98 protein-coding genes and 1 pseudogene (1 of these 99 running past the window's edge) are annotated in these 115,343 nt (G+C 65.2%); 47 read left to right on the plus strand and 52 right to left on the minus strand.

The genetic code is table 11. The annotated features are described in order from the left end of the window. From AC1RUR_RS12460 to AC1RUR_RS12470, 3 genes and pseudogenes are all read left to right on the plus strand, one after another. A pseudogene (locus AC1RUR_RS12460) lies at window positions 1-788 on the plus strand (M10 family metallopeptidase C-terminal domain-containing protein); the annotation flags it as partial. Between the two features lie 585 nt (window positions 789-1,373). Continuing rightward, window positions 1,374-2,120 (plus strand): right-handed parallel beta-helix repeat-containing protein, encoded by a 747-nt coding sequence (locus tag AC1RUR_RS12465; RefSeq protein ID WP_492844269.1) that lies wholly within the window; start codon window positions 1,374-1,376, stop codon window positions 2,118-2,120. Between the two features lie 343 nt (window positions 2,121-2,463). Continuing rightward, window positions 2,464-2,985 carry a tetratricopeptide repeat protein gene (locus tag AC1RUR_RS12470; RefSeq protein WP_492844271.1) on the plus strand — a complete coding sequence of 174 codons (522 nt, stop codon included), beginning with the start codon at window positions 2,464-2,466 and terminating at the stop codon, window positions 2,983-2,985. Window positions 2,986-3,129: 144 nt separating this feature from the next. Here AC1RUR_RS12470 and AC1RUR_RS12475 read toward each other — a convergent pair whose 3' ends face one another. Together AC1RUR_RS12475 and gspD are read right to left on the minus strand one after the other, a co-directional pair. Next, a complete protein-coding gene (locus AC1RUR_RS12475) occupies window positions 3,130-3,726 on the minus strand; it encodes a prepilin peptidase (RefSeq protein WP_492844273.1) in 597 nt (198 codons plus the stop codon). A 4-nt stretch (window positions 3,727-3,730) separates the two neighbouring features. Beyond that, the gene (gene gspD / locus AC1RUR_RS12480; protein ID WP_492844275.1) at window positions 3,731-6,112 is read right to left on the minus strand and encodes a type II secretion system secretin GspD; all 2,382 of its coding nucleotides are present in this window, start codon (window positions 6,110-6,112) and stop codon (window positions 3,731-3,733) included. Between the two features lie 137 nt (window positions 6,113-6,249). On the opposite strand from gspD, the gene AC1RUR_RS12485 reads away from it, so the two are divergent. From AC1RUR_RS12485 to gspM, 9 genes are read left to right on the plus strand one after another with little or no spacing between them, the layout of a single operon-like run. After that, on the plus strand, window positions 6,250-7,953 hold the full coding sequence (locus AC1RUR_RS12485; RefSeq protein ID WP_492844277.1) for a GspE/PulE family protein: 1,704 nt from the start codon (window positions 6,250-6,252) through the stop codon (window positions 7,951-7,953). Between the two features lie 5 nt (window positions 7,954-7,958). Further along, window positions 7,959-9,170: a type II secretion system F family protein gene (locus AC1RUR_RS12490; RefSeq protein ID WP_492844279.1), complete on the plus strand. Its 1,212-nt coding sequence runs from the start codon at window positions 7,959-7,961 to the stop codon at window positions 9,168-9,170. A 31-nt stretch (window positions 9,171-9,201) separates the two neighbouring features. After that, on the plus strand, window positions 9,202-9,654 hold the full coding sequence (gene gspG / locus AC1RUR_RS12495; RefSeq protein WP_492844281.1) for a type II secretion system major pseudopilin GspG: 453 nt from the start codon (window positions 9,202-9,204) through the stop codon (window positions 9,652-9,654). After that, on the plus strand, window positions 9,617-10,111 hold the full coding sequence (locus tag AC1RUR_RS12500; RefSeq protein WP_492844283.1) for a prepilin-type N-terminal cleavage/methylation domain-containing protein: 495 nt from the start codon (window positions 9,617-9,619) through the stop codon (window positions 10,109-10,111). Before gspG ends, AC1RUR_RS12500 begins: the two co-directional genes overlap by 38 nt. Beyond that, complete coding sequence (locus tag AC1RUR_RS12505; protein ID WP_492844285.1) at window positions 10,089-10,484, plus strand: PulJ/GspJ family protein; 396 nt, start codon at window positions 10,089-10,091, stop codon at window positions 10,482-10,484. The genes AC1RUR_RS12500 and AC1RUR_RS12505 overlap by 23 nt, the downstream gene beginning before the upstream one ends. 26 nt (window positions 10,485-10,510) lie before the next feature. Further along, window positions 10,511-11,215, plus strand: coding sequence for a hypothetical protein (locus tag AC1RUR_RS12510; protein ID WP_492844287.1), 705 nt, complete (start codon window positions 10,511-10,513; stop codon window positions 11,213-11,215). Continuing rightward, window positions 11,212-12,126 carry a type II secretion system minor pseudopilin gene (locus AC1RUR_RS12515; protein WP_492844288.1) on the plus strand — a complete coding sequence of 305 codons (915 nt, stop codon included), beginning with the start codon at window positions 11,212-11,214 and terminating at the stop codon, window positions 12,124-12,126. Before AC1RUR_RS12510 ends, AC1RUR_RS12515 begins: the two co-directional genes overlap by 4 nt. 1 nt (window position 12,127) lies before the next feature. Further along, entirely contained in the window at window positions 12,128-13,165 is a 1,038-nt protein-coding gene (locus AC1RUR_RS12520; protein ID WP_492844290.1) for a PilN domain-containing protein, read from the plus strand. Next, window positions 13,162-13,755: a type II secretion system protein GspM gene (gene gspM / locus AC1RUR_RS12525; protein ID WP_492844292.1), complete on the plus strand. Its 594-nt coding sequence runs from the start codon at window positions 13,162-13,164 to the stop codon at window positions 13,753-13,755. The genes AC1RUR_RS12520 and gspM overlap by 4 nt, the downstream gene beginning before the upstream one ends. A 12-nt stretch (window positions 13,756-13,767) precedes the next feature. Here gspM and AC1RUR_RS12530 read toward each other — a convergent pair whose 3' ends face one another. After that, entirely contained in the window at window positions 13,768-17,379 is a 3,612-nt protein-coding gene (locus tag AC1RUR_RS12530) for an autotransporter outer membrane beta-barrel domain-containing protein (protein WP_492844294.1), read from the minus strand. A 345-nt stretch (window positions 17,380-17,724) separates the two neighbouring features. Between AC1RUR_RS12530 and AC1RUR_RS12535 the strand changes: the two genes are divergently transcribed. Both AC1RUR_RS12535 and AC1RUR_RS12540 read left to right on the plus strand, forming a co-directional pair. Further along, entirely contained in the window at window positions 17,725-18,390 is a 666-nt protein-coding gene (locus AC1RUR_RS12535; protein ID WP_492844296.1) for a hypothetical protein, read from the plus strand. A gap of 45 nt (window positions 18,391-18,435) precedes the next feature. Continuing rightward, window positions 18,436-20,010 (plus strand): MATE family efflux transporter, encoded by a 1,575-nt coding sequence (locus AC1RUR_RS12540; protein ID WP_492844298.1) that lies wholly within the window; start codon window positions 18,436-18,438, stop codon window positions 20,008-20,010. 879 nt (window positions 20,011-20,889) lie between these two features. On the opposite strand, the gene AC1RUR_RS12545 is transcribed toward AC1RUR_RS12540, so the two are convergent. The 17 genes from AC1RUR_RS12545 to AC1RUR_RS12625 all read right to left on the minus strand — a co-directional run bounded on the left by AC1RUR_RS12545 (window position 20,890) and on the right by AC1RUR_RS12625 (window position 38,638). Further along, entirely contained in the window at window positions 20,890-22,098 is a 1,209-nt protein-coding gene (locus AC1RUR_RS12545) for a glycosyltransferase family 4 protein (RefSeq protein ID WP_492844300.1), read from the minus strand. Continuing rightward, window positions 22,095-22,862, minus strand: coding sequence for a class I SAM-dependent DNA methyltransferase (locus AC1RUR_RS12550; protein ID WP_492844302.1), 768 nt, complete (start codon window positions 22,860-22,862; stop codon window positions 22,095-22,097). Before AC1RUR_RS12550 ends, AC1RUR_RS12545 begins: the two co-directional genes overlap by 4 nt. Further along, complete coding sequence (locus tag AC1RUR_RS12555) at window positions 22,859-23,980, minus strand: DegT/DnrJ/EryC1/StrS family aminotransferase (protein ID WP_492844304.1); 1,122 nt, start codon at window positions 23,978-23,980, stop codon at window positions 22,859-22,861. The genes AC1RUR_RS12550 and AC1RUR_RS12555 overlap by 4 nt, the downstream gene beginning before the upstream one ends. Window positions 23,981-23,988: 8 nt before the next feature. Further along, window positions 23,989-24,435 carry a cupin domain-containing protein gene (locus tag AC1RUR_RS12560; RefSeq protein ID WP_492844306.1) on the minus strand — a complete coding sequence of 149 codons (447 nt, stop codon included), beginning with the start codon at window positions 24,433-24,435 and terminating at the stop codon, window positions 23,989-23,991. A 127-nt stretch (window positions 24,436-24,562) separates the two neighbouring features. Continuing rightward, on the minus strand, window positions 24,563-25,741 hold the full coding sequence (locus tag AC1RUR_RS12565) for a CgeB family protein (RefSeq protein WP_492844308.1): 1,179 nt from the start codon (window positions 25,739-25,741) through the stop codon (window positions 24,563-24,565). 4 nt (window positions 25,742-25,745) lie between these two features. Then, window positions 25,746-27,050, minus strand: a complete 1,305-nt coding sequence (locus AC1RUR_RS12570; protein ID WP_492844310.1) for a hypothetical protein — start codon at window positions 27,048-27,050, stop codon at window positions 25,746-25,748. Between the two features lie 41 nt (window positions 27,051-27,091). Beyond that, on the minus strand, window positions 27,092-28,054 hold the full coding sequence (locus AC1RUR_RS12575; RefSeq protein WP_492844312.1) for a UDP-glucuronic acid decarboxylase family protein: 963 nt from the start codon (window positions 28,052-28,054) through the stop codon (window positions 27,092-27,094). Between the two features lie 159 nt (window positions 28,055-28,213). Further along, window positions 28,214-28,963: a glycosyltransferase family 2 protein gene (locus AC1RUR_RS12580; protein WP_492844314.1), complete on the minus strand. Its 750-nt coding sequence runs from the start codon at window positions 28,961-28,963 to the stop codon at window positions 28,214-28,216. A gap of 11 nt (window positions 28,964-28,974) precedes the next feature. Beyond that, window positions 28,975-30,378, minus strand: coding sequence for a capsular polysaccharide export protein, LipB/KpsS family (locus tag AC1RUR_RS12585; protein ID WP_492844316.1), 1,404 nt, complete (start codon window positions 30,376-30,378; stop codon window positions 28,975-28,977). Window positions 30,379-30,382: 4 nt separating this feature from the next. Further along, window positions 30,383-31,771: a surface carbohydrate biosynthesis protein gene (locus tag AC1RUR_RS12590; RefSeq protein WP_492844318.1), complete on the minus strand. Its 1,389-nt coding sequence runs from the start codon at window positions 31,769-31,771 to the stop codon at window positions 30,383-30,385. Between the two features lie 25 nt (window positions 31,772-31,796). Next, window positions 31,797-32,729: a hypothetical protein gene (locus AC1RUR_RS12595; protein WP_492844320.1), complete on the minus strand. Its 933-nt coding sequence runs from the start codon at window positions 32,727-32,729 to the stop codon at window positions 31,797-31,799. Beyond that, entirely contained in the window at window positions 32,726-33,616 is an 891-nt protein-coding gene (locus AC1RUR_RS12600) for a class I SAM-dependent methyltransferase (RefSeq protein ID WP_492844322.1), read from the minus strand. The genes AC1RUR_RS12595 and AC1RUR_RS12600 overlap by 4 nt, the downstream gene beginning before the upstream one ends. Next, window positions 33,617-35,140: an oligosaccharide flippase family protein gene (locus tag AC1RUR_RS12605; protein WP_492844324.1), complete on the minus strand. Its 1,524-nt coding sequence runs from the start codon at window positions 35,138-35,140 to the stop codon at window positions 33,617-33,619. A 10-nt stretch (window positions 35,141-35,150) separates the two neighbouring features. Continuing rightward, window positions 35,151-35,972 (minus strand): SDR family oxidoreductase, encoded by an 822-nt coding sequence (locus AC1RUR_RS12610; protein ID WP_492844326.1) that lies wholly within the window; start codon window positions 35,970-35,972, stop codon window positions 35,151-35,153. Window positions 35,973-35,985: 13 nt separating this feature from the next. After that, a complete protein-coding gene (locus AC1RUR_RS12615) occupies window positions 35,986-36,687 on the minus strand; it encodes an acylneuraminate cytidylyltransferase family protein (RefSeq protein ID WP_492844328.1) in 702 nt (233 codons plus the stop codon). Continuing rightward, window positions 36,684-37,592, minus strand: coding sequence for a Gfo/Idh/MocA family protein (locus AC1RUR_RS12620; protein WP_492844330.1), 909 nt, complete (start codon window positions 37,590-37,592; stop codon window positions 36,684-36,686). Before AC1RUR_RS12620 ends, AC1RUR_RS12615 begins: the two co-directional genes overlap by 4 nt. Beyond that, the gene (locus AC1RUR_RS12625; RefSeq protein ID WP_492844332.1) at window positions 37,589-38,638 is read right to left on the minus strand and encodes a nucleotidyltransferase family protein; all 1,050 of its coding nucleotides are present in this window, start codon (window positions 38,636-38,638) and stop codon (window positions 37,589-37,591) included. The genes AC1RUR_RS12620 and AC1RUR_RS12625 overlap by 4 nt, the downstream gene beginning before the upstream one ends. Window positions 38,639-38,801: 163 nt before the next feature. On the opposite strand from AC1RUR_RS12625, the gene AC1RUR_RS12630 reads away from it, so the two are divergent. After that, window positions 38,802-39,413, plus strand: a complete 612-nt coding sequence (locus AC1RUR_RS12630; protein ID WP_492844334.1) for an acetyltransferase — start codon at window positions 38,802-38,804, stop codon at window positions 39,411-39,413. On the opposite strand, the gene neuB is transcribed toward AC1RUR_RS12630, so the two are convergent. From neuB to AC1RUR_RS12660, 6 genes are all read right to left on the minus strand, one after another. Further along, on the minus strand, window positions 39,410-40,480 hold the full coding sequence (gene neuB / locus AC1RUR_RS12635; RefSeq protein WP_492844336.1) for an N-acetylneuraminate synthase: 1,071 nt from the start codon (window positions 40,478-40,480) through the stop codon (window positions 39,410-39,412). The two genes, AC1RUR_RS12630 and neuB, sit on opposite strands and share 4 nt — an antisense overlap. After that, window positions 40,477-41,655, minus strand: coding sequence for a UDP-N-acetylglucosamine 2-epimerase (neuC, locus tag AC1RUR_RS12640; protein WP_492844338.1), 1,179 nt, complete (start codon window positions 41,653-41,655; stop codon window positions 40,477-40,479). Before neuC ends, neuB begins: the two co-directional genes overlap by 4 nt. Then, entirely contained in the window at window positions 41,648-42,862 is a 1,215-nt protein-coding gene (locus tag AC1RUR_RS12645) for a LegC family aminotransferase (RefSeq protein WP_492844340.1), read from the minus strand. The genes neuC and AC1RUR_RS12645 overlap by 8 nt, the downstream gene beginning before the upstream one ends. After that, on the minus strand, window positions 42,855-43,874 hold the full coding sequence (locus tag AC1RUR_RS12650) for an NAD-dependent 4,6-dehydratase LegB (RefSeq protein ID WP_492844342.1): 1,020 nt from the start codon (window positions 43,872-43,874) through the stop codon (window positions 42,855-42,857). The genes AC1RUR_RS12645 and AC1RUR_RS12650 overlap by 8 nt, the downstream gene beginning before the upstream one ends. Before the next feature lie 134 nt (window positions 43,875-44,008). Beyond that, window positions 44,009-45,211 carry an HAD-IIIA family hydrolase gene (locus AC1RUR_RS12655; protein ID WP_492844344.1) on the minus strand — a complete coding sequence of 401 codons (1,203 nt, stop codon included), beginning with the start codon at window positions 45,209-45,211 and terminating at the stop codon, window positions 44,009-44,011. A 121-nt stretch (window positions 45,212-45,332) separates the two neighbouring features. Beyond that, complete coding sequence (locus AC1RUR_RS12660) at window positions 45,333-47,819, minus strand: hypothetical protein (protein ID WP_492844346.1); 2,487 nt, start codon at window positions 47,817-47,819, stop codon at window positions 45,333-45,335. Window positions 47,820-48,118: 299 nt separating this feature from the next. Between AC1RUR_RS12660 and AC1RUR_RS12665 the strand changes: the two genes are divergently transcribed. Both AC1RUR_RS12665 and AC1RUR_RS12670 read left to right on the plus strand, forming a co-directional pair. Beyond that, window positions 48,119-48,859 carry a hypothetical protein gene (locus tag AC1RUR_RS12665; RefSeq protein WP_492844348.1) on the plus strand — a complete coding sequence of 247 codons (741 nt, stop codon included), beginning with the start codon at window positions 48,119-48,121 and terminating at the stop codon, window positions 48,857-48,859. A gap of 59 nt (window positions 48,860-48,918) precedes the next feature. Next, a complete protein-coding gene (locus AC1RUR_RS12670) occupies window positions 48,919-49,794 on the plus strand; it encodes a hypothetical protein (RefSeq protein ID WP_492844350.1) in 876 nt (291 codons plus the stop codon). A gap of 221 nt (window positions 49,795-50,015) precedes the next feature. Here the strand turns inward: AC1RUR_RS12670 and AC1RUR_RS12675 are convergent, their stop codons facing one another. Genes AC1RUR_RS12675 through AC1RUR_RS12705 form a run of 7 tightly spaced genes read right to left on the minus strand, consistent with a single transcriptional unit; the run spans window position 50,016 to window position 57,237 of the window. After that, entirely contained in the window at window positions 50,016-50,855 is an 840-nt protein-coding gene (locus tag AC1RUR_RS12675; protein WP_492844352.1) for an SDR family oxidoreductase, read from the minus strand. Between the two features lie 14 nt (window positions 50,856-50,869). Then, window positions 50,870-51,631, minus strand: coding sequence for an SDR family NAD(P)-dependent oxidoreductase (locus AC1RUR_RS12680; RefSeq protein WP_492844354.1), 762 nt, complete (start codon window positions 51,629-51,631; stop codon window positions 50,870-50,872). Next, window positions 51,628-52,476: a sugar phosphate isomerase/epimerase family protein gene (locus tag AC1RUR_RS12685; RefSeq protein WP_492844356.1), complete on the minus strand. Its 849-nt coding sequence runs from the start codon at window positions 52,474-52,476 to the stop codon at window positions 51,628-51,630. The genes AC1RUR_RS12680 and AC1RUR_RS12685 overlap by 4 nt, the downstream gene beginning before the upstream one ends. Further along, window positions 52,473-53,237, minus strand: a complete 765-nt coding sequence (locus tag AC1RUR_RS12690) for an SDR family oxidoreductase (protein ID WP_492844358.1) — start codon at window positions 53,235-53,237, stop codon at window positions 52,473-52,475. Before AC1RUR_RS12690 ends, AC1RUR_RS12685 begins: the two co-directional genes overlap by 4 nt. Then, window positions 53,230-53,919, minus strand: coding sequence for an acylneuraminate cytidylyltransferase family protein (locus tag AC1RUR_RS12695; protein WP_492844360.1), 690 nt, complete (start codon window positions 53,917-53,919; stop codon window positions 53,230-53,232). The genes AC1RUR_RS12690 and AC1RUR_RS12695 overlap by 8 nt, the downstream gene beginning before the upstream one ends. Beyond that, window positions 53,919-55,838, minus strand: coding sequence for an N-acetylneuraminate synthase family protein (locus AC1RUR_RS12700; RefSeq protein WP_492844362.1), 1,920 nt, complete (start codon window positions 55,836-55,838; stop codon window positions 53,919-53,921). Before AC1RUR_RS12700 ends, AC1RUR_RS12695 begins: the two co-directional genes overlap by 1 nt. Before the next feature lie 22 nt (window positions 55,839-55,860). Beyond that, entirely contained in the window at window positions 55,861-57,237 is a 1,377-nt protein-coding gene (locus AC1RUR_RS12705) for a GHMP family kinase ATP-binding protein (protein ID WP_492844364.1), read from the minus strand. Between the two features lie 229 nt (window positions 57,238-57,466). Between AC1RUR_RS12705 and AC1RUR_RS12710 the strand changes: the two genes are divergently transcribed. Beyond that, the gene (locus AC1RUR_RS12710; RefSeq protein WP_492844367.1) at window positions 57,467-59,104 is read left to right on the plus strand and encodes a carbamoyltransferase family protein; all 1,638 of its coding nucleotides are present in this window, start codon (window positions 57,467-57,469) and stop codon (window positions 59,102-59,104) included. 2 nt (window positions 59,105-59,106) lie between these two features. Here the strand turns inward: AC1RUR_RS12710 and AC1RUR_RS12715 are convergent, their stop codons facing one another. Continuing rightward, window positions 59,107-60,330, minus strand: a complete 1,224-nt coding sequence (locus AC1RUR_RS12715) for a phenylacetate--CoA ligase family protein (RefSeq protein ID WP_492844369.1) — start codon at window positions 60,328-60,330, stop codon at window positions 59,107-59,109. A gap of 86 nt (window positions 60,331-60,416) precedes the next feature. Between AC1RUR_RS12715 and AC1RUR_RS12720 the strand changes: the two genes are divergently transcribed. Next, window positions 60,417-61,568, plus strand: a complete 1,152-nt coding sequence (locus tag AC1RUR_RS12720) for an AGE family epimerase/isomerase (protein ID WP_492844371.1) — start codon at window positions 60,417-60,419, stop codon at window positions 61,566-61,568. A gap of 3 nt (window positions 61,569-61,571) precedes the next feature. Here the strand turns inward: AC1RUR_RS12720 and AC1RUR_RS12725 are convergent, their stop codons facing one another. The 6 genes from AC1RUR_RS12725 to AC1RUR_RS12750 form a co-directional block, all read right to left on the minus strand. Further along, the gene (locus AC1RUR_RS12725; protein ID WP_492844373.1) at window positions 61,572-62,411 is read right to left on the minus strand and encodes an ABC transporter ATP-binding protein; all 840 of its coding nucleotides are present in this window, start codon (window positions 62,409-62,411) and stop codon (window positions 61,572-61,574) included. Between the two features lie 151 nt (window positions 62,412-62,562). Continuing rightward, window positions 62,563-63,846: an ABC transporter substrate-binding protein gene (locus AC1RUR_RS12730; protein ID WP_492844376.1), complete on the minus strand. Its 1,284-nt coding sequence runs from the start codon at window positions 63,844-63,846 to the stop codon at window positions 62,563-62,565. Window positions 63,847-63,892: 46 nt separating this feature from the next. Beyond that, entirely contained in the window at window positions 63,893-64,966 is a 1,074-nt protein-coding gene (locus AC1RUR_RS12735; RefSeq protein WP_492844378.1) for a branched-chain amino acid ABC transporter permease, read from the minus strand. A 3-nt stretch (window positions 64,967-64,969) separates the two neighbouring features. Further along, complete coding sequence (locus AC1RUR_RS12740) at window positions 64,970-65,863, minus strand: branched-chain amino acid ABC transporter permease (protein ID WP_027545085.1); 894 nt, start codon at window positions 65,861-65,863, stop codon at window positions 64,970-64,972. A gap of 328 nt (window positions 65,864-66,191) precedes the next feature. Continuing rightward, window positions 66,192-68,123 carry a long-chain fatty acid--CoA ligase gene (locus tag AC1RUR_RS12745; RefSeq protein ID WP_492844381.1) on the minus strand — a complete coding sequence of 644 codons (1,932 nt, stop codon included), beginning with the start codon at window positions 68,121-68,123 and terminating at the stop codon, window positions 66,192-66,194. Further along, window positions 68,120-68,941 (minus strand): ABC transporter ATP-binding protein, encoded by an 822-nt coding sequence (locus tag AC1RUR_RS12750; RefSeq protein ID WP_492844383.1) that lies wholly within the window; start codon window positions 68,939-68,941, stop codon window positions 68,120-68,122. The genes AC1RUR_RS12745 and AC1RUR_RS12750 overlap by 4 nt, the downstream gene beginning before the upstream one ends. A 337-nt stretch (window positions 68,942-69,278) precedes the next feature. On the opposite strand from AC1RUR_RS12750, the gene AC1RUR_RS12755 reads away from it, so the two are divergent. Beyond that, window positions 69,279-69,953, plus strand: a complete 675-nt coding sequence (locus AC1RUR_RS12755) for a Crp/Fnr family transcriptional regulator (RefSeq protein WP_492844385.1) — start codon at window positions 69,279-69,281, stop codon at window positions 69,951-69,953. On the opposite strand, the gene AC1RUR_RS12760 is transcribed toward AC1RUR_RS12755, so the two are convergent. Continuing rightward, complete coding sequence (locus tag AC1RUR_RS12760; RefSeq protein WP_492844387.1) at window positions 69,950-71,212, minus strand: MFS transporter; 1,263 nt, start codon at window positions 71,210-71,212, stop codon at window positions 69,950-69,952. The two genes, AC1RUR_RS12755 and AC1RUR_RS12760, sit on opposite strands and share 4 nt — an antisense overlap. A 347-nt stretch (window positions 71,213-71,559) precedes the next feature. Between AC1RUR_RS12760 and AC1RUR_RS12765 the strand changes: the two genes are divergently transcribed. Next, entirely contained in the window at window positions 71,560-74,739 is a 3,180-nt protein-coding gene (locus AC1RUR_RS12765) for a CHAT domain-containing tetratricopeptide repeat protein (RefSeq protein WP_492844389.1), read from the plus strand. 11 nt (window positions 74,740-74,750) lie between these two features. On the opposite strand, the gene AC1RUR_RS12770 is transcribed toward AC1RUR_RS12765, so the two are convergent. Beyond that, on the minus strand, window positions 74,751-75,590 hold the full coding sequence (locus tag AC1RUR_RS12770) for a uroporphyrinogen-III synthase (protein WP_492844391.1): 840 nt from the start codon (window positions 75,588-75,590) through the stop codon (window positions 74,751-74,753). A 157-nt stretch (window positions 75,591-75,747) separates the two neighbouring features. On the opposite strand from AC1RUR_RS12770, the gene purU reads away from it, so the two are divergent. Both purU and AC1RUR_RS12780 read left to right on the plus strand, forming a co-directional pair. Then, entirely contained in the window at window positions 75,748-76,611 is an 864-nt protein-coding gene (gene purU / locus AC1RUR_RS12775) for a formyltetrahydrofolate deformylase (protein ID WP_492844393.1), read from the plus strand. 44 nt (window positions 76,612-76,655) lie between these two features. Continuing rightward, on the plus strand, window positions 76,656-79,085 hold the full coding sequence (locus AC1RUR_RS12780) for a phytanoyl-CoA dioxygenase family protein (RefSeq protein WP_492844395.1): 2,430 nt from the start codon (window positions 76,656-76,658) through the stop codon (window positions 79,083-79,085). Here the strand turns inward: AC1RUR_RS12780 and AC1RUR_RS12785 are convergent. Continuing rightward, window positions 79,082-79,366 (minus strand): hypothetical protein, encoded by a 285-nt coding sequence (locus AC1RUR_RS12785; RefSeq protein ID WP_492844397.1) that lies wholly within the window; start codon window positions 79,364-79,366, stop codon window positions 79,082-79,084. The genes AC1RUR_RS12780 and AC1RUR_RS12785 overlap by 4 nt on opposite strands. A gap of 523 nt (window positions 79,367-79,889) precedes the next feature. On the opposite strand from AC1RUR_RS12785, the gene AC1RUR_RS12790 reads away from it, so the two are divergent. The 6 genes from AC1RUR_RS12790 to AC1RUR_RS12815 all read left to right on the plus strand — a co-directional run bounded on the left by AC1RUR_RS12790 (window position 79,890) and on the right by AC1RUR_RS12815 (window position 85,761). Continuing rightward, entirely contained in the window at window positions 79,890-81,068 is a 1,179-nt protein-coding gene (locus AC1RUR_RS12790) for an ABC transporter substrate-binding protein (protein ID WP_492844399.1), read from the plus strand. A 185-nt stretch (window positions 81,069-81,253) separates the two neighbouring features. Beyond that, window positions 81,254-82,123 carry a branched-chain amino acid ABC transporter permease gene (locus AC1RUR_RS12795; protein ID WP_492844401.1) on the plus strand — a complete coding sequence of 290 codons (870 nt, stop codon included), beginning with the start codon at window positions 81,254-81,256 and terminating at the stop codon, window positions 82,121-82,123. A gap of 8 nt (window positions 82,124-82,131) precedes the next feature. Then, on the plus strand, window positions 82,132-83,160 hold the full coding sequence (locus AC1RUR_RS12800; protein WP_492844403.1) for a branched-chain amino acid ABC transporter permease: 1,029 nt from the start codon (window positions 82,132-82,134) through the stop codon (window positions 83,158-83,160). Next, window positions 83,157-83,912, plus strand: coding sequence for an ABC transporter ATP-binding protein (locus AC1RUR_RS12805; protein WP_271565389.1), 756 nt, complete (start codon window positions 83,157-83,159; stop codon window positions 83,910-83,912). Before AC1RUR_RS12800 ends, AC1RUR_RS12805 begins: the two co-directional genes overlap by 4 nt. After that, window positions 83,905-84,621 (plus strand): ABC transporter ATP-binding protein, encoded by a 717-nt coding sequence (locus AC1RUR_RS12810; RefSeq protein ID WP_492844405.1) that lies wholly within the window; start codon window positions 83,905-83,907, stop codon window positions 84,619-84,621. Before AC1RUR_RS12805 ends, AC1RUR_RS12810 begins: the two co-directional genes overlap by 8 nt. A gap of 21 nt (window positions 84,622-84,642) precedes the next feature. Then, the gene (locus AC1RUR_RS12815) at window positions 84,643-85,761 is read left to right on the plus strand and encodes a cobalamin-independent methionine synthase II family protein (protein WP_492844407.1); all 1,119 of its coding nucleotides are present in this window, start codon (window positions 84,643-84,645) and stop codon (window positions 85,759-85,761) included. Window positions 85,762-85,925: 164 nt separating this feature from the next. Here AC1RUR_RS12815 and AC1RUR_RS12820 read toward each other — a convergent pair whose 3' ends face one another. Continuing rightward, the gene (locus AC1RUR_RS12820; protein ID WP_492844409.1) at window positions 85,926-87,644 is read right to left on the minus strand and encodes a caspase family protein; all 1,719 of its coding nucleotides are present in this window, start codon (window positions 87,642-87,644) and stop codon (window positions 85,926-85,928) included. A gap of 167 nt (window positions 87,645-87,811) precedes the next feature. On the opposite strand from AC1RUR_RS12820, the gene AC1RUR_RS12825 reads away from it, so the two are divergent. The 4 genes from AC1RUR_RS12825 (at window position 87,812) to AC1RUR_RS12840 (ending at window position 93,582) form a co-directional block, all read left to right on the plus strand. Beyond that, the gene (locus AC1RUR_RS12825; protein ID WP_492844411.1) at window positions 87,812-89,167 is read left to right on the plus strand and encodes a hypothetical protein; all 1,356 of its coding nucleotides are present in this window, start codon (window positions 87,812-87,814) and stop codon (window positions 89,165-89,167) included. 63 nt (window positions 89,168-89,230) lie between these two features. Next, on the plus strand, window positions 89,231-90,427 hold the full coding sequence (gene metK / locus AC1RUR_RS12830) for a methionine adenosyltransferase (protein ID WP_492844413.1): 1,197 nt from the start codon (window positions 89,231-89,233) through the stop codon (window positions 90,425-90,427). 117 nt (window positions 90,428-90,544) lie between these two features. Further along, a complete protein-coding gene (ahcY, locus tag AC1RUR_RS12835; protein WP_492844415.1) occupies window positions 90,545-91,966 on the plus strand; it encodes an adenosylhomocysteinase in 1,422 nt (473 codons plus the stop codon). 155 nt (window positions 91,967-92,121) lie between these two features. Further along, window positions 92,122-93,582 (plus strand): flavin-containing monooxygenase, encoded by a 1,461-nt coding sequence (locus AC1RUR_RS12840; protein WP_492844417.1) that lies wholly within the window; start codon window positions 92,122-92,124, stop codon window positions 93,580-93,582. 81 nt (window positions 93,583-93,663) lie between these two features. Here AC1RUR_RS12840 and AC1RUR_RS12845 read toward each other — a convergent pair whose 3' ends face one another. Together AC1RUR_RS12845 and AC1RUR_RS12850 are read right to left on the minus strand one after the other, a co-directional pair. Next, window positions 93,664-93,900, minus strand: a complete 237-nt coding sequence (locus tag AC1RUR_RS12845; RefSeq protein ID WP_492844419.1) for a tautomerase family protein — start codon at window positions 93,898-93,900, stop codon at window positions 93,664-93,666. 16 nt (window positions 93,901-93,916) lie between these two features. Next, complete coding sequence (locus AC1RUR_RS12850; protein WP_492844421.1) at window positions 93,917-94,627, minus strand: SDR family NAD(P)-dependent oxidoreductase; 711 nt, start codon at window positions 94,625-94,627, stop codon at window positions 93,917-93,919. A gap of 214 nt (window positions 94,628-94,841) precedes the next feature. Here AC1RUR_RS12850 and AC1RUR_RS12855 point away from each other — a divergent pair, with 214 nt between their 5' ends. The 4 genes from AC1RUR_RS12855 (at window position 94,842) to AC1RUR_RS12870 (ending at window position 97,609) form a co-directional block, all read left to right on the plus strand. Then, window positions 94,842-95,765, plus strand: coding sequence for a LysR family transcriptional regulator (locus AC1RUR_RS12855; protein ID WP_492844423.1), 924 nt, complete (start codon window positions 94,842-94,844; stop codon window positions 95,763-95,765). Window positions 95,766-95,908: 143 nt separating this feature from the next. Continuing rightward, window positions 95,909-96,064 carry a hypothetical protein gene (locus tag AC1RUR_RS12860; protein WP_167768006.1) on the plus strand — a complete coding sequence of 52 codons (156 nt, stop codon included), beginning with the start codon at window positions 95,909-95,911 and terminating at the stop codon, window positions 96,062-96,064. A gap of 145 nt (window positions 96,065-96,209) precedes the next feature. Further along, on the plus strand, window positions 96,210-97,139 hold the full coding sequence (locus AC1RUR_RS12865) for an aspartyl/asparaginyl beta-hydroxylase domain-containing protein (protein WP_492844425.1): 930 nt from the start codon (window positions 96,210-96,212) through the stop codon (window positions 97,137-97,139). 11 nt (window positions 97,140-97,150) lie between these two features. Then, on the plus strand, window positions 97,151-97,609 hold the full coding sequence (locus AC1RUR_RS12870) for a YybH family protein (RefSeq protein WP_492844427.1): 459 nt from the start codon (window positions 97,151-97,153) through the stop codon (window positions 97,607-97,609). A gap of 66 nt (window positions 97,610-97,675) precedes the next feature. Here the strand turns inward: AC1RUR_RS12870 and AC1RUR_RS12875 are convergent, their stop codons facing one another. The 3 genes from AC1RUR_RS12875 to galE all read right to left on the minus strand — a co-directional run bounded on the left by AC1RUR_RS12875 (window position 97,676) and on the right by galE (window position 101,350). Further along, the gene (locus AC1RUR_RS12875) at window positions 97,676-98,377 is read right to left on the minus strand and encodes a fumarylacetoacetate hydrolase family protein (RefSeq protein WP_492844429.1); all 702 of its coding nucleotides are present in this window, start codon (window positions 98,375-98,377) and stop codon (window positions 97,676-97,678) included. A 37-nt stretch (window positions 98,378-98,414) separates the two neighbouring features. Continuing rightward, on the minus strand, window positions 98,415-100,217 hold the full coding sequence (locus AC1RUR_RS12880; RefSeq protein ID WP_492844431.1) for an ABC transporter ATP-binding protein: 1,803 nt from the start codon (window positions 100,215-100,217) through the stop codon (window positions 98,415-98,417). 119 nt (window positions 100,218-100,336) lie between these two features. Next, on the minus strand, window positions 100,337-101,350 hold the full coding sequence (gene galE / locus AC1RUR_RS12885; RefSeq protein ID WP_492844433.1) for a UDP-glucose 4-epimerase GalE: 1,014 nt from the start codon (window positions 101,348-101,350) through the stop codon (window positions 100,337-100,339). Window positions 101,351-101,476: 126 nt separating this feature from the next. Between galE and AC1RUR_RS12890 the strand changes: the two genes are divergently transcribed. The 3 genes from AC1RUR_RS12890 to AC1RUR_RS12900 all read left to right on the plus strand — a co-directional run bounded on the left by AC1RUR_RS12890 (window position 101,477) and on the right by AC1RUR_RS12900 (window position 103,198). Then, entirely contained in the window at window positions 101,477-102,514 is a 1,038-nt protein-coding gene (locus AC1RUR_RS12890) for a glycosyltransferase family 4 protein (RefSeq protein ID WP_492844435.1), read from the plus strand. A gap of 211 nt (window positions 102,515-102,725) precedes the next feature. Beyond that, window positions 102,726-103,007, plus strand: coding sequence for a DUF1902 domain-containing protein (locus AC1RUR_RS12895; RefSeq protein WP_492844437.1), 282 nt, complete (start codon window positions 102,726-102,728; stop codon window positions 103,005-103,007). Beyond that, window positions 103,004-103,198, plus strand: coding sequence for a type II toxin-antitoxin system HicA family toxin (locus AC1RUR_RS12900; RefSeq protein ID WP_492844439.1), 195 nt, complete (start codon window positions 103,004-103,006; stop codon window positions 103,196-103,198). The genes AC1RUR_RS12895 and AC1RUR_RS12900 overlap by 4 nt, the downstream gene beginning before the upstream one ends. A gap of 10 nt (window positions 103,199-103,208) precedes the next feature. On the opposite strand, the gene waaF is transcribed toward AC1RUR_RS12900, so the two are convergent. Beyond that, window positions 103,209-104,297, minus strand: a complete 1,089-nt coding sequence (waaF, locus tag AC1RUR_RS12905) for a lipopolysaccharide heptosyltransferase II (protein WP_492844441.1) — start codon at window positions 104,295-104,297, stop codon at window positions 103,209-103,211. 159 nt (window positions 104,298-104,456) lie between these two features. On the opposite strand from waaF, the gene rfaD reads away from it, so the two are divergent. The 6 genes from rfaD (at window position 104,457) to AC1RUR_RS12935 (ending at window position 112,394) form a co-directional block, all read left to right on the plus strand. Continuing rightward, on the plus strand, window positions 104,457-105,437 hold the full coding sequence (rfaD, locus tag AC1RUR_RS12910; RefSeq protein WP_492844443.1) for an ADP-glyceromanno-heptose 6-epimerase: 981 nt from the start codon (window positions 104,457-104,459) through the stop codon (window positions 105,435-105,437). Between the two features lie 12 nt (window positions 105,438-105,449). Next, window positions 105,450-106,934: a D-glycero-beta-D-manno-heptose-7-phosphate kinase gene (gene rfaE1 / locus AC1RUR_RS12915; RefSeq protein WP_492844444.1), complete on the plus strand. Its 1,485-nt coding sequence runs from the start codon at window positions 105,450-105,452 to the stop codon at window positions 106,932-106,934. A 41-nt stretch (window positions 106,935-106,975) separates the two neighbouring features. Beyond that, the gene (locus AC1RUR_RS12920; protein ID WP_492844637.1) at window positions 106,976-108,229 is read left to right on the plus strand and encodes an O-antigen ligase family protein; all 1,254 of its coding nucleotides are present in this window, start codon (window positions 106,976-106,978) and stop codon (window positions 108,227-108,229) included. An 84-nt stretch (window positions 108,230-108,313) separates the two neighbouring features. Further along, window positions 108,314-110,227: an SDR family NAD(P)-dependent oxidoreductase gene (locus AC1RUR_RS12925; protein ID WP_492844446.1), complete on the plus strand. Its 1,914-nt coding sequence runs from the start codon at window positions 108,314-108,316 to the stop codon at window positions 110,225-110,227. A 2-nt stretch (window positions 110,228-110,229) separates the two neighbouring features. Beyond that, on the plus strand, window positions 110,230-111,450 hold the full coding sequence (locus AC1RUR_RS12930) for a glycosyltransferase family 4 protein (RefSeq protein ID WP_492844448.1): 1,221 nt from the start codon (window positions 110,230-110,232) through the stop codon (window positions 111,448-111,450). Then, window positions 111,447-112,394, plus strand: a complete 948-nt coding sequence (locus AC1RUR_RS12935) for an NAD-dependent epimerase/dehydratase family protein (RefSeq protein WP_492844450.1) — start codon at window positions 111,447-111,449, stop codon at window positions 112,392-112,394. The genes AC1RUR_RS12930 and AC1RUR_RS12935 overlap by 4 nt, the downstream gene beginning before the upstream one ends. Here the strand turns inward: AC1RUR_RS12935 and AC1RUR_RS12940 are convergent. Continuing rightward, on the minus strand, window positions 112,382-113,389 hold the full coding sequence (locus tag AC1RUR_RS12940; protein WP_492844639.1) for an MraY family glycosyltransferase: 1,008 nt from the start codon (window positions 113,387-113,389) through the stop codon (window positions 112,382-112,384). The two genes, AC1RUR_RS12935 and AC1RUR_RS12940, sit on opposite strands and share 13 nt — an antisense overlap. Before the next feature lie 23 nt (window positions 113,390-113,412). After that, window positions 113,413-114,372, minus strand: a complete 960-nt coding sequence (locus AC1RUR_RS12945) for a lysylphosphatidylglycerol synthase transmembrane domain-containing protein (RefSeq protein ID WP_492844452.1) — start codon at window positions 114,370-114,372, stop codon at window positions 113,413-113,415. Window positions 114,373-114,583: 211 nt separating this feature from the next. Between AC1RUR_RS12945 and AC1RUR_RS12950 the strand changes: the two genes are divergently transcribed. Beyond that, window positions 114,584-115,343, plus strand: partial view of an SDR family NAD(P)-dependent oxidoreductase gene (locus AC1RUR_RS12950; protein ID WP_492844454.1) — the 5' portion only. The gene runs 230 nt beyond the window's last position; only the first 760 of its 990 coding nucleotides appear in the window; its start codon is at window positions 114,584-114,586; the stop codon falls past the right edge of the window.

The following is a 115,343-nucleotide window of genomic DNA, read 5'->3' on the forward strand; positions in this document are numbered from 1 at the left end:
GCTACGACGTGGTCTGGAAGAATTCGGCGAACGGCCATTATTCCGTCTGGAGCACGGACAGCACCGGAAACTTTGTGACGACGCTTGCCGCTGCCGGTGAAGTCGTGGGGACCGATCCGTCTCTGGAGGCACTGGAGCCGACACTTCATCAGGATCTCAATGGCGACGGCACAATCGGTGTCCCCGCCGTTACGATCGAGGCGCTCGGCTCGACCAGCCTGGTCGTATCAGGTGGCAGTTATTACCTGACCAATATCTCGACCGGCGCCGGGCCCACCCTGAAATATGCGGGCTCCGCGGTGAACACGGCTAATTACACCACATGGTCGGTGATTGCCGCCGAGCAGGTGTCCGGCGGCGGCTACGACGTGGTCTGGAAGAATTCGGCGAACGGCCATTATTCCGTCTGGAGCACGGACAGCACCGGAAACTTTGTGACCACTCTCGCCGCTGCCCCGGAAGTGTTGGGGAGCGATCCGAGCCTGAAGGCGCTGGAGCCGACCCTGCACCAGGATCTCAATGGCGACGGCACCGTGGGTGCAGCGCCGCTCGCAACTGCAGGGCTCGGGACCGCTGGCGATAACTTCGTTTTTAGTTCCGGCCAGGTCGGCACCACGCTGTCAAACCCGACTGAGCTGCCGGACGCTATGCCGGCACCAGCCGATGCGCAGACCGCGACAGGGCACGGGACGCTCGCCGAACTTGCGGGGAGTCCCGACACGGCGGTGATCGACAGTGTGATTGCCGTTCTTCACGATCTGCACGGCACCGGTTTCATGCTCGGGTGAAGGCGCCGGCCTCGTCGCGTCGAATCGACGCAGGAGACGCGGTCATTCTGCCACGACTTGCTTGTCGCGCCGCGATCGTGGGACGTGCACGACGCATGAGTGGTCCGCAGGCTCAAACTATCACCGACGTCGTCCGCGGACCATGGTCGAGCCGGCGCGCGCAAGTTTCAAAATTAAAAAAGAACGCGTTAAATTGAACCTTGCCTGATCCGGCGCGACCACTAGAAAGCCAACGGTCCGTCGCGCAGCGGTTGTGCGAGACAATAATGCCAAGAAGCCTGTTTCCGTTTTTCCAAGTGGCGTTTGCGTACCTAATCATTTGAACACGAAGGTTCTATTTGCGAGCGCCGAAGGCGGCGGGGGAAGTTTCAGCGAAATTTGGAAGGTGATGCCGTAGGGCCGCACGACACGCAGCCTGCGGCGGCGAAGATTTGTGCATGGCAACAAGCTGGGATCTCAGCTTAATCTCGGGAGGAAGAAAAAATGCGTCGAATTGCACTCTTGGCCTTGGTTGCAGGATTGCTCGGGCCAGTGATCGCATCGCAACCGGCTCACGCTCAAGCCACCAGAACCTGGGTGTCCGGCGTGGGCGACGACGTCAATCCGTGCAGTCGCACCGCTCCGTGCAAGACCTTCCCCGGCGCGATCTCGAAGACGGCGGCAGGCGGTGAGATCAACTGTCTCGATTCGGCCGGCTTCGGCACAGTGACCATCACCAAGGCGATCTCGATCTATTGCGAAGGTGTCGTGGGCGGTATCCTGGCGTCCGGTACCAACGGTGTCATCGTCAATGCGGCGGCGACGGATCACATCGTGCTGCGCGGCCTCGACATTGACGGTGCGGGGACCGGCCTCAAGGGCGTCACCGTCCTCCAGGCGGCCTCGGTGGTTATCGAGCATTGCTTCATCAGGAATTTCAACGCCGCCGGTTCATCCGGCGTCTCGTTCACTCCCTCGAATGCCGGCGCGTTGTTGATGATCCGCGACAGCGTCATCACGCATAACGGTTCGGGTGCCGATGGGAACGGCGTTTTCATCAATCCCAACGGTGGAACGGCCAGGAGCCTCATCAACAACGTTTCCATCAATAAAAATTTCGTTGGTCTGAATGTCGCGGGCTCGTCCAGCGTTCAGGTCAACAACAGCAACATCTCCGACAGCCTGAGCACCGGTATCGCTCAGGGTGGTGCCGCGAACATCCGCATCGGCAGGTCCATGATCGTCAACAATTCTGGAATCGCCACGCTCGGTACGGTGCTGTCCTATGGCGACAATCAGATCAACGGCAATGGTCCGGACACCACGCCTGGTTCGGCGGGCGGCTACAAATAGTCTTTCCTGATCATCGACGAATGCGAGAGGCTCTGGGCGATGTCCGCCCGGAGCCTTTTCTTTGAGCAGGTCGCGATAGAACGCGCATTGCGGGTTCTGCCTCGGCGGCACCATAGACTGGCGTATGCAGCGCGTGAAAATGGGAGCCCTTAATAAGGGCGAGCCAGAACTTCTCTGTGCAGAGTTCGATTATGCCGGTTTCCCGATTGTGCGGCCTTCCAAGTCGCGGTCGCCCGTGCAATGGAGGCCAGCAACCCTGATATGGATTCCGTCATGCGACCGGAATAATCTGTCGCGGGTGCTGTCGATGGGACACCGGATGATGAGTGAGAGACGTCCCCGTATGGATTATCGTCGTTGGGTCCGGTCGCTGCGGCTTGCGGCTCTGGCCTTCGCGATCGCGGCACCGCTGCTCGCGGCGCCTGCCGGAGCAGCCGCCCCATCCCTCCGCCAGGGCGTCGCCGCGTTCCAGCGCCAGGACTATGTGGCGGCGTCCCGCATCTTCATTCCGCTCGCCGAGCGCGGCAACGCGGCGGCGCAGACCTATCTCGGCCTCCTGTTCGAGACCGGCCGCGGCGTGCCGCAGAACTATACGGAAGCTGCGATGTGGTACCGGCGCGCGGCGGAGCAGGGCGACAGCCGCGCCCAATATTCACTGGGCCTGCTCTACGACCGCGGCCAGGGCGTTCCGCAGGACATCGTCGAGGCCTCCAAATGGCTCAATCTGTCGACGGCCGCGGCGCCGCCGCGGGCGCGCGAGGCGCGGGTCCGGATCCGCGATGCCGTCACCACCAAGATGACGCGCGGACAGATTGCCCAGGCCCGCCTGCGGGCGCTGGAATGGGCGCCGAGCCGCGAGCACTGACGGCCTTGCGGCGCCCGCTGTCTCCGGCCGCTCGGGCTCCCAAACAAAAATGCAAAAACAACCCCATGCACAGTAGAGAGCGAACTCCCGCGCGGCGTCCCGCACCTGCGCCGCAATGACGATTCAGGCCGGTATCATCGCGCCTTAGCCCGGCCAGCCGCCGAGCCAGTTCACATACCAGGTCTCGCCGAGCCAACCGATCCAGATCGCCGGCGCCAGGAACAGCCCGAACGGCAGGAAAGCGGTGGCGCGCAGCGGTCTTCTTTGCAGCGCGGCACTTGCGGCATAGGCGCCGATCGCGGACAGCGCCGCAAGCTCGATCACCGCGGCCACGGTCGCAAGATCGAGCCAGGCGCCGCAGACCGCGGCAAGCTTGACGTCGCCGAGCCCCAGCCCATCGCGGCCGCGCCAGCGCCGGTAGAGCGCCATCAGCAGCAGCAGCGGAAGCGCCACGGCCGCCGCGCGGGCCAGCGGCCAGAGCAGCGCCTCGATGCCGACATCAGGCACGAAGGCGGCGGCGCGGAGCAGGGCGAGCGCGAAAGCGGCTCCCGTCAGCTCGTTCGGAATGAGGTAGTGGCGCGCATCGTTCGCCGCGATGGCGAGCATCAGGGTGGCCAGGAATGCACCGTACAGGCCCTCGGCGCCCGGCGCGGTGACGAGGCTCGCGAACACGCCCAGCAGCAGGGCGATGCCGAGCGCGAGCGCGGGGCCCGTCCCGTCGTTCGCCTCCTGATCGGTCACGCCGCTAGCGCGCCGCCTTGGGCGGGCTGACGGTGACCACGGGATTGCTGGTGCCGACCAGGCGGCCGTTCATCTTAGTGCGCATCTCCTCGGCGATGACATGCGCATCGACGCCGTCCTTGATCACGGTCGGCCGGATGAACAGGATCAGTTCGGTGCGGCTGCGCGTGTTGGTCTGGTGCGAGAAGGCGTCGCCTACGCCGGGAATGGAATCCAGGATCGGCAGGCCCTGGCGTTGCCTGTTCTCGGTCTCGCTGATCAGTCCGGCGAGCAGCACAGTCTGTCCGCTGGTCACCGCGATCGAGCTCTTGACCCGGCGCTGCGAGATCGTCGGCGTCAGCGAGTTGGCGCTGCCGGCGGCCACGCTCGAGATCTCCTGCTCGATGTCGAGCACGACGTTGCCGTTGGCGTTGGCGCGCGGCAGCACGCGCAGGATGATGCCGGTGTTCTTGTAGTCGATGGTGCTGACCACGGTGTTGTTGGCGGTCAGCACGGTCGCAGTGCCCGTCGAGAACGGCACCTGGTCGCCGACCTGCAAGGTCGCCGTCTGGTTGTCGAGCACCACCAGCGACGGGTTCGACAGCACCTTGACGTTGGTGACGCCGTGCAGCGCGTCGAGCACGACGCGCGGCGAGTTCTCGGCGCCGATCAGGAAGTTGAAGCCCGGCAGTGCGCGGCCGAGCAAGGCGCCGGCCGCAGCATTGACGGCATTACTCGCCGGTTCAATATTGCTGCCGACCGCGCTCGAATTGCTCACGCCCGCGACGGTATTGGAGATCGAGCCCTGCTTGCTGGCCAGGAAGAACTGCACGCCATAGTTCAACTGGTCGTTCAGCGTGACCTCGGCGATGGTCGCCTCGATCGCGATCTGGCGCTGTGGCCGGTCGATCTGCCGGATGGTCTGCTCGACGATGCGCTGCGCCTCCTGGTTGGCGTAGACGAGCACGGCGTTGTTGGTGACATCGGCGGTGATCCTCACGTTCTGGAGGATGCCGTTGACGCCGGGCTTGGCTCCGCCGCCCGAGATTCCGCCGGCGGTGCTGTCCTGCCCCGGCGTTGCGGACATCGACGGCGCGGGACGGGCGCTGAGCGATGATCCCGCAGGCGCGGTGACCGGCGTTGCGGCGCCCGCGCCGGCGGTCGGCAGCGCGCTGAGCGAGGCCACTGGATTGCCCGATGACGAGGCCGAGATCCCCGCGCCGGGCGAGATCTGGCTCGAGGCGTTGTCGAGCGTCGAGCTGCTCGTCGCGCTCTGGCTTAGCAGCATGTCGTTCAGCAGCGCCACGATCAGCTTGGAATTGCCATAGCGCAGCGGATAGGATTTCAGGTTCACCCCTTCGGTGTCGGAGCGATCGAGCCGCGCGATCCAGGTCTGCGCACGCTTGAGGTATTCCGGCTTCTGGCTCACCACGAGGATCGAGTTGAGCCGTGCGATCGGCTGAAGCTTGATCACATTCTGGCTCATGCCGCCTTCGCCGGAATCCATGATCTTCTCGATCTCGGTGATGACGGGCTCCGGCGAGGAATTGCGCACCGGAAAGATGCCGACGGACTGTCCACGCATCCAGTCGGCGTCGAAGGACAGAATGGTGTCGACCGCAGTCGCGCGGTCGGTGCCGCTTCCGCTGACGATCAGCGTGTTGCGGGCGCTGTCGGGACGCATGGTCGAGGCCTTCACGCCGAAGGCGTCGAGCAGCTTGAAGATGTTCTGCGCCGAGACGTAGCGCAGCGGTACCACGGTGATGCCCTGGCCGGCCGCCGCGTTCATCGATCGGTCGATCCCGCCGGGACCGGCTTCCGGCGCCGGCAGCAGGCGGTAGCCGGTGCGGTCACGGACCAGCGCAACACCGGACATGCGCAGCGCGTTCTCCAGCACATAGAGCGCGTCCGCCTTGGGCACGGGCCGCACCGAGGCCAGCGTCACCGTTCCCTGCACGCGCGGGTCGATCGTGTAACCGACGTTAAGTACGTCACCAAGGATGACCTTTGCGACGCTCGCGACCGGCGCGTTCTCGAAATTCAGGTCATAACCGCTGCCGCCACCATCGTCGCGCTCGGCGAGCGCGCCGCCTTGCGGCGTTGCACCATCGCTGAGATAGATCGCGGGCTTGGAAGATTTCGCCTGGGCAATGCCGCCTGCGCCCGCATCCGCAGGTTGCCGCGGCTGCAGGTCGAGGGAGCGGATCCTGTCAGCGATGTCCTGCGCGCGCGGATCCTTTGGATCGGCTTCGATCGACTGGTCGGCCGTGACGATGCAGGCGCCGAGCAGGAACGCGGCCGACAACAGGATGAGCGTTCCAGGCAACGCTGAGCGGAGGCGCAAGAGCGGCTGGACCACCTCGAACAAAATACGCCTGCCAACGCTGGAAGTGATTGAAAAATGCATCCGATCCCCCTCGGTTCGGACGCGCAATAGTTTGCGCCACGATTATGTTTTTGCTAAGAAATAAGTCAAGGGTAAAGGGCCTTCCTTAACCGCCGAAGTTGTTGCATTCAGGTAACAAGGTCAACGCTGTGAATGCGATGCGCGACCGCTCCGCAGATAGCTTCCGGCAGCACCTCCTTGAAAAATACTCATTGCCGCCGCGGGCGCATGCCCAAATGGACAAGTCATCCAATCCCACGCTGACGCGCCCCTTGCGCGAATTGTGGGAGGCCACCGATCTTTCCGCGGCCGAATTTGCCGATGAAGTCTCCGACTATTTTGCTCTGCCGCGGCTGAGCCTTCCGCAACTGCTCGCGGCCACGCCGCGTCTCGACGGTTTTTCGCGCCGTTTCCTGCGTGAATCCACCATCTTTCCCTTCAGTGCGACCAATGCCGGTGCGGTGAATGACGTTTTTCGCCTGGCGGTCGCCGATCCCTCCGACACTGCGGCCATTCGCGCCGCCGAAATTGTGTTCGGAGCGCCGGTCGATGTCGTCGTGGCGTCATATGAGGACATTACGACGGTCCTCGATCAGCGGGCTGACGCCGATGACGCGAGTGCCGATCGCACCGGCAGGAGCGTCGCGCAGCAGTCCGACGACGACATCGAGAGCCTGCGCGATCTCGCCAGCGGTGCGCCGGTGGTGCGCGCGCTCAATGATCTCCTGGAGCGCGCGGTGGACTTGCGCGCAAGCGATATCCACGTCGAACCGTTCCGCGCCGGGCTCGTGGTGCGCATGCGCGTCGACGGCCTGTTGCGCGCGCTGCCATCGCCGCACGGCATCCCGCCGCAGGCGCTGATCTCGCGCATCAAGATTCTCGCCAGCCTCAACATCGCGGAACGTCGCCTGCCGCAGGACGGCGCGGCACGCGTCCGCGTCGGGCGTAGCGAACTCGACGTCCGCGTCGCGACCATGCCGACGCAGCATGGCGAGAGCGCCGTGATCCGCCTGTTGCCGCGCGACCGCGGCCTGCTGGAGATGAGCAAGCTCGGGCTCGGCGCGCGCGACGAGAGCGCGATGACACGCCTGCTCGCGATGCCGCACGGCATGATCGTCGTCACCGGACCGACCGGCAGCGGCAAGACCACGACGCTTGCGACCATGCTGTCGATTCTGAACGAGCCGACGCGCAAGATCCTCACCATCGAGGATCCCGTCGAATACGAGATCCCCGGCATCAACCAGTCCCAGGTCAAGCCGTCGATCGGGCTGACCTTCGCCTCGGCCATGCGCTCTTTCGTGCGCCAGGACCCCGACGTGATCATGGTCGGCGAGGTCCGCGACGCCGAGACCGCGCATATCGCGATTCATGCCGCGCTCACCGGCCATCTCGTGCTGACGACGCTGCACACCGAGACGGCGGCGGCCGCCGTGCCGCGCCTGATCGATCTCGGCATCGAGGGCTTCCTGCTCAAGTCCACGCTGCGCGCGGTGGTGGCGCAGCGTCTGGTGCGCATGCTCTGCGATCGCTGCAAGGTGCCGCACCGCTTGAGCGAGGCCGATCTCGCCAAGGACCCGCGCTTTGCGGTGATTGGATTCAAGGCCGGTGAGGTCGTGCACGAGGCCGGCGGTTGCGAGCGGTGCGGCGGCACCGGTTTTCGCGGCCGCAACGGCGTGTTCGAGATCCTCGAAATGTCCGACGAGGTGCGTGCGCTGGTCGGACCGCAGACCGACTCCCACTCCATCGACGCCGCGGCGATGCGCGGCGGAATGACGACGATGCTGGAGGATGCGGTCGCCAAATGCCGGGCCGGGCTCACCACCGTGCCCGAGGTCTTCCGCGTCACGACGGTGCGCTGACGCCCATGCCGAACTATCGCTACCGCGCGCTCAACGCCAACGGCGAACTGGTCTCCGGCGCCATCGCCGCGCCCGCGCCGGGCGACGTCGCGCAGCGGATCGAGCGGCTCGGCCTCGTCCTGGTCGACAACGTCACGCCGGAGGAGGGCGGCGCGACCGGCAGCGTGGTCAGCCTCTTCAACAGGCCCAAGCCGGAAGACGTCACCATCTTCACCCGCGACCTCGCACTGCTCTTGCGGGCCGGCGCCCGCATCAATGACGGGTTGGAGCTGTTGGCGGCCGATCCCGATTTCGGCCGGCTGCGGCCGGTCGTGGCCGACATCCGTTCGCGCGTCGTCTCGGGCGAGAGCTTTGCCGAAGCGCTGGCGCGGCACGAGGGGCTGTTTCCGGCGATGTACATTGCGCTGGTGCGGGTCGGCGAGGCCTCGGGATCGCTGGATCAGGTGCTGGAGGTGCTGGCCGGTGAACGCACGCGCAGCGAAGCCCTGAGGCGCCGGCTGTCGGATGCGATCCGCTATCCCGTGTTCGTGCTTGGCGCGGCGGGCTGCGTGCTCCTGTTCTTCCTCACTTTCGTGCTGCCGCAGTTTGCCAGCGTGTTGCAGGATTTCGGCGCCAAGGTCGATCCGATCGTCGGCGTCTTCCTCAACATCTCGACTTTCCTGCGCGGCAATTCCGACGCGGTGCTGGCTGGCCTTGCGGCCGCCATCGCCGCGACATGGCTGCTGCTGCGGCAGCAGCGTATCCGCCGCGGCATCGCCAATGCGATCACTCGCCTGCCGGCAATCCGCAACATCATGAGCGCGTATCGCACCGCGCTGTTCTGCCGTAATCTCGGCCTGCTGCTCGGCAGCGGCGTCAATCTCACCACCACGCTGCGCATCCTGATCGACATGATGGCGACGACCGGACCGTCCGCGGTCTGGAGCGAGGCGGCCGACCGTGTCCGCCATGGCTCGAAGCTCTCCGACGCGCTGGCTGAGACGGAAGCGCTGCCGGCGATGGCGGTGCGCATGCTCCGGCTCGGCGACGAGACCGGGCAATTGCCGATGCTGTCGGGACGCGTCGCCGAATTCTACGAGGCCAAATTGCAACGCACGCTGGATCGCGCCGTCGGCATCGCGGGGCCGGCGGCGATCATCGCGATCTCGCTGGTCGTCGGTGGCCTGATCACCTCGGTGATGACGGCGCTGATGTCGGTGAGCCAGATCGTCGGTTAGCCAGAACGGGCAAGGAACGGAGAGACTTGAAGTGACCAAACATCCATCCGCTAGACGCGGCCGGCGCACAGGCCGAGGGGAGGCGGGCTTCACCCTCGTCGAGATGCTGGTCGTCATCACCATCATCGGGATGATCATGGCGCTGGTCGGTCCGCGGGTGCTGAACTATCTCAGCGAGTCCAAGGCGAAGGCGGCGAAGATCCAGATCGAGAGCTTTTCCAGCGCGCTCGATCTCTATTATCTCGATCTCGGGCGCTATCCGACTTCGAACGAAGGCCTTACCGCGCTGACCCGCAGCAGCAATCAGGCGGGCTGGAACGGGCCTTATTTGCGCGGCGGCGTGGTGCCCAACGATCCCTGGGGCCACGTCTATGTCTATCGCTCCCCGGGCGCGAGCGCGCCCTATGACATCATCTCGCTCGGATCGGACGGTCAGGAAGGCGGCAGTGGAACGGCAGCCGACATTGTCAGCGGCGGGCGCTGAGGGCACAGGCGATGCGCGCGGCTTCGCGCTGATCGAGATCCTGTGCGTGCTCGCGATCATCGGCCTGCTCGCGTCGATCATCCTGCCGGCCGTTCCGCGCACGACGACGCGCGCCAGGCTGGAAAGCTATGCGGTCGAGACCGCGGCGCTGCTGAAGGCCGACCGCAACGCGGCGCTGCGCCGGCAGGTGAGGGTGGCGACACAGGTGGACGCGGAGGCGCGCGCGATCCGCTCCGGCGTCACCGGGCGAACCATCCGACTGCCGGGCGACGTGGTCGTGCAGGCGACGCTGGCCGCGCGCTGCGCCGATCGCGCGGCGGGGCGGTCGATCGACTTCTTTCCGTCGGGCATGTCATGCGGGGGGACGATCGCGCTGGCGCGGCCCGGCATGGGCTATGAGGTGCGCGTCAACTGGCTGACCGGAGGCGTCGAGATTGTCCCGCAGAAGCTGCTCTGACGACGCCGGCTTCACCCTGATCGAAGCGCTGGTCGCGCTCGCGATCATCGCGGTCGTGCTCGGGACGATCGGCTCGGTCATCGGCACGACGGCGAAGGGCACGCGCGCGATCGACCAGCATCTGGCCCTCGCCGGCACCGCCGAGACCCTGCTTGCGGATCTGCCGGCGCGGTCGTTGCTGAAACCCGGCCGGCAGAGCGGCGAGCTTGCCGGCAGCCGCTGGCGCGTCGACGTCGCGCCGATGAATGTGCCCGGCGGTAATCCGGCCACCGATCGTTTCGTGCCGATGGCCGTCAATGTGCGTCTCCAGCGCGCTGACGGCAGCGCGATCCAGGTCACGACCGTGAAGCTGGTGCCGAGGGCTTTGCAGTGAAGGGCTTTTCGATGAGAGGCCTGGCCATGAAACGGCTGCGCCGCGCGCTGGCCAATGAGGCAGGCTTCACTCTGCTCGAAGTGTTGCTCGCGACGCTGCTGATGACCGTCATCCTGGCGGCGCTGGCGACGGTGACGGCGCAATGGCTGCCGAACTGGAATCGCGGCATCGCCCGCGTGCAGCGGGCCGAGCGTCTGGCGACCGGGCTCGACCGTATCGTCGCCGATCTGTCGGTCGCCGAGCAGATCGCCGTCAACGGTGATGCCAGGGTGCCGCTGTTCGACGGCGCCGAATTATCGGTGACCTTCCTGCGCACGGCACTCGGTCCGAGCGCGCGTCCGGGCCTCGAGTTCATCCGCCTGATCGAAAAGGCCGACGCGCAGGGGCTCGCGCTGGTACGCGAGCGCGCGCCGTTCCAGCCGATGCCGACGGATGGACAGATCCGCTTCGTCGACCAGGTCGTGCTGATCCGTGCGCCGCTCCGCGTCAGCTTCGCCTATGCCGGGCCGGACGGCCAGTGGCAGCCGACCTGGCGCGGCCAGCCGCAACTGCCGGATCGCATCCGCATCACCGTGCGCGACGGCGCCAGCGGGCAGGTGCTGGCGGTCTCGGGCGCGGTGATTCCGCACATCACGGCACCGGCCGAGTGCGCGCGGGCCAAGAATCCGGCGACCTGCGTGACCGCGCGCACCCGGCCGCGACAGGCGGAGAAGGAGGGACAGCAGCTGTGAGCGGCGCCGGGCACGATCATGCGAGGCTTCGCGATGGCCGCGGCTTCATCGTCGTCGTGGTGCTCTGGATGCTGGCGGCACTGGCCGCTCTCGCGCTGATCTACCTGTCCTATGTCACCAACACTGCGATCACGGTCGCCGTCAACGCCGACCGGTTGCAGGCGGACGCGCTGGTCAACGCCGGGCTTGAACTGGCGGCCTACCGGCTGACGGGACAGGACGAAGCCACGCGTCCGACCAGCGGCACCTTCAATGCGCGCGTCGGGGCCGGCCGGGTGAGCGTGACGTTCCGCTCGGAGGCGGCGCGCATCGATCTCAACATGGCGCCCAAGCCGATCCTCGCGGGCCTGATGACGACGCTCGGCGTCTCCGCGATCGATGCGCCCGTCTATGCCGACCGGATTCTCGCCTGGCGCTCGTCGACCGAGCCCGGACAGGACAATCCGGAGGATGCCTATTATCGCACGCTCGGCGCGTCCTATCTGCCCCGCCACGCGCCGTTTCCGCATAGCGACGAGCTCTGGCTCGTACGCGGCATTCCGTCCGCCGTCGTCGAGCGCGTGATACCCTTCGTCACCGTCTTCAGCAACATGAAGACCGTGAACGTGCTGGATGCCGCGCCGCAGGTGGTGGCGGCGCTGCCCGGCATGACGCCGGAAACGCTGCAACAGGTCCTGCGCGACCGCACGGACCCCAATATCGACCCGCGATCCCTGATCGGGCTCGCCGGCAGCACCAATGCGACGATTGAGGGCTCGAAGGCGTACCGGCTGACCGTCGCCGTCGAGGCGCCGTCACATCGTCGGAGTTCGGCCGAGATCGTCATCCTGCTTCTCGAAAGCGGCGATGAGCCCTATCGTGTATTGTCATGGCACAACGCCTTCGACGGCTCGGCCGGAAAGCCTCTGTGAGATGAGCTCGCTTCATTCCCTTCGCGGCATTCTCGACGCCTGGACCGGCACCGTGGCCGGCACAATCGTCGCCGGGCTGGAGCGCGTGGTGGCGCCGCGCGTGGTGCGGCTGGTCGAGACCGAGACCGGCGCATTCGCGCTCGAGGTGACGAAGTCGGAGGACGTGCCGAAGGAGATCGCGTTCGAGGACGGCAAGTTCGTGGGCGCCAATCTCGCGCAGATCGTCCGCGGCAGCCGCGTCGAGATCGTGTTGCGGCCGGTGCGCTTCCTGTTCCGTACCCTGGAGCTGCCGGCCCGCGCAGCCGATTTCCTCGACGGCATCGTGCGAGCGCAGATCGACCGGCTGACGCCGTGGAACGCCGCTGAGGCCGTGTTCGGGTGCAGCCCGCCGGTGGCGCATGGCAGCGAGAGCATCAGCACGGAGATTGCCGCGGCGCCGCGCCGGCTGGCGATGGGCTATGTCGAAGCGGTGTCGGGCTTCCATCCGTCGGCGATCGCGATCGTGACGGAGGCGAGCGGGGGCGGGCGCATCAAGGTGTTCGAGCAGAAGTCGCGCGGCGCGATCGACCCGGTGCGGCTCGGCCGGACGCTGCAAGCGGTGCTGGCCCTCGCCGCGGTCGCGGCAGTCGTCGGATCGGTCGCAGCAGGCTATCTGGCCGACAGCCTCAGCGCGCAGGAGAGCGAGCTCGAACGACAGATCACCCAGCGCCGCGCGGCGCTCCGCGGTAGCGACGGCGGTGAGCGCTCGCCACTCGCGCTGCTCGAGCGGCGCAAATACGAGACGCCGGCGAGCGTGATCGTGCTGGAGTCGCTGAGCCGGCTGCTGCCGGACCACACCTACGTCACCGAGCTGCATCTTTCCGCCAACAAGCTCCAGATCGGCGGCTTCACCCGCGACGCGCCCTCGCTGATCCCGCTGATCGAGCAGTCCCAGCATTTCACCCGTGCGACCTTTTACGCCCCGACGACGCGGAGTCCCTCCGATCCCGGCGAGCGCTTCCACATCGAGGCGCAGATCGAACCGAGGAACGCGCCATGAGCAGCGCCATGAGCGGCGTCAAGGTCGCAAACGGAAACGCCGTGACGCGGGCGCTGACCGGCTCGCCGCTGATCGCGGTCACGCTCTATCTCGCGATCGCGGGCGGGCTGTTGCTGATGGCGGGCCTGTCGATTGCCGAAATCATCGCCCACCGCCAGGCGCTGGCGCAGACCTCCGACCTGCTCGACCAGTTGCGTGGTCGCAAGGGCGGCGCCGGCAATGCTGCGACATCGCCGGCCGAGCACCCCGGAACGCCGTTCCTGGAAGGGCCGACCGTGACGGTCGCGGGCGCCAATCTGCTGCAGCGGGTTGCCGCGGCCGTCGGCAATGTCGGCGGCTCGGTGCAGTCTTCGCAGGTCGACGTATCAGGTGCGCAAACCAAGGACGGCTTCGTCGGTCTGGTCGTGAGCTGCGAGCTGGAGCAGCCCGCGCTCCAGAAGCTGCTCTACGATCTCGAGGCGGGCATGCCCTTCCTGTTCGTCGACCAGCTCGACGTCCAGGTGCCGCAGACCACGGCGCTGAACGATGCCCCTACCGGCCGCGTCAGGGTGATCCTGGGCGTCTCCGGCCAGTGGCAGGCGGGGAAATAAGGCTTCGTCGCCTCACCAGCTGTACTTGAACACGCCCTTGCCGGAATAGCTCGTGACGTTGCCGGAGAACTCGCCGTCGAAGGTGCCGGCGATCGAGAAGCCGCTCAGCCACTTTATTTCGGCGCTGGCGCTGACGAGTGCCGAGTCGGCGTCGACCCTGGCGCCGTTCACGACGAAGCTGGTGCCGGGCAGGGTCTGGAACAGCGCGGTGACGGCGCGGCTCGGATTGTAGTCATGCGCCCAGGCGGCGCGGCCGCGCAAGGTCAGCACGCCGTTCTGCATCGCATAGGATTTGTCGGTGCGCAGGCCGAGCTCGGAGCGGGTGTCGGTCAGCGACTGCGCGGCGTAGTTCAGCGCGAACAGGCCGCCGCCATTGAGGCTGACTTCGGAATAGTTGGGCAGGTTGAAGTTCGTCACCTGCGCCGCAGCATAGGGCGTGATGCCGATCATCGGCGTCGTGAAGCGATAGCCGCCCTCGAAGCGGGCCGAGAAGGTGTCGGCCTTGTAGCGGCCCTGGAGCTGGTCGGCGCCGGCAAGCGCCACGGTGCGGTTGGTGGTGACGTCGTGCCAGCCATAGGCGAGCGCGGCCGAGATGTAGGCCGGTCCAAAATTGTGCCGGCCATAGACGCCGGCCTGGAACAGGTCGGCGGAGCCCGAGCCCATCGCATTGGCGAGCGAGTAGTTCAGCCCGCCGCCGCCGAGCGCGAAGCCGACCAGGGTGTCCAGCGAAATCCTGTAATCGGCGCCGGCCGCGCCGCCCCAGACCCGTGCGGACAGGTCCTGCGAGCCGACTGCCGTATTGCCGCCGACATCGGCGGAGCCGCCATAACCGGCCGCCCAGACGCTCCAGCGGCTGCTCGGCTGTGATGACAGTAGCGGCGCCTTGGTCGCCATCGCATAGGCCTCGCGCTCGCGCGCGTTGGCCAGACGCATGGTCGCGTAGGCAGCCGCGTCATCGCTCTCGGCGAATTGCGCGACGCTGCCCGCCTTGGCGAAGCCGCCGCTGCGGCCGACGACGGTCGGATCGAGCATCAGGTTCAGGAACTGGCCGTCGGCGTTGATCGCGGACTGGATGATGCCGGTGCCGAGTTCGCCCGAAGCGGTGGTCAGTCCCGCCGGCGTCAGCGCGGCGAAGGCCGCGGGGATTCCGCCGGTCGCGTTGAAGAAGTTGGTCAGCGTGCTCGCGACATTCTGCTGGTTGACGTTGAGGCCGCCGGCTGGCGTGAAATCGAGGCCGACATTGAGGAACACGTTGTTGGTGTCGTAGCTCAGCGTCGCGTTGAGCGTCGGCATGTTGGAGACGACGGTCGGATTGAAGGTGGTGCCGACGAGGCTGCCGGCCGCGGTCAGGATCGTGTACTGCTTCTTGATCGTCCCCGAGATGAAGTTGGCGCGCACCGTCGCGCCGCCGAGGTCGGTCGCGCCAGTTACCTGGGTGAGACTGGCGTTGGTCGAGGAGACCTGCACCAGATAGGTCGAGGCCGCCGTGAAGGTCAGCGATCCGTTGATCGTCAGCGGGCCGAACGGGGTCGCCGCGCTGCCCGGAGCGAGCGTGCCGCCGCTGACCTGGACACCGGCCACCGTGCCGCTGCCGGCCAGCGTGCCGCCGGTATTGACGGTGGTTGCGCTGTTCAGGATCGAGCCGTCCACCACCAGCGTGCCGCCGTTCACGGCGGTGGCGCCGGTATAGGTGTTGATGCCGGTCAACGTCTGCGTGCCGCCGGTCAGCGTGAGGCCGCCGCCGGCGCCGGCATCGTCAATGACGCCCGAGAACGTGCCGTTGGCGTTGGTGATTGTCAGCGTATTGGCGCCGAGATTGACATTGCCTGCGCCCGACAACGAACTGATCGAGGTGCCGCCGTTGGTCAGGTTCGAGATGTCGAAGATACCATCGGCGATGATGTTCCGCGATGAAGCGATGCTGCCATTCAGGCCGCCGAAGAAGACAAGGTCCAACTCGCCGCCCGCGGCAATCGTGGTCGTGCCGGTATACAGGTTGTTGCCTGAGAGCTGCTGCGTGGCGGCGTTGGCAATCACCAGATTACCCCCAGTGCCGCCGCCGATACCGCCGTCCAGGATGACGCCCGAGAACACGCTTCCGTTCGTGATCGTGAGTGTCTTCGAGCCGAGCGCGATGAAACCGGCGCCGGCCGCCGAGAAAAGCGACTGTATCGAGGCGCCGGAGGTGGTCTGCGAAATATCCAATGTCCCGGTCGCAGCCGGCGAGAAGGTCACAAGGACGGAACTCGCGATCGAGCCGCTGCCCTTCAGCGCCAGCGTCGCACCGACGTCGATCTGGGTTGCGTTGGTATAGGTGTTGACGCCGGAGAGCGTTTGGGTGCCGTTGAAAATCTCGACCCCGCCCGTTCCATTGATCACGCCAGAGAACTCGGTCGAACCGTTGGTGATGAACACTCCCTTGGTGCCCATCTGGACCGCCCCGGTTCCGGCCAGCGTGGTGAGGGCCGCTGCCGACGGCGTGATCGCGGAAATGTCGAGCGTGCCGTTGACGGTGACGACGCTGGAATTCGCGATGCTGCCGAAGCCGGACAGCGCCAGTGTTCCGGCCGAGATCGTCGTCGCGCCGGTGTAGGTGTTGGTGCCGGCCAGCGTCAGCGTGCCGGTGCCGACCTTGGTCAATCCGCCGCCGGTGCTGGAGATCACGCCGTCGACCTGGGTCGGGGTGTTGAGGCTGCCGGTGGTGAGCGTGTTGGCGCCGAGCACGTAGTCGCCGGCGCCCTCGATCGAGCCGGCGGTCATGCCGCCGCTGGTCAGGCCGGAAATATCGACGGCGCCGCCGGCATTGGTGATGAAACGCGCGCTGCCGCCGGTCGCCGTGCCGGAGAAGTTCGTCGTTGCGCCGTTGTTGGTGGTGATCGTGGCGCTGCCGGCGGTGGCGGAGCCGTCGAAATTCACCGTTCCGTCGTTGATGATGGTCGAGGTCGCGGCGGTGGTGCTGTTGTGGAAGCTCAGCGTGGCTCCCGCCGTGTTGTTGATCGTGGCGTTGCCGGCCGAGGCGCTGGTGAAGAAATCGATCTGGCCGTTGACGTTGTTGGTGATCTGGGCGCTGGCGGCGGTGCTGGAATCCTCGAACGTGACGAAGCTGCTGTTGATGATGCTTGCCGTTCCCGCCGTGCTGTTCTGGATGAAGTTGACGGTGCCGCCGGCATTGTTCGTGATGGTGACGGCTCCGGTGCCGCCGCTCGCGGTGCTGCTGTTCTGAAACACCAGATTGTTGCCGGAGGTGACCACGAAATTCTGCGTATTGCCCGAATTGTTGCTGATACCCGTTCCATTGACGATGAACGGGTTGCCGATCGTGACCGTGTAGGCCTGCGCGGTGTTCGTGAACTGGACCGATCCGATGACGACGACGCCGTTGTTGTTGTCGACGCTCGCGCTTCCGGTGTTGGTGAACGTCGCGGTTCCGTCCGGCACGCTCGGGTTGGATGACCAGTTGGTCGGATCCGTCCAGTCGGTGGTGGCGCCGGTCCAGGTGCCGTCGACGGCATGCGCGGCGACGACGCCGAGCGCGGTGGTTGCGAGCAGGGTCGCCAGCGAGTGGCGCGTGACGGACCGCAGCCTGTCTCCGATCCTCTCTCGCGCCATTTTCGGTCCGGCCATCGTTGCTCTCAAATCAGAAAAAAATCATCGCAAACATGCAACCCGGGCGTGCGGCGAAGCACCTGCACCATGCAATAATCTCATGGCGTTACGGCGCCTCGCAATGAACGGAGGTTTGATTGCGCGGGGTTCCAGCCTGTTTCGGGTGCAATTTCGACGATCGTGGCCGTTGGGCAACATTTTCATGCATCGCAACATATGCAGGATAAAAAGGGGGCCGCTCCGCCGGAATTGGGCAGATGTGATGCGGGTTGATGGAGGGGTGCATCGGGCCTAGTTTGCTGCGGAAGGCTTGCGGCGTGCTGGCGCAGCCTTCGGTCGCACGGGAGCTTGCAAGGGAATCGGATGTCCGGGTGGCTGAGAGCGATGGGATTGGCTGCGCTGTGCGCGGTGCTGGGCAGTGCCGCGAGTTCGGCCGCCACCTCCTCGCGCATCGATATCCTGCCTGACGAAGCCGCGGGCAGCCCCGCCGAAAGCGTCGATGTCGGTGCGGTGAGGCCGATTGCGCGGCCGGCGCAGGCTGCGCGCAAACCGGTCCCCCGCGGCAATCCGCTGTGGTCGGTGCCGCTCTCGGCGCTGACGGCAACCCAGGAGCGCCCGATCTTCTCGGCCTCGCGCCGGCCGCCGCCGCGCGCGGTCGCTGCGTCTCCGGTCGAAGAGGTGCAAGCACCGCCGCCGCCCAAGCTGGTCGAGGCACCGCCGCCGCTGTTGCTGGTGGGGGCCGTGGTGGGCGAGGGCGACGCCATCGCGATTCTCGTCAACCGCATCGACCAGAAGGTCGTGCGCCTGCGGCAGGGCGAATCGCTTGGCGGCTGGTCGCTGACGGAGGTTCAGCCGCGCGAGGTGACACTCAAGCAGGGCAATCGCAGCGAGGTCCTGGTGCTCCAGCGGCCGTCGGATCCGGCCCCGGCGGGGCCCCCGGCAGATGCCGGCGGCAGGCTGATGATGCCGGGCACGACCGATTTCCAGCCGCGTTCGACGCCGAAGAACGGCGAGTCGGATGGACTCTGAGCGCTTGCGCGCGCCGGGCCGATCGCTTGCCGGGAAGGATGCGGCTTGACCGACCCGCAAATTGACGCGCCCGGCAAGGCCGACATTTCCAGCGGCCCCGTCGGCCGTGCCCGCCGGCTCCTGCAGGGCTGGTCGGCGAACCTGGTCCAGATGGTGCTGGGGCTGACCCAGCAGCTGCTGCTGATCCCGGCCTTCCTCCATGTTTGGAGCGGCGACATGCTCGCGGCGTGGCTGGCGATCTATGCGGCCGGCAGCTTGGTCGTCGTCGCGGATGCCGGATTGCAGCTTCGCGCGATCAACCGGTTTCTCGCCTTCAAGGCCTGCGCCGATTGCGACGGGCGCACCGCGAACTTCTACTCGGCCCTGCTGCGGATCTATCTCGCCGTTATCGCGGTGCTCGGTGTTCTCTTGTGCGCGGCCGTGGTCCTGGCGCCGCCCTCGACGGTGCTCGGCTTTCACGGAACGGCGACATTCGATGCCGCGATGCTGGTGATGACGCTGGGCATGCTTCTGACCTTGCCAGCCAACCTCGTCTCCGGCCTCTATCGCGTGCGTGGCCGGTATGGCCGGACGGTCTGGCTGCAAAACGCCGCGCTGCTGCTCGGACAGCTCGCGCAGCTTGCTGCACTCGCGATGTTCGGCAGCCTGCTCGCGGTTGCGATTGCCTTCGTGTCGATGCAGCTCCTGTTCGCGATCTTCCTCGTCGCGTTCGACGCGCCGCGGCTGTTTCCGTTCCTGCGCCGGGCCGGCAGGCCGCCGTTCGTGTCGCCGTCCTGGCGCTGGAGCATCGGGCAGTTCGGCCGCGCATTGCCTTTCGCGGTCGCCAACATCACCGAGCTCGCGCTGGTCAACGTTCCGGTGCTGCTCGTGTCCGCGCTGGTCACCAATCGCGTCGCGGTGGCGCAATGGGGGCTGACGCGCGTGATCGCGAGCCTTGTCCGCGGCCTCTGCCTCCAGGTCACGCTGCCGCTTGCCGCCGAGCTCGGCCACGACCATGCGATCGGCGACAAGGAGCGGCTGCGCCGGCTCTACGCCCACGGCTCGGTGTTCGTGACCGGCCTTGCCTGCCTGATCGTCGCGGGCCTGCTGCCGTTCTGGTCCGACTTCTTCGCGCTGTGGACCCATGGCAGCATCCCCTATGACGCACCGCTCACGGTGACGCTGCTGCTCGGTTCGGCGGCAGTCGCGCCCTCGCTGCTGGCGCTCGGCTTTGCCAACCACAGCAATCGCGGCGAGCTCCTGATCCGCACCAAGGGACTTCAGCTCGTCGTCTTTCTGGGGCTGTCCTTCGTCCTGATCCCGCGGCTCGGACCACTGGGCGCCGCGCTCGCCGTGGTCGCGAGCGACATGCTCGTCCAGTTCGGCCTGCTCGCGCTGATGGTGATGCGGCAGACCCTGCATCATCCGTTCAGGCACATCGCTTTTCTGGTGCTGATGGCCGTTGGCATCGTGGCGTCGGGCTGGCTGATCGGGCTCGCGATCACCGCACTCGTGCCGGGCAGCGGGCTCGCGCACTTCGTCGTGGAATGCGCGATCTGGCTGGCCGTGGTGGGCATGCTGGCAAGCCCGCTTCTGAATGGGGCGCTGCGCGAGCGCCTGCGGGCGCTGGTTCCTGCGTAGGGCGCGTACTAATAGCCGGCGTTTCCGTCAGACCGCATTTGAGGTCCGCTGTGCCCCCGATAACGGCTCGATACGGGGCCGTCGCCGGGGGGGTGATAGGGGCCAGAAGCGGAAGATCAGGGACAGAGGACTCGCAGGCAGGTTACGGCGTTGCGATGAAGTAATCTAGTCGTTCGGTCCTGACGGAAGAGTCACTGGTGGGGAGTGGACGGGTATCCGCTTGACGATCTTGGTCCAGGTTGCGTTAAGGGCGGCTATGACGCTTGGATTACCGGCATAGCTGGTTCGGAGTACCTGCTCCTCCCCCTTGATATCCGCACACCTCAACGAGCCCATGATTTTATCGACCTGCGCTTCTTGCTTCGGATCGGCTGCCTTTTGGGACCATTCAATACAACTGGCGCGACGGCCGACAAACTCGGTTACATCAGCGGGCAGGCTGCTGCCATCAGCCGTTGCGGGGCCGCAAGGTGCAAGCCAAACCGTGGCCGCAGCCGCGATGCATGAAAGGAAGAATCCTGTCCAGCGCTCGACCCGGACCACGTTCCTGCCAAGACAATTCATATGAAGTCGCCTATTGCCGCTTACTCTCATTGCCAATGCCACATTCATACCCGGACACGCATCTAACAGTGCTCCTCCCGACGCCGACGGGCTCGCAACTGCGCCGACACAAACCTTCGACATAGTCTCCCACGCTACGTTTCATTGGGGATCAGGCCACAAGGTCATTGATACGGGTGTCTTGCGGGCGGCGCCCGGCGGCTAACGCCCGTCGTTTCGAATTTCTCCTACGGGTCACGAGGGCAAACGCTCTGACCTATCGTAAAACATCCGCTTGACCATCTGAAGCCGACATTCGCCTCGATAATAGATGCCCTAACGTGGTGTCAGCGCCAGCCGGTGCTTCAGCCGTTCCAGATGGCGGGCGAATTGCTGGTGCCCGGCCTTGGTCTCCTCGGCAAACTGCGCGAGCCGCTGTTGGCCGGCCGTGCGCAAGCGTTCGCGCGTGCCGTCGGTGCGGAGTGTGACGATCGCATCCGCGAGCGAGCGCGGATCGTCGTAGTCGAACAGGATCGCGGCATCGCCGGCCTGGGCCTTGAAGGCCTCGGGATAGATCACGGGCGTGCCGACCGCCCAGGCTTCAAGCGGCGGCAGATTGGTCGGGCCGAAATAGCTCGGCATCACCAGCGCGGCGGCACCGCGATAGAGCGCGCCGAGCTCGGCGGACTCGACGAAGCCGATGATGGAGATCTGGTCCGACAGGCCGAGGGTGCGGATCGCCGCGTTGATCTTGTCGCGGCCGCCGCGATCGGAGCCGCACAGCACCAGCCGTTCGGTGATGCCGCGCTCGCGCAGGCTTGCGAGCGCGGCGAGCAGCGTCATGTGGTTCTTGTGCGGCCAGAACTGCGCCGGATAGAACAGGTAGCCGGGCTCGAGCCGGTATTTTGCCAGCACCGCCGCATCATCGGCGGCATCGGGCGCGGACCGGCTGACATAGGCCGAGGGCGAGAACGGAATGCAGACCGCGCGATCCCGTTCCATGGCGTAGCGTCGGCAGAGATCGTCGGTCAGCTCGGGGGCATTGACGATCACCACCGCCGCCTTGGTGCTCGCAAGCCCGAACAGGATCTCGCGGCGCTCGAACTCGCCGAAGCTGCGGACCTCCGGAAATTCCGGCGCGTCGCGGTGGCAGCCGTCGAAGATCGTGATGATGAAGGGCAGTTCGTAGAGCAGCAGGTGCCGCTTCGAGGTCGAGGTGAAATGCACGACGTCGATGCCGTCGCGGATCAGCGCGCGCTCGAACGGCGATCTCAGCTTCAGCGCGATCTGGACGAGATCGAACGGCCCGCAATATTTCAGGAACAGGAAGACATAGTCGAGCAGGCCGAATTTGCGCAGGCGGGCTGCGACGCCGAATTCCTTCAGGATCTCCAGCGTCTTCGGATGGGGCGAGTACACCACGATCTCGTTGCCCGACTTGGCCGCCCAGTCGCGCAGCCAGAGCATGTCGTTGAGCGGCTGCTGAAAGCCGCCGCCGACTTCGAGGGCCTGCTCCAGCATGACGGCGAGCCGCAGAGGCCTCACGGCGTGCCGCTCTTTCTGGCGACCGCGTAGGCCGCCCAGCTCTTCGTGTGTGGTGCGTCCTGTGTCAGCCATGCGGCGTGAGCGGCGAGCCGGAAGCCGCTCGCCTCCAGCGCCGCATCGATCTCGAACGGGAACCAGTAGCGCATGTGATGCGCTTCATCGACGCGCCGGATCGTGGCGCGGTCGGTGTCCTCGCAGAACAGCGTGTAGTTTACCGTGACGGTCGCGGCCTGTTCGTCATGGTCGGATTGCGCGATGCGGGTGAGGCGCAGCGGTTTCTGCTCGATCACCTTGACCCTGGTCTCGACGCCCTGCGCCAGCACGGCGCCGCCGTACCAATAGTCGAAGAAGAACACGCCGTCCGGCTTCAGCGCGGCGTGAGCGGTGCGGAACATGGCCGCCAGCGCATCGCGGCTGGTCTGGTAGCTCGCGACATGGAACAGCGACACCACCGCGTCGAAGTCACGCTCGGGGCCCGCGACACAGGCATCGCCCTGCCGGAATGGAATCGAGAGCCCGGCCTGCTCGGCGCGCGCCTTGGCGCTTGCGATCATCTCGTGGCTGAGATCGATGCCGGCGACGTTCCAGCCCTTGCGCGCGAATGCAAGCGCATGCAGTCCGGTGCCGCAGCCGAGATCGAGCAGCCTGCCCGAGGCGACGCCGTGGTCGCGCAGGCGCGCTTCGACGAACGCCGTCTCCGCCGCGTAGTCCTTGTCCCGGTAGAGAAGGTCGTACCAGGGCGCATATTCGGCGAACACCGTCACGCCAGGATCTCCTTGAGCGCCTGCGCGGAGCGCGCGATCTCGTCGTCGGTCAAGGCAAGGCCGCTCGGCAGGTAAAAACCGCGGCGGGCGATGTATTCCGCGTTCGGATGGGATTCGTCGACCATCAGGCCCATCCGGCGCAGCACCGGCTGCTCGTGCATGCACCAGAAGAACGGCCGCGTCCCGATGCCCTTCTCGCCGAGGCGGCGCATCGCCTCCTTGGCGTCGAACGGCACGTCGTCGTTCAGCACGATGCCGTAGACCCAGTAGATGTTGTCGGCATAGCCGGTGCGGGCGACCGGGCGGCGGATGCGGTTGAGGCCCGCAAGATGCTCGTCATAGAGCCGGCCGATCCGGCGCTTGATCTCGACCGTGCGGGGCAGGCGCTCGACCTGGGCGACGCCGAGCGCGGCCTGCAGGTTGGTCATGCGCGCGTTCCAGCCGAGCTCCTCGTGGACGAAACGCTGCTGCGGCTGGAAGCAGAGGTTGCGATAGCCTTGCAGGCGGTCGGCGAGCGCGTCGTCGTCGGTGAGGATCATGCCGCCTTCACCCGTCGTGACGTGCTTGTTGGGATAGAAGCTGAAGGTCGAGACGTCGCCGAAGCCGCCGCAGGGCGCGCCGCGATAGGTCTGGCCGTGCATCTCGGCGGCGTCCTCGATCACCTTCAGGTCGTGCTTGCGCGCCAGCGCCATGATCGAATCGAGATCGACCGGCAGACCGTAGATGTGAACCAGCATGATCGCGCGCGTGCGCGGCGTGATCGCGGCTTCCACGCCCTCGGCCGTCATGTTCCAGGTCGCAGCGTCGCAGTCGACCCCGACGGGGACGAGGCCCGCCCGCACCACGGCGGCGGCGCAACTGATGATCGTGAAGGTCGGGATGATGACCTCGGAGCCTTGCTCGAGCCCGAGCGCGTGAACGGCGATGTCGAGCGCGACCGAGCCGTTGGTGACTGCGATACCGTGGCGCCGCCCCGTGGCCTTGGCCATCGCCTGCTCGAAACGCTTGATGAACGGTCCCTCCGAAGAGATCCATCCGGTCCTGATGCATTCGGCGAGATAGTCGGCCTCGTTGCCGTCGAGCAGCGGCGTGTTGACGGGAATGAACGGTGCGGTCACAGGCGATGTCACAGGCCCGGGCCCTTGATCCGGATTTCGGACGGCGCAGCTTCGGCAAACCGGGTCTTGTCGTTCTCGCCGGAATAGGGACCTTGCTTGATCTCGAACATCTCGAGCGGCTCAAGCACGTGGAAGCCGTGGGCGCCGCTGCAGAGCAGGATGATGTCGCCGGCACCGAGCACGCGGCTTTCGAGATATTTTTCCTCGACGGTGTAGAAGTCGACCTGGAGCTTGCCCTTCTGGATCAGCAGGACTTCCTGGGTGTAGTGCACCTCCCGCGTCACCTTGTTGTGGCGATGCGGCTCGATGCTCTTGCCTTGCGGATGGCTCATATAGGCGAGCTGCTGCGACAGTTCCGGCGACGAGAAGAAATGGATACCCGGCTCGCGGAACGAGGCGCGCACGATGATCGCGTAGAGCTGGTCGCCGAATCGAACATGTTCGACGTGTTCCATCCTGGGCCTCGACAAAAAGCGATGTAATTAGAGTGAGATAGCTGTCCCGTCGCGCACTTTGGCCATTTTGGCCGAGACCGTCAAGGGCGGACGGAGCGCAACAATCGTTATGCCCGCTGGCGGGGATTTAGCCGGCGAAAGCCAGGATCTCTTCGACACGCCGGCGGAAGGTATGGGCCGCAAAGGTCCTGGCCTGCCCCGCCTTTGCAATGGACAGGCGCGTCGCGTCGTCGGCGAGATGGCGTTCGATCAGCGCAAGGCAGTCCTCGACCGAACGCCACGCGACGACCTCGCGGTCCGGGGTGAACAGCGTGTGCAGATTGTCCTTGAAGTCGGTGAGCAGGAAAGCTCCGACGCCGGTCGCCTCGAACAGGCGCGCGTTGCCGGCTTCGCGGCCAGCCATGTCGATGTGCGAATTGAGCGTGACGCGCGAGGCGCGCAGCGCCTGGTACATCTCCTCGCCCCAGACCTCGCCCTGGTAGCAGCGGTGCAGCGGCGAGGAGGCGGGAAGGGTGTGCAGGCCGCTGCCGAACAGTTTGAGATCGTAGCGCCGCGCCACCGCCTCGAGCTGCGCGACGCGGAGCTGGTGATCCGCCGAGACCGCGCCGACGAAAGTGACGTCGAAGCTGTGCGACGGCGCCGGAGGCAGCACGTCGAGGATTCCCGGCTCGAACGCGAGATGGACGACTTCGGCGCGCGCGCCGTGCGCGCGGAAGAAATCCACGACGGCCGCCATCTGCGAGATCATGAGGTCGTAGACCGACCAGTCCTGGCCACGCGACGGCGAGATGCCGACCTGGCCGATCAGGATCGGGCGGCCGATTTGCTTGATCCGGCGCGCAAGGCGCGTGTCGACGTGAAACAGATCCTGGTTGAGGACGAGATCGGGTTTGAAGTCCTCGATCTGCGCCAGCAGGATGTTTTCGGCTTCCGCGTCGAGACGCGGGCTGAGGCCGACCCTGCGTGCGAGCGGCCGCAGCACCGGCTTGAACGGTGCGACCGCGCGTTGCAGCCAGCCGGGAACGGCATCGCGCGCGGCCGGCGCGCCGGGCGGCGGCGGCTCAGTGACGGCAAGGCCATGCTCGCGTGCCCAGGCTGCCCGCATCCAGGGATTGTTGACATGGATGTCGGCGGCGACGTGCCCGAGGCCGGCGAAATTGCGCGAGTAGAAATCGGCGACGCCGAACAGGCTGGCGTTCCGGGCTGCCATCTGGGCTGCATAAGGCTCGTTCTCGAGACCAGGCCGGCGCCGGTAGAGCCAGGAGAGGAAACGCGGATAGTCGGCGTTGAGGATCAGGATGCGCACGGCGTCACGGTTTCGGTTCGAACAGGCTGCGGGGCATCACGTACCAGAGCAGGAACAGGATCGCGGTGCCGTGGGTGAGCATGGCGACCGAGAGCGGCACGTTGAGCAGGACGTGCGGCAGAACGCCTGACGACATCAGGACGAAGCGGGGCGGTAGCCCTGCGGAGGCGCGGTTGCCGAGTGCCAGCACGAGGCCTGCCGCGAGCGCGGTCAGCGGTGCGAGCCAGGGACCGACGGACGCGACCCCTTCCGTCGCGAACAGCGACGCATTCAGATTGCCGAAGTCGTAGGTGTTCTGCATCACCACTGCGAGCGGCTCCTCGTAAGGACAATGCATCAGCGGCTTGAGAACGGAAATCTGGCAAAACCACGTCAGCGGATGGCTCGCGAAGAAATGATTGTAGATGTCGAGGGCGCCCGACGCGGTTGCGATCATCCGGATGTTGACGATGTCGAAATATCTGCCGGGAATGCTTCTCAGACTTGCCTCTGTCACCCAGATCACGAGCAGCCCAATCAGCATCGGGCCGAAAATCGATGCGATGACCGATGTTCGTGCCGTCAGAAACCGCGACAGCACGGCCACCGCGATCAACCAGGCCGGCGTGAAGAACGCGAACTTGGTCAGCGTGATGGGATAGAACAATAGCAGCAGGATCAGGACCAGGCCGGCGCGCCAGTCATAGCCGAGCAGCCAGTAGCAGGCGAAGGCGAAGGGCAGCAGTGTGCTGGAGACCCAGCCGATGAGATAGCGCAGCGGTCCTGGAAAATCGAGGCTGTCACGGTAGTCATAGATGTTTGCGATCGAGACCAACCTGAAATGGTAGGTCGCGGCCACCGCAATGACGGCCACAGAAATCGCCAGAATGAAGGTGAGCAGCTGCTCGAAGCGGTCTTTGGACAGGATCACCAATGGCCGCAGCGGCGCCCTGATGAACAGCACGGGCATCAGGAACAGCAGCAGCGACACCGCCGCCGAAACCCCGGCGAGCAGATGCGGATAGCTGTACTCGGAGAAAACGTCGATCCACAGGAAGCCCAGGATCATCGTGTAGAAATAGTATCCGACGAAATAACCGAAGCAGAAGCGGGCGGAGGCGAACAGCAGCGAGACGACGGAGAAACCGATCGCAACGATGACCGCGATCCACAAGCGCCTGGGGTTGAAGTCGATGGAGAGCTGGAAGGTCGCGACCTCGATCAGCGACAGGCAGGTGACGGCGCTGTGCAGCAGCACCAACTTCGTCAGCGCGCCTTTCGAGTCCAGGCGGGCCCGCAAATCGCTGATGCTGCCGGACGGTTCGCTCATGGCGGACAGGCTCGCTGCGGACGATTGAAGTTGCGAGCGGATCAAGCGATTTCGAGCGAATGCTTGAAATAGGCGATGGTCTCCTTCAAGCCGTCCTCGAGCGCGACCTTTGGCTCCCAGTTCAGCGCCGCCTTCGCCTTGGTGAGGTCGGGCTGGCGCTGGCGCGGGTCGTCCTGGGGCAGCGGCTTGAACACCAGCTTGGAGCGCGAGCCCGTGAGCTCGATGACCTTCTCGGCGAGCTCACGGATGGTGAACTCGGAATTGTTGCCGATGTTGATGGGGCCGGTGATGTCCTCGTTCGTCACCATCAGCCGCATGATGGCCTCGACGAGATCGTCGACATAGCAGAACGAGCGGGTCTGCCCGCCGTCGCCGAACACGGTGATCGGCTCGCCCTGGAGCGCCTGGACGATGAAGGACGACACCACGCGGCCGTCATTGGGCTGCATGCGCGGGCCATAGGTGTTGAAGATGCGCGCGACCTTGATCGGCAGGCCGTGCTGGCGCCAATAGTCGAAGAACAGCGTCTCGGCGCAGCGCTTGCCCTCGTCGTAGCAGGAGCGGATGCCGATCGGGTTGACGTTGCCCCAATAATCCTCGGTCTGGGGATGGATCAGCGGGTCGCCATAGACCTCGCTGGTCGAGGCCTGGAAGATGCGGGCCTTCAGCCGCTTGGCAAGGCCCAGCATGTTGATGGCGCCGTGCACCGAGGTCTTGGTGGTCTGTACGGGGTCGCGCTGGTAGTGGATCGGCGAGGCCGGGCAGGCCAGGTTGAAGATCGCGTCGACCTCGATGTAGAGCGGGAAGGTGACGTCGTGCCTGACCGCCTCGAACAGCGGATTTGCGATCAGGTGGGCGATGTTGCGCCGGCTGCCGGTGAAATAATTGTCCGCGGAGACCACCTCGGCCCCGGCATCGAGCAGTCGTTCGCAGATGTGCGATCCGATGAAGCCGGCGCCTCCGGTCACGAGGATGCGGCTGTTCTTGTAGCTTTCAAACGGCATGATCGGTTCCAGATTGTCCGGGGCGGGGAGCGGGCTGAGTGGTATCGGCAACGGCCGGACTCGCCAATAGCCAAGTGGGCTTGGAGAGAGGTATTTAATTACCTCTACTGTGCATGGGGTTGTTTTCGCACTTTTTCCAGCCTGGTCCGGGCGATGGGTTTAGAACTCCCGCCGCTTCAACCACGCCCGCGCGCCCCAATGGGCGAAGCACCAGGCCGATCGGACCAGGGAGAGGTGCTCGACATTGCGGTAGATCTGCCAGACCCATTTGGCCGAGCGCACCGGGCGGCTGGAGACCGAGGAGCCCCTGACGCGGTAGCGCGCAAGGTCCTCGTCGAGGCCGTACGCGGTGTGGCCGCGCTTGAGGATCGAGAGCCACAGGCAGAAATCGTCATAGCCCTCGTTCTTCATCACGATGGGACCTGCGATCTCGCGGTCGACCATCGCGGTCAGCGTCGCGATCGCGGTGTTCTTCAGGAGCTGCCCATAGGTGAGCGAGGCCGGCACCTCGATCAGCCGCCCGGTGACCGTGTTGGCCTCGTTGATGCGGCGGAACGCGGTGTAGCTGAGCGCAGCCTTCTTCTCCTTCGCGAAGGCGAGCTGCCGCTCGAGCTTGCCGGGCAGCCACAGATCGTCGCTGTCGAGGAAGGCGAGGTAGCGGCCCTGCGCCCGGTCGATCGCCGCCTGTCGCGCCAGCGCCGGGCCGCCGTTCCTCGCCTGCCGGATCAGCTTGACGCGAGGATCGCGCTCGCCGATCGCGGCGATGATCTCCGGGGTCCGGTCAGTCGAGCAGTCGTCGGCGATCAGGAGCTCCCAATCGGCGAAGGTCTGGCTCTGCACCGAGCGGATCGTTTCCTCGATCAGGCCCCCGACGTTCCAGGATGGTGTGATGATCGAGACGAGCGGCATGGCGGGTCCGTTCAATTCACGCGGGCAGGCTCGGCGATTGCGGCGCGCAGGGAGGCCGCAAACGTATCGAGCAGCTTGGGATCGCTGATGTAGAGCTCGCCCGGGAACGACCGGCGCCAGGCCGACTCGAAATAGGGCGCGCCCCTGGCTGGCTCGAACGGGCCGGCGGAGAGCGCCTCGCGCAGCCGCGCGGGCACGTCCGCCAGCCGGTCGGCCGCGTAGACCAGCGGGCAGGAGCGGTAGAACGCATCGCCCATCACCACGACCGGCTTGCCGAGCAGCAATGCTTCGGCGCCCGACTTGCTGTTGACGGAGATGATCGCATCGGCGCGGTTGAGCACGGTGTAATTGTTGGTCTGCGGCGGCAACAGCACGAAATTGTCGAACCGGCGCTCCAGCTCGAACAGGCGGTCGGCCGAGATCGCGCCGATCTGGGCGGGGTGTTCCTTGACCACCAGCACATGCGAATCCGGGATCGTCCGCAGCAGGAAGTCGACGGTCGCGACCTGGTCGAGATAGTCGGGCGAGCGCAGCGTCAGCGCCATGTCGGCCGGAACGTGGAATGGATAGTAGACGAAGGGCGCGTCCGGAATCGGCTTGTAGAGCCTGCGCAGCCGCGTCGCGTTGAGCACCATCGCGGCGTGCACGCGGGCGTGGCGCAGATTGTGCCCGAACTCCTGATGCTTGCCGAGCGCGAACTGGTCCCACAGCTTCTCGGTGAGGCGGCGGGCGTTGCGCAGGTTCACGACCTTCTTGAAGGCCGCCGAATAATGGTGCTGATCCTTCTTGGGGATGACGATCGCGCGATGTGTCAGCGTGTCGTCCAGATAGGCCCGCACCTCGGGGGATGTCGTATCCGCCGGCGTCCGCATCACGTCGGGCGCGGCGAGGCTGTCGGGCGTAAAGTACATCCGGCCGCGAAAGAACGACGGCTCGATGAACCAGTTGCGGATGTTGCGACGCCTGGCGGCGTAGAAGCTCGCGATGACGGAGAGAAAGCCGCCCAGCTCCTGGACCAGCTCGACGGACTTGCCCTGCGCTTCCAGGCGATCGAGCAGCGCCTCCATGGCATTGGCATAGATCATGAAGCGCCGGCGCAACGCGGCAGTATCCCTGATACCGAAAGTAAAGCGCTCATGGCTGAACAGGAAATTGGTCCCGTCGAGCCCGTATGCCGCGACGCGCGCATCGAACGCGCTTCGATCGTCGGGCGAGGGGCCGGCCTTGAGGCCCTCGCGATACATGTTGGTGACGGGCACGCCTTCGGCCGCCGACATCTCGGCGCTGCGGTCGTCGAAGGCGAGCAACTCGACATCCAGGCCCGCCGCGCGCAGCCGCTGTGCGACCGGAATCCAGAACCGGGTCTGGTATTCGGCAAGCGTGGTGATGAGAATGGTCTTTGCGGGTGTGGCCATGAGTCTATCGGGAGGGTTCGACGGCGATGCTCGCGAGCGGCAGGCCCGTGGTCGCGCAGTGCGCGCGTCTTGCCGTGAATTGCGCCGGGCCGGCGCGATCATGGGTCGCGATACGCTGAAGCAGGGTGTTGACGAAGATCGGCTCGATCCGCTTGTCGCGCCGGGCCGGATTGAACCGGCTGCGCAGCCGTTCCGTGACGGCCGATCCGAGCATGGCGCTCGCGGCGCCCTTGACGACCTGGCCGACGCTCGGCCTGTCGCGCGTGCCCTTCACGGTCGCCAGCAACGAGACATAGGGCCGGTGCGAGCCTGCGGTGCGTGTCAGGACATCGGCGACGCGTTCGGCGGCTTGTCCGTCGTTGAGATGGAAGAAAGCCTCGATATCGGCGGCGTGAACGCGTGCGAAATCGAACGTCGCGGTCTCGCTGTCGATGCGATCGATCGCGCCGAGCAATTCCTCGAACGAGGCGACCGACCGGCTCACGCGTGCGGGCAGTGCGGCGTGCCCGGCGGTCGTCGGCGTGTTCAGGTAGTCGAGCTGGAACGGAAGCTTTCCGAGCAGGACCGATTCGACGGCCGTGCCGCAGTTGAGGTGAACGACCGCGGCCGCGTTGCGGATGCGGTCGAGCACGCTGCCAGTGCCGTCGACTACCACGTTGGGATGGCGCGAGAGCGCGTTGCGATAGACGTCCTCGCTCTCGAAGGGATGCGGACGCACGAGGATGTTGCGGTCGGGCCGCGCCGCGGCGAGCCGGTCGATCTCGGCGAGATAGTTGCTGAAGACCTGCTTCAGATCCGCGATGAAGCGGTCGACATAGGCGCCGTCCCAGCCGGCCCGTACCATCGCCTCGCGCTCGCCGCCCGGCTTGCCGGTGAAGCGTGAATTGACCAGCGGGAAGTTGGCGTTGACGAGCAGATAGCCGCGCGGCTCGCCGTCAAGCAGCGCGCGCCAGCACGGGGCCGCAAAGTCGAAGCGCGGGCATCCGGTGAGGTGAAGCTGCTCCGGCTTCATGGTTCCGGCCGCCACGAAGGCGTCGTGGAGCCGGCTGCCCCAGAAGAAATAGCCGGCCAGAATGTCGGCGTAGCCACTTTGCTTGATGTGCGCGGCCATCGCCGGCGGCGAGTTGCCACCCTTCTCCGCGAGCACGCCGCCTTCGGTGTCGAGCACGTACAGCGCGAGGCCGGCCTTGGCGAAGCTGCGCATCAAGTCGAGATTGACCGGGCGCGCGTAGTTGACGACCAGCGCATCGAGCCCGAGCCGCGGGACATCGACTGCCTGCTCGTACATCGGCACCAGCATGACGGAGACGCCACGCCGTGCGAGCTGATAACCGAGCATGACTGCCCCCGGCAGGTCACGCTTGGGGTGATCGACCACCAGGCCTATACGCAAGATGTCAGCTCCCGGCAGGTCCGTGTCAGAGCCGCATCACGGCGCGCTCGAGGTCGGTCAGGGCGCCGGCCGCGCGGAAGCGCGCCGGCGGTTCGGGATAGATGCGCGGCTGCTGGATAAAGGTTGCCGTATAGAGCAGGCGATTGTGATCCGACAGGATTCGGCTTCCCATATGCAGGCAGCGGGCGGTGTTGACGATGAAGGACGACAGACGGGGCGCGATCATCTCCTTGACCGCGTCGGGGCCGGTCTTGGCGAATACCTGTGCGTCGCCCATGTGGCTCTTGATCGTGTTGCGGAACGGCTTCGACGGCCCGGCCGGAATGAAGGTGAACGGACCGTCGGCGGTGTTTTGCACGTCGGTGAGATAGATGAAGAGCTTGCAGACGCGCTTGTCGTCGTGATCGAGATGCCACAATTGAGAGTAGCTCAGCGCCTGATCCGGAGTCGGTTGCGACAGCGTCAGCAGCACGTCCGACAATTGCGGCAGGTCGTGCATGAAATCGCCGATGATGCGCAGCGCAACCGGCTGCAGGGCATACCGCACGAAGGGATGGTCGGTGGCAAAGGCGCCGTTGACGAGGTCCTCGTCCAGCAGGCTGACCCAGAACGACTTGTGACCGAGTTGCTGTTTGCCGGAGAGCTCGTTCAGCCGGCTCACCTTGTTGTCCGCGACGGCGGCGACGGCTTGCGCGAGGCCGTGGTCCATCAGCGAAGATACATCGACGTAGCCGTCCTGGTCGAGCTTCCGGCTTGCCTCGCTCCATTCCGCTTTCGAGGGAAGCTGATTGAGCAGCGCGACGCGCCTGGCCCGTGCGCCCGGTTGCAGAGTTGTCAGGGCCGCTTTGGTGACCCAGCCAAGATCCGTCCGGTTGATGTGCCACAAGAGGCGGCGAAACTGGTTGATCTTCTGCTTCTTCGGGGTAGGTCGTCCGACCGTCGTGTTGATGGCTGTCATGTGGGCTCCCAGCAATACAAAAAACCATCATTGTGGATCGTCGGCGCGAACGGCATCCGTTCACGCGACAGGATGCGGACGCGGCCCTGTCGCTCGTAATCGTCGAGGGTCGAGAACAGCTCCGTCTGGTAGTCGACCGAGCGGATGTAGAGGAAGCTGACGATATCTCGCGGGCTTACGAGATTCAGCAGCTCCGTCGTCGGCTCGATATTGATGACGCGCTTCGGCTTCGCCGCGATGATGTTGTCCACCACCTTGCGCACGTCATAAGGAATCTGCTCGATGCAGAAGTAGGTGAAGACGACCTGATCCCTGATCGCGGAATAGCTCGGGTCGCCGCCATCGGTCAGGTCGATCCTGTCGAGCGAAATCCGGTCCGACAGGCCAAAATGCGCGGCGATCTCCCGGCCCGCGGCAACCCCGTTCGGCGCGATGTCGAATCCGTGCAGCCTCCAGTCGGGATGATGGAGGTGAAGCGCCAGTAGATTGTAGCCGTAGCCGGCGCCGAGCTCGACGATCTCCGTGGTGCCGCCGGCGTGCCGCGTGAGCAACTCGCCGAGCGCTCTGGCGCGGTAGCGGTAGTAGTCGTCGGCCGCAATCCTGCAAATCCGATTGTCGACCTTGCGCAGACCCAGCGCGGGATTCTTCGGGACCAGGAAATCGCTGACGCTCGCGGCCGTCGTCCAGGACTTTGCCGACAGCATCCGCTGCCAATGCGTGAGATTGTACTCGGAGTTCACGACGTCGACGGTACGCTTCACACGGCGCATTGCGAGTCGGCCGATGCTCCTTGCCGCATCGAGCGCGTAGGTCGTTGCTCGATCCGGCAGCGATGCCGGAGCGAAATCAGCGACGACGGTGTTCCGGACTGTGGCGTGGGTGTTCATTCAGTTGCTTTTGGATGTCAGTCCCATCAATTGTCCGACCGCTGGAAATACAGTCCGGTGCCGCTTCTCGAGGACCAGGAAGTATTGGAGCACCCAGGTGATCAGACAGAAAACCATGGAACCGAGGGCGAGCTTTAGCACGCTGTCGAACCGAATGTAACCTGCAATTGTTGCTAGAAAAATGCTTGCCAGAACAAGGATTGCGAACTGGGTTCCGACAACCTTCGTGAAGCGATTGCGGTCGAGTTCGAGTGCGCTGCGCAACTCCGCAACCTGCCAGGGGAGGATGGCAATGCACCCGACAACCTGACCGAGAATCAGGGCGCGTTCCGCGAAGAGATGCAATGTCGCGGCGGAGACTGCCGCCCAGATCAAAAGCTGAACGGCCATCAGCCTGTTGAGCCGGGCCTGCACCTCGGGCCGCGTCAGGAAGATGAGGCTGCCGATCGCCACGTATTGCGCGCAGATCGGGACCAGGAAGCTCAGGCCCATCCAGAATGCGTAGGGGGCAAGAAGAGAGCCGATCCAGATGTTCATGATTTCGGGCGACAGGATCGCGGTCGCGGCAAGCGGCGGCACCACGAACATCGGCATCATGACGAGGCCGAGATCGCCGAGACGCTGGAACGACGTCGCGCTGCCGCGCTCATCGAGGCGGCTGGCGACGGGAAGCAAGGCGGATGTCAGAATGCTGACAACGACTTTGGAGACCCGCGACAATCGCACCAGCGCGTCGTAGGTGCCGACGGCCTTCGGCCCGAACAACAGGCCGATCAGAAACGGTTGAAGGGGGCCGGCGATGCCCCCCATCAGTTTGCCTTGCAGGAGCAGCAGGCATCGATGCAAAATATCCCGCCGGACGTCAGGGGTCCACGGCAGCAATCGCACGTGCTTGTGCCGCAGGGCGACGTACGCGGCAATCCCGATGACGACGGCGCGGGCCGCGAGCGTGGCGAGATAGAGGTAAGCGACCACTTCAAAACCCGCTGCCGCCCACGAGGCCGCGAATGTCAGACCGACATAAGCCGCCGTGGACGTGACCTCTGCGACGCGGAGCAGGTTGTAGCGCTCGAAGCCCTTGACGATACCTTCCCACACCAGTGCCGGAACGAAGATCAGATTCGCGAGCGCGGTGTAGTGCATGATCCGGGTGAACGTCTCCAGATGCGTGGAATCGACCTTCATCACGATGACGAGCATCGGCGTTGCGAACCAGATCGCGGCGCTCACGATCAAGGTCAGGGCGGTGGAGACCATCCCCAGAAAGGCGATCTGGCGGCTTGCCTGGGCCCAATTACGGTGCTCTCTCGCGCGCGCGACGACCTGTGTGGCGACCTCGGACAGACCAAGGTCCAGCACCGCCATCATGCCGCTGGGCAGCAGCAGCCGCGAGATGACGATGAGGCCGAACTCGGTCACGCCCCAGGTCTGGATGATCAGTGGAATGACCAGCAGGCCCAGCAAGGCGGCCACGCCGAAGGCAACCGCCGAAATCACCGTATTGTGGATCAGGCGCTTGATCATTGCTGTTTTGCTACCAGGCGCTCAGTCCGCCGTCGACCGCGATGTTCTGGCCCGTCACGTAGGATGCAGCATCCGACACCAGAAACAGCATCGTTCCCACCATCTCGTCAGCACGGGCCATGCGGCCGAGCGGAATCCGGGCGGCGTAACGCTGCTTGAAGGTTTCGTTCTGTCCGCTCTCGACCCCGCCCGGGGTGAGCGTGTTGACGCGAACGCCCTTCGCTGCCCAGTAGGTCGCAAGGTGCTTTGTCAGGCCGATGACGCCGGCCTTGGACGCCGTGTAGACCGCGGGCGTATTGATGGCACGGCCAAGGTATTCGGAGCCTTCATAGATGCGCTGGTCGGGGGCCATCAATCCGTAAATCGAGGCAGTCTGCACGATGGCGCCGTAGCCGCGCTCGGCCATTCGGCCGCCGAACACCTGCGCCACGTTGAACATGCCGTCGAGATTGACCGCCATGATCTCCCGCCAGGTGTCCTGCGAGAATTTCTCGACCGGAGCGAAGAAGGCGTCGACATCGCGGGTCTTGCTGGCGGCGTTGTTGAGCAGGATCGAGACCGGTCCGAGGTCGGCCTCGATCGCATCGGCGGTGCCGCGCACGGCGCTGGGCTCGGTGATATCGCAGCCATAGCCTCTGGCGCGGACGGCGTGGCGTGAGGTGAGGTCGGCTGCCGCCGCATCGGTCGCAGCCTGATCGAGATCGACGATCGCGACATTGGCGCCGAACTCGGCGAGGCCTTCGGCAAAGCGCCGTCCGAGAATGCCGCACCCGCCGGTGATGACGGCCGTGCGGCCGGTCAGATCGAACAGAGCCTTGAAGCTCGTGGTCATCGCTTGGGCCTCCTCAGGCCGGCATTCGTTGGCGCAGCAACAGTTCGACCAGCGCAAAATCGAGATCGGAATCGATGTCGATCGAACGCTCCTCGGGCATCTCGAACAGACGCGTGTCCGGATAGAAGACCGCGGGCTGCTCCAGGAATGACGCGACGCGCCAGACATAGATCGACGCGTTCATGTCGAAGCAGCGCGGCGCATCCTGCCGGCGCGTGATCGGGGGATCGGCGGATTTGGAAAGACCGACGCTGCCGTCGGTACGCTGCTCGACCAGGTTGAAATAGGGTGAACGCCGCGCCGGCGCGCCGGTGATGACGTTGGGGGCTCCGGACTGATGCAGCAGATCGACAGCGCCGGTGATGTCGGAGGAAAGCCTGAGCGGCGAGGTGACGTCGAGATCGACGAAGATATCGGGCGTCCGGCCCGTTCGCACGATGGCCTGCTCGAGACAATGGCGGATGGCCGGCAGTTTCGGCGCGGTGTCGGTCGCCATCTCGTCCGGACGCTTGACCGCAATGTCGGCGCCGGCCTTCAACGCCGCCTCGAGCAAAGCGTCCGAATCGCTGCTGAAGGCGATCGCATCGAACAGGCCGGTCTCGCGCGCCTGCGCGATGCTCCAGGCGAGCACGGGCTTGCCGAGGAGATCGCGCGCATTCTTGCCGACGACCCCTTGCGAGCCCCCCCGCGCGCAGATCGTGCAAAGCAGACTCATGGCGATATCCAGGTCTTGGTTCGCAGCGCGCGCTCGCTGGCGTCGATCAGATGGACGACGCCGAGTGCCTCAGGCAGAGAGCAGACCGGTCTCGCGCCCCGCATCGCCGCGACATGCATGTCGCGATAGCTCTGGTCACGCTCGCTGGCAAAATCCGTTGCCTTGCCATTGACGGTGAGGCGGCTGCCGACGAGATCGGCCTCGATGGTGTCATCGTCGACATTGACGCGAATGCGGCGGATGCCCTGGCGATCGAGATAGTCCATGTGCACGTGGACCGACGGCGCCCGCTGCATATCGAGCAGCAGGTCGAGATGATCGTCGACGTCGATGTCGCGCGCGCCGGACGCACCGCCGAGGGCCGCGACACGATGCCACGGCCCGAACAGCCACAGCAGATAATCCAGCTCGTGGCTGAGATCCCTCAGGACGCCGCCGCCGGCGTCAACCGTCGCGGATGCGGTCGTGCGATGGTCTCGGCCGGGCCGCCAGTCCCTGATGTCCTGGCCGACATAGGCGGCGACCGTGATCACCTCGCGGCCGTGCAATCTTTCGACGAGAGCCGTCATGACCGGATGGAAGCGAAGATTATATCCGACGCTGACATGGGCGAACGGATATTTCGGCGGAGCCGCCGGTGTCGCGAACAGCGGCTTCTCGACCAGCACTGCGCCGTGGAAGCCGGCCTGCGCGAGCTCTTGCAGGTCGTCGGCATGGCGCGCGGTCTCGGTGGCAATCACCGCGTAGTCCGGATGCGTGCCCGCGACGGCCTGCGCTATCGACCCATAGTCGCCACCATCACGGCGGCTCACGGTTGCGACCTGAAGGCCGAGCTGGCGCAGGATCCGCGCATGCCTTGTGCCGATCGAGCCGAGGCCGATCACGACGGCGGTTGTCGAGGTCACGGGAAGACCTCGTGAAACTCCGCATGCGCCTGCTCGAAATCCTCCAGGCGGCCGATGTCGAGCCAGTATTCGCGGATCGGATAGACGGCGACGCGTCCCCGGCCGGCGATCACGCGCTCCAGCACGGTCGGCATGTCGATGCTGACGCCGGGTGCGACATGGCCGAAGACGGAGCTTCCGATCACATAAATACCAGCGCTGACGAACCAGCTCTCGGTGGGCTTCTCGCGAATGGTTTGGAGAAATCCGTCCGAGGTGGAAACCACGCCATACGGGACGTGCACCTTGTGCTCGCGAACGGCCATCGTCGCTTCCGCCGGCGTTCCGTTGTGGAAGTCGAGAAGCGCTCCGTAATTGATCGTGGTGAGGATGTCGCCATTGGTGACGATCATCGGCAGATCCGGCGGGGTCGGGAAGAGCCCGAGCGCGCCGGCGGTGCCCAGGCGTTCCGTCTCGTGCACGTACTGGATATTGGCGCCGAAGGCGGCACCGTCGCCGAAATAGTCCTTGATCGTCTCGGCCTTGTAATTGACCGAGATGTAGATGTTGCGAAAACCGTGCTGCACCACGTTGCGGACGATCGTCTCGAGCAGCGGCCGGCCACCGACATTGAGCATGGGCTTCGGGACGTCGCGCGTCAGCGCGCCCAGGCGCTCGCCGAGGCCGCCCGCCATGATCAATACCGGATTTGCGTATTGGCGCGGCTCGAGCAATTCATCGAGCGTCTCGACCACGACCAGATGGCCGCCTTCGTCGACAAGCGGGAGCTGCTTGATCGACTTCTGCCGCATCAAATGCAGGCGGTCGTCGCGCGACAGCGTCGCAGGCGCCGACACCGGTGCGCGGTTCATGATGTCCGTCGCGAGCCCGGTGAGCGGAATGCCGCGCAGCAGCCCGCGCCTGACGTCGCCATCGGTGACCACGCCGAGCAGGCGGTTCTGGTCGTCGAGCACCAGCGCAATCTGGATGCTGCCGCTCTCGATCGCGGCGATGGCATCGCCCACGGTCGCCTGCGTTCCGACGACGGCTTTACGCCAGGATTTCATGGCAATCTGCCTCGTATACGCCAGATATCGGGGGCGGCCCACGGCTGAGCCTGCTATATCGCGGCTGCGAGAGGCGCCGTCAACCCCGGCGTTTCGTGGGCCGAATCAGTGGTTTGAAGGCCGGCGGCCGGCCGCTAAGATCGATGGGCGCAGGGGAATCGCGATGGACGATCTCATCATCATCGGCGGCGGCGAGCATGCCTTCATGGTCTACGAGGCGGCGCTGTTGTCGGGCCAGTTCAGGGTGCTCGGATTTCTGGATCGCCAGCCGGGGACGCTCGGCGACATCAGCTATCTCGGAACCGACGATGTTGCGCCGAACTATCCGGAAGCGGCCTTCGTGGTGGGAATCGGAACGATGCAGGCGGGGCCCGCGCGCCGGCAGATGATCGGCCGCATGCAGGTCAAGCGCTGGGCTTCGGTGGTCCATCCCCGCGCATTCGTCTCGCCGTCCGCCAGCATCGGTGCGGGCACCGTCATCATGCCGGGCGCCATCGTCAATGCGCGGAGCATGGTCGGCAATCACTGCATCATCAATTCCGGCGCAGTCGTCGAGCACGACGTGCGTATCGGGCACTGCACGCATCTGTCTCCCGGAACCGTGGTCGGCGGCGGCGCAGAGATCGGCGACAATTGCTTTGTCGGTCTCGGCAGTCGTGTCCGCGATCATATTTCCATCGGCAACGATACACTGGTCGCGATGGGATCGGTCGTCACCGGCTCATGGCCGCAAGGATCCGTGTTGCGCGGGGTTCCGGCAAAGCCTCGTCGCTAGATCGGATCGTCCGGTTCGAGCGCCCGCGGCGCCGCCGTTCCGATCAAGGACCAATAGTCGATCGGCGGCCGGCCCGTGCCCGGCCGCTTGGCGGTGATGTCGGCCGGGCCGATGAACTCGCCGGCCCGCAGTGCGCGTGCCGCCACGATGCTCTTGCGTGCCACCGGCACATTCCTGATCTCTGATTCCTTCGGTGTCTTCACACCGTCGCCGAGCGCGGCTTCGACGTTGCGAATGGCGCTTACCATCCGCTTGAAATCGTCCGGCTCGAGCGAGGCCGCGTGGTCGGGACCGGGCGCATTGCGATCCAGCGTCAGGTGCTTCTCGATGATGGTGGCGCCGAGCGCAACCGCGGCCACCGAGATCTCGAAACCGTCGGTGTGATCGGAATAGCCGACCGGAAGCTGGAACGCGGATCGCATCGTCGCCATCGCGGTGAGGTTCACATCCGTGACGGGGCAGGGGTATTCGGTCGTGCAATGCAGCAGGCTGACGTGCCGCGCGAGCGTGGCACGCGCCGCAGGATCGCGCCATGCCGCGCGGAATGCGGCGGCGCCGGCAGGATCTTTACGCTGTGCATAGCCGTGCGCCAAGACGCCAAGCGCTTCCTCGATCTCGCCGAGCGTCGCCATGCCGGTCGACAGGATCAATGTTGTCCCGGCCCTCGCCGCGGCATGCAGCAGCGGCGCATTGGTGAGATCGCCCGATCCGATCTTGATGCGCGGCAGCTTCAGCGACAGAAGGAAGCCGAGCGACGCGTCGTCGAACGGCGTCGACAGGAATTCGACGCCGCGTTCGGCGGCGCGCACAATCAGCGTGTGGTGTGCGGCCTGCGGCAGTTCGAGCCGCTCCAGCATGGCGAGCTGGCTCTCGGCGGCGTCCGTCGTGCGCTGCTGGTAGTCGGCTTTCTTCGCCGCTCCGCCCGCCAAGGCTTTCGCGTTGAAGGTCTGGAACTTGACGATGTCGGCGCCGGCATCGGCGGCCGCATCGACCAGGGCCAGTGCCTTTTCCAGGCTGCCGTCGTGATTGACGCCGGCTTCCGCGATGATCTGCGTGTGCGTCGTCATGGCCGCGCTCCGCTTGCGGGAAGCTCGTAAAAGCCCTTTTTCAGCAGCTGTCCGAAATCCGGGATGCCGGCAATGATGTCGGCAAAGCGCCTGCTGGAGTCGCCGTCGCCGTAGGGGTTGACGGTGGCCTGACGGCCGCGCCGGAGCGCTTGCGTGATGGCGGCGCCGATCGCGCCGCGTTCGGATGGCGCGTGAAACACCGAAGCGGCGCGCTCGCGCCCCTTCTGGCGGTCGCCGACGTCGACCGTGGGAACGCCGAAGGACGGCGCTTCGAGAATGCCGCTCGACGAATTGCCGATCACTACGTCCACCTGGCTCATCAGGCTGAGATAGCGGAGCTGTCCGAGCGAGACGACCGCGACGGTGTTCGGCCGGCCTGCCGCGAAGGCCTTGGTCCGGTCGTTCAGCGTACGCCCCTCGGCATCGGCATTGGCGAGCGTGAAGATGAGACGGAAGCCGGGATCGAGCGTCGACAGCGCCGCGAACAGCTCGTCCAGCTCGGCCACCGAGCGCCCGGCCTCGACCGTGACCGGATGGAACGTCACGAGCGCATTGTGCTCGCCGAGCGGCATGCCGACCGCGCGACCGATGCCGTCGCGGTCCATCAGGTCGAGACGCTTGATGGCGTCGATGCCGACCGAGCCGATGGTGTGGATGCGGGATGGATCTTCGCCGAGCTGGCTCAGCCGGCGCGCCGATCCCGCGTTGCTGGCAAAATGCAGATGCGACATCTTGCTGATGGCGTGACGAATGGATTCGTCGACCGCACCCTCGGTGACGTCGCCGCCGAACAAATGCGCCATCGGCAATCGCATGAACATCGCGGCTTGGGCTGCCGCGAACATCTCGAAGCGGTCGCCGAGCAGGACCACGAGATCGGGTTGCAGCCGTGTGAAGGCATCGGCAAATCCGATCACGCCAAGCCCGACCGATTTCGCGACGCCGGCACCGGTGTCGCTGGCGAGCAGCGTCTCGATGCGCTCGTCGGCTTCGAACCCCTCGTCGCGGATGGCGTTGAAGGTGTAGCCGAATTCCGGCGCGAGATGCATGCCGGTGGCGACGAGCTGAAGCGTCAGGCCGGGTGTTTCACGGATCGCGCGCATCGGCCAGACCAGCAGTCCGAAATCGGCCCGGCTGCCGGTCACGAAGCAGATCTTTCGCGCGACGCTATTCATCGCGGGCTCGGATGCTGGCGCTCGAAGGCAGGTTGATCAGCCGCCGCTCGATCGATTCGGCCGTGGCGAGATCGCCGCGCGGGCTTTGCGCGAACATCGGCAGGCGGTGCATCAGGGTCCAGGCCGGACGCGCGCCAAAGCCGGCTTCGTTGAGCGCCGCGAGCACGTCGTCGCGCCGCTCAGCATAAGCTTCGTCGAGCAGGATGGCGTTCAGCCAGTAATTGCTGGTGGTGCCCTCGGGCTCGCGCGAGAAGCGCACGCCGGGGACGTTTGCGAAGACGCGTTCGTAGGCCGCAGCGAGCCGGCGCTTGCTCGCCAGGAATCCGTCGAGCTGCTCGAGCTGCGCGCAGCCGAGCGCAGCGTTCAGGTTGGGCAGGCGGTAGTTGAAGCCGATCTCGTCATGCACGAAGGCCCATTTGTGCGGCAGCTTCGCGGTCGTGGTCAGATGCTTGGCGCGGCGCCCCAATTCCTCGTCGTTGGTGAGGATGGCGCCGCCGCCACCAGTGGTGACGATCTTGTTGCCGTTGAAGCTCAGCGCCGCGAGCCGTGCCTGCGATCCTACGGCGCGGCCCTTGTAGGTCGAGCCCAGCGATTCCGCGGCATCCTCCACCAGCGCAATGCCCCACTCGCGCGCGATCGCGGCGATTTCGTCGAGCTCGACGGGATGTCCGAACGTGTGCATCGGCGAAATCGCGGCGATGCGGTGTCCGGTCTCGCGATTGATCACGCCCCTGGCGGTCCGCTCGGCGATCGCCTCGAGCCGCGCGGCGAGGGCGCGCGGGTCCATGCCGAGCGTGACGAGCGAACTGTCGATGAAATGCGGGCTCGCGCCGCAATAGGCAATCGCATTCGTGGTTGCGATGAAGGTCAGCGCGGGCGACATGACTTCGTCGCCGGGCTCGACGCCGGCGAGCCTGAAGCAGGCGTGCAGCGCCGCGGTGCCGTTGACCACGGCGACGGCGCGCCTCGCGCCCGTCACCTCTTCCAGCATGCGCTCGAAACGGTCGACGAACGGACCGACCGAGGAGACGAAGGTGCTCTTGATACACTCTTCGAGATAGGCGACCTCGTTACCCGCGAACACCGGCTCGTGCAGGCCGAGGATACCGTTGGGCGTGCCCGCGGCGCGCCGGACGGCGTCGACCACGGCTTTCGGGTCGAACGCCAGCGATCTCGTCACGGCGGTTCCCACCGGTGCTTCAGACATTGTAGACGTCCGCCTTGTAACGGCTGAGATTGGTGGGGTTGGTGAACCAACTGACCGTCCTCTCGATGCCGCGGCGCATGCCTTCGAGCCCGCCGAATTCCGGCGCCCAGCCGAGTTGCTGGCGCGCCCTGGAATTGTCGGCCCAGAGCCGCTCGACCTCGCTGTTGGCCGGCCGCAAGCGTGCCTCGTCGGTCTCGATCTCGATGTCGACGCCCATCACGTCGGCGATCATCTCGACGGTCGCGCCGACCGATATCTCGAAGCCGCTGCCGAGATTGATGGTCTGGCCGACACTCTGCTCGGCCGGCGCGGTGAGGCCCGCGATCAGGCCGCGCGCAGTGTCGGTGACGAAGGAGAAATCGCGCGTCGGGCTGACGGCGCCGAGGCGGATCTTGCGCTTGCCCGTCGCGATCTGGCTGATGATCGTCGGGATGACCGCGCGTGCGGATTGGCGCGGTCCATAGGTGTTGAACGGCCTGATGACGACAACCGGCATGTCGAACGAGGCCTGGAACGACAGTGCCATCTGGTCGGAGGCGATCTTGGAGGCCGAGTAGGGCGATTGGCCGACCAGCGGATGATTTTCCTTGATCGGCACGATCTGCGCCGTGCCGTAGACCTCGCTGGTCGAAGTCTGCACGAAGCGCCGCACGCCGGCCAGGCGCGCGGCCTGGAGCACGTTGACCGTGCCGCGCACATTGGTCTCGACGTAGGAATCCGGCGCAACATAGGAGAAGGGAATCGCGATCAGCGCGGCGAGGTGCAGCACGTCGGTGCAGCCGCTCGCGGCTGCGATCATGAAATGCGGATCGCGGATGTCGCCGGCCACCACTTCCACGGACTTCATGATGTCGGCCGGAACCGTGTCCAGCCAGCCCCAGGAGTTGAAAGAATTGTAGTAGACGATCGCCTTGACGCGGGCCCCGGCCTTCACCAGTTCCTCGACGACATGCGAACCGATGAAGCCGTCGCTGCCGGTAACGAGGACGCGGGCGTCCCTCAGATCTGCCATGCCGGACCCCAGAAGGCGATTAAGCCAGTGTTCGCAACAAGATGGCGCTATAGCACACTGGCGGTTGCGCGCAACAGAGCAGCGCGCAACATCCGCCAAACCCCCGGGGATGCAGCAGTTTTCGTGACGCGCGCCTAGGCCTTGCCGGCCGGGTTCAGGCGCGGCTTCACGAACGCCTCCAGATTCCCGCCTTCAAACAAGTGGCCCGCAAGGCCCGCGGCCTGCGCCGCCGCCATGTCGCTGTCCTTGTCGCCGATCACCATGCTGCGCGACATGTCGACCGGAAAGCGCTGCGCGAGGTCGGTGATCATGCCGGGCGCCGGCTTGCGCCGGTCGCTGCTGCGGCAATAGCGCGCGACGGTACCGTCGGGGTGATCGGGGCAATATTCGAAGGCGTCGATATGCGCGCCGACCTGCGCCATCTGGCCCGCCATCCAGCGGTGCAGGGCGAGGACGTGATGCTCCTCGTAGTAGCCACGTGCGACGCCGGATTGATTGGTGATGACGAAGGCGAAATAGCCGGCGTCGTTGACCGCCTTCACCGCCTCGCGCGCGCCGTCGATCCATTCGAGCTTGTGCGTCTCGAACGTGTAGCCTGAATCATGGTTGAGCACGCCGTCGCGGTCGAAGAACACGGCGGGGCGCCGCAGCTTCTCGCGCAGCTCGCGGTCGGCGCGCGCGAAATCATCGGGAATGCCGATGTCGATGAAATAGCCGCGATAGGCCGTGCCGCGCAGCTCGCCGGGCCTGACGAGGCCGGGGAACACGTCCTGTTCGAGCGAGGCGGGAAGCCTCGCGATGTCGGCGATAATGGACTTGTCGACGACGTAGATGCCGGCATTGACCGGTCCCGTGGCGCCCGCACCCGGGGCGATGAAGTCGCGCACGACGTCGCCGTCGAGCACGACGCGCCCGTAGCGATCCCCGACGACGCCGTCGCGCAGTGCCATGTGGACGCGTCCGCCTTGCGCGCGCGCGATCAGGTCGAGCAAGTTGAAGTCGAACAGCGAGTCGCCGTTGAGCAGCAGGAAGCGGTCGTGCAGCAGGTCGCGCGCATGCACGAGCGCGCCGCCGGTGCCGAGCGGTTCGGTCTCGCGCGACACCAGGATTCGCGCCTGTCCCCGCGCGGCCGCGGCGTAGTGCGTCTCGACGATCTCCGCCTTGTGGCCCGCAAGCAGGACAATTTCATCGAACACGCCATAGCGGACGAGCTCGTCGATCAGCGTGTCGAGAAACGGCCGCCCGCCGACGTCGAGCATCGGCTTCGGAACCAGCCTGGTGCGCTCACCCAGCCGCGTGCCCAGCCCGCCGACGAGGATGACGGCCTGTCTCAACATGGAGTGGGTATCTTGCGACATCGATCGTGCCGTCGGCGAAAAAGCAAGTGTCATTCCAATGTCCATACCGCGTCACGGGCCTTGGCGCCAGATGCGCTGTCGTCGTGACGAAGAATGAAGGTCAGCGCTCGCATGGAATGCGAACGACAGCGGTCTGCTTGTTTGTATACAGCGCCTGAAACGGACCTGCGCGAAGCGACTTGATGAACCCGGAATCAAGCGGCTCTGAGGGCGGAAAATAGCTGAGCCGCTGCCCCGCCTCGAGATGAATCCATTCGATGGTGCGCGGATTGATCACGGCGACGAGCTGCCAGGTATCCTGGCCGGTCCCCAGCAGATTCTGGATCACATTCCGATCCTCCTCTTCCGTCGCGTCCAAGGGTTGCGGAGCGGTTGCCTGCGGCTCGGTCGTCTCCGGCGCTTTTACGGTACGGACAGGCCGTAAAATTCCGCTCAGGGCGTCGGTCTTGCGCATCTGGAAAAACGTCTCCTGATTGATATCCCGCAAGAGCGGCAGGATGGTGGTGCAGGCGTCGGCAAGTCGGAGCGCTCCGTCACCCGGTCTGACGATCGCGGAAACGATGGCGCGCATCCGCTTGGCGACGGCCTCGTTCACAGTATCCAGATTCGAGAACACGTAGGCGGCCGGAGCCCCCGTCAGGGCCTGGACCATGCCCAGCGTGTAGGGATCCGACAGCAGGATGCCCTTTTTCAGGTTGTCATGAAGCCAGCGCGCCGTGTCGAGGTCGCTGGCATTGTAGTGGGTGATGGCCGAGGCACTGCCTGGGAGAGCTCCGTAGCTGTAACTCTTCGAAGCGCCGGCCAGTCCGGCGCGGTCGAGGATAATGCCTAATCCAACGATGCCGGCCAGCGCGCAAACATGAATTCGTTTCGACCGGACGAACGTCACGGGCACGAGCGCGACGAGGAGAATCACTCCGACGATCTCCGTCGGGCGGAGGAAATCCTGGTACCGCGCGTAGGGCAGGTCGGGTCGCCAGGCGACGGTATAGACCGCAAGCACGAGGCCCGCGGCGAGCAGAGTAACCGTGATTGCCGCAGAAGCTCGCCGCCGGAGGGAAGCTGAAGAGGGGGCGATGAGCAATTGGCAGAATGTTTCGGTCGCCGCGACCGCGAGCAGGGCCAATACGATCATAGTGGTGCGATACAGGAACGGAAAGCCTGTCAGCACGGCGATGATGAGTGTACAGCCGATCGTCCACGACCACAGCAGTATCGACACGCGTGCGGTTTGATCAGGATTGGAAGCGGTGTCCAAGGGAATGTTGGAGCGATCAATCCACCACCAGGCCATGGCCATCCCGATGCAGGCAGCAAACAGCGGGCCGACGGCCCTGCCCAGCTCGATCACCGCGACCTCGGGGCCGGCGCCGAGGAACAGTTCGTCACCGCTTTGAATTGATCTTCCCAGTACCAGTTCGGTGATGTGGGAGAACATCATGTTGATGTCCGCCGACGGCAGATAGCCGAAGCGAATCGCCACGATGTAGGAGACGATTCCGCATATGACCAACGGCAATACGATGGACAGGGCGCGCAGAAGGCCGAGGTTTCGCGGCGGTCGGCGTGACGTCTCATGCAGGATGAGCAGGTAGCCCAACCAGGAGGCAAGGACGGCGGGGATGAACAGATAGGATCCGCGGTGCGCCAGCAGCAGCGTTGCGGGCCATATGCAACCGATGAAAAGAACGCTTTCGCGCCGACTGGCCTTGCCATTGATCCTGAGCAGCAACAGCCCACCCGCCAGGAGCGCGAGCAGCAGCGCGTTGTTGTTGAGTATGAAGGCAATGAGAAGCGAGGTGGCCGCACTCAGGATCAGCAGCGCGACCGAACCCGCCTGGAGATCCTCCCTCGCATCTTGCCTGGCTTTGCCGAGAAGGACACCAAGAAAGACCACGCTCCCGGCAAGCGCCAGGCTGCCATTGGTCAGTAGCCCGATGGCGTTGCCGGCCGCGGCGAAGAAGAAGGCGATCCATTTCCGCGACGGCTCGGAATAGACGCCGTCCGCGAATACGTAGAAGGCCAGGAGGAAAAACAGGATTGAGACGTAGCGGTAGGTCCACCCGAAGTGCAGGAGATCGAGGCCCAGGGTCCCGGCCAATGCTCCTGCCAGCGCTGAGCGAAGGTCGACGTAGGATTGCGACGCGTAGGGATTGATGATGCCGCTATCGGCGTATTCCTGCGCCGTCTTCATCCAGTGAACGTCGGCGCCGATGTCCGAGTAAGGGAAGTGGGAAAATGCGCCGAACGTCCACCACCATGTCATGAGCGCCATTGGTAGCGCCATCAGAAACCACAGCACGATCTGCCTGGCGTCGCCGGCGCGCGGGCGCCAGACCGGCCAGGTCCACGCCAGTCCGAAGGCGGACAGTGCAATCATGATTGCCAGATGAAGCCGGATGCCGCCAATCAGAGCGGAGCAGAGCCCGAGAAGAATGCCGACGGCGGAGGCGCCGATCGCGTATCCCAGGACGATGAACTGGACCTTTGTCAGCCGGCTCGTCTTGACCAATTCCCGCGGCGCGATCGCCAGGATGGAGAAGCCGGTACCGAGCTGAATCAGGAAGAATACCAACGTCAGAAGCAATGTATTTATCCACATCGCAACATCTCTAGGGTTTTTTCGGGTGAGCTAGGCAGTTGCATCAGGCGTGCCGGCGCCGGCCCGACGAATGGCCGCCGGTCATTTCCAGGGCGTCGTGCTGCGCCGGTTTTCCGAAGGCACGGCGCAGTTCTATTCACAGTTGATTCCACATGCGGCTCAGCGTAAACATCCGTCGAGATGTGCGGGATCTTTAGCATGCGGGCGAGAATATCCGGGCGCAATCTATTCTATCCGCCGGCCGATTCGGCCTGATCGTCGCGATCCCCGCCGAGTCTCGCCGCATGCCCGGTGAATTGCAGATTAGCGAGGCCATCGCAAGGGGCTATCCGCCTGCCGTGCTCTATCTGCGCAACGACGAGACCGTCACGACGGAAGTCTGCGCATTCAACTACTTCTCGGTCTTCATGAAGGATAGTCCGGAAGTGAATGCTCATGTCTGGTTCTTCGACGGGGCAGGCAAGCAGGCTGGATATTTCCACAGGGAACTCGGCCTCAACGGACAATTGCAGTTGCAGACGTCGGAGCTGTGTCCGCGCATTTCGGGAACGGTGGCGATGGCGCTGGTACCGAAGCATGAGACCAAGCTTCGTCCTGGCCGCAAGGTGACTACCGGCTATTACGCGCAATATTTCTCGCAGCACGGCGCGATAACATTGTCCCATGAACGCGAACCCGTCGCGGCCGCGCCGTTCCCGACCTCCGCCTGGATGCAGTCCTATCTCACGCGATTCCTGAAAGAGTCCGGCGTGGTGCTCGTGAACTCCTGCATGGCGTCCGAAGGCGCCTCGGTGGGGACGGCCCGGCTCATGGCCTTGGACGGCACGGCGTTGGGCGCGCGGGTGCTCCCGGAAATCGCACCGATGGGCGCAGTCCGCATCAGCACGCTCGACCTTTTCCCTGAGGCCGAGAGGTTGGTGGGTGCGAGCGAGGGGTTTGCCCTGGAGTTCAAGGGCACCAACATCGCCAGCCCGTTTAGCTACTATGAGTTTGCCAACGGCAAGTTTAGCTTGCATCATTTCTAGAGGCCGCGTCCGTGACACGTTTCTCGTCCAGTCCTTGGAGGCCCTACGAGCCCAGGTTCATGTTCCCGACCTTTGCGGGCATCGAATCGCGCATGGGTTTCTCGATCCCTGCCTGGTATCGTCCGGTCGATATCAGGTATCTCCGCAGCCTCACCGCCGGCAGCCTGCGCAAGAACTTTCGCGAGACGGTCAAGGATCTTGTCCCCGAACTTGCCAGTCTGATCGCCTCGGGCTTCAGCAAGAAGCTCAGGTTCAAGTTGCACATCCTGTCGCGTCGGGGTGACTACCGGGCGACCTACGAGTTCCCGGAGACCTATGCGCCGGGCGCCACCGTCGAGGTCGAGCTGTCACGTCTCTTTGAGTCACTCAAGTTGCCGCAGGACGACTATCTGGTCGTCGCCGTGATGTCGCGCGGGCGCATGGACGGCTTTCGTTCCTCGCCTGCCAGCTATTCGATGACTTATGTCGACCAGGACAATGTCGCGATCTACCGCACCGGCGCATTCGCCCGGCCGCTGAACGAGGGGAGGCTCAAGGCGCATGTCGGGTTTACCGGGATCAATCCGAAGATCATTGCGACCGACGATATCGTCAGCAGCCTGATGCTGATCAATCACTCCTCCGATCCCGAATATGCTCATGTGGCGCGACCGACGTCGAAGCTGATCCGCGAGGACGGCGAGCAGATTGAGGGTGACTTCGGCGAGATTCCACCGCTTGGTGCGCGTGAGATGTCGGTTGTCGACATGTTCGGCAGCCGTGTGCACGATTTCCTCAAGCCGTTCGGCGGCCGGGGAACGACGGTCACCACGTGTACCGGCGTCACGCTTGCGAGCCTGCATTTGCAACGTACGAATGACAACCGGCGGACGCTGCTGGGCATCGAGCACTCACGCCCCGCGCACATGAACCTCGCCGGGATCCTCCAGCATTAATTGAGCGATCGATGGTCACGGCGGAGGCAATGGTCTCACCACCAGTCTCCTGGGCCGCTTCCGTCTCGCACTGTCCGTCGTATGAATCACGAGCAGAATTTCGCGCCCGTCGATGCGGCCTTGGCACATCGCCCTGATGGATGTGCTCGTCGACAGACGCTGCCGGCCTGTTCCGTCTTTGCTGGATGGGTCGCAAATCAGCTTAGCGATTGTGGCGCGAGCTACCATACGCTCCGGCCGCCGTCCATCACCAGGTTCTGCCCGGTCATGTAGCTCGACGCATCCGAGCAGAGGAACTGGACCGCGGCGCGGTATTCCTCGACGTCTGCCATGCGCCCCATCGGGATCAGGCGGGTCAGGCGTTCCACGAAGGCGGGATCCTGGTTGTTGAAGACGCCGCCCGGCGAGATCGCGTTGACCCGCACGCCATGGTCGGCCCAGTAGGTCGCCAGATATTTCGTCAGGCCGATCAGCCCGTGCTTGATCACCGAATAGGTCACGGGCTTCACCGGCTGCTCCTCCTCGCGCGTCACATGCGGCTGGCGGTAGAGACGCTGGTCCGGCGCGATCACGCCGAGATCGGAGGCGATGTTGAGGATCACGCCGCGGCCGCGTCGGGCCATCTGGCCGCCAAACTCCTGCGCGCACAGCATGGCCCCGGTCAGGCCCACCGCGATCTCGGTCTGCCATTGCGGCACCGGGAACGCTTCGAAGCGCGAGGAGTGCATGACGCCGGGGCTGGACGTCACTTTCGGATCGATGGCGGCATTGTTGACGAGAATGTCGACAGGGACGCCGCGGCTCGCAAGCTGTTCGTTCGCGGCGCGCACCGAGTCCTGCGCGGTGACATCGAGCGCAAGCGCGATCAGATCGGCGGATGGCGTGCTCTGCTTCAGCGCCGTGACGGCCGCTTCGGCCTGCGCGAGGCCGATTTCGGTGACGACGACGCGCGCCCCCGCCTCGGAAAGTGCAGCGACATGCTGCCGCCCGAGCAGACCGCCGGCGCCGGTCACGAGCGCGGTGCGTCCGGTCAGGTCGTAGCGGGAGGACGGGCTTGCCATTGGAAGGCTCCTGTTCAGCTGCGCAACTGGCCGCCGTCGGCGACCATGACGCTGCCGGTGATGAAGGCCGCGCGCGGCGAGGCAAGGAACGCGACGAGGTCGGCGATCTCTTCCGGCTTGCCGAGCCGGCGCAACGCCACCTCGCGCACGAGCATGTCCTCGACCGCGGCCTTGTTCTCGACGAGCTTGCGCGCCCAGGTTCCGTCGGCGGCCAGGATATTGCCCGGCGCGACCGCGTTGATGCGGATGCCGTCGAGCGCCAGCGGCCGCGCCAGTCCGCGCACGGTCGCGTTCAGCGCCGCTTTGGCGGCGTAGTAGGTCACAGGCGCGCCGAGCGCCGCCATGCCTGCGATCGAGGAGATGCAGATGATGGACCGGTCGCCGCTGCCGCGCGCCATCAGCGGGCGAGCGGCTTCGACCGTGTTGGTGGTAGCGAAGAAATTGAGGTCCATCACCCGCGACCATTCGGCCGGCGTTTCCTTGCCGGGCGCCACAGACGCGCCGCTGCCGACGTTGCAGACGAGGATGTCGAGGCGGCCCCACCGCTTGCCGACGTCCTGCACCAGAGCTGCGGCGGCGGCCGGATCGGTGACATCGGCGATGTGGACCGAGCTGTCTCCGCCGATGGTCGCGCGCGCCGCGTTGAGCGCGTCGGTGCCGCGTGCAGCCAGCGCGACCTTCGCTCCCTCCGCGGCAAGCGCAGCAGCAATGGCAAGGCCGATGCCGCGGCTGGCGCCGGTGACGAGGGCGACGCGGTCTTCCAGCTCAAGCTTCATCGCGCCGCGTCCTCGATCCAGCTGATCGTCATGTCGCGATACCTGGCGAGCGCGCCCGCGTGGTCACTGTCTGCGGCGCGTGCGGTTTGCAGGATGTATTGCCCCCTGTAGCCAGAGCGCTCGATCAGCCGGATCGTCTTGGCGAGATCGGCGTTGCCGGTGCCGAGCGGCACGGTGGTGCCGCCGCGAATGCGGTCCTTGACATGCACATTGAGGATACGTGTCGCGTAGGCGTCGATCTCCTCGGTGCTGTCATAGCCTAGCGAGGCGCTGTTGCCGCTGTCATAATTGATGCCGAAGACATCTGCTGGAAAGGCTTCCATGAAGCGGGCGAGATCGTCCGGCGGCAGATCGGATTCGAACACGATCTTGACGTTCTGTCTTGCAAGCTGTTCGCGGCGGGCGATCAGCACTCGCTTGAGCGTATCGCTCTCGCTTTCGCGTTCGATCTTGCCGTTGTCGACCAGCGGGATCACGACGAATTCGATGCCGATCCGGCTGCAGGCGGCGATCAGGAGATCGAGATCGTTGACGAGCGCGTCGCGCACGACGGCGTCAACCTTCCAGAACGGCGCCTGCATGAAGCAATCGCCGGTCAGGCTTGGAATGCGCAAGTCGTTCTCGCGCGCCAGCGCGCTGATCTCCGCCTGGCCGGCTTCGGTCGTGAGCGGATTTTCCCGCAGCCGTTCCTGATCGATGGTCCATTCCATCCGCGTCAAGCCGAGCGCCTTGGCGCGGGGAAATTCCTCGCGCCATTCGTCCCACGGGAACGCCTGGATCTTGCCGTCGACCAGCGCCGACAGGCGTCCCTGCATGAAGCCGATGCGTTGCAGCGTTGCGGTCACGATTTGCTATCCGAGCTGATGGCGAGGCCCTTGGCGGTCCAGCCGCCGTCGACGAAGAGCTCCTGGCCCGTCATATAGGCCGACGCGTCCGACGCCAGGAAGATCGCGGCCCCCACCATGTCGGCTGGCTGTCCCCAGCGGCCGAGCATGGTGTGGCGGCGGCGATCTTCGTGCATGGCGGGGTCGGCAAAGCTCTTTGCGGTCATCTCGGTTGCGACATAACCGGGCGCCAGCGCGTTGACGCGGATGCCGTCGGGCGCGTAGTCGGCGGCCAGCGCGCGTGTCAGCCCGGCGAGTCCGGCTTTCGCCGCGACATAGCCGGGATTGCCGGGGAACCCGCGGATCGAGTTGATGCTGGTGACGTTGATGATCGCGGCCGAGCCCGCCGTCTTCAGAAGCGGATGGGCGGCAAGGATCGTGGCGTAGACGCCGGTGAGGTCGGTCGCGACGGTGGCGCGGAAGCGTGCCAGCTCGCCTTCGGCGCTCTGCGGCGGAAGGCTGATGCCGGCAGCGTTGACCAACGCGTCGATACGCCCGCCTTGCGCCGCGATGGCGCTGAAAGCACGGCCGATCGCGGCATCATCGGAGAGATCGCAGGCGACTGCGGTTACGCCCTGCGGCGCAGTCCCGGAACGGCTGAGGCCGAATACCGTGGCGCCGGCCTCTTTCAGGCCGCTCGCTATCGCAGCGCCAATGCCGCGCGAAGCGCCCGTCACGACCGCGATCTTGCCTGCGAGAGAAAAGGCGCTGAGATCAGGCATAGCCGTAACTTCGCATGATGGCGCCACAGAGCTTGACGTCTTCCGGGCGGTCGATCTGGAACATCTTGTGGCGCTCCATCACGTGAAAGCCGATCTTGCCGCCGAGACGATTGTTCTGTTCGCGCAGGAGCGAAGGAATCAACACGTAGAACGAGCCGTTCTCCAGGTAGCGCTTCTCGATCTGCTGCCGCATGCGGCGGTTGTGATAGTCGTAGTTGATCGGCTCCGGTCCGTTCTGGCCGATGCGCCAGTTGAAATAGTCCTCGACCTCGCAAACCGAGAGCAGGCTGTCGAGATGCTCGCGATCGAAGGTCGCAAGCGCCTTCTCGATGTCGTCGGGTTCGCGGATCGGTGAGGTGGCCTGGAGCGCGACGATCCGCTCGAAGCTGCCCATCCGCTCGTCGATGGCGTTGAGCGCATGCAGCCAGGCGGACTCGGAGGAGGCGAGGTCGCCCGAAATGTCGTCGGGACGCCGCACGCCCACCGCGCCGGCGGCTTCTGCCGCTTGCAGAATCTTGTCGCTGTCGGAGGAGACCGCCACCACGTCGACGCCCTGGGCGGCGCGCGCCTGCTCGACCGTCCAGGCGATCAGCGGCTTGCCGCAGAGATCGAGCAGGTTCTTGTGCGGGATGCCCTTGGAGCCGCCGCGTGCAGCGATCACGGCCAGCGTCTTGCGCGCCATCAGATGTGTCCCTCGAGACGTTCGAGCGCGGTCCAGAAGCCTTCGCCCATGTTCTTGTGGCCCTGCCAGATCTCGGGAATGAAAGATGCAGTCGGCGCATGCTTGCGCAGCACCTTTCCGATCTCGTCGAAATCGATTTCCCCCTCGCCGACCTGGAGGCCTTCGCCGTCCAGTCCCTTGGCGTCGCCAAAATGCAGATGCGCGGTGTGGGGCCCGAGCTGGGCGAGGCCTTGCGCAAAGTCGAAGCCGAAATGGTTGGCGGCGAGCTTGGTGTGGGAGATGTCGACGCACATGCGCAGATCATGCTTGGCGCAGAACGCGGCCGACTCCTCCGGGAAGATGAAGATGTTCTGGTGACGCTGGCCGCCGAAGTGCCAGGGGAAGGGTGCCATGGTCTGCGGCGTCAGCTCGACGCCGTCCATGTCGAGTTCCTTCAGGCTCTGCGCAAAGATCCGGTAACGCTCGGCCTTTTCTTCCGGAGGCAGCGGCGCATCCATGGTGAAGCCGCCGATATTGGCGACGATCGGCGGGCGTTTCGTCTTGGGAAAGAACTTCTTGAGGCCGCGGGTGATGTCGATCACCGCCTGCGTCTGCTCGAGCGAATAGCGGCGCAACGCCTCGTCCGGCGTGGCGAGGTCCATCAGCTTGGAGCCGGCGAACAGCTCCGGGGCATGCACGACGAAGCCGAGATCGTAGGTGCCGGAAAGATAGGCCGCCGGATCGCGCTCCATATCGCTGTAGCTGAGATGGAATTCGATGATGTCGGGCTCGCAAATCTCCAGGAAGCGCTCGGTGTCGTGATAGCGCACCGGCACGCCCCAGGGCCTGTCGAAGCGGTAACGCCGCGCCTTCGCGGCGCCCTCGTCGAGGTCACTCTGGAAGAAATAATCGTCGGCCGCCATCCTGCGCTTGAGGGTCTTGCCGATCAGGGCCGGCATCTTCAGCGGGGACAGGCCCTGGCCCGGGCTCTTCACGGCGATATCGTCGTCGGAAATGACCGTGCCGGCCTCGATGTCGCGCGCGGCGACGAGGCTCTTTGCGAGGTTTTCGCGGTTGATCAGTTCGCCCTGGCTGAGCGGGCGCTCGGCGAGTTTTTCGCCGCGCGCCGCTTCCACCTCGCGGATGCCGGTGACGAGCGCCTTGAACTCCTCCGGCTCCAGGCTCGCGGCATGGTCCGGGCCTTCCATCTCGCGGTCGAGCGTGATGTGGCGCTCGATCACGATCGCGCCGAGGGCGACCGCCGCGGTCGACACCGCGGTGCCGCGCTCATGGCCGGAATAGCCGACGAGCGGGTGGATCTCCCGCAGCGTTTCCATGAAGCGCAGATGGATGTTGTGCAGCGCCGCGGGATAGGTGCTCTGGCAATGCAGGAGCACGTAACCGGCTTTACGCTCGTCGAGGAATTTTGCCGCGGTCCTGATCTCGTCCGTCGTGCTCATGCCGGTCGAGACGATCAGCGTCTTGCCGGTTGCGATCAGCCTGGCGATCAGGGGAAGGTTGGTCAGGTCGGCGGAGGCGACCTTGTAGGCTTGCACGCCAAAGCCTTCGAGCACCGCGACGCTCTTCGCATCCCAGGGCGTGCAGAGATATTGAATGCCCTTCGAAGCGCAGTAATCGGCGATCTTCTTCTGCTGCTCCGTCGTCAGCTCGAAGCGGCGCAGCAGATCGAGGGTGTATTCGACGGCAAGGTCATCGTCCTTTCCGGACAGCGAGGAGGCGCGGTAGACCTCGTCGAGCTTGCGCATCTGGAATTTGGCGCAATCCGCGCCGGCCGCGACCGCCGCATCGACCAGTGCGATGGCGCGGTCGAAATCGCCGTTATGGTTGTTGCCGATCTCGGCGATGACGTAGCAGGGCTCGCCGTCGCCCAGAAGGCGGTTGCCGATACGGATCGGAGCTGGCTGTTTGGGCGGTATCATCAACATTCCCGTCTCACATGCGTCAGGTGGATCGCGCGGGAAAGCGCGATTTCCACGTTCGCAGCCCGTTCTCTTCGAACATGATGCGCGAGCAGCTATGCCCCTGCTGCTCGAGCGCCGCGATGAGCTGGTAGCGCTCGAACGGACGCACGAAGAACATGAAGTAGCCGCCGCCGCCGGCGCCGAGCAGCTTGCCGCCGACGGCGCCGTTCGACTTGGCGAGATCGTAGATGGCGTCGAGCTCGCTTGAAGAGATCTTGGCGCTGAGCTTGCGCTTGGCGTGCCAGGCTTCGTCGATGAGGAGTCCGCAATCCAGCAGTCGGCCGCGAAGGAGATGCTTGCGGATCTCGCGCGTCACCTCCTTCTGCTTGGCAGCGGCGGTCACCGCGTCGGCCGTCTCGTGCTGTGCTTTCTGGTCGCGATGGATCGCGCCGGAGTCGTGACCCGCGCCGCTGTAGCAGAGCACCAGACTCTCCTCGAGCTCGGCGATGATGTTGGGGTCGAGACGCAGCGGTACGATGGTATTCTGGTCGGAGGAGAATTCCATGTGGTTGAAGCCGCCGAACACGGTGGCATATTGATCCTGCCAGCCGCCGGGAATGTTGAGCATCAGCCGCTCGGCCTGAAACGCCATTTCCGCGATCTCGTGGCGATCCCACTGGTCGCTGCGGAATTCGTTGAAGCAGCCGATGATGGCGGAGGAGACCACTGCCGAGCCGCCGAGGCCGGAGCCGACCGGGAAGTCGGCGGAGACTTCGAGCTCGAACCCGTAAGTCGGCTTGATCAGGCGCACCACCGATTTGATCAGGGCGAGATCGCCGCCCGTGCCGAGCTCGGCGAGGCTGCCGGCCTCGACCGTTCGACGGAAATCGTGCGAATAGATCCGGATGTGCGGATCGCTCCGGCGTCGCAACGTTGCGTGCGCATACATCTTGATCGTGGCGTTGATCACCGCGCCGCCGTCATGTTCCACGAAGTAGTGCGTGAGATCAGTGCCGCCGCCCGAGAAGGAGATGCGGACCGGCGAGCGGGCGCGCGCGAACACCTCGCTCTCCTCCGACAGGTTGAAGAGCTCACGGCTGAACACGTCGACCAGCCGGCCCTCGGTATCGAGGATGGGGACGACATGCACGCGCTGGTCGAGCAGTTTGAGAATCTGCTCCCGCGGTCCCCCGGCCTGCCCCCAGACGAAGTTGCGGTTGATGCAGGCTGCGACCTGGTCGTGGATCGTGATGCCGGTCAGCATCCGCCGGCGAATGTCGCCATCGGTCACTGCGCCGACGATTCGTCCGCCCGTATCCTGCGCGAAGAGGATGCCGAGCCTGTTGGCGTTGAGGCGCCGGAAGGCTTCCTCAATCGTTTCTGTTTCGGCGATGGTGACGAGGGTTCGCTCAAGCACGTTTTAGGTCCAGGGAAGGCCGAATTCTCCCGGCCGCCATGAAGGCGCATGCCCGGTTTGCTGACCGTCCGGTAATACGGGAGCCGGTGGGGTGATGCAAGGTTCCGCTGGCGCGCCCCCGGACGATCCAAACGGGCCGGAATGCCCACTTGCAGGGGGAGAATCGCCAATGACCCGCGATTTACATTGCCCTCAGTTCCTATAGAAGGCCCTCCGGAGGTATGCACGAATGTATGCGATTGGGATCAGCTCCGGCATCAAGCATGGCCACCACGACGGCGCGGCCGTCCTGCTGCGCGATGGCGAGTTGATTGCGGCCGCCGAGGAGGAGCGCTTCACGCTGGCCAAGCATGCGCGCGGCGAGCTGCCGCGCGGCGCGATCGGCTTCTGTCTCAAGCAGGCCGGCATCACCATGCGCGAGGTCGACTGGATCTGTTCGCCGTTGAAGACCTATACGAACTACGCGCAACGCCTCACCGAATACTTCAAGTACCAGTTCGGCCACAGCCCGAAGATCGAGCTGTACGATCATCATCTATGTCACGCCGCGAGCTCGTTCTACGGCTCCGGCTTTTCCGAGGCAACCGTTGCCTGCTTCGACTTCTCGGGCGACTCCAGCGCCGGCCTCGTCGCCCATGCGCGCGGCAACGACTTCCGCGTGCTGACGCGGTTCGCCCGCCACAACAGTCTCGGCCTCTATTACGGGATGCTGACCCAGTATCTCGGCTATCAGATGACCAATGACGAGTACAAGGTCATGGGCCTGTCCTCCTATGGCAGCCCGGACTATCTCGACAAGTTCGCCAGCCTGCTGCGTCCGAACGGCATCAGCTACGAGCTCGACCCCGAGCTCGACAAGCGCAGGCGCGACTCCGACATCTTCACCAGCGATTTCTCGACGCGCCAGGAACGCATCTTCACCGAGAAGATGGAGGAGATTTTGGGACCGCGGCGGCTGCGCGGCCAGCCGCTCGACCAGCGGCTGACCAATATCGCAGCGAGCGGCCAGAAGCAGCTCGAGATCGTCGCCACCGAGGTGATTCGTTCCGCGATCAAGGAGACCGGCTGCGGCGATGTCTGCATCGCCGGCGGTGTCGGCCTGAACTGCAAGATGAACATGGAGATCGCGGCCGAGCCACAGGTCAAGCGCCTCTACGTCCCACCGGTGCCGCACGATGCGGGCGTGGCGCTGGGCGCTGCGATGATGAAATGCGCCGAGGCGGGCCATGCGATCGCGCCGCTGACCCACGCTTACTGGGGACCGGAATATTCCAACGACACGATCAGGGAGACGCTGGACAAGATCGGCGCGCGGTTCGAGCTGCTCGATGATCCCGTGGCGCGCTGCGTCACCGACCTGACGGATCAGAAGACGGTGGGCTGGTTCCAGGGCCGCATGGAATATGGTCCGCGCGCGCTCGGCAATCGATCGATCCTGGCTGACCCGCGCCGGGCGAGCATGAAGGACCGCATCAACCTCACCATCAAATATCGCGAGGAATTCCGCCCGTTCTGTCCGTCGGTGCTGTACGAGCGCCAGGCCGAGTATTTCGAGGACACGTTCGACGCGCCGTTCATGGTGGTGACGTTTCCGGTCAACGAGAAAGTCGCCGAGACCATGCCGGCGGTGGTCCATGTCGACAACACCGCGCGCATCCAGAGCGTCCATGCGGACAGCAATCCGCTCTACAGCCGCCTGCTCGGCGCGTTCGCGAAGGCGACCTCGCTGCCGGTCCTGATCAACACCAGCCTCAACATCAACGAGCAGCCGACGGTGAATGCGCCGCTGGAGGCGCTGCACACCTATTTCTGCTCGGGGCTGGACGTGCTTTATCTCGGCAACTACCGGCTCTCGAAGGCGGGCTGAGGCTACCGCTCGTCCGCGATCACCTTGCCGTCGTTCGGCAGCGCGCCGTGGCTGACCAGTTCGACGCTTCCGCCGAGTTTCGTCACCGCGCGCAAGGTGCCGGCAATCTCCTCGCGCAGCGCCTCGCTTGCGGCCGCCGTTTCCGCTTTCAGCGTCATCGCATCGGTTTCGCCCTGGCGCGTGACGACGAGACGCAGGCGGCCGAGTGCGGCATGCCGCTTGCCGATCTCGGCGACCTGCTCGGGACGGACGAACATGCCCTTGACCTTGGTGGTCTGGTCGGCGCGGCCCATCCAGCCCTTGATCCGCATGTTGGTGCGGCCGCATTTGCTCGGGCCCGGCAGCGCTGCGGTGAGGTCGCCGAGCGCAAGGCGGATCCAGGGATGATGCGGGTCGAGCGAGGTGACGACGATCTCGCCGACGTCGCCCGGCGTCACGGGATCGCCGGTGCCGGGCTTGACGATCTCCATGATCAGATCCTCGTTCACGACCATGCCGTCGCGCGCCCCGGTCTCGAAGGCGATGAGGCCGAGATCGGCGGTGCCGAAAGCCTGGTAGGCGTCGATGCCGCGCGCCTTGATTTCGGCCTGGAGCGAGGGCGGGAAGGCTGCGCCCGAGACCAGCGCGCGCTTGATCGAGGAGACGTCGCGGCTCGCAGTCGCTGCGGCATCGAGCAGGATCTTCAGGAAGTCGGGCGTACCGCTGTAACCGACCGGCCGGTAGGCTTCGATCAGTTCGAACTGCTGCTCGGCATTGCCGGGACCCGCGGGGATGACCGCGCAGCCCAGCGCGCGCGCAGACGAGTCGAAAATGAAGCCGCCGGGCGTGAGGTGGTAGCTGAAGGTGTTGAGCACGATGTCACCCTCCCGGAACCCGGCCGCGAACAGCGCCCGTGCACCGCGCCACGGATCGTCCTGCCGTCCCTCCGGCTCGAAGATCGGTCCCGGGGAAGTAAAGAGCCGCGCGAATGAGCCCGGTGCCGCGGCCACGAAGCCGCCGAAGGGCGTGGAGGCCTTGTGCAGGGCCGGCAGTTCCGACTTGCGTAGCACCGGCAGGTGCGCCAACGCCGCTCTGGAGGTCACGGCGGCCGGATCGATGCCTTTGAGCCGCTCGGCATAGGCGGGCGCCGTCATCGCGCTGCGCAGCACGCCCGGCAGGCGGGAAAACAGCTCGGCCTCGCGCGCGGCTTGCGCGCGCGTCTCGAGGGCGTCGTAATGGGCGGTCATGGCTGATCTTTCCGGGTTGGCATCCGTTGCACGCCGCCGCTGGCATGGGTATCAGACGGCCATTGTCGGGACGTGGAGAGAGCGAGATGGCGGACGAACGGATCGTGGCGGCGGAGGAGACGGCTGGCGTCGTCGCGCGCCTGAAACGCCGCATGATCGACGATGCGATGCCGCTGTGGTCGACCGTCGGCTGGGATCATGCCGCGGGCGGCTTCATCGACCGGCTGCATCGCGACGGCACGGCGGATGCCGCCGCGCCGCGGCGCGTGTTCGTGCAGGCCCGACAGATCTGGTGCTACGCCAAGGCAGCGCAGATGGACTGGTATCCCGAGGGGCGCGCCGTCGCGCTGAAGGGGCTGGAGCATCTGCTGGCACGCGCGAAGGCGCCCGACGGCCGGCCCGGCTATGTGCACCGGCTGACCCCGGAGGGCGCGGTGCTGGACGGCCGGCGCGACGCCTATGACCACGCCTTCATCCTGTTTGCGCTTGCGTCCGTCTACGCGCTCGACCAGGACGCGCAGGTTCGCGCCGAGATCGATGCGCTGCTCGCCTTTCTCGACGGCCATCTGCGCTCGCCGCATGGCGGCGTCCATGAAGGCCTTCCCGTCTCGCTGCCGCGGCGGCAGAATCCGCACATGCACCTGTTCGAGGCGATGATTGCGTGCTTCGATGCGACCCACGATCTGTCGTTCCAGAATCGCGCCGGCGAATTCTTCGCGCTGTTCCTGGCCAATCTCTACGACAAGCAGAAGCACATCCTGACCGAGTATTTCGAGGAGGACTGGTCGAAGATCGAGCCGGTCAGCGTCGAGCCCGGCCATCAGGCGGAGTGGGTCTGGCTGCTGAAGGGATTCGAGCGCATCACGGGTTGCCCGACGGGGCAGCGGCGCGCGGAGTTGCTGGCGAGCGCACTGCGCTATCGCGACGAGGCGACGGGCTGCCTTGTCGACGAGGGTGATGCCACCGGCAACACCCGCCGCGGCACGCGCCGGCTGTGGCCGCAGACCGAGATCGCGAAGGCGTGGATCGCGCAAGCCGAGTCCGGCGAGCCGGGCGCGGCGGACGAAGCGCGAGCGGCGCTGGTGCGGCTCGAACGGCATTATCTCAGCCATCCCGTCCGGGGCGGCTGGTACGACCAGTTCGATCGCGATGGCAAATCGCTGGTCGACACCATTCCTGCGTCGTCGTTCTATCATGTTCTCTGCGCAGTCACGGAAGCGGAGCAGGTGCTGGAGTGAGTTTCACAGCCACCGCTTGCGTCGCTTGAAGCTCTTGAGGTTCTTGAAACTCTTGCGCTGGTCGCCGGCGCCGCCGAGGTAGAATTCCTTGACGTCCTCGTTGTCGCGGAGTTCGTCCGCGGTGCCGTCGAGGACGACCTTGCCTTGCTCCATGATGTAGCCGTGGCTCGCGACCGACAGCGCGGCGCGCGCGTTCTGCTCGACCAGCAGGATGGTGACGCCGAGGTCGCGGTTGATCTTCTGGATGATCGAGAACACCTCTTTCACCAGCAGCGGCGACAGGCCCATCGAGGGCTCGTCCATCAGGATCATCTTCGGGCGCGCCATCAGCGCGCGGCCGATCGCGAGCATCTGCTGCTCGCCGCCGGAGAGATAGCCGGCAAGACCGGTGCGCTCCTTCAGGCGCGGGAAGTAGTTGAAGACCATGTCGATGTCGGCATCGACCTCGCGGTCCCTGCGGGTGAAGGCGCCGAGCTTGAGGTTTTCCAGCGAGGTCATGTCGGAAACGATGCGGCGGCCCTCCATCACCTGGAAGATGCCGCGGCGCACGATCTTGTCGGGGTCGATGCCGTTGATCCGCTCGCCCTCGAACAGGATCTCGCCACGCGTCACCTCGCCGTCCTCGGTCTTGAGCAGCCCCGAGATCGCCTTCAGTGTCGTCGACTTGCCGGCACCGTTGGCGCCGAGCAGCGCCACGATCGCGCCCTTGGGCACGTCGAGGCTGAGGCCGCGCAACACCAGGATGACGTCGTCATAGACGACCTCGATATTGCGTACCCCGAGGAGGGGCGGCGCAGGCACGATGCTGGGCGAGGGGCGAGTAGCTTCGTGAATGTCGGTCATTGGGTGTGCCGCCAATTTGGTGCGCTCGTCATGCCCGGGCTTGTCCCGGGCATCCACGTTCTTTGTGCCGAGTGGTCAGAGGTGGATGGCCGGGCCATCTGCGCGAAGACGCGCTTCGCGCTTTTGCCCGGCCATCACGTCGAAGATGCCGTCACCACCCCAGCAATTCCGGCTTGCGCGGCAGCTCGACGGTCTTGACCTTTTCGAGCTTGATCGCACCCTTGGCCATGAGGTCGTTGAGGTCGCCGTCGGTCGCGCCTGCGATCCTGGTGCGATAGAGGTCGACCTTCAGCGTGCCGCGATGGTCCTTGTCGGTCCAGGTCGAGGGATTGCAAACGCCTTCCATGCCGGCCGGTACCCAGTCCTTCTTCTGGTAGAAGCCCTTGGCAACGTTCTCGCCGGTCGCCCCGCCGTTCTTGGCAGCCCAGTCGAGTGCTTCCTTCATGTACAGCGCCGAGCAGACCGCCGCGATGTAGTGCACGGGGCGGTAGACCTTGCCGGTGGGATCGGACATCTTGGAGATTTCCATCACCGTCTTCATGCCGGGCGCATCGCCGCCCCAGCTCACCGCAGTGCGCAGCGGGAAGATCACGCCATCGGCGGCGTCTCCGGCCGTCTTGGCGGCGTTCTCGTCCATTCCCCAGACATTGCCGAGGAACTGGATGTCGACGCCGGCGGTCTTGCAGGCCTTCAGGACCGAGATGTTGGAGGCCGCGGTGTTGCCGAGATAGGCGTAGTTGGCGCCCGAGGATTTCAGGCTCAGGCACTGCGCGCTGTAGTCGCCCGGTGTCAGCGCGAACACCAGCGGCGGCAGCACCTCGAGGCCGAGCTCCTGCGCCATGGCTTCGCCGGCGGCCTTCGGTGCGTTCGGATAAGGATGGTTGGCGCCCATGTGCACGAATTTCGGCTTGCCGGGCTTGCCCTTGGCCTTCCAGTCCTCGGCCGCCCACATCAGCATCGCGCGCAGCGAGTCCGAATAGCTCGGGCCGTAGAAGAAGTTGTAAGGCGCGGGCTTGGCCTTGCCGCTGACGCCTTCGGGATCGGTGAGCGCCGCGGCATAGGAGCCGGAGATGTCGGGGATCTTGTCCTGGGCGAGGAAGCCGGTCAGCGCCTCGGTGTCCGCGGTGCCCCACCCCATGATCGCCGCAACCTTGCTGTCGGGCGCCGACCACTTCTTATAGAGCGCGATCGCGCGCGGCACCTGGTAGCCATAGTCGTTGGTGTCGAGGTTGACCTGCTTGCCGCCGACGCCGCCATTCTTGTTCACCCAGGCGAAGGTATCGGCGACGGCCTGGCCGTAGGGCGTGCCGACGTCGGAGGTGCCGCCGGAATAATCGGCGAGATGCCCGATCGCGATCTGCGCCTGCGCGCTCATTGAGAATGCGGCGATCACCAGGGCGAGCGATGCAGTGCTCAAAAGGGATTTTGTCTTCATTGGTTGCCTCCTCCTGTTTATTGGTTGATTAGTAAGTTGCCCGTTCTCAATGAGAGAACGGGTAGAGTTTCCAGTACGCCTTGATCTGCCGCCAGCGATGCGCGAGGCCATCGGGCTCGAACATCAAAAACGCGATGATGATCACCCCGATCGCGATCTCGCGCAGGAAGGTGATGTTGTTGTTGAGCGACAGCGCCTTGTCGATCGCGCCCCCCTTCAGGTAGATGCTGAGAAACTCCATCGTTTCCGGCAGCAGCACCACGAAGGCGGTGCCCATCAGCGTGCCCATGATCGATCCCGTGCCGCCGATGATGATCATGGCCAGGAACAGGATCGAGCGTTCGATGCCGAAGCCCTCCTGGGAGACCACGAGCTGATAGTGCGCATAGAGCGCGCCCGCGATGCCGGCGAAGAAGGCCGCGAGCCCGAATGACAGCGTGCGGTATTTGGTGAGGTTGATGCCCATGATCTCCGCGGAGAGATAATGGTCGCGGATCGCCACCAGCGCGCGGCCGTCGCGCGTGCGCATCAGATTGGTGACGAGGACATAACTCGCGATCACATAGGCCAGCACGACATAGAAATATTGCCTGTCGCCGCGCAGCGCGTAGCCAAAGATCGAGAATGGATTGGCGCTGGCCGGCACCGAGCCGCCGGTGAACCACTCCGCGCGGGAGAAGAAGTCGAGCAGGATATATTGCGCGGCAAGTGTCGCGATGACGAGGTACAGCCCCTTCAGCCGTGCCGCCGGGATACCGAAGATCAGCCCGACCAGCGCGGTCACGACGCCCGCGAGCGGAATCGCGAAGAACACCGGGATCGGCGCATTGTTGGAGATGTAGGCGGAGGTGAAGGCGCCGAGCAGGAAGAAGGCGGCATGCCCGATCGATATCTGGCCGGTGAAGCCGACCAGGATGTTCAGGCCGAGCGCTGCGATCGAGAAGATGCCGATCTGGATCAGGATGCTCAGCCAGTAGCCGCCGAGGAATTGCGGCACGAGACACAGCGCCAGCACGCCGGCGATGGCAAAGTTGCGGCTGGTCGCCGTCGGGAAGATCGTGGTGTCGGCCGCGTAGGAGGTGCGGAAATCACCAGCGGGGATGAGGGCAGGGCCGGCCATGGGTCAGATCCGCTCGATGTCGTGGGTGCCGAACAGGCCGTAAGGCTTGATCATCAGCACGATGATGAGGACGTAGAACGGTGCGATCTCGTAGAGATTGCCCCAGTGCAGATACTCGCTGTCGACGTATTGCGCGATGTTTTCGAGCAAGCCGATGATGATGCCGCCAAGCACGGCGCCGCCGACGGAATCGAGCCCGCCGAGGATCGCCGCCGGAAACACCTTGATGCCGTAGGCGGCAAGGCCCGAAGACACGCCGTTGACGACGGCGACGACGACGCCCGCAACGGCTGACACCGTCGCCGAGATCGCCCAGGCCATCGCGAACACGCTTTTCACGGAAATGCCGAGCGACTGGGCGACCTGCTGGTTGAATGCGGTGGCGCGCATGGCAAGGCCGTATTTGGAGGCGCGGAAGAACCAGGCCATGCCGATCATCATCGCCACCGACACGACAAGGCTCATGACATAGACAGTCTGAATTTGGAGCCCGAACAGGCTGACCGACTGGCTCTCGAACACGCGCGGAAACGGCTGCGGGTTGACGCCGAACATCCATTTCAGCGTGGCCTGCAGCACGGTCGAGAGGCCGATCGTCACCATGATCACCGAAATGATCGGCTCGCCGATCATCGGCCGCAGGATCAGGACCTGGATTGCGATGCCGAACACGAACATGAACACCAGCGTCATCGGCATGCCGATCCAGAACGGTACCTGGTATTTCGCCAGCAAGGCCCAACACACCCAGGCGCCCACCAGCAGCAACTCGCCTTGCGCAAAATTGACGACCTGTGTCGCCTTGTAGATCAGCACGAACGACATCGCGACCACGCCATAGAGCGTGCCGACCACGAGGCCGTTGACCAGGAGCTGGATGAGGAAGGCGGTGTTCATGTGATTTGCTGTCCTTCGCCTCTCCCCGCTTGCGGCAGGGCTATCGCATATGGTGCGCACGATGCGGCGGCATTGGCAGTCGGCTCCCTCTCCCGCTCGCGGGGGAGGGCTGGGGTGGGGGCTGTCTCCGCATTGGGATTGTTGAGAATTGCGGAGGACGTCCCTGAGTGGTGAGAACCCTCACCCGCCGCGCTCTGCGAGCGCGTCGGCCTCTCCCGCAAGCGGGAGAGGCCGGGCAAGCCCGCGGTCCTCGTGAAATCCATATGCGATGGCCCTGCCGCAAGCGGGGAGAGGCGAAGGGCAGCGTCTTGCGCGACGATCACCTGCATCACTCCGCAGCCTCCGCCATGTGCCCGTGCCCACCCAGGTCCACGACCCTCAGCGTCGTTCGCACCCGCTGCGTGGTGCCGTCCTGGAAGCGGATCACGGTGTCGACGGGGATGTCGGCGTCGCCGCGGTAGATCGCGTCGATAATGCCTTCGTACTTCTCGTTGATGACGCTGCGGCGCACCTTTCTCGTGCGGGTGAGTTCGCCGTCGTCGGCATCGAGCTCCTTGTAGAGCAGGAGGAAGCGCGAGATGCGCTGCGCCGGCGGCAGCGTGGCGTTGACGGTCTCGACTTCCTTCTTGAGCAGGGCATAGACCTCGGGCCGCGAGGCGAGGTCGCTGTAGGTGGTGAAGGAGAGCCGGTTCTTCTCCGCCCATTTCGAGATGATGGAGTAGCGGATGCAGATCATCGCGGCGAGCGCGTCGCGGCCGGCGCCCAGCACGACGGCTTCGGCGATATAGGGCGAGAACTTCAGCTTGTTCTCGATGAATTGCGGCGAGAAGCGCTCGCCGCGCGAGGTCTCGGCGAGATCCTTGATGCGGTCGATGACCACGAGCTGGCGGTTCGCATTGAAATAGCCGGCATCGCCCGACAGCATCCAGCCGTCTTTGACATCGGCGACGCTGGCTTCCGGGTTCTTGTAATAGCCGAGGAACATGTTGGGATGCCGCACCACGATCTCGCCGACGCCGTGGACGTCGGCATTGTCGATGCGGATCTCGACGCTGTCGGCCATCGGCACGCCCGTGGTGTCAGGATCGACTTTGCCCTCGGGATGCAGCGTGTAGGCGCCGAGCAATTCGGTCTGGCCGTAGAGCGTGCGCAGCGGAACGCCCATGGCCTGGAAGAACTTGAAGGTGTCGGGGCCGAGCGCCGCACCGCCCGTCGCGGCCGAGCGCAGGCGGGTGAAGCCGAGCCGGTCGCGCAGCGCGCGGAACAGGACAGCATCGGCGAAGCCGGAGCGCTTGCCCTCTGCGAGCGCGGCAAGGCCGCTCTTCATCCCGATATCGAACAGGCGTTGCTTGAAGGGCGTTGCGTCCATCACCTTGGCGCGGACGTCGGCGGCGATGGATTCCCAGACGCGAGGGGCGAAGAGCACGAAGGTCGGCGCGATTTCGCGCAGGTCGTTCATCATCGTATCGGGCTCTTCGACGAAGTTGATCTTCATCCGGCACAAGAGGCCTTTGCCCAGCACATAGACCTGTTCCATGATCCAGGGCAGCGGCAGCACCGAGACGTATTCGTCGTCCGGTCCCTTCGGATCGAACGCGAGATAGGTCGCGCAATGGCCGAGCACGCGGCCGGCGGCGAGCATCGCGAGCTTTGGATGCGAGGTGGTGCCCGACGTGGTGCAGAGGATCGCGACGTCCTCACCCTTGGTGGCATCGACGAGCTTGTCGTATAGCCCCGGTTCGCGCGTAGCGCGGGCTCGGCCGAGTTCGGCGAATTTCTCCGCCGACATCAGCCTGGGATCGTCGTATTTCCGCATCCCGCGCGGGTCGGAATAGATGATGTGTTTCAGCCTTGGCACGCGGTCGGCGAGGGTGAGCAGCTTGTCGACCTGCTCCTCATCCTCGGCGAAGACGAGTTGCGCCTCGCCGTAAGTGAGGAGATAGGCGGCTTCTTCGTCCAGTACGTCGCGGTAGAGCCCGAGGCTCAGGCCGCCGATCGCGTGGGTGGCGATTTCCGCCGCGACCCAGTCCGGCCGGTTGTCACCGATGATGCCGATGACGTCGTTGCGCCCAAGGCCGAGCTCGACGAGGCCGAGCGCGAAATCGCGCACGCGCGTCTGGTAATCGTTCCAGGTGAAGACACGCCACAGCCCGAGATCCTTTTCGCGCAGCGCGATCTCGTTGCCGTGCTCCCTGGCGTTCAGCCTGAGCATTTTTGGATAGGTATCGGCCTGCGCGACGCGGCCGGCGTAATCCATCATGCCGCGCTCTCCTGCGCCGGCGGCGCATCGTCGGGATCGACCAGCACTTCGTCTTCTTCGCCGAGATAGGCGCGCCTGACGTGGGGATCGGCAAGCACGGCGGCCGGATCGCCCTCGGCGATCTTGCGGCCGAAATCCAGCACCATGACGCGGTGGGAGATGTCCATCACCACGCCCATGTCGTGCTCGATCATCACGACCGTCATCCCGAACTCCTCGTTGAGATCGACGATGTAGCGGGCCATGTCCTCCTTTTCCTCGAAATTCATGCCGGCCATCGGCTCGTCGAGGAGGATGAGGCGCGGTTCCAGGGCCATGGCGCGGGCAAGCTCGACACGTTTGCGCAGGCCATAGGAGAGAGTGCCGGCTTGCGCTTTTCGCACCGACTGGAGGTCGAGGAAGTCGATGATCTCCTCGACCTTGCGGCGGTGCTCGAGTTCTTCCTTGCGGGCGCCGGTGAGCCAGTAAAGCGAACCCGTGAGGAAATTGTTCTTCAACAGGTGATGGCGGCCGACCATGATGTTGTCGAGCACGCTCATGTGGTGGAACAGGGCCAGGTTCTGGAAGGTACGGCCGATACCGAGCGAGGCACGGGCGTTCGGCGTCAGGCTGGTGATGTCGCGGCCCTGGTAGAACAGCTGGCCCTCGGTCGGCTTGTAGCGGCCGGAAATACAGTTCACGATCGAGGTCTTGCCGGCCCCGTTGGGGCCGATGATCGAGAACAGCTCGCCGTCCCTGATCGCGAAGCCGACATCGGTCAGCGCACGGACGCCGCCGAATCGCAAGGACACGCCGCGCACTTCAAGACTGGTAGCCACCAAACAAATCCCTCCCGGTGATGGCGCTTGATTGGCGCTCTTCGTCGGTTTCTGTCGGGCGATCCTAGTACGGTCGTGCCGGCCAGACCATGCAGCTATTGGTCTCGACCGGACCCGCGAGGCTCTCGTTCCCGTTCAGGGATCAAAAGCCGCATCGCCCGAGGTGGTTCTCAATAGGGGAAAGCGCTATTTTGAAATGTCTCCGGCCTGACAATTCTGCGACAAAGTTTTTCAGGCGGAGGCGGTCTTCATCTTTCGTCGGATGGCGGCGGAAGCAGTCGTGTTGCAGTGCAGCAGAAGGACGGAGTGACGAAACGGTGCGGCTGGCTTCGGGATCATGATTTCAGAGGATCAACTGAAGCGCATTGCCGCCTGGTCGCGCGAGCTCACGCAAGCGGAGATCGAGGTCGCTCGCGCCGGGATCACGGAACGGTCCTACGGCACCGGCGAGACCGTGTTTATGCGCGGCGATACGTTCGATTATTGGGCCGGCATGGTCTTTGGCCTTGCCCGGATGGGCGGGGTGTCGCGCGACGGTAAGGAGACGAGCCTCGCCGGGCTGACGGCGGGGGCCTGGTTCGGCGAGGGCAGCGTGCTCAAGAAGGAGCCGCGCCGCTACGACGTGGTCGCGCTGCGCAACAGCCGCGTCGCGCTGATGGAGCGCAGCGCCTTCATGTGGCTGTTCGAGAACAGCGTCGGCTTCAACCGCTTCCTGGTCCGTCAGCTCAACGAGCGGCTCGGCCAGTTCATCGGCATGCTCGAGGTCAACCGCACGCTCGATGCGACGTCTCGGCTTGCCCGCAGCATTGCCTCCCTGTTCAACCCGATCCTCTATCCGGAATCGACCGCGCATCTGGAGATTACGCAAGAAGAGATCGGCGCTCTCTCCGGCATGTCCCGCCAGAACGCCAATCGTGCGCTCAATCGGCTGGAGAAGGAGGGGCTGCTGCGGCTCGAATATGGCGGCGTCACCATCCTCGACATCGAGCGGTTGCGCGGCTACGGGGACTAGCGCGCGTTGGCGGCTGCGTGCAGCGGCCAGAGGTCGGCGCGCCAGCGGATTGCGATCGCCAGCATCGCGATGAAGCCCGCGGCGGCATAGAGCGACCCCGTCGCGGAATAGCCGATGATGTCGATCAGGCTGCCGGCCGCGAGCAATCCGAGTGGCAGGCCGTAGATCACCATCATGCGGACGCCCATCACGCGGCCGCGCAGATGGGCGCTCGCCGTGCGCATCAGGATCACGGCCGCCGAGATCATCGACATGCTCTGGGCGATGCCGGCGAGAGCGAGGCAGGCCATCGCCACCGGCATGGTCCTGATTTCGACGAATACCAGCAGCATGGCGTACCAGGCCAGCGTCGCGCCGATCAGCAGTCGGGCAATGCGCAGTCCGCCGACCAGGCTGAGCGTGATCGAGCCGATCAGCGAGCCGACGGCGAAGCTTGCCGAGAGATAACCGAGGCCGGTCTGGTCGGTGTGAAAGATCTCGCGCGCGCTGTAGGGCAGCAGTCCGCCGGTGAGAGGAAATGCGGTGAGATTGGCCAGGAAGGCGACACACAGAGCCGCCCGCATTCCCGGGCCATTCCAGGCGTAGACGATCCCTTCCTTCAGTTCCTCCAGCAATCTTGAAACGGCGCGGCTGGACGCAGGCAGATCGGTGGTTGCAACGGACCTTTCCGGCCGGGTCAGGCAGAACATGAGAATCGCAGCCACGAGGTAGAGGCTCGCGACCGCCGCATAGACGAGGCCAATGCCAAGCACCGCAAACAGTCCGGCTCCCGTCAGCGCGCCGGCAATGCGCGCGCTATCCTGGGTCGTGCGTGACAGGCCGATCGCGCCGATCAACTGCTCGGCCGGCATGATGTCGGCGAGCAATGCGCTGCGAATGCCGAGATCGGAGGAGCGGATCAGGCCCATGATCGCCACGATGATCATGACGTTGAGCGGCGCCAGATGGCCGGTCAGCGCCAGCACCATGATGGTCGAGGCGAGCACCGTATAGGTGAGGCGCAGCACGACAAGAAGATCGCGATGACCGATGCGGTCGCCGATCATCCCAAGTGCAGGGGCGACCAGCGTTCCCACATATTGCAGTGACGCCAGAATGGTCAGCAGCAGCACCGAGCCGGTCTCGACCAGGATGTACCAGCCAAGCACCAGCGTCTCGATCTCGAACGCCCAGGAGGTGAGCAGGTCGGATAGCCACTGGAAGCGATAGTTGCGGATGCGGAATGGCGCGAGTGCGGAAGGCCGTGCGGCTGCGCTCACGACGCGATGACGGGTGTCACGGCGATTCCCTTGCCCTTGTTGTTTCTTGTTTCTGTTCAGCAGGGTAGCGCTGGCGACGAGCATGTCAACCGGACCCGCCGCATGTCGCCATGCATGGCGGCGTCGCCACGGCCAGCCGCAGGCGCGCTCCTGGAGCGGGTGCACGTCCGCTGGTTCCCGCGGTGGCTTCGTTCGCAGACGCATGACGCGGTCACATAGTCTTCACCTTGCTGTGGCCCAACAAGGGCGCGGGCGCGGGCGCGGGGGATCGGAGCGATCGCAGCATGTGGAGATGGTGGCCGCGGCTTGCCGCGCAGCTCTTTTGTGTCGTGTTTTTCGCGAGCGTCATGGCTTCACCGGGCCAAGCGGGTCCGCAGGACATGCTGACGCTGATGCAGCGCATTACCTCGCTGGCGAAGGACGGCCGTTATGGCGAAGCGGTCGGTCTTGCGCGCAAGCTCGTCGGCGAGGCCGAGAAGAGCGCGGGGCGGCAGTCACCGCTGACGGCAACCACGCTGGTCGTGCTGGGCCAGGCGCTCCAGGCGCAGGGCGAGACGGCCGAGGCCGAGACTGTGCTGAGACGGGCGCTCGCCATTCGCGAAAAGAATCTCGGCCCCGATCATCCTGATGTCGCCGCGGTGCTCGCGACGCTCGGCCAGATCGAGCTCAACCAGAACCGACTGAGCGAGGCCGAGCGGGACATGTCGCGGGCCATCGGCATCGACGAGCGCGCGCTGGGCCCCGACCATCTCACGACGGCGTTGGCGCGCATGCAGCTCGGCAATCTCCGTCACCGCCAGATGAAGGAGACGGAGGCGCTCGACCTGTTCAACCGCGCGCTGGACGTCTTCAGGAAGTCTCCGGGGCAAGCCGACATCATGATCCCGGTGACGCTGAACAACATCGCAGAGGTCTATCGGGCGCAAGGCCGGCCACAACTGGCGGAGGCACACCTTGCCGAAGCGCTGGCGCTCCAGGAAAAGCAGCACGGATCCGACAGCATCTACCTCACGGCAACGCTGAACAATCTCGGCGAGCTGCGGCGCGCGCAGGGCCGGCTTTCGGAGGCCGAGCAACTGGCCCGGCGGACCCTGGCGATCAGGGAAAAGGCGCTGGGCCCGGAGCATCCCGACGTCGCGGCGAGCCTCAACAATCTCGCACTGGTGTTCTCGCGGGAGGGCCGCGACGCCGAGGCCGAAGGGCTGCTGAGCCGCGCCCTGGCGATTCAGGAGAAGGCTTTCGGAGCCGCGCATCCGAACGTGGCGACGGCGCTGAACAACCTTGCGGAGGCCTGGGCGCATCTGAATCGCAGGCAGGAGGCCGAACAGCTCTACCGCAGATCGCTGGCCGTGCGCGAAAAGAGCCTCAGTCCGGCCCATCGGGATGTCGCCGTGTCGCTCGACAATCTGGTGACCCTGCTGGGCGACGGCGCTCGCTATGTGGAAGCCGAACCGTTCGCGCGCCGCTCGCTTGCTATCCGCGAAGCAGCACTCGGCGGTTCGCACCCGCTGGTCGCGAACAGCCTGAACAACCTGGCCGTCGTTCTGGACAGCACCGGTCGCCCGAAGGAGGCCGAGCCGCTCCTGAAGCGCGCGCTGGATATCCGTCTGAACGCGCTTGGCGAGGCGCATCCTGACGTCGCCAACAGTCTTGCCAATCTCGGCGCGCACCATCTCGATCTGAAGGATTGGCCGCGAGCCCGCGACGCATTTGTCCGCGCGGTAGCCATCCAGAACAGCCGCCGCGCGGCGGAATTCGGCGAGCAGGAGGGCCGGGGCGATCTGAAAGTCCATGAGGACACCAATCCATACCCGGGATTGATCGTCGCCACCTACAATCTGGCGAAGGCCTCCGATGAGGCGCAAGCGGGCGCCTTGCGGTCGCAGGCGTTCGAGGCGGCGCAATGGATCGGGGACGAACAGGCCGCGCGGGCGATCGCGGGGATGTCGGCCCGCATCGCTGACGGCAACGGGGATCTTGCGGCGCGGATCCGCGACCGGCAGGACCTCGGCGAGCAGGCGGTTGCGACCGACAAGATGCTGATCGCGGCCATCTCGCAAGCCGATGCTGCACGCAATCCGGCGGCAGAGCAGGCGCTGCGCGCCCGGGCCGCGACGATTAATGGTCAGATCCGCGAGCTGGACCGCACGATCGCCGTGCAGTTTCCTGGATATTCGGCGCTGGTCACCAGGGCTTCCGTGCCGATCGAGGAGGTGCAGAAGCAGCTTCGTCCGAACGAGGCCCTGCTGCTGTTCTCGACGACTTCGCGCTTCACCTTCGTCTGGACGGTGACGCGTTCGGAGGTGCGGTGGCACGCGACCGATCTCGGCGAGACGCAGATGGCCGAGATGGTCGGCGCTCTGCGTTGCGGCCTCGACGCGGAGGCATGGCTGGGCAAGGCGTCGACCTGTCCGGAGAGGCTCGGTCGCCAAAGGACGCTGGCGGCAGACGAGTCGCTGCCGTTCGATCAGGAGCGGGCGTTTGCGCTCTACCAGGCGTTGCTCGGCCCGGTCGCGCGCGACATCGACGGCAAGGAGCTGATCCTGGTGCCGTCCGGCCCGCTGGCCACGCTGCCTTTCCAGGTCTTGCTGACCGACAGGCCCGTGGCCGGTCAGGACGTTGCGAAGGCGCCCTGGCTGGTCAGGCGGTTTGCGACCACCGTCCTGCCCTCGGTCTCCAGCCTCAAGGCGCTGCGCCAGGTCGCGCAGAAGAGCAGCGCCTCGAAGCCGTTTCTTGGCTTGGGCAATCCCTTGCTCGACGGTGACGGCCGCAGCGATGTCGCGACCGCGCGCGCCAGGCTGGCGCGCCAGATCCAGAATTGCGGGACCATTCCGGCGCGGGCGCCGCGGATCGCACAACGCGGCTTGCGCGCGGTGGCCGCGCTCTCGGGCGGCGCCGCCGACATCGAGCAGCTCAGGCGCCAGATGCCGCTGCCGGAAACCGCGCTCGAATTGTGCTCGGTGGCGAACGGCTTTGCGCCCGTCAAGGGCGACGTCTATCTCGGCGGCGATGCCACCGAGACCAGGATCAAGATGCTCAGCAACAGCAGCGATCTCGCGAGATATCGTATCCTGCATTTCGCGACGCATGGCGCGCTGGCGGGACAGGTGCGCGGGTCCATCGAGTCCGGATTGATCCTCAGCCCGCCGGCGGCCGCCACATCCACCGATGACGGCTATCTCTCGTCGTCGGAAATTTCGAGCCTCAAGCTCGACGCCGATTGGGTCATCCTGTCCGCCTGCAATACGGCCGGCGGCCAGGCCGCGAATTCGGAAGCCTTCTCCGGTCTTGCGCGAGCCTTCTTCTATGCGGGGACGCGCGCCCTTCTGGTCTCGCACTGGGCCGTCAGCTCGGACGCCGCGGTTGCCATCACCACCGGCACCATCGATGCCATGAACGCGCATTCCGACATCGGTCGCGCCGAGGCCCTGCGCCGCTCGATCTCGGCCTTGATCGCCAAGGGCGGCGAGAATGCGCAGCCTGGCACCTGGGCGCCATTTGTGCTGGTGGGCAACGGCAGCCCGTAGCCGCCGGCGGATCAGCGCGCCGCTGCCGGTTTCCGCTCCGCCAGCGCCGCGGCCATCGCCGAGATCAGCGGACGCATGAAATAGGCTTCGTCGGCCGGCGAGATATCCGTGCGCAGGCCGTGCGCGGCGAGCTCGCCCGAAACCGCCGGCCCCACCGAGGCAATCAGCGTCCGGTCGAGGCCGGCACGCAGCTTCGCTTCGCTGCCATGCGTCTTGGCGGCTTCGATCAGGCGGCGGACCTGGCCGAGATTGGTCAGCGCGATGGAATCGATCCGGCCCTCCGCCATGTCGTCGATGGCGGCGACGATGTTGGCATCCGCCGCCTTGGAATCGTAGACATAGGGCAGCACGGTATCGACATCGGCGCCTTGCGCGGCGAGCGCGCCGGTCAGCGTGTTGTGGTCCTTGTCGGGATAGAGCTGGAGGCCGAGGCGGCGTCCGTTCAGGTCGAGCTTGCCGAGCATCTCGATCACCCCCTCGGTGGTCGGCTTCTCCGTGGTCTGCTGCGCCTCGAGCGAGATCTCGCGCAGCGCCTTGCCCGGTTTCGGCCCGCGGGTGAATTTTCGCGATTTGGCGAGCGCTGCGACAAGGGCCTTGTCGAGACTGCGGGCGACGGCAAGCTTCATGATCCGCCGCAGGCCTTCGCCGGTCATCAGCACGAGATCGTCAAGGGGCCTGGCGATGGCGCGGCGGATCCAGGCCTCGACCGGAGCGGGGTCCGGCGCATCCTGGATGGTGAACATCGGGCATTGCACGACCTCGGCGCCTTGCTCGGCCAGCAGCTTGGAAAACTGCGCCTCCTCGCGCGTTTCCAGAATCAGGATGCGGGTGCCGTTCAAGCGGTCGGCCATGGGCGTGCTCCGGTATAAATCGCAATGGTACGTTCATCCTGACTCCGCGGTCGGGATTGGCGCAAGGGTAGCGTCGGTGCTAGAGCAGGGGCGCAAGTCGCGGGTGGTTCCGCATCATTTGCCCAAACCTTCATCAAGAGCCAGTTCTTCAAAGACCATGCCCGATCATCAATATGTCCTGACCCTGTCCTGTCCGGATCGCCCCGGCATCGTCTCGGCGGTGTCGACCTTCCTGGCCCACAATGGACAGAACATTCTCGATGCCCAGCAGTTCGATGACGTCGAGACCAAGAAGTTCTTCATGCGGGTGGTGTTCACCGCGGCTGATCTCGCCGTGGAGCTCGCGGCGCTCCAGACCGGCTTTGCCGCGATTGCCGAGCGCTTCGGCATGGAGTGGCAGATGCGCGATCGCGCCGCGCATCGCAAGGTGATGCTGCTGGTGTCGAAATCCGACCATTGCCTGGTCGACATCCTCTACCGCTGGCGCACCGGCGAATTGCCGATGGTCCCGACCGCGATCGTTTCGAACCACCCGCGCGAGGTCTATGCCGGGCTCGATTTCGGCGGCATCCCGTTCCATCATCTGCCTGTGACCAAGGAGACCAAGCGCGAGCAGGAGGCGCAGATTCTGGACCTCGTCGCCAAGACGAAGACCGATCTCGTGGTGCTCGCCCGCTACATGCAGATCCTGTCGGATGGTCTCTCGGCCCAATTGTCGGGGCGCTGCATCAACATCCACCACTCGTTCCTGCCGGGCTTCAAGGGCGCAAAGCCCTACCACCAGGCCCATGAGCGCGGCGTCAAGCTGATCGGCGCCACCGCGCATTACGTGACGCGCGACCTCGACGAGGGCCCGATCGTCGACCAGGACGTCGAGCGCATCAGCCACCGTGACACGCCGGAAGATCTTGTCCGCAAGGGCCGCGACATCGAGCGCCGTGTGCTCGCCCGCGCGATCCGCTACCATCTGGATGACCGTGTCATCCTCAACGGCCGCAAGACCGTGGTGTTCATGGATTGAGTGACGCCCGTCTTGTCGGTCTCGCTGGAAATGCCCGCACGCCGATGAACATCAGGCTGATCGTCGAGTCCGGAAATGATTTCGCCGACAACGACAATCACGGCGACCGCGCGATATTCGGCTGCACCGTGGCGCGGCTTCGCGAGTTATGGCCGGGCTGCGAGATTCGCTGGATCACCGCCGAGGCGAACCTGGAACGGGCGCGGGGCGCCGGGGTTACGCCGATTCCCGCGAGCGACCTTGCCAATGACGCTGCCAGGACCGCGCTCCTAAGCGATTGCGATCTCGTGCTGGCGACGGGCGGCGGCTATTTCACCGACAGTTTTGCGTCGCACGCCTGCAGGGTGCTGGACACGCTCGAAGCCGGTTTGCGGCTCGGCAAGCCGGCGGCGATTCTGAGTTGCGGCTTCGAGCCGAGCAGCGACCGGCTGCTGACTGCGAAGATGCTGGCGGTTCTGCCGAAGCTCGGCCTGATCGTGTGCCGCGAGCCGCTTCAGGGTCCCGACGTGCTCCGCTCGGTCGGCGTTTCGGCCGATCGGCTCTGCATATCTGGCGACGACGCCGTTGCCTTCGCATTCGACAGGCGCCCTGCGGTGCTCGGAGGCGGCCTCGGTATCAATCTGCGATGCGCCGATTATGCCGGCGTCGGGCCAGGCACCATCGCCGATCTCCGCAGCATGTTGCACGGCGCGATCGCGGCGCTGGACGCGCCGATCGTTTCCGTTCCCATTTCGGCATTCGGTCCCTCCGATGTCGATGCCATCCACAGCGTGGTCGCCGATTTCGCCGACCGGATCGACGATCGACGCGGGCTCGCCACGCCCGAGGACATCGTGGCGCGTGCCGGCGATTGCCGCCTGGTCATCACCGGCAGCTATCACGCGGCAGTGTTTGCATTGTCGCAAGGCGTATCGGTTGTGGCGCTCGTCGCCTCGCCGCACTATCGCTCGAAGTTCCGCGGCCTGCAGGCCGGGTTTTCCGGTACCGGCCTTGAGATCGTCGAGCTGGGGCGGGCGAACACCGCCGCCGCCCTGACGCAAGCCATCGCGAGCGGCTGGCGGAACGCGCCCGCCGTTCGTGCGGATCTGTTGCGTGAGGCCGAGCGACAGGTCGGGCAAGCCAAGGAAGCCTACGAAAGGCTGCGCGGCCTCCTTGCCAAAGGGCAGCCGGCGCGCTTGGCTGCGGAGCTCAGCCCTGTGAGGGGTGTCGCGGAGCCGGCATCGAACACGAGGCCAACAAGAATGCCTGAGACGATGATGTCGAATTCATTGCCTGCGCTCTCCGCCGAGGAGATCGACACCTTCCGAACGCAAGGCTATCTCGGACCGTTCACCGCCTTCGATCCGCAACGGATGCAGCAGGCACGGCAGACCATTCTGGAGCGTGTTTTGACCACGCCAACGCGCTATTGCCCGTTCGGCTTGCGTGTCCGCCATCTCGACAGCAGAACCGTCTACGATCTCTGCTCCTCACCGGAAATCCTCGGTCGCATGGCGTCGCTGTATGGTCCGGATCTCGTGTTGTGGAACTCGAACCTGTTCAACAAGCCGCCGGCCACGCCCGATCGGGTCGAGGAGTATCCCTGGCATCAGGACCATTATAATTGGAACATGGAGCCCGTGCTCAACATCTCGGCCTGGCTCGCAATCGGTGAGGCGACGGAGGAGAATGGCTGCGTGCAGGTGATCCCCGGCTCGCATCGCCAGATCGTTCCGCCGGTCATGGACACCAATCCGGACCTCTCCTTGCGTTTCGGCGGCGTGGCGTCCGATCCCCGCTTCGTCGATGAGACCAAGAAAGTCTCCCTGCCGCTCCGGTCCGGTCAGTTCTTCCTGTTCAACGAGCGTCTGCTGCATCACTCCAATCCGAACCGGACCAACGAGAACCGGCTGGGTTTGGCGATCCGGGTGACCGTGCCGATCGTCAAGGTGAGCGAGCCGTTTCCCTGCGTGCTGCTGAACGGCGAGGACAGGATGGGCTTCAATCGCTATGTCGAGCCGCCGCTCGATGAACCCGACGCGGACTGGCTGGCGGCGCTGCCGCTCAATCACGCCTTCGAGTTCGACCGGCCGATCCCGGGCATGGGATGGCATCTGTTGGAGAACGACGGGCGCAATCGCTTCGCCTGGACGGGGCTGGAGCCGGCGGCATGGCTCGACTTCCGACCCGCGGGCACCGGCGATCATGTCGTGCGCTGGGAGGTCGTGCATGCGATCTCTCAGGCGGCGGTGGATAACGCGGTATTGCGGGTCAACGGGATTGCCCTCAGCGTCGAACGCACCCAGGAGGGCAACGTGGTCGTGTTGCAGGCCCGCGTTCCCGAGCCTGTGCTCCGGCGGCGTCCGGATCGGGTTCGGGTTCAGCTCGACGGCTGCAAGGCGCTGCGGCCCTGCGACCTCAATCAGGGGAGCAGCGACAAGCGCCAATTGGGGCTCGGCGTTCGTCGCGTCTCGCTCGCTCCCGTCGGCGGCTAGCGCACCGCGCCTCCGGAGGTCGCGCCCGCGGCGCCCTTCTGCGCCTGCTCTTCCTTCTCGCGATCGGCTGCCGGCAGCAACCGCTTGCGCTCGCGCTCCTTCATGTAGGCGTCGTATTGCGGCGTGCCTGCCCGCGGCGGGGCATCGGCCGGCAGGCCGCCGGCCCATTGCGGAACGTAGTCGCCCATGCCGGCCGACAGCTTCTCATTGACCGTGCCGCAGCCGGACAGCCCCGCGGCAAGTGCGAGGAGGACCAGGGTGGAGCGGAAAGGCTTCGGCATTGTGGGGTGCGCGGGTTCGATCTGGTTGGACGCGGGCAGCTTGATGCCGCGAGGGTAGCCTTCAACAAGGTAAAATAGACTTATTCGAGGTAGGTAATAAGTTACCGGGTTGGGGCCGGCCTCGACCCCGCATGTACCAATTCTGCAAGAGAAAGACGAAATCTTCCATCCACGCGGCCCGTCGCATTTCTAGACTGCGGCGCACGGCTCGCGACAAAGTGGCTTGGTCGGCGATGGGGCTTTTTCGTTGACAGGTCCATTTTATTTGTACAATCGTACAAATAAAAGCAGCCAAGGTCTGGGCGTTGGGGTCACCCCGATGTAACCGCGACATCGCTCCCCGCCGTCGGAAATCGGGACACTCGGCTTGCGCCGAATGGTCGCCAAACGTCCGATTGACAAGGGGGGCGCCGAGGACGCCATGTGGCGCGCGATAGGGCTCGCGCGTGAGCTAGAGTGAGGCAAGGACCGGGCACTCGGTTCGCCGCACAAGAGGTCAGGAATCAAGGGGAGGGACACTCTGATGTTCGAACGCAAACAACTTTCTTGGGCCGCCGCGGTGGCCGCCGTCGCGGGCCTGGTGGCCGTCGCGCCGGCCAGGGCCGAGGACGCCGTCAAGATCGGCCTGATCCTGCCGATGACCGGCGGCCAGGCCTCGACCGGCAAGCAGATCGAGAACGCGATCAAGCTCTACATGCAGCAGAAGGGCGACACCGTCGCCGGCAAGAAGGTCGAGATCATCCTCAAGGACGATGCTGCGATTCCCGACAAGACCAAGACCGCCGCGCAGGAATTGATCGTCAACGACAAGGTCAATTTCATCGCCGGCTTCGGCGTGACCCCAGCGGCGCTTGCTGCCGCGCCGCTGGCGACGCAGGCCAAGATTCCGGAAGTCGTCATGGCGGCCGGCACGTCCATCATCACCGAGCGCTCGCCCTACATCGTGCGCACCAGCTTCACGCTGGCGCAGTCCTCCACCATCATCGCCGACTGGGCGGTGAAGAACGGCATCAAGAAGGTGGCGACGCTCACCTCCGACTACGCGCCCGGCAACGATGCGCTGAACTTCTTCAAGCAGAATTTCACCGCTGGTGGCGGCGAGGTGGTCGAAGAGGTCAAGACGCCGCTCGCCAACCCCGATTTCGCGCCGTTCCTCCAGCGCATGAAGGACGCCAAGCCCGACGCGATCTTCGTGTTCGTGCCGGCCGGCCAGGGCGGCAACTTCATGAAGCAGTATGCCGAGCGCGGCCTCGACAAGGCCGGCATCAAGGTGATCGGGCCGGGCGACGTCACCGACGACGACCTGCTCAACAACATGGGCGATGCCGTGCTCGGCACAGTCACCGCGCATCTCTATTCCGCGGCGCATCCGTCGGCGATGAACAAGGATTTCGTCGCAGCCTACAAGAAGGCCTTCGGCAACCGTCCGGGCTTCATGGCGGTAAGCGGCTATGACGGCATCCACCTGATCTACGAGGCGCTGAAGAAGACCGGTGGCGACACCAATGGCGACAAGCTGATCGAGGCGATGAAGGGCCAGAAGTGGGAGAGCCCGCGCGGCCCGATCTCGATCGACCCCGAGACGCGTGACATCGTGCAGAATATCTACATCCGCAAGGTCGAGAAGGTCGACGGCGAGCTCTACAACGTCGAGTTCGCGACCTTCGAAGCCGTCAAGGACCTCGGCAAGACCAAGAAGTGACGCGCGAAAGCGCGTCATCCCGGAGCGCTCTCTCACCTCTCCCGCTTGCGGGAGAGGTCGGTGCAGAGCGCCGGGTGAGGGTTCTCTCCTCGTCGGGAGTCTCTCAGTGGAAAGACCCTCTCCCGCAAGCGGGAGAGGGAGCGCAGCATGTCCCTGGCTACATCTGAGATAATTTCCGGCTCGCGATGACCTCTATCCTCACCAATTTGTTCGATGGCGTCGCCTACGGCATGCTGCTGTTCGTGCTCGCCTGCGGGCTCGCGGTCACGCTCGGCCTGATGAACTTCGTCAACCTCGCCCACGGCGCCTTCGCCATGGCCGGCGGCTATGTCTGCATGGTGCTGGTCAACCGGATGGGCTGGCCATTCTTCGCCGCGCTGCCGCTCGCTTTCGTCTCGTCGGCCGCGATCGGCATCGTGCTCGAGCGCACACTCTATCGGCACCTCTATACGCGCAGCCATCTCGACCAGGTGCTGTTCACGATCGGCCTGACCTTCATGTCGGTCGCTGCCGTCGACTACATCCAGGGCTCCTCGCGGGTCTTCATCAATCTGCCGGTCGCGCTCCAGGGCCAGTTCGACCTGTTCGGCGTCGGCATCGGCCGCTACCGGCTGATGATCATCGTGATCTGCGGCCTGCTCACCATCGCGCTCCAGATGGTGCTGGCCAAGACGCGTTTCGGCAGCCGCCTGCGCGCCGCCGTTGACGATCCGCGCGCCGCCAGCGGCCTCGGCATCAACGTGCCGCAGGTCTTCGCTTTCACGTTTGCGTTCGGTTGCGGGCTTGCCGGCCTCGGTGGCGCGCTCAGCGCCGAGATCCTCGGCCTCGACCCGTATTTCCCGCTGAAGTTCATGATCTACTTCCTGATCGTGGTCACCGTCGGCGGCTCCTCCTCGATCACCGGCCCGTTCCTGGCTTCGCTCCTGCTCGGCATCGGCGACGTCGCCGGCAAGTATTATGTGCCGAAAATGGGACCTTTCGTGATCTACACCATGATGATCGTAATTCTGATCTGGCGCCCGAACGGTCTGTTCGGCCGCACGGCCGCGCGTTGAGTTCGCCGATGAACGCTGCTTCCGACGTCGGTCATCATGCCCAGCGCCAGGCACGCTGGCACTATGGCGAAATCGCCTTCTGGCTGGTCGTGCTGGCCTGCGGCTTCGCATTTCCCTCGCGCTATCTGATCATGACCGACATCCTGCGGCTCGCGCTGTTTACCATGTCGCTCGATCTCATCCTCGGCTATGCCGGCATCGTCTCGCTCGGCCATGCCGCCTTCTTCGGTGTCGGCGCCTATGCCGCGGGACTTCTTGCGCTTCACGGCATCGTCAACGAGCCCGTGCTCGCGCTGATCGTGGCGGGCCTGGCCGCGATGGTGCTGGGCTTTGCCACCAGCTTCCTGGTGATCCGCGGCGTCGACCTGACCCGGCTGATGGTGACGCTCGGCATCGCGCTGCTGCTGGAGGCGCTCGCTGAACGCTTCTCCAACATCACCGGCGGCACCGACGGCCTGCAGGGCATCGAGATGCAGCCGATCTTCGGCGAGATCCCGTTCGACATGTTCGGCAAGACCGGCTTCTTCTATTCGCTCTCCGTGCTGTTCGTACTGTTCCTGTTCGCCCGCCGCGTCGTCCATTCGCCGTTCGGCCTGTCGCTGCGTGCGATCAAGAACAATCCGCTCCGCGCCGCCGCCATCGGCATCCCCGTCAACCGCCGCCTGATCGCGATCTACACGCTCGCGGCGTTCTATGCTGGCATTGCCGGCGCGCTGTTCACCCAGACCACCGCGATCGCTTCCCTCGACGTGTTCGCCTTCGAACGCTCCGCCGACCTGATGCTGGTGCTCGTCATCGGCGGTACCGGCTATCTCTATGGCGGCCTTATCGGCGCGGTGATCTTCCGCATGCTCCAGGAATTGTTCTCCACCATCACCCCGCAATACTGGCAGTTCTGGATCGGCCTCGTGCTCGTCGTGATCGTGCTGGTTGGCCGCCAGCGCCTGCATCGCTGGGTGCTGTATGTGCCCAACCTGATCATCAAGCAGGTCGCGGGACGCAAGGCGGTTGTCGCGGTGCCGGAGAGCGACGCATGACCATCGCGCTCGAAACCCAGAACCTCGAAAAGCAGTTCGGCGGCCTGCGCGTCACCCGCGATCTGTCGCTGAAGATCGAGCAGGGCGCCCGCCATGCGCTGATCGGCCCGAACGGCGCCGGCAAGACCACGGTCATCAACCAGCTCACCGGCGTGCTGAAGCCGAATTCGGGGCGCATCCTGCTCGAAGGCCAGGACATCACGGATCTGCCCGTGCACAAGCGCGTGCTGCGCGGCCTGTCGCGCACGTTCCAGATCAACCAGCTCTATCCCGACCTGACTCCGCTCGAGACCATCGGCCTCGCGGTTTCCGAGCGCCTTGGCCATGGCGGCGACTGGTGGCGGCGGATGGGCACACGCAGCGATGTCAACGGCGAGATCGCAGATCTGCTCGGGCGCTTCCATCTGCTCGACGTCATGAACGAGCAGACCGTGACGTTGCCCTACGGCAAGCAGCGCCTGCTCGAGATCGCGGTCGCGATTGCGGCCAAGCCACGCGTGCTGCTGCTCGACGAGCCCGCCGCCGGCGTGCCCGAGAGCGAGCGCCACGACATTCTCGCCGTCGTAGGCAGCCTGCCGCGCGACGTCACGGTGCTGCTGATCGAGCACGATATGGATCTCGTGTTCTCCTTCGCCGACCGCATCTCGGTGCTGGTCTCGGGCGCGCTGCTCACCGAAGGCCCGCCCGAGCAGGTCGCGCGCGATCCGCAGGTCAAAGCGGTCTATCTTGGCGAGGAGGCGGTCAATGTCTGACCTGCTCGCGATCGACGCCCTGCGTGCCGGCTACGGCGAGGCGGTGGTGCTGCCGAAGATGACGCTGAATCTCGCCGAGGGTCAGGTGCTGGCGCTGCTCGGGCGCAACGGCACCGGCAAGACCACGCTGATCAACTCCATCGTCGGTGTCACCCGCCGCTTCTCCGGCACCGTCGCGCTGGCTGGCACGGATGTCACCACGCTCCGGCCCGACCAGCGGGCGCGCGCCGGTATCGGCTGGGTGCCGCAGGAGCGCAACATCTTCCGCTCGCTCACGGTGGAGGAGAACATGACCGCGGTGGCCCAGCCCGGCCCCTGGACGGTCGAGAAAGTCTACGAGATGTTTCCGCGGCTGAAGGAGCGGCGGAGCAATTTTGGCAACCAGCTCTCCGGTGGCGAGCAGCAGATGCTGGCCATCGGCCGCGCGCTGACCCTCAATCCGAAAGTGCTGCTGCTAGACGAGCCGACCGAGGGCCTTGCCCCCATCATCGTCGAGGAGCTGTTGAAGGCGATCGGCGCCATCACCCGGGCAGGGGGCATCTGCTCGATCATCGTCGAGCAGAATGCGCAAAAGATTCTGGGGCTCGCCGACCGCGTTGTGATATTGGAACGCGGAACGATCGTCCACGACGCCCCGAGCGCCGCGCTGAAGGCCGACCCGTCGGTCCTGGAGCGCCACCTTGGCGTCGCAGGGGCGGCGGCCCACTAAAAAACTCTCGGGAGTTCAAGAATGCAGCGAACCAAAGCCCCCTTCCGTGCCGACGAGGTCGGCAGCCTTCTGCGTCCGGCCAAGATCAAGGAAGCCCGCACCAGGCTCGAGAAGGGCGAGATCTCGGCCGACGATCTGCGCAAGATCGAGGACATGGAGATCGAGAAGGTCGTACACAAGCAGGCCTCGGTGGGGCTGAAGCTCGCGACCGACGGCGAATTCCGTCGCTCCTGGTGGCATTTCGACTTCCTGGCCAAGCTCACCGGCTGCGAGCTGTTCCACCCCGACGCCGGCATCCAGTTCGCAGGCGTGCAGACCCGTCACGACGCTGTCCGCGTGATCGGCAAGCTCGACTTTCCCGATGACCACCCGATGCTGGACCATTTCCGCTTCCTGAAGAAGTATACCGACCAGGCCCACGTCACCGCCAAGATGACGATCCCGTCGCCGGCCGTGCTGCACTTCCGCGGCGGCCGCAAGTCGATCTCCAAGGACGTTTATCCCGATCTCGACGCGTTCTACGAAGACCTCGGCAAGACCTATCGCAAGGCCGTCAAGGCGTTCTATGACGCCGGCTGCCGCTATCTCCAGTTCGACGACACCGTCTGGGCCTATCTCTGCTCGCCGGATGAATTGCAGAAGGCGCGGGAGCGCGGCGACAATCCGGACGGCCTGCAGCAGATCTACGCGCGCATCATCAACTACGCGCTGGCCGAGAAGCCCGCCGACATGGTGGTGACGACCCACGTCTGCCGCGGCAATTTCCGTTCGACCTGGATCTCCTCGGGCGGCTACGAGCCGGTGGCCGAGACCATGCTTGCCGGCACCAATTACGACGGCTACTTCCTCGAATACGACAGCGACCGCGCCGGTGGCTTCGAGCCGCTGCGCTTCCTGCCCAAGGGCAACAAGGTCGTCGTGGTCGGCGTCATCACCTCGAAGTTCGGCGAGCTCGAGAAGAAGGACGACATCAAGCGCCGCCTGGAAGAAGCCGCCAAGTTCGTCCCGCTGGAGCAGCTCGCGCTCTCCCCGCAATGCGGCTTTGCTTCGACCGAAGAGGGCAACATCCTCTCCGAGGAAGAGCAGTGGGCCAAGCTCAGCCTTGCAGTCGAGATCGCGAAGGAAGTGTGGGGCAACTGACGCTTGGTTAGTCGCACTAGTGCTCCGGACGCGCTGCAACGCTCTTGCGTTGCTGCGCAGGGCCGGGACCCATGCCGCTTGATTTGCTCTCCAGTAATATGGGCCCGGGCTCTGCAGCGCACCGCTGAAGAAGCGCTGCGCTGCGTCCGGGGCACGAGACTGCCTCACTTCTCCGCCAGATAGACCTCACCCAGCAGCGACGAGTTCGACCACGGCACCTGCTTGCTCTTCGTGGTCGACACCACCTCGGCCCGCACGCGCGTGAGCATCTGCTGCACCTCGAGGCCCGGCGTGCCGATATGGCGGGACAGCGCGGCCGAGAACGGCGAGTTGGCGCCTTCGCCATCGAGTGCGACCTGGCCCGGCGCGGTGGCGAAGGCGATCAGCGTGCCCGCGCCCAATGTTGCGCCGGCACCTAAGCTCGTCGGTGCCGCAAGGCCCGAGGCACCATCGATGCCGCGGTTCACACCCGCGGATGCAACCTGCTGCGCCATCGGATTGTTGCGGCAAGCATCGAAGATCAGGATGTTGGTGCGGACCTGGTCGTCGAGGCCGGCCATGATCGTGTCCATGTCGATCATCGCTTCCGTCATGCGCGTGCCCGGCTTGAGCTCGACGTCGACGGGAATGAGATAGTTGCGTCCGTCGACCTGTACGCCATGGCCGGCGTAGTAGACCACGGCAACTTGCGCCCGTGCCGCATCACGCAAAAAGTCGCGCGTCATCTTCTGCATCGCCGCGCGGTCGAGATCGACGCCCTCCGACACGGTGAAGCCGATGTCGCGCAGGCTCTTGGCGATCGCGCGCGCATCGTTGGGCGGATTGGGCAGCGCCTTCACATGCGCATAGGCGCCGTTGCCGATGATCAGCGCCATGCGCGTGCCGCGCATGGCCGGCGCAGGTGAAGGCGCGGGGGCCGTGCCTGTCTGCTGCGGGGCAGGAGCTGTCGCCGGCTGCGTCGTGGGCGGGGGCGCATCGCGCGGGGGCGGCACCGCTGCATCCGTCACCAGCGACAGCCGCACTTTCGCGGTCGCCTGGTTGGCCTTGCTGCCGGCATCTGAAGCCACGATCGCCAGAGTCGCCTTGTAGTCCTCGCGGGCGCGGGCGTAGTCGCCTTTCGCTTCATAGGCCAGCGCACGATGGGTGTAACCCGAGATCAGCACGCTGTTCGGCGGCGTCATGATGTTGGTGGGCGGCTTTTCCCTGGCGAGCCGGATCGCCTCGCTGCCGTCGGCGATGGCGCGATCGAGATCGCCCCTGACGCGCCAGATCGCAGTGCGGTTGATCAGCGGCTGCGGCAGCGTCGGGTCGAGCCGGATCGCCTGGTTGATGTCGGCGAGCGCGCCGTCGAGATCGCCGAGTGCTTCTTTCGAGATGCCGCGGTTCTGGAACGAGAACGCCGATCTCGGGTCTGATTTGATCGACATGTCGTAGTCTGAGATCGCCTTGCTGTAGTCGCCCTTGCCGCGCCAGGCATTGCCGCGGTTGTGGAAGATGATGCCGCTGGGCGGCCCGAGCTTCAGCGCATCGTCGAAATCGGCGATTGCGATGTCGTAGTCGCCCTTGTCGTAATAGGCCGATCCCCGGAGATTGTAGACCGCCTGGCTCGGCTGGAGCCGGATCGCCTCGGTGGTATCGGCGATGACCTTGGCGTAGTCGCCCTTCTTGTTCCAGCCCACCGCGCGCCAGAAATAGACGGTCGCGAGCTGCTCGCCCTTGAAGACCTTCAGCGCGATGATCCTGCTGCAGGCGTCGACCATCTGGTCGGCCGGCGTGGTCTCGGTGGTGCAGAGCGGCCCGAGCCGGTTGCGCGCCTGCGCGAAGGCGGACGTCGACCACAGTGCGGCGGTGAGCAGGCAGAACGCGACGAGCAGGCGGCGCATGGGGGCGTCCCGTAACAGGAGAAGCGCTTGTTTGTTGCCTGGCGTTGCGCCGGGGTTCACGCTCCCATCGTCGGAAAGCGGGGGTCGGGCAGGCGAGGGTATTCCCTTGGTGGGCAGATTTTGCTATGGGGCGTGACCCAACGCTTCTGCCCACCAACTTCCCACTCATGAAAAACGACGAAATCCTGAGCCAAATCACCGAGTTCTGCCGCAAGGCGGATATGGCGGAATCGACGTTTGGCCGGCGCGCGGTGAACGATGGGAAGCTGGTGCATCGCCTGCGCGAGGGAAAGCGCATCACCATCGACACGCTGGAGCGGATCCAGGCCTATATCGCGGCCTCGACGACCGGCGGTCTGCCGCCGCCGCGGGGTCTTCAGGTGCCGCCGGAAAAACGCGATCCGCGCGGCAATTTCCGTTTCTTCGAGAACCGGCAGAAATACCTGCTGTTCGTCCACACCTGCAGCGAAAAGCGGGTGGTTGCGGACAGGGTTGCGCTGGAGTTGGCCGCCATTCATCCGCGCCCGCCCGCGCTGCGGCTGTTTGACGCCGGCGTCGGCGACGGCACGGTGCTCGCCCGGGTGCTGCGCGCAACGCACCAGCGCTTTCCACACATGCCGTTCTATGTCGCCGGCAAGGAGCTCAGCCTCGAAGACCTGCGCCTGACGTTGGAGAAGGTTCCGGACCGCATTTTCGAGCATCCTGCGTCGGTGTTCGTCTTTACCAACATGTTCTATTCGGAGGCGCCCTGGCTCACGCCTTCCTCGCCCGCCGCCGCGGCTGCCACCGTCTGGCACGAGGTTCCACTGCGGGGCACCTCATCAGGAGAGTTCGAGCAGCAGATCGCGGAGCTGCGGCCGTTCCTGGAACAGAACTGGCGTGCCGCGATCAGCCCGCGCACGGCCATGCCCCTCTACGAGCGGCCCGTTGTTCTTGTGCTCTATCGCGAGGACCACAGGTTCCTGCTGGATTCGACCATTCCACGGCCGGGCCAGACCGAAGCCAATTTCGACCTCGTCATTGCATCCCAGCCCTACCGTGCCCTGTCCTCGGTCAATTTCCGGGCAAAGCGGATCATTGCGCCCCTGGCGCGCGCGCTTCGGCCCGGGGGGCGGCTGATCGGAATCCACTCCCACGGCCAGGATCCGGGCATGGAAATGATCCAGGCCATCTGGCCCGGAGAAAATCCTTTCTCGGTGAGCCGTCATGAGCTATTGCGCGCAGTTAAGTATGAGCTCGGATCGTTGGGCCGCGACCTAAATTTTAATGCTTACGCGGACAACCGTTCGATCTTCAGGTATGATATGGAAGCGTTGCCCAACGAGGTGACGGGTACCATCGGAACCTCGACGGCCTTTGCAGCGTGGAATGCGGCGGTGTATGTCGCTCAGATCGAGGACGACCGGTTGGCAGAAATGACTCAAAACGGCCGCACTCTGGATGCCGCCAGGGACGTGCTGCGAAAGTACAACGGGCTCTGGTTTCTTGATGAATCCTACGTCATCTCGCGCCGGCGTGATTGACATAATCCGAAGGTAAACATCGCAAACGAACCGCCGTCGAGTGGCGGAACAAGGGGTTACTTGATGCGCGCGTCCTATCTCTTCACCAGCGAGTCCGTCTCCGAGGGCCATCCGGACAAGGTCTGCGACCGGATCTCCGACGAGATCGTCGATCTGTTCTACCGCGAGGGGCCCAAGGCGGGTATCGATCCCTGGCAGATCCGCGCCGCCTGCGAAACGCTCGCGACCACCAACAAGGTGGTGATTGCGGGTGAGACCCGCGGTCCCGCTTCCGTCACCAACGAGCAGATCGAGAGCGTCGTGCGCGCCGCGATCAAGGACATTGGCTACGAGCAGGACGGCTTCCACTGGCAGAAGGCCGACATCGAGATCCTGCTGCATCCGCAGTCGGCCGACATCGCCCAAGGCGTCGACGCGCTGCAGCCGGGCGAGGTCAAGGAGGAGGGCGCTGGCGACCAGGGCATCATGTTCGGTTACGCCACCAACGAGACGCCCGATCTGATGCCGGCGCCGATCTTCTACGCCCACAAGATCCTCCGCCTGATCTCCGAAGCCCGCCACTCCGGCAAGGAGAAGGTGCTCGGCCCCGACTCCAAGAGCCAGGTCACCGTGCAGTACGAGAACGGCAAGCCGGTTGCCGTGCGCGAGATCGTGGTGTCGCACCAGCACCTGGTCGAGGACATCTCGTCCAAGCAGATCCGCGACATCGTCGAGCCCTATGTGCGCGAGGCGCTGCCGAAGGACTGGATCACGCCGAAGACCATCTGGCACATCAACCCGACCGGCAAGTTCTTCATCGGCGGTCCTGACGGCGACACCGGTCTCACCGGCCGCAAGATCATCGTCGACACCTACGGTGGCGCGGCCCCGCATGGCGGCGGTGCGTTCTCCGGCAAGGACCCGACCAAGGTCGACCGTTCGGCTGCCTACGCTGCGCGCTACGTCGCCAAGAACATCGTTGCCGCCGGTCTTGCCGATCGCTGTACGCTTCAGCTTGCCTACGCGATCGGCGTGGCGCGTCCGCTGTCGATCTACATCGACACCCACGGCACCGGTAAGGTGTCGGAGGATCAGCTCGAGAAGGCTGCCGCCAAGGCGATGGACCTCACCCCGCGCGGCATCCGCTCCCATCTCGACCTCAACCGTCCGATCTACGCGCGCACCTCGGCCTACGGCCATTTCGGCCGCACGCCGGACAACGAAGGCGGCTTCTCCTGGGAGAAGACCGACCTCGTCGAGCCGCTCAAGCGCGCGCTCTGATTTTCATGCGTCATTCCGGGTTCTCGCGAATCCGGAATCCTTAAATCCACACGTCGCGATTCCGGGGCACCTCTTCGAGGTGTCCCGGAATGCCCGTTCAACAACAGGACACTCGCAATGAACGCGAAGCCCGGCTTCACCGATTACATCGTCAAGGACATTTCGCTCGCCGATTTCGGCCGCAAGGAACTCTCGCTCGCCGAGACCGAGATGCCCGGCCTGATGGCCACCCGCGAGGAGTACGGCCCGAAGCAGCCGCTGAAGGGCGCGCGTATCGCAGGCTCCCTGCACATGACGATCCAGACCGGCGTGCTGATCGAGACGCTGGCCGCACTCGGCGCCGACATTCGCTGGGTCTCCTGCAACATCTATTCGACGCAGGACCACGCCGCCGCGGCGATCGCCGCCGCCGGCATTCCGGTGTTCGCAGTCAAGGGCGAGACGCTGAAAGATTACTGGGACTACACCGCAAAGCTGTTCGACTGGCACGGCGGTGGTCATCCGAACATGATCCTCGATGACGGCGGTGACGCCACCATGTATGTCCATCTCGGTCTGCGCGCCGAGAATGGCGACACGGCCTTCCTCGACAAGCCCGGCTCCGAGGAAGAGGAAGTCTTCTTCGCGCTTCTGAAGAAGCAGCTCAAGGAAAAGCCGAAGGGCTACTTCGCCGAGATCGCCAAGAGCATCAAGGGCGTTTCCGAAGAGACCACCACGGGCGTGCATCGTCTCTATGACATGCAGAAGGCCGGCACGCTGCTGTGGCCGGCGATCAACGTCAACGACAGCGTCACCAAGTCGAAGTTCGACAACCTCTATGGCTGCCGTGAATCGCTGGTCGACGGCATCCGCCGTGGCACCGACGTGATGATGTCGGGCAAGGTCGCGATGGTCGCGGGCTTCGGCGACGTCGGCAAGGGTTCGGCCGCGTCTCTGCGCCAGGCCGGCTGCCGCGTCATGGTCTCCGAGATCGATCCGATCTGCGCGCTGCAGGCCGCGATGGAGGGCTACGAGGTCGTGACCATGGAAGACGCCGCCCCGCGCGCCGACATCTTCGTTACCGCGACCGGCAACAAGGACATCATCACCATCGAGCACATGCGCGCGATGAAGGATCGCGCCATCGTCTGCAACATCGGCCATTTCGACAACGAGATCCAGATCGCTGGTCTGCGCAACCTGAAGTGGACCAACATCAAGCCGCAGGTCGACGAGATCGAATTCCCCGACAAGCACCGCATCATCATGCTGTCCGAGGGGCGCCTCGTGAACCTCGGCAACGCGATGGGCCATCCGTCCTTCGTGATGTCGGCATCCTTCACCAACCAGACGCTGGCGCAGATCGAGCTGTTCGCCAACAACAAGGACGGCAAGTACAAGAAGGAAGTCTACGTGCTGCCGAAGTCGCTGGACGAGAAGGTCGCGCGCCTGCACCTCGCCAAGATCGGCGTCAAGCTCACCGAGCTGCGCAAGGACCAGGCCGACTACATCGGCGTGAAGCAGGAAGGTCCGTTCAAGTCGGATCACTACCGGTACTGATCCGAGCGCATCGAAACATCGGAAGCCCCGGAGCAATCCGGGGCTTTTCGTTTGTGGGCCGGAAGCGAAGGGTTCTCCTTCCAGTTGTAGCAGGCCCGATTGGTGATTGACGCCCGCGGCCGCGGGCCCGACAATCCTCCCCGGCGGAGGAAACAATGCAACAAGAACATTTCGACGTCCTCATCGTCGGTGCTGGGCTATCAGGCATCGGCGCCGGCTATCATCTCCAGAGCAAGTGCCCGACCAAGAGCTACGTCATCCTGGAGGGGCGGGACTGTATCGGCGGGACCTGGGATCTGTTTCGCTACCCCGGCATCCGTTCCGACAGCGACATGTTTACGCTCGGCTATTCGTTCAAGCCGTGGACCGAGCCGAAGGCGATCGCGGACGGGCCACGGATCCTGAACTACGTCCGCGAGACCGCGACCGAGCACGGCATCGAGAAGCACATCCGCTTCCGCCATCGCGTCAGGCGCGCGGCGTGGTCGACGCCGGAGGCGCGCTGGTCCGTCGAGGCCGAGTGCATCACCGGTGAGGGCGCGACCGAGTTCGTGCGCTTCACCTGCAATTTCCTGTTCATGTGCTCGGGCTATTACAAATACGAGGCGGGCTATACACCGGAGTTCAAGGGCGTCGCGGATTTCGCCGGCCGCATCGTGCATCCGCAGAAATGGACCGAGGACATCGACTACGCGGGCAAGCGCGTCGTCGTGATCGGCTCGGGCGCGACCGCGGTGACGCTGGTGCCGGAGCTCGCCAAGACGGCGGCGCAGGTCACCATGCTCCAGCGCTCGCCGACCTATGTGGTGTCGCGCCCGGCGCAGGATCCGTTCGCCAACAAATTGCGTCGCAATCTTCCTGCGCAACTTGCCTATCATCTGATCCGCTGGCGCAACGTGATGTGGGGGATGTTCTTCTTCCAGCTCAGCCGGCGGCGCCCGGACAAGGTGAAGAACCTGATCCTCGGTGGCGTCCGCATGGCGCTGGGGCCCGACTACGATATCGCGACCCACTTCACGCCGCGCTACAATCCCTGGGACCAGCGGCTGTGCCTCGTGCCCGATGGCGACCTCTTCAAGGCGATCCGCGAGCAGCGCGCCTCCGTCGTCACCAATGAGATCGACACATTCACCCGCGACGGTATCCGCCTGAAGGACGGCAGCGAGCTTGCGGCCGACATCATTGTGACGGCGACAGGGCTGGTGCTCCAGGTCGTCGGCGGTCTCGATGTCAGCGTCGACGGCCGCGCCGTCGATTTCGCCAACACGCTGACCTACAAGGGCATGATGTATGCCGACGTGCCGAACATGGCGTCGGCCTTCGGCTACACCAATGCGTCCTGGACGCTGAAATGCGATCTCACCTGCGAATATGTCTGCCGGCTCATCAACTACATGGACCGGCACAATTTCCGGCAGTGCATGCCGCACAATGACGACCCCTCCATCACCGCGCAGCCGTCGCTCGATTTCACCTCGGGCTATGTGCAGCGCTCGGTGGCAAAAATGCCGAAGCAGGGTTCGAAGCAGCCGTGGCGGCTGTACCAGAACTACGCGCTCGACATCGTCTCCTTGCGCTTCGGCAAGATCGACGACGGCGTGATGCAGTATTCCTGATCGCGCCGCCGTTTGTGGCTTGGCTTTGCGCGTGGTGAGCGCTGGCGCAAGACGGATCTTGCGCGCGTGCTCACGCACGGATCATCCGGTCTGAGCGGCGCGGCGGCGCCGGAATTCCGGTACGGGAAGGCCGCCCCAACCCCAATTGTCGGTGTCGACTTCCTCGATCACGACGAAGGTCGAATCGAGCGGCTTGCCGAGCACGTCGAGCAGGAGCTGGCTCGATCCCTTGATCAGCGCAGCCTTCTCTTCCGCCGTGAGCGACGCCGTTCCCGGCGTCGTTCCCTCGCGGGTCACTTGAATGGTGACGATGGGCATCGTGTTTCTCCTCAGCTCAGTGGCCGGCGCTCTGGCCGCCGTCGACATGCAGGATCTCGCCGGTGACGAAGGGGGCATGCTCGAGATAGAGCACGGCATCGACGATGTCGGACATCTCGCCCATGTGGCCGACCGGATGCAGCGCGCCGAGCTGGGCATGCGTCGCGACCGGGTGCATCGGCGACTTGATGACGCCGGGCGCCACGGCGTTCACGCGGATGCCGCGCTTGGCATATTCGATCGCGAGCGATCTGGTCGCGGCGTTGAGGCCGCCCTTGCTCAGCGACGCCAGCACCGAGGGCACGTTCGAATTGGCCTGATCGGCCAGGGTGGTGGTGATCTGCACGACGTGGCCGGAACCCTGCTTCTCCATCTCGGCGATGGCGAGCTGAGCAATGTTGAAGAAGCCGGCGACGTTGGTGCCCATCACCGCCGCGTAATCCTCGGCCGTGTACTGCGTGAACGGCTTTGCGACGAAGATGCCGGCATTGTTGACCAGGGTGTCGACGCGGCCGAAGCGGACGATCCCTTGCGAGACCACGCGCTCCGCGGTGGCCCGGTCGGCGATGTCGCCGGGAACGGCGAGGATGTCGTCGTCGCCGGACGGCTTGATGGAGCGCGCCGTTGCGACGACGCGATAGTTGCGATCGCGAAAACCCCGGACCAGGGCGGCGCCGATGCCCTGCGATGCACCGGTGATGATGGCGACCTTTTGCTCGATACCCATGACAGGCTCCTGTTGTTGACCTTCAGAACTTGCGCCAGCAGTGGCTGGCTTGTCCGTTGAGGTACGTCGCGGCGGCCCGGCTGCGAATACGCGCTGCCCGGCAGACACTCTTTCGCGGCGCGAACGAATGCCGGATCGGCGCCCGGCGGCGGTTGTGGCGGCCGGCGCGAACGCCTAGCTTTCAGTCGGAATCTCCGGGGGCGGCGGGAAGGACATGGATCGTCTGGATGCGATGAAGGTGTTCGTCCTTGCGGTGAACGAGGGCAGCCTCGCGGCCGCGGGGCGCAAGCTCGGCCGTTCACCGGCGGCGGTGAGCCGCGCCATCGCCTTCCTGGAGGAGCGCGTCGGCGTCGAGCTGCTGCACCGGACGACGCGCGCGATCAAGCTGAGCGAGGAGGGCGAGCGCTATGTTGTTATCTGTCGCCGGGTGCTCGCCGAGTTGGAAGAGGCCGATGATGTCGCGGCTGGACCGCGCACGGCGCCGCGTGGCCTGCTCACGATCACGGCGCCGGTGGTCTCGGGCGAGATGGTGCTGCGGCCGATCCTCGATGCGTTTCTCGACGCCTACCCGACCGTATCGGCGAAGCTTTTGTTGTTCGACCGCGCGGTCAACTTGATCGAAGAGGGCATCGACGTTGCGCTTCGCATCGGCCCTCTCGTGGATTCGGCGATGGTGGCGATGCGGGTCGGCGTGATCAGCCGCGTCGTGGTGGCAGCTCCGCGCTACCTGAAGCAGCATCCGCGCATTACCGAGCCCGGCGATCTCGCCAAGCATCAGATCGTGGCGATGGCGCATCTGCCCAATTTCTGGACCTTCGCGCCACAGGCGGGCTCTTCAGCGCCGCGCACGGTCCAGTTCACGCCGCGCCTCGTCGTCAACAGCACCTATGCGGCGGTGGCGTCCGCGGTCGCCGGGCGCGGCGTGGCGCGGATGTATTCGTACCAGGTGGCCGAGCAGGTTGGGCGCGGCGAGCTCGAGATCGTGCTGGCCGCCGACCGGGATCCCGAGATGCCCGCGCATTTGATCTGCCCACAGGGCCGGCTTTCGGTGCCCAAGGTGCGGGCATTCACCGACTTTGCGGTGCCCCGGCTGAAAAAGCAGTTTGCGCTATTGAACAAGAGCATCAGTGCCCGCTGATCCGCCGCGCCCCCGCAATGCGTTGTTTTGCGTATACGGGTCTTGGGCTGAATCGGCCATGCTGCCCGAACGGTTAACGCCGGATTAACCGGTGAGTCCTAGCCTGTCTCGGCCGGGTTACTCGCAAGGCCGAGGTGAGCCCAATGGAAGCCCAGAAGATCGCGGTCGACGCCGTCGTCGCGCTGACCGATTGCGACCGCGACGCCGTCATCGCCTTCATCCGCCGGCTTTATCTTGCCGGCGTCACCGACCCCAAGCGCCTGACCTTCAAGGGTCTCCAGGCGCTGTCGCGGGTGTGATCCGGCTCGTTTTGGCCAGTCCCCTCCCGGGTTCCGTACCGCCGCCCTCCCCAGAGTGATTGCAACCCACCGGTGAATATCTTGCCGGTCGGGCCGGCTCGGAGTAGATGACGTCCCCGGCTGGGTCACTCGGGAACTTGGGGAAATGCTGAAACAGCTTTTTGCGCCGCAACTTGTCATTTTATATGTGCTTGCGGCATCGACGATTTACGTTCACTTCCGCGGCAAGCAGCGGCTGCGCTTCGCGCGCCAGCTTGGCGATCACTCGACCTATCTCGCTCCCTACAACGTGCTGATGTATGCGGGCTCGGCTGTGCCGAACAAGCCGGTGATCCCGGTCGAGCAGTTCCCCGAGCTGAAACCTCTCAGCGAGAATTGGGAGACCATCCGCGACGAGGCCGTGCGCCTGTTCGACGAAGGCTTCATTCGCGCGGCTGCGAAAAACAACGACTGGGGCTTCTACTCGTTCTTCAAGAGCGGCTGGAAACGGTTTTACCTGAAATGGTACGACGACTTCCTGCCGTCGGCGCGCACGCTATGCCCGAAGACGGTGGAGCTGCTCAACTCGATTCCGAGCGTGCATGGCGCGATGTTCGCGATGCTGCCGCCCGGCGGCAAGCTGGGCGCACACCGCGATCCCTTCGCCGGCTCGCTGCGCTATCACCTCGGCCTCGTCACGCCGAATTCGAACAAGTGCCGCATCCTGGTCGACGGCGTCGAATGCGTCTGGCGTGACGGCGAGGCCTTCATGTTCGACGAGACCTTCATCCACAGCGCCGAGAACGCGACCGACGTCAACCGCATCATCCTGTTCTGCGACGTCGAGCGCCCGATGAAGTTCGGCTTCATGACCGCGATCAACCGCTGGGTCAGCCATCACATCGTCAAGGCGTCGGCGACCCAGAATGTCGACGGCGAGAGCGTCGGCGTGCTCAACAAGGTGTTCGGCAAGCTCTACGAGATCCATCTCGCCAGCCGCAAGGTCAAGGAGTGGAACCGCAACGTCTACTACACGCTGAAATACTCGGTGACGGCGCTAATCCTGGGCCTGATCGTGATGTCGGCGTTGCGATGAAGCAGGTGCGAATGTCCTCCATGCCGACCGCCAACACCGAGATCACGCAGTTCTTCCGCCAGTGGCTGGAAACCTTTGCGGGCTATGTCCGCGAGGTCGACTACGCTGCGGCGAAGCCGCTGTTTCATCCCGAGGTGCTTGCCTTCGGCACGCACAACGATGTCATCCCGGGCCTCGACCAATGGGTCACCACGCAATGGGACAACGTCTGGCCGAAGACGACCGACTTCCGCTTCGTGCTCGATCAGACCTCGGTCCTGGCGTCCCCCGATGGCACGATGGCAACCGTGATCGCGCCGTGGACGAGCACGGGCTATCATCCCGATGGCGGCGTGTTTCCGCGTCCGGGCCGGGCGACGATGGTGTTTTCGAGAGATGGCGACGGTTGGCTGTGCGTGCATTCGCACATGTCGCTCAATCGCGGTGTGCCGCAGGTGAGCCACGCCAATCGGCCGGTGAAGGCGTGGTAACTGCGATCTGAATAGAAAAGGCCCCGGACATGTCCGGGGCCTTTTGATTTCGCGATGTCGCGCAGGCTATTCCGGCTGGCCGATCGACACCTTCAGCGTGCCGACGCCGTCGACGCCGCATTCGAGCTTGTCGCCGGGCTGGAGCTGCGACACGCCGGCCGGCGTGCCCGTCATGATGATGTCGCCGGCGGCGAGCTTCACCTGCTGCGAGAGCTGCCAGATGATTTCAGGCACGTTCCAGATCAGCTCGGTGAGGTCGCCCTTCTGCGCTTCCTTGCCGTTGACCGTGAGCCAGATCTTGCCCTTGGCGGGATGGCCGATCTTCGATGCCGGCTGCACCGCGGAGCAGGGCGCGGAATAGTCGAACGACTTGCCGATCTCCCAGGGACGCTCCTTCTTGCGCGAGGCGATCTGGAGGTCGCGGCGGGTGAGGTCGATGCCGACGGCGTAGCCGTAGACATGATCGAGCGCCTTGTCGGCGGGGATGTTCAGGCCGCCGCTCTTCATTGCCACGATCAGCTCGACCTCGTGATGCAGATCCTTGGTCAGCGGCGGATAGGGAATGGTGGCGCCATCGGGCACCAGCATGTCGGCGTGCTTGGCGAAGAAGAACGGCGGCGCGCGCTCGTCATTGCCCATCTCGCGGATGTGCTCGAGATAGTTGCGGCCGACGCACCAGATGCGGCGCACCGGATAACGGCCGCTTTCCCCGACGACGGGAAGTGAGGCCTGTGGCGGAAGCGGGATGACGTAGGAGGCGGCGTTCATGGAGCGATCTCGCGGCTCTTGGGGATGATGAGGAAGTCTATGCGGTTGCGCTGATCGGCGCCAGAGTGCCGGCGTCGTGATGTTGCAGACGGAAGAACGAGGCGTAGCGGCCCGAGCGGCGCAAGAGCTCGTCGTGTCGGCCCCGCTCGACGATCTCGCCGCCCTCGACCACCAGGATGCTGTCTGCGTGCATGATGGTGTGCAGGCGGTGCGCGATCACGATGGTGGTGCGGTTCTGGCAGAGATGCTCGATCGCCTCCTGCACCTGCCTCTCCGACTCGGAATCGAGTGCGGCGGTGGCTTCGTCCAGGAGGATGATCGGCGCGTTCTTGATCAGCGCGCGCGCCACCGCGATGCGCTGGCGCTGGCCGCCGGAGAGCTGCGTGCCGTGCTCGCCGACCGGCGTGTCGTAGCCGAGCGGGAAGCCCATGATGAAATCATGCGCGCAGGCGGCCTTGGCGGCGTCGATGATCTGGTCTTCGGTCGCGCCCGGCTTGCCGAAGGCGATGTTGTTGCGGATGGTGTCGCGGAACAGATAGACGTCCTGGCCGACATAGGCGGTCTGCGCCCGCAGCGATTTGCGCGAGACCGCGCTGATCGACTGGCCGTCGATCACGATGTCGCCTTGCGTCACCTCGTAGAAGCGCAAGAGCAGCGCCAGCACGGTCGACTTGCCGCCGCCGGAGGGGCCGACCAGCGCGGTGACCTTGCCGGGCTCGGCAACAAAGCTCATGCGGTTGAGCACGGTCTCATTGGCGCGATAGGAGAAGCTGACGTCGTTGAGCTCGATCCGCGCGTCCGACAGCTTCAGAGCCGGCTTGTCGTCGTCGGAATGCTCGCTCGCCGGGCTGTCGATGATCTCGAGCAGCATGCGGGCGCCGACGAGTTGGCTGTTGAGATCGATGTTGAGCCGCGCCAGCCGCTTGGCCGGCTCGGTCGCCATCAGGAAGGCGGTCATGAAGGAGAAGAACGCGCCGGGCGTGGCGTTGAGCGCGACCACGCTGTAGCCGCCATAGAGCAAGCAGCCGGCGACCGCGAAGCCGCCGAGCATCTCCATCAGCGGATTGGAGCGGTTGGCGACGCGGGCCATCTTGTTGGCGTTGCGCTCGACGATCGCGATGTTCTCGTCGATGCGCTTCTGCATGGTCTCTTCGAGCGTGAAGGCCTTGACGGTGCGGATGCCTTGCAGCGATTCCTGCATCGTCTCCATGATGTCGGCGGTACCGGTGAACTGGTTGAAGGCGAGCCCCTTGATGCGCTTGACCAGCTTGCGCAGCACCAGCATCGCCGGCGGCACCGCGACGAGGCCGATGAACGACATCAGCGGATCTTGCCACACCATCACGCCGACCATGGCGAGCAGCATCAGGAGGTCGCGCCCGATGGCGTTGACCAGCATGTTGAGGACGTCGGTGATCGACTTGGCGCCGGCCGTCAGCCGCGCCAGGAATTCGGACGAATGCCGCTCGGAGAAGAAGCCGATGCTCTCGCGCATCAGCTTGGCGAACAGCTGGCGCTGGTTGGTGGCGAGGATCGCGTTGCTGATCTTGGTCAGGATCACCATGTGGCCGTAGGTCGCCACGCCCTTGATGAACAGCAGGATCACCGTGATGCCCGAGAACATCGCGATGCCCGGGATGTTCTTGTCGACATAGGCCTGGTTGATGACCTGGCCGAGCACGTAGGTCGCGCCCGCGGTCGATCCGGCGGCAAGCGCCATCAGCGCGAAGGCGACGAGGTAACGCCGCCAGTAGACGATCCCCTGTTCCGTGACCAGGCGGCGAATCAGGACCGCTGCCGTATAGGGATCGTCGGTGATTTTCTTTGGAAACTGGGCCATCCGTAGTCCATTGACGGCACAGGAAAAAAGCCTGCCCGCGCGTCAGGGATCGAAGGGCCTCTGTGCCCGCTAAAGCTACGCTTTTCAAGCCCAATTAAGAGCTTGCGTCTGGACGGGTTCTAGGCCGAGGCGGCGTGGCGGAGCTCGCCATGGCGCTCGCGGAACAGCTTGTCCTCCCAGGCCAGCGCGTGGGCTGCGATGGTCTCGAGGTCGTCGTATTGCGGCTTCCAGTCGAGCAGGCCGCGGATGCGGCTGGTGTCGGCGACCATGGTCATGATGTCGCCGGGCCGGCGCGGGGCGTACTGGACGGCGAAGCTGCGGCCCGAAACCCGGCGCACGGCGTCGATGGTCTCGAGCACCGAATAGCCGCGGCCATAGCCGCAATTCAGCGTGATCGAGGCGCCGCCGTTGCGCAGGTAAGCCAGCGCCGAACGGTGCGCCTGCGACAGGTCCGTGACGTGGATGAAGTCGCGGATGCAGCTGCCGTCCGGGGTCGGATAGTCGGTGCCGAACACGTCGATCTTGGCGCGCTGGCCGGTTGCGGCTTCCACTGCGATCTTGAGCAGATGCGTGGCGCCGACGGTGGCAAGGCCAATGCGCGCCTGCGGATCGGCGCCGGCGACGTTGAAATAGCGCAGGGTCACGTATTGCATGCCGTAGGCGGCGGCGACGTCGTGCAGCATGATCTCGGTCATCAGCTTCGAGGAGCCGTAGGGCGACAGCGGCCGCGTCGGCGCGTGCTCGGGCACCGGCACCTGGTCCGGATTGCCGTAGACGGCGGCGGTCGAGGAGAAGATGAAGCGGCCGATGCCGCGCTTCACCGCGACGTTGAGCAGGTTGCGCGCGGTCGTGAAATTGTTGCGGTAATAGCCGAGCGGATCGCGCATCGAATCCGGCACGACCACCGAGCCCGCGAAATGGATGATGCTCTCGATGTTGTGCTGGGCGATCACGCCCTCGAGCAGATTCTCGTCGCCGGCATCGCCAATGAACAGCGGCACGCCTTCGGGCAGGTAAGCCGAGAAACCGGTCGAGAGATCGTCGATCACGACGACGTCCTCGCCGGCTTCCGCCAGCGCCAGAACCGTGTGACTTCCGATATAGCCGGCGCCGCCGGTGACTAGCACAGTCATGATCTCACCCGTCTTCGATCAACGCAGGATGCTAGCGTTTGCGTGGTGAAGAGGGGGTATCGGCGCGGCTGAACTGGTCACTATGCTTAATGTTGCGTATAGGGGGCCTGGTAAACGGAGCGTGACGTGGCGAACTCCCCGGACGATCTGCAAGTGATCGTGCCAAATCTGCACAGGCGCTATTCCGGGGTCACCGCGACCAACCGGATGGTCGCGCCGCGGCTGGCAAGGCTGTACCGCGCGGCGTGGTTCGGCTCCGACGCGCCGGAGGGAATCGCGCGGCTGAGCGTGGCCGATTTCCTCAAGCTGTGGCGGCGCAAGGCGCCGCTGATCTGGCATGCGCGCCGCAACAACGAGATGATCGCAGGCGTCGTGCTGCGCGCGCTCGGCTGGCCGCTCAAGCTGGTCTTCACCTCGGCGGCGCAGCGGCATCACAGCTGGATCACGCGCTGGCTGATCCGGCGCATGGACGCGATCATCGCGACGTCGGATATCTCGGCCTCGTTCCTGAAGGTGAAGGCCACCGTCATCCCGCATGGGGTCGACACGGACGTCTATGCGCCGCCGATCGATCGCATGGCTGCCTTCGCGGAAGCCGCGCTGCCGGGCCGCTACGCCATCGGCTGCTTCGGCCGTGTGCGTGCGCAGAAGGGCACCGACGTGTTCGTCGATGCGATGTGCCGGTTGTTGCCGCGCTATCCCGACTTCACCGCAATCATCGTCGGTCAGGTCACGCCGGAGCAGGCGTCCTTCGCGAGCGACCTGAAGAAGCGGATCGAGGCGGCCGGCCTGCAAGCGCGCATCGTCATCACCGGCGAGTTGCCGATCGAAGATGTGCAGCGCTGGTATCAGCGGCTGACGATCTATGCCTTCACCTCGCGCAACGAAGGCTTTGGCCTGACGCTGATCGAGGCGATGGCGGCCGGCAGCGCGCTCGTCGCCGCGCGCGCCGGCGCGGCCGAGCTCGTGGTCGAGGATGGGGTGACCGGCGTGCTGATCCCGACGGGTGATGCGGATGCTCTTGCCGCGGCGCTGGAGCCGCTGATGCGCGATGTGGCTGCGGCAACGGCGATGGGCGAGCGCGGACGCGCGCGAGTGCTCGCGCAGTTCAGCCTCGATGCCGAAGCGGCACGGATTGGCGAGGTCTATCGGCCGCTGCTTTGAGCTGCGCTTTCGGCGGACGAGAACAAGAACGGCGAAAACAACCCCATGCACAGTAGCCGGCGATAGTGAAATCAAAGGCTTGGCAGCAGAGGGTAATGATTTGCGGATTTTACGAAGTGTGTTTGACACGTCGGGCAAAACAGGTCTAGACTTCCATCATCGCCGCGCTCGGCTTGCTGTGCGGTTGCGATGGCCAATGAGGACTGTTCGGATGACGGAAATCGCCGCAGGAGGAACGCCGAAAACGGGCCATCTCATCGTCGTTAGGGCGACTTGGGATATCGAAGCATCGGTGTGGACTGCCGAGAGCTCGGACCTCCCGGGCCTTGTCACGGAGGCTGCTAGCCTCGACGAACTCGATGCCAAATTGCCCGGCCTCATTCGCGATCTGTTGGAAGAAGACGCTGCTGCCGAAGGGTACGAGGTCCCTGTCGAGGTGATCGCGAGCTTCTCCAAGCGAATCAAGATCGGCTCAGCAGAAGAAGCTGCATGAACAGCTTCACTCCGGAATTGAAACGAATTCTGGAGGAGGCGGGATGCTTTTTTGTCCGGCAAGGTCGTGGCGATCACGAGATCTGGCAGAGCCCAATTTCGGGTATCCGCTTCACTGTCGATAACAACATCAAATCGCGGCACACCGCGAATGCGGTTCTGAAACAGGCTGGACTACCAAAGTATTTCTGACGGGCGACGGCTAGCTCCCGGCCCTCGCCCCCGCTTCCCCCAGCACCCTCTCCGCAATCCCCACCACTTCGCTCGCCGCGATGTCCCGCATGCAGCGGTGGTCGTTCATCTTGCAGATCGTGCTCTGGCAGGGCTGGCAGGAGAGCACGCTCTTGTCCTGGACCACGGTGGCGGCAAGGCCGTTGAGGGGGGCCCAGAGGTAGGGGCTGGTCGGGCCGAAGATGCCCATGGTCGGCGTGCCGAGGGCAGCCGCAATGTGCATCAGGCCGGAATCGTTGGAGATGGCAACGCCGGCTGCGGCCATGGCCAGTACGCCGTTGCGCAGATCGTTGCCGGTCAGGTCCCGCACCCCAGGGCCGCCAGCGGTCCCGGGGCCGCCGGCCGCGACGATCTCCTGGGCGAGGCCCTTTTCGGCGGGGCCGCCGACCACCCAGACCTCCAGCCCGCGTGCGACCAGCAGGCGGGCGGCCTCCGGATAATAGGTCCAGCGCTTGGAGACGCCGACCGAGCCGGGGGCCAGCGCCACCGCCGTCCCGGCGCTGAGGCCGTTGGCCTGCCGCCAGCGGACGATGTCCTCGGCCGGGACCCGCAATTGCGGCACCGGCCATTCCGGGGGCAGGGGGGCGCCGTCGGGCTGGGCCAGCGCGGCGTTCTTGTCGATGAAGCGGGGCAGCTTTTTCTCGCCCCAGCGCCAGCGGTTGAGCAGGCCGAACCTGAATTCGCCGACGAAGCCGACCCGTTCGGGGATGCCGGCCAGCGCGGGCGCAATGGCGGCCTTCCAGGTCCGGGGCAGCACCAGGGCGGTGCCGTAGTTCCGCTCGCGCAGGAGCTTTGCCAGGCCGAGCTGGCGGCCTACGGCGAGCCGGCTGCGCGGCAGGTCCCAGACGATGCCAGCGCGCACGCCGGGCATGTAATCGACCAGCGGGGCGCACAAGGAGGTGGTCAGCAGATCGACCGGACGGTTCGGCCAGCGCTCCTTCAGGACCCGGACAACAGTGTGATTCCGGACGAAATCGCCGATCCACATGTAGGGGACGATCAGGATCGGGCGGGTGTCGCTCCGATCTGTGCTTCCACTAAATTGCGAATCTTGATTCATTCGTTAATAGGACCGAAGGCGAGCTGATCTGGCGGTTCGGTTAGCCGCTCCCGGCCGGCAGGTAAAGCCGGCTGAGGGCCGATCCCAAAACCGCTTACACTTTGGCGGATCATGCGCTACGGCAGGATCGGGCCGCAAAATTCGGGCAGGGATTACGGAATGTTGCTGGTGACCGGCGGAGCCGGTTTTATCGGGTCGAATGTCGTGGCTGCGCTCAATGACGCCGGCCGCAGCGACGTCGCCGTCTGTGACCTGCTCGGCAGCGACGGCAAGTGGCGCAATCTCGCCAAGCGCCAGCTTGTGGATATCGTCCCGCCCGCCGAGCTGCCCGACTGGCTGAAGGGCCGCAGGCTCGATGCCGTGATCCATCTCGGGGCGATTTCCGAGACCACCGCGACCGACGGCGATCTCGTGATCGGAACCAATTTCCGCTTCTCGATGCGCCTGCTGGACTGGTGCACGGCGAACGCTGTGCCGCTGATCTACGCCTCCTCGGCGGCGACCTACGGCGACGGCGAGGCAGGCTTTGACGACGACGCCTCGCTGCCCGCGCTGAAAAAGCTGCGGCCGATGAACCTCTACGGCTGGAGCAAGCACCTGTTTGATCTCGCGGTCGCCGAGCGCGCAGCGAACGGCGATCCGCTCCCGCCGCAATGGGCTGGCCTGAAGTTCTTCAACGTGTTCGGCCCCAACGAGTACCACAAGGGCTCGATGATGAGCGTGCTGGCGCGCCGTTTCGACGATGTGAAGGCGGGCCGTGTCGTGCAATTGTTCAAGTCGCATCGCGAGGGCATTGCCGACGGCGACCAGCGCCGCGATTTCATCTATGTCGACGACGTCGTGCGTGTCATCACGTGGCTGCTGGCAACCCCCTCGGTGTCCGGCCTCTTCAACGTCGGCACCGGCAAGGCGCGCAGCTTCAGGGATCTGATGCTGGCTGCCTATGCCGCGCTCGGCGCCAGGCCCAACATCGAATACATCGACATGCCCGAACAGATCCGCAACAGCTATCAATACTTCACCCAGAGCGAGGTCGATCGCCTCTGCCGCGCCGGCTATAACGGCGGCTTCACGACGCTCGAGGATGCGGTGAAGGCCTATGTCGGGGATTATCTCGACCGGCCCGACCGCTTCCGCTGAGGTTTTTGGATCATGGCGACCCCCATCCTCGATTTCGATGCGCTTGCGCAAGATATCGCGCGCCGCACGGTGCTCTGCATCGGCGACATCATGCTGGACGAGTTCGTCTATGGCGAGGTGTCGCGGATATCGCCGGAAGCGCCGACGCCGGTCATCGTCGCCCAGCGCAGCGAGATCCATATCGGCGGCGCCGGCAACGTCGCGCGCAACGTCGCGTCCCTCGGCGCGCGCTGCATCTTCGTCGGCCTCGTCGGCGAGGACGATGCCGGTGCACGGCTCAAGGCCGCGCTCGACGAGCAGGCCGGCATCGAAAGCGTGCTGGTGTGCGACCCGTCGCGGCCAACCACGCGAAAGGTCCGTTTCGTCTCCGAGCATTTCTCCACCCACATGCTGCGTGCGGATTGGGAGCAGGCGGTAGCTGCCTCCGACGCGGTCGAGGCGACGCTGATCGAGGCGATCCTGCCGCAGATCGCGCGCGCCGACATCGTGCTGCTCTCCGACTACGCCAAGGGCGTGCTGACCGCGCGGGTGATCCGCCACACCATCGACGCCGCGCGAAAGCTCGGCAAGCCCGTGATCGTCGATCCCAAGAGCCTCAACTGGGCGATCTATCGCGGCGCCACGCTGCTCACGCCCAATCGCAAGGAATTTTCGGAAGCGACCCGCAGCCGCGCCGACACGCCGCAGAGCATCGTCGATGCCACCGAGGACGTGATGCGGCTCGCCGATTGCGAGGCGATCCTGGTCACGCAGGGCGAGCACGGCATGACGCTGGTGCCGCGCAGTGGCGAGGCCGTTCACGTTCCGGCTGTCCCCGTCAAGGTGCGCGACGTCTCCGGCGCCGGTGATACCGTCGCCGCCGCGCTTGCGGTCTCGCTCGCGGCGGGCGCGGACTGGGATACGGCGCTGCGCGTGGCCAATGCTGCCGCTGCCGTCGCCGTCGGCAAGCAGGGCACCGCCAGCGTGAGCGCGGCCGAGCTGCGCCGAAAGATCCTGCCGCACGCCTATCTCGCGGCCGAGGAGAAGATCGTGCTCGAGCCGGCGATGCTCGACATGCAGCTCGCGGAATGGCGCAGGCAGGGCTTGCGGGTCGGCTTCACCAATGGCTGCTTCGACATCCTGCATCCCGGCCACGTCAAGGTGCTGACCGCGGCGCGCTCCGCCTGCGATCGCCTGATCGTGGGCCTGAACAGCGACGCCTCGGTGCGGCGGCTGAAGGGCGCCGACCGTCCGGTCCAGGACGAGCGCGCCCGTGCCGAGGTGCTGGCCGCGCTCGAAGCGGTCGATCTCGTCGTCATCTTCGCGGAGGACACGCCGATCGACCTGATCACCCGGATCAAGCCCGCGGCGCTGGTGAAGGGCGGCGACTACACCCGCGAGCAGGTGGTCGGCCACGAGGTCGTCGAGGCCGCGGGCGGGATGGTCGTGCTGGTCGACATCCTCCAGGGCTTCAGCACGACGGCGCTGGTCCATCGCGCGCGGGGAGGGGGCAAGTGACGGGTCAAGCGACGGCACTCGGCCGGGAGACGGCGGGCCAGATGCTGTGGCGGCGCCTGCGCAGCCCGGCGGCCTGGAGCGAGACCGTCGATCTGTTTGCCATCCTCACCGCGGCCTCGCTGCCCTGGTCGACGTCGCTTGCGGGGATCTTCAACGCCCTGATGCTGCTCTGCATGGTGCCGTTCCTCGACGTCCGCGCGTTCCTGCAATCGCTCAAGCGTCCGATCTGCGTTGCGCCGATCGCGCTGGTCCTGCTCGCGCTGGTGGGAACGCTGTGGTCGGACGCGGCCTGGGGCGCGCGTTTCTACGCCGTCAATCCGACCGTCAAGCTGCTGGTGCTTCCGGTCCTGCTCTACCATTTCGAGCGCTCGCCGCGCGGGCGCTGGATCTTCATCGCCTTCCTGGTGTCCTGCGCGCTGCTGTCGATGATGTCCTGGCTGGTCGCCTTCTACCCGAACCTCGCGCTCAAGGCCGATCCGCCCGAGCGCGGCGTCTTCGTCAAGAACTACATCGACCAGAGTCAGGAATTCGCGCTGTGTGCCGTCGCACTGGCCTATCCGGTCGTGCTGCTGCTGCGCCAAAAGCGTTACTGGCTCGCCGGGCTGCTCACCGCGCTGGCGCTGAGCTTCTTCGCCAACATGACCTTCGTGGTGGTGTCGCGCACCGCGCTCGTCACCGTTCCGATCATGTTCGGTGTGTTCGCGTTGCTTCACCTCAAACGGCGCAGCATTGTGGCCATCTCCGCCGCCCTGCTCGTTGGCGCCGTTCTCGCCTGGCAGGCCTCGCCGCAATTGCGCTATACTGCCAACAGGTTTGCCGACGATTACACGCGCTATGTCGAAAAGGGCGAGCCGACCTCGGCGGGCTTGCGGCTTGAATTCTGGCGCAAATCGCTCGGCTTCTTCGCGGAGGCGCCGATCAAGGGGCACGGCACCGGCTCGACGCGCGGATTGTTCGAGCGGGTCGCGACACCCAGTGGTCAATACCAGGCCTCGGCCGAGGTGATCGGCAACCCGCATAACCAGACGCTGAACGTCGCCGTGCAATGGGGCGTCATCGGTATCGCCGTTCTCTACGCGATCTGGATCCTGCACCTCCTGTTGTTTCGCGGCGACGGGCTCGCCAACTGGATCGGGCTCCTGGTGGTGGTGCAGAACGTCTTCACCTCGCTGTTCAACTCCCATCTGTTCGATTTCCACGAGGGCTGGATGTACGTCATCGGCGTCGGTGTTGCCGGCGGCATCGTGCTCCAGGCACAACAGGCCGAGGCGAAGGTGGGGGAAGCCGGTTCCTGAACGGCCGCGCGACTGGCAAGTCGGGTCGAGATGGGTTATCAGCGCGGTCAGGTTGCACCCAACGGGATATTCATCGGTCGGCGGATGACGCGTCTTTCGCATCTTACCTTGCGCAATTTCCTGATCGCGCTCCACGACCTGCTGGCGACCACCGCGGCGCTGTTCGCGGCCTTCTATCTGCGCTTCGAGGGCGGCGAGTTCTTCTATGATCGCCTGCCGCTGCTGTTCCAGATCCTGCCCTATTTTCTCGCTTTCAGCGTGGTCGTCTTCTTCGTCTTCAATCTGACCACGACGAAGTGGCGCTTCATCTCGCTGCCCGACGCGCTGAACATCATCCGCGTCGCGACCGTGCTGACGGTTGCCCTCCTGGTGCTCGACTACATCTTCGTCGCTCCCAATGTCCGTGGTGCCTTCTTCCTCGGCAAGGTGACGATCGTCCTCTACTGGTTCCTCGAAATCTCCTTCCTCAGCGCGCTGCGCATGACCTACCGCTACTTCCGCTACACGCGGGTACGGCGCCATGCGAGGGGCGAGGATGCCGCGCCGGCGCTGCTGATCGGCCGTGCCGCGGATGCCGAGGTACTGCTCCGCGGCATCGAGAGCGGAGCGATCAAGCGCATCTGGCCGGTCGGCGTGCTGTCGCCGTCGAGCGCGGATCGCGGCCAGTTCATCCGCAACGTTCCGATGCTGGGCGGCATCGACGATATCGAGGACGTCATCGGCGACTTTGCCAAGCGCAACAAGCCGATTGCGCGCCTCGTGATGACGCCGTCGGCGTTCGAACCGGAGGCGCACCCGGAATCGATCCTGATGCGGGCGCGCAAGCTCGGGGTGATCGTCAACCGCATGCCCTCGCTGGAGAGCGGCGATACGCCGCGCCTCACCGCCGTCGCGGTCGAGGACCTGCTGCTGCGGCCGAGCGAGACGATCGACTATGCGCGGCTCGAAGCCCTGATCAGGGGCAAGGCGGTGATCGTCACCGGCGGGGGCGGCTCGATCGGCTCCGAGATCTGCGAGCGCGTCGTCGCGTTCGGCGCCGCGCGGCTCCTGATCCTGGAGAATTCCGAGCCGGCGCTCTACGCGGTCACGGAGGCGCTCGCCGCGCGGGGCCCGTCTGCTGCGATCGAAGGGCGGATCGCCGACATCCGCGACCGCGAGCGCATCATGCGCCTGATGTCCGAGTTCAAGCCTGACATCGTGTTCCATGCCGCCGCGCTCAAGCACGTGCCGATCCTGGAGCGCGACTGGAGCGAGGGCGTCAAGACCAACATCTTCGGCTCGATCAACGTCGCCGACGCAGCGCACAGCGCCGGCGCCGAGGCCATGGTGATGATCTCGACCGACAAGGCGATCGAGCCGGTGTCGATGCTCGGCCTGACCAAGCGCTTCGCCGAGATGTACTGCCAGGCGCTCGACCACGATCTCGCCGCAGGCAGCGGCGTCGGCAATCCGCCGATGCGGCTGATCTCGGTCCGGTTCGGCAATGTACTGGCGTCGAACGGCTCGGTGGTGCCGAAGTTCAAGGCCCAGATCGAGGCCGGCGGCCCCGTGACGGTGACGCACCCCGACATGGTCCGCTACTTCATGACCATCCGCGAGGCCTGCGATCTCGTCATCACGGCGGCGACGCATGCGCTCGGAACGCAGCGTTCGGACGTTTCGGTTTACGTCCTCAACATGGGCCAGCCGGTGAAGATCGTCGATCTCGCCGAGCGCATGATCCGCCTCTCCGGCCTCCAGCCCGGCTACGACATCGAGATCGTGTTCACCGGCATGCGGCCGGGCGAGCGTCTGCACGAGATCCTGTTCGCCTCCGAGGAGCCGACCCGCGAGATCGGCGTCGCCGGCATCATGGCCGCGGAACCGAACGAGCCGCCGATGCAGACGCTGCGCAAATGGATCGCAGCGCTCGAGCAGGCGATCGCGCGCGACGATCGCGCTACCATCAGAACCATTCTGAAGGATGCGGTCCCGGAATTCGGGTCGACCGCGGCCTGATCATGCAGCCTCAAGGCAAGATCGTCGTCGCGAGCCAGCATTATCCGCCGGATCCGAGTACGACCGCCGCGATCATGGCCGAGATCGCCTGCCGTCTTGCCGCCGGTCGCGAGGTCGTGGTGCTGTCGGGCTCGCCGGGCGCGCTGCCGGCGGCGCAGACCGGCGCGGGCAAGCCGCGCGTCGTTGCGATCAAGAACCGGATGGCGGGGAAAGCGGCGCTGGTGCGGCGGGGGGTGTCGGAGTTGCTGTTCGCCGCGCGCACGTTCTTCGCGTTGATCCGGGAGCTGAGGCGAGGAGACGTCGTGCTCACCGTCACCGCTCCGTTCATGCTGCCTTATGCGGTGGCTGCGGCAGCAAGGCTCAGGGGCGCGCGCTCGGCCCTGATCATGCACGACCTCTTCCCCGACGTGCTGGTGATGGCCGGCCTGCTGAAGCCCGGCTCGATCGTGACGCGGACGATGCGCTTCGCCAACGGCCTGATGTTCCGCGCGCTCAATGCCGTCATCACCATCGGCCGCGATGCGGAGCGGCCGCTGCTGAGCTATCCCGGCATGAGGCGGAACAAGATCCGCTTCATCCCGAACTGGGCGACGCTTGCGCCCGGGCCGCGACCGCTGTCAGCGGACAATCCGTTCCGCAAGGCGATTCCCGGCCGTTTCGTCGTCGGCCTGTCGGGCAATCTCGGCTTCACCCATGATCCGGAGATCGTGTTCGAGGCGGCGCGCCTCTTGAAGGACGAGCCGGACATCCACTTCCTGCTCTCCGGCTGGGGCATCGGCTTCGCGCGGCTGAAACAGTTGCAGGCCGCCGCGAACCTGCCCAATGTGTCCTTCGTGGCGCGGGTCGAGGATGCCGAGCTCGAGGCGTTCCTGGCAGCCGCCAATCTCTGGATCATTCCGTACCGGAAGGACGTCGCGGGGGTGTCGGTGCCGAGCCGGTTCTACAATCTGCTGGCGGTCGGCCGTCCCGTGGTGCTGGTGTCCGAGCCGGAGGCCGAGGCCGCGTTGACGGTGGTGGAGAACGGGCTCGGCTGGGTCGTGACGCCGGGCCGCGCCGATCGGCTCGCCGAGGCGATTCGTGCGGCGTCGGGTTCCGACGACGGCGCGATTGCGGAGCGCGCGGTGAAGGCGGCATCGAAGTTCGACCGCGCCGTCGCGATGAACGCCTATGCAGCTCTGATCGACGAATTGTTGCGCAACCCGGACCTTTCGGAGCAACGATGAGCGAACGCAAACCGGTGGTGCTGGTGACGGGGGCAAACGGTTTCGTCGGCGGTCACGTCGTGCCCGTTCTCGCACGCGCGGGGTGGTCGGTCCGCCGCGCCGTGCGCAATCCGACGGGTGTCGACGACGAGATCGTGATCGAAACGATCGGTCCGGACACCGACTGGCGAGCCGCGCTCGAAGGCGTCGACGCCGTCGTCCATCTCGCCGCGCGCGTGCATCACAAGCACGAGGAGCACGCGGTCCAGCTCTACCGCAACGTCAACATCGCCGGCACGCTGCACCTGGCGCGAAGCGCGGCGACATCAGGCGTGCGCCAGTTCGTCTTCGTCAGCACCGTTCTCGTGCACGGCCGTAGCAATGAGGGTCGCGCGCCGTTCAGCGAGAGCGACGTCCTGACGCCGCGCGGCCTCTACGGCATGTCCAAGGCCGCGGCCGAGGCGGGCTTGAGGACGCTCGCGCGCGACAGCGCCATGAAGATCTCGGTGATCAGGCCGCCGCTGGTCTATGGCGCGGGCGCCAAGGGCAATTTCGCGCTGCTGACGCGCGCGGTGAGCCTGGGGCTGCCGCTGCCCTTTGGCGCGATCCGCAATCACCGCGCCTTCCTCGCCGTGCAGAACCTGTCGTCGTTCATCCTGCGCCGGCTCACCCATCCCGATCCCGCCGGCAATTTCGAGATCTTCCTGGTGGCGGACGGGGAACAGGTCTCGACGCCCGAATTCATCGAGCGCCTGGCCAGGGCATCCGGCAACAGCCCGCGGCTGTTCGGCATGCCGCCGGACCTGCTCGGCATGCTCCTCAACGTGATCGGCCGGCAGGATACGCATGACAGCCTGCTCGGCTCGCTCGAGCTCAACATCTCGAAGGCGCTCGCCACCGGATGGCAGCCGCAGGTCTCGCTCGACGAGGGCTTGCGGCTCGCGCTGTCGGCTCAGGACGCCTGAGGACGGGAGAAGCGCCGCAGGACGAGGCCGACCGCGATCGCGCCTGCGAGCAGCGCGAGCAGCGTGACCGGCATCGAGCCGGCGCGAACGGTGAGGATGGCAAGCCCGGCGAGCACGAGGTTGAGCAGGAAGACCACGCCGGTCACCCCGGAGACCGAAATGCCGTTGTCGGTCGCGCGCTGATAGAAGTGCGAGCGGTGCGCCGACCAGAATTGTTCGCGGTTGACGATGCGGCGAAACAGCGTGATGGTGGCATCAGCGAGGTAATAGGCCGGCAGCAGCAGTGCCGCGGCCGGCTGCCCGTGCCAGGCGAGCTCCAGCAGGCACCAGCCGAGCAGAAGGCCGATCGGCAGGCTGCCGACATCCCCTAAGAACACCCTTGCCACCGGCTTGTTGAACGGCGCAAAGCCGAGCATGGCACCGCACAGGGTGGTGGCGAGCAATGCGGCCGGCCAGGACAGGTCGCCGAGCCATCCCAGCAGCAGCAGCGCCGCGGTGATCGGCACCACTTCCACGACCGTCATCAGGTCGAGCCCGTCCATGAAGTTGACGAGATTCACGAACCAGATGCCGGCGAGCAGGACGAGGCCGCGCTCCAGCGCGAGCGGCAGCGCCGGGACGATGCGCGCCGTTTCGGGCGCGGTGAACACGACGGCCCCGACGGCCGCTGCCTGCAGCACGAGCCGCAACAGCACCGGAAGCGAGACGATGTCGTCGGCGAATCCGACCAGCGCGATCAGCACCGTGGCACCGATCAAGACCGGCGGAATCGCCGTATTGAACCACGCGGCCCAGGGCGAGGCGACGAGCAGCGTTGCCGCAACGACCGCGATGCCGCCGCCCTGCGGGGTCGGGACTCGATGCGAGGAGCGCGCGTTCGGACGCGCCAGCGCATAGCGCTGCAGCAGCGGCATGCTCGTCCGGGTGACGATGGCCGACAGCACTGCGCTGAGGGCGGCGGGCGCTATCGTGAGCAGCACGACCTCCGCTGCCATCGCGGGACTCGCGACGAACGTCGTCACTCCGGCACTCCGAGCGGAGCCGAGCCTTGCGCGGCTTTCTCCGCGCTGAGGATCCAGACCAGGCCGCCGATCGCGCCGACGATGAAGTACACGGCGCCGAACAGCAGCGAGACGTTGACGCCCTCGCTCGCGGCAAGTCCCGCGAAGCCGAACGCCAGGCCCATCGTGGCTTCACGCAGGCCCCAGCCGGCGATCGAGATCGGCATCATGGTGATCAGCATCACCGGCGGCACGAGCAGGAAGACGTCGCTGTAGCGAACCGGGGCGGCGATCGCCTGCACGACGCACCAAGCGACGGCGGCGGCGAGCAGATGCACGGTCAGCGACAGGATCGCGACGATCGGCCCGCGCCTGCGGCTGAAGATCACGCGGTTCGCGATCACCGCGCAGGCGTGGATGTGATGGGTGGCCCACCACGTCTTCAGCCAGCGCCATTTCAGCGCGCCGAAGACCAGGAAGCCGAGGCCGCCGGCGAGCGCGGCAAGGTCGACGAGCAGCAGGGCCGAGCGTCCGTGCGGATCGGTGATGAGGGCGTAGCTCCAGGGCAGGCTCGTGACGATGAGGATGGCGAGCGCGACGAGGCCGATCGCGCGATCGACGAAGATGGAGTAGGTGGCCGCACGCCATCCGGCGCCGGCGCGTGCGACCAGCCACAGCCGGACCGCGTCGCCGCCGATCGCGGATGGCAGGGTCTGGTTGAAGAAGGATCCGATCACGTTGTAGCGCATGGCCTGGCCGAGCTCGAGCGGCGCGCCGCATTCGGCGCCGACCTCCCGCCAGCGCAGCACGCCGACGAAGATTTGCAGGAACGCGACCGCGATCGCGACGCCGATCCAGAACAGGCTGGTCACTGTGAAGCGCGACAACAGTTCGGACAGATCGACCTTGCGCAGCGCCAGGTAGAGCAGCGCCGCGGAAATCAGGATCTTGGCCGTCGACAGCAGGATTCGGCGCATCTCGCCCGCATGAACAGGGTTTGCGAAGATTTGAGGTAACCCGACGCGAGACGCCGAATTAGGCCGCTTTGGTATGGTTTTGGCGCCGATCTTGCAATAGCGGTTATCGCGAGCGGTTATCACGAGCGGTCATCCCGGGCGGGGGCTGTTGCGACCCCCTCAATGCGGCGGCTAAAGAGGCGCCGCGGGCAAGGATCAGCTAGGGAACAGGATGACGGATCAGGCGATTTTGGTCACGGGTGCCGCCGGCTTCATCGGCTTTCACGTCACCCGGCAGCTGCTCGCCGAAGGCCGGCCCGTGATCGGGCTCGACAATCTCAACAGCTATTACGACCCGGCGCTGAAGCAGGCGCGGCTCGAGCTGTTGCGCAGCGATTCCCGCTTCTCTTTCGTCAAGGCCGATCTGGCCGACCGCGAGGCCATCGCGGCGCTGTTTGGACGGCACCGATTTGCGGAGGTCGTGCATCTGGCGGCCCAGGCCGGCGTGCGCTACTCGATCGAGCATCCGCAGACCTACGTCGATTCCAACCTCCAGGGCTTTCTCAACGTGCTGGAGGGCTGCCGCAACAACGGCTGTCGTCATCTGGTCTACGCCTCGTCATCCTCCGTTTACGGCGCCAACACAAAATTGCCATTTGCGGTGCAGGACCGCACCGACCATCCCGTCAGCTTCTATGCCGCGACCAAGAAGGCGAACGAGGTGATGGCGCAGTCCTACAGCCACCTCTACAGGCTGCCGGTCACGGGTTTGCGCTTCTTTACCATCTACGGTCCGTGGGGACGGCCCGACATGGCGATGTTTCTGTTTGTGAATGCCATCATGGCGGGCAAGCCGATCCGGCTCTTTAACCATGGCAAAATGCGCCGCGACTTCACCTATGTTGACGACGTCTCCCGTGTAGTATCCAAGCTGATCGATCGGGTCCCCGCGGATGACCCGGCTGCCGCAAATGCGCCGTCTAAGGTCTACA

The sequence above is a fragment of the Bradyrhizobium sp. GW821-FHT12B03 genome, from assembly GCF_058807535.1.

Coding starts and splice junctions, on each gene's coding strand:
- AC1RUR_RS12680 (WP_492844354.1), bottom strand. CDS start 51,631: ATGAAGCTTGAGCTGGAAGACCGCGTCGCCCTCGTCACCGGCGCCAGC.
- AC1RUR_RS12715 (WP_492844369.1), bottom strand. CDS start 60,330: ATGACCGCCCATTACGACGCCCTCGAGACGCGCGCGCAAGCCGCGCGC.
- AC1RUR_RS12810 (WP_492844405.1), top strand. CDS start 83,905: ATGTCTGACCTGCTCGCGATCGACGCCCTGCGTGCCGGCTACGGCGAG.
- AC1RUR_RS12825 (WP_492844411.1), top strand. CDS start 87,812: ATGAAAAACGACGAAATCCTGAGCCAAATCACCGAGTTCTGCCGCAAG.
- AC1RUR_RS12740 (WP_027545085.1), bottom strand. CDS start 65,863: ATGAACACCGCCTTCCTCATCCAGCTCCTGGTCAACGGCCTCGTGGTC.
- AC1RUR_RS12875 (WP_492844429.1), bottom strand. CDS start 98,377: ATGAACGCCGCCTCCTACGTCATCCCGCTTCCGCCACAGGCCTCACTT.
- metK (WP_492844413.1), top strand. CDS start 89,231: ATGCGCGCGTCCTATCTCTTCACCAGCGAGTCCGTCTCCGAGGGCCAT.
- AC1RUR_RS12805 (WP_271565389.1), top strand. CDS start 83,157: ATGACCATCGCGCTCGAAACCCAGAACCTCGAAAAGCAGTTCGGCGGC.
- AC1RUR_RS12935 (WP_492844450.1), top strand. CDS start 111,447: ATGAGCGAACGCAAACCGGTGGTGCTGGTGACGGGGGCAAACGGTTTC.
- AC1RUR_RS12820 (WP_492844409.1), bottom strand. CDS start 87,644: ATGCGCCGCCTGCTCGTCGCGTTCTGCCTGCTCACCGCCGCACTGTGG.
- purU (WP_492844393.1), top strand. CDS start 75,748: ATGCCCGATCATCAATATGTCCTGACCCTGTCCTGTCCGGATCGCCCC.
- gspD (WP_492844275.1), bottom strand. CDS start 6,112: ATGCATTTTTCAATCACTTCCAGCGTTGGCAGGCGTATTTTGTTCGAG.
- AC1RUR_RS12765 (WP_492844389.1), top strand. CDS start 71,560: ATGGCTTCACCGGGCCAAGCGGGTCCGCAGGACATGCTGACGCTGATG.
- AC1RUR_RS12470 (WP_492844271.1), top strand. CDS start 2,464: ATGGATTATCGTCGTTGGGTCCGGTCGCTGCGGCTTGCGGCTCTGGCC.
- AC1RUR_RS12560 (WP_492844306.1), bottom strand. CDS start 24,435: ATGGAACACGTCGAACATGTTCGATTCGGCGACCAGCTCTACGCGATC.
- AC1RUR_RS12485 (WP_492844277.1), top strand. CDS start 6,250: ATGCGCGACCGCTCCGCAGATAGCTTCCGGCAGCACCTCCTTGAAAAA.
- AC1RUR_RS12840 (WP_492844417.1), top strand. CDS start 92,122: ATGCAACAAGAACATTTCGACGTCCTCATCGTCGGTGCTGGGCTATCA.
- AC1RUR_RS12530 (WP_492844294.1), bottom strand. CDS start 17,379: ATGGCCGGACCGAAAATGGCGCGAGAGAGGATCGGAGACAGGCTGCGG.
- AC1RUR_RS12580 (WP_492844314.1), bottom strand. CDS start 28,963: ATGCCGCTCGTCTCGATCATCACACCATCCTGGAACGTCGGGGGCCTG.
- AC1RUR_RS12675 (WP_492844352.1), bottom strand. CDS start 50,855: ATGGCAAGCCCGTCCTCCCGCTACGACCTGACCGGACGCACCGCGCTC.
- AC1RUR_RS12895 (WP_492844437.1), top strand. CDS start 102,726: ATGACGGAAATCGCCGCAGGAGGAACGCCGAAAACGGGCCATCTCATC.
- AC1RUR_RS12770 (WP_492844391.1), bottom strand. CDS start 75,590: ATGGCCGACCGCTTGAACGGCACCCGCATCCTGATTCTGGAAACGCGC.
- AC1RUR_RS12900 (WP_492844439.1), top strand. CDS start 103,004: ATGAACAGCTTCACTCCGGAATTGAAACGAATTCTGGAGGAGGCGGGA.
- AC1RUR_RS12695 (WP_492844360.1), bottom strand. CDS start 53,919: ATGGCGCGCAAGACGCTGGCCGTGATCGCTGCACGCGGCGGCTCCAAG.
- AC1RUR_RS12520 (WP_492844290.1), top strand. CDS start 12,128: ATGAGCTCGCTTCATTCCCTTCGCGGCATTCTCGACGCCTGGACCGGC.
- AC1RUR_RS12645 (WP_492844340.1), bottom strand. CDS start 42,862: ATGTCTGAAGCACCGGTGGGAACCGCCGTGACGAGATCGCTGGCGTTC.
- AC1RUR_RS12610 (WP_492844326.1), bottom strand. CDS start 35,972: ATGACCACGAGCTTCAAGGCTCTGTTCGATCTGACCGGCCGCACGGCC.
- AC1RUR_RS12615 (WP_492844328.1), bottom strand. CDS start 36,687: ATGAGTCTGCTTTGCACGATCTGCGCGCGGGGGGGCTCGCAAGGGGTC.
- AC1RUR_RS12725 (WP_492844373.1), bottom strand. CDS start 62,411: ATGACCGACATTCACGAAGCTACTCGCCCCTCGCCCAGCATCGTGCCT.
- AC1RUR_RS12630 (WP_492844334.1), top strand. CDS start 38,802: ATGGACGATCTCATCATCATCGGCGGCGGCGAGCATGCCTTCATGGTC.
- AC1RUR_RS12920 (WP_492844637.1), top strand. CDS start 106,976: ATGCTGTGGCGGCGCCTGCGCAGCCCGGCGGCCTGGAGCGAGACCGTC.
- AC1RUR_RS12930 (WP_492844448.1), top strand. CDS start 110,230: ATGCAGCCTCAAGGCAAGATCGTCGTCGCGAGCCAGCATTATCCGCCG.
- AC1RUR_RS12490 (WP_492844279.1), top strand. CDS start 7,959: ATGCCGAACTATCGCTACCGCGCGCTCAACGCCAACGGCGAACTGGTC.
- AC1RUR_RS12605 (WP_492844324.1), bottom strand. CDS start 35,140: ATGATCAAGCGCCTGATCCACAATACGGTGATTTCGGCGGTTGCCTTC.
- AC1RUR_RS12655 (WP_492844344.1), bottom strand. CDS start 45,211: ATGTTGAGACAGGCCGTCATCCTCGTCGGCGGGCTGGGCACGCGGCTG.
- AC1RUR_RS12940 (WP_492844639.1), bottom strand. CDS start 113,389: ATGGCAGCGGAGGTCGTGCTGCTCACGATAGCGCCCGCCGCCCTCAGC.
- AC1RUR_RS12650 (WP_492844342.1), bottom strand. CDS start 43,874: ATGGCAGATCTGAGGGACGCCCGCGTCCTCGTTACCGGCAGCGACGGC.
- rfaE1 (WP_492844444.1), top strand. CDS start 105,450: ATGGCGACCCCCATCCTCGATTTCGATGCGCTTGCGCAAGATATCGCG.
- AC1RUR_RS12735 (WP_492844378.1), bottom strand. CDS start 64,966: ATGGCCGGCCCTGCCCTCATCCCCGCTGGTGATTTCCGCACCTCCTAC.
- AC1RUR_RS12570 (WP_492844310.1), bottom strand. CDS start 27,050: ATGAGCGAACCGTCCGGCAGCATCAGCGATTTGCGGGCCCGCCTGGAC.
- AC1RUR_RS12870 (WP_492844427.1), top strand. CDS start 97,151: ATGTCCTCCATGCCGACCGCCAACACCGAGATCACGCAGTTCTTCCGC.
- AC1RUR_RS12730 (WP_492844376.1), bottom strand. CDS start 63,846: ATGAAGACAAAATCCCTTTTGAGCACTGCATCGCTCGCCCTGGTGATC.
- AC1RUR_RS12745 (WP_492844381.1), bottom strand. CDS start 68,123: ATGATGGATTACGCCGGCCGCGTCGCGCAGGCCGATACCTATCCAAAA.
- AC1RUR_RS12595 (WP_492844320.1), bottom strand. CDS start 32,729: ATGACAGCCATCAACACGACGGTCGGACGACCTACCCCGAAGAAGCAG.
- AC1RUR_RS12795 (WP_492844401.1), top strand. CDS start 81,254: ATGACCTCTATCCTCACCAATTTGTTCGATGGCGTCGCCTACGGCATG.
- neuC (WP_492844338.1), bottom strand. CDS start 41,655: ATGAATAGCGTCGCGCGAAAGATCTGCTTCGTGACCGGCAGCCGGGCC.
- AC1RUR_RS12535 (WP_492844296.1), top strand. CDS start 17,725: ATGTCCGGGTGGCTGAGAGCGATGGGATTGGCTGCGCTGTGCGCGGTG.
- AC1RUR_RS12690 (WP_492844358.1), bottom strand. CDS start 53,237: ATGCCTGATCTCAGCGCCTTTTCTCTCGCAGGCAAGATCGCGGTCGTG.
- AC1RUR_RS12710 (WP_492844367.1), top strand. CDS start 57,467: ATGTATGCGATTGGGATCAGCTCCGGCATCAAGCATGGCCACCACGAC.
- AC1RUR_RS12790 (WP_492844399.1), top strand. CDS start 79,890: ATGTTCGAACGCAAACAACTTTCTTGGGCCGCCGCGGTGGCCGCCGTC.
- AC1RUR_RS12670 (WP_492844350.1), top strand. CDS start 48,919: ATGTTCCCGACCTTTGCGGGCATCGAATCGCGCATGGGTTTCTCGATC.
- AC1RUR_RS12880 (WP_492844431.1), bottom strand. CDS start 100,217: ATGGCCCAGTTTCCAAAGAAAATCACCGACGATCCCTATACGGCAGCG.
- galE (WP_492844433.1), bottom strand. CDS start 101,350: ATGACTGTGCTAGTCACCGGCGGCGCCGGCTATATCGGAAGTCACACG.
- AC1RUR_RS12785 (WP_492844397.1), bottom strand. CDS start 79,366: ATGCCGAAGCCTTTCCGCTCCACCCTGGTCCTCCTCGCACTTGCCGCG.
- AC1RUR_RS12600 (WP_492844322.1), bottom strand. CDS start 33,616: ATGAACACCCACGCCACAGTCCGGAACACCGTCGTCGCTGATTTCGCT.
- AC1RUR_RS12720 (WP_492844371.1), top strand. CDS start 60,417: ATGGCGGACGAACGGATCGTGGCGGCGGAGGAGACGGCTGGCGTCGTC.
- AC1RUR_RS12855 (WP_492844423.1), top strand. CDS start 94,842: ATGGATCGTCTGGATGCGATGAAGGTGTTCGTCCTTGCGGTGAACGAG.
- AC1RUR_RS12700 (WP_492844362.1), bottom strand. CDS start 55,838: ATGATACCGCCCAAACAGCCAGCTCCGATCCGTATCGGCAACCGCCTT.
- AC1RUR_RS12850 (WP_492844421.1), bottom strand. CDS start 94,627: ATGGGTATCGAGCAAAAGGTCGCCATCATCACCGGTGCATCGCAGGGC.
- AC1RUR_RS12780 (WP_492844395.1), top strand. CDS start 76,656: ATGAACATCAGGCTGATCGTCGAGTCCGGAAATGATTTCGCCGACAAC.
- neuB (WP_492844336.1), bottom strand. CDS start 40,480: ATGACGACGCACACGCAGATCATCGCGGAAGCCGGCGTCAATCACGAC.
- AC1RUR_RS12755 (WP_492844385.1), top strand. CDS start 69,279: ATGATTTCAGAGGATCAACTGAAGCGCATTGCCGCCTGGTCGCGCGAG.
- rfaD (WP_492844443.1), top strand. CDS start 104,457: ATGTTGCTGGTGACCGGCGGAGCCGGTTTTATCGGGTCGAATGTCGTG.
- gspM (WP_492844292.1), top strand. CDS start 13,162: ATGAGCAGCGCCATGAGCGGCGTCAAGGTCGCAAACGGAAACGCCGTG.
- AC1RUR_RS12865 (WP_492844425.1), top strand. CDS start 96,210: ATGCTGAAACAGCTTTTTGCGCCGCAACTTGTCATTTTATATGTGCTT.
- AC1RUR_RS12945 (WP_492844452.1), bottom strand. CDS start 114,372: ATGCGCCGAATCCTGCTGTCGACGGCCAAGATCCTGATTTCCGCGGCG.
- waaF (WP_492844441.1), bottom strand. CDS start 104,297: ATGAATCAAGATTCGCAATTTAGTGGAAGCACAGATCGGAGCGACACC.
- AC1RUR_RS12845 (WP_492844419.1), bottom strand. CDS start 93,900: ATGCCCATCGTCACCATTCAAGTGACCCGCGAGGGAACGACGCCGGGA.
- AC1RUR_RS12585 (WP_492844316.1), bottom strand. CDS start 30,378: ATGGCCACACCCGCAAAGACCATTCTCATCACCACGCTTGCCGAATAC.
- AC1RUR_RS12665 (WP_492844348.1), top strand. CDS start 48,119: ATGCCCGGTGAATTGCAGATTAGCGAGGCCATCGCAAGGGGCTATCCG.
- ahcY (WP_492844415.1), top strand. CDS start 90,545: ATGAACGCGAAGCCCGGCTTCACCGATTACATCGTCAAGGACATTTCG.
- AC1RUR_RS12510 (WP_492844287.1), top strand. CDS start 10,511: ATGAAACGGCTGCGCCGCGCGCTGGCCAATGAGGCAGGCTTCACTCTG.
- AC1RUR_RS12860 (WP_167768006.1), top strand. CDS start 95,909: ATGGAAGCCCAGAAGATCGCGGTCGACGCCGTCGTCGCGCTGACCGAT.
- AC1RUR_RS12575 (WP_492844312.1), bottom strand. CDS start 28,054: ATGCCGTTTGAAAGCTACAAGAACAGCCGCATCCTCGTGACCGGAGGC.
- AC1RUR_RS12625 (WP_492844332.1), bottom strand. CDS start 38,638: ATGAAATCCTGGCGTAAAGCCGTCGTCGGAACGCAGGCGACCGTGGGC.
- AC1RUR_RS12925 (WP_492844446.1), top strand. CDS start 108,314: ATGACGCGTCTTTCGCATCTTACCTTGCGCAATTTCCTGATCGCGCTC.
- AC1RUR_RS12815 (WP_492844407.1), top strand. CDS start 84,643: ATGCAGCGAACCAAAGCCCCCTTCCGTGCCGACGAGGTCGGCAGCCTT.
- AC1RUR_RS12800 (WP_492844403.1), top strand. CDS start 82,132: ATGAACGCTGCTTCCGACGTCGGTCATCATGCCCAGCGCCAGGCACGC.